84 protein-coding genes, 1 tRNA gene and 1 riboswitch (1 of these 86 only partly in view) are annotated in these 83,994 nt (G+C 62.8%); of the genes, 48 read left to right on the top strand and 37 right to left on the bottom strand.

Annotation, left to right across the window (positions count from 1 at the left end):
• Positions 1 to 19 precede the first annotated feature (19 nt).
• Positions 20 to 1,261 carry a competence protein CoiA family protein gene (locus FHR23_RS10995; RefSeq protein WP_184003837.1) on the bottom strand — a complete coding sequence of 414 codons (1,242 nt, stop codon included), beginning with the start codon at positions 1,259 to 1,261 and terminating at the stop codon, positions 20 to 22.
• Between the two features lie 44 nt (positions 1,262 to 1,305).
• Between FHR23_RS10995 and FHR23_RS10990 the strand changes: the two genes are divergently transcribed.
• From FHR23_RS10990 to FHR23_RS10935, 12 genes are all read left to right on the top strand, one after another.
• Positions 1,306 to 1,485, top strand: a complete 180-nt coding sequence (locus tag FHR23_RS10990; protein ID WP_246359834.1) for a transposase — start codon at positions 1,306 to 1,308, stop codon at positions 1,483 to 1,485.
• A gap of 244 nt (positions 1,486 to 1,729) precedes the next feature.
• On the top strand, positions 1,730 to 2,710 hold the full coding sequence (gene trbB / locus FHR23_RS10985) for a P-type conjugative transfer ATPase TrbB (protein ID WP_184003835.1): 981 nt from the start codon (positions 1,730 to 1,732) through the stop codon (positions 2,708 to 2,710).
• 8 nt (positions 2,711 to 2,718) lie between these two features.
• Complete coding sequence (locus FHR23_RS10980; protein WP_221227504.1) at positions 2,719 to 3,039, top strand: TrbC/VirB2 family type IV secretion system protein; 321 nt, start codon at positions 2,719 to 2,721, stop codon at positions 3,037 to 3,039.
• Positions 3,039 to 3,314 carry a VirB3 family type IV secretion system protein gene (locus FHR23_RS10975; RefSeq protein ID WP_184003915.1) on the top strand — a complete coding sequence of 92 codons (276 nt, stop codon included), beginning with the start codon at positions 3,039 to 3,041 and terminating at the stop codon, positions 3,312 to 3,314. The genes FHR23_RS10980 and FHR23_RS10975 overlap by 1 nt, the downstream gene beginning before the upstream one ends.
• Positions 3,315 to 3,317: 3 nt before the next feature.
• Positions 3,318 to 5,780: a conjugal transfer protein TrbE gene (gene trbE / locus FHR23_RS10970; protein WP_184003831.1), complete on the top strand. Its 2,463-nt coding sequence runs from the start codon at positions 3,318 to 3,320 to the stop codon at positions 5,778 to 5,780.
• Entirely contained in the window at positions 5,777 to 6,523 is a 747-nt protein-coding gene (gene trbJ, locus FHR23_RS10965) for a P-type conjugative transfer protein TrbJ (RefSeq protein ID WP_184003829.1), read from the top strand. The genes trbE and trbJ overlap by 4 nt, the downstream gene beginning before the upstream one ends.
• A 6-nt stretch (positions 6,524 to 6,529) precedes the next feature.
• Positions 6,530 to 6,877 carry a putative entry exclusion protein TrbK-alt gene (gene trbK-alt, locus FHR23_RS10960; RefSeq protein WP_184003827.1) on the top strand — a complete coding sequence of 116 codons (348 nt, stop codon included), beginning with the start codon at positions 6,530 to 6,532 and terminating at the stop codon, positions 6,875 to 6,877.
• Position 6,878: 1 nt separating this feature from the next.
• Positions 6,879 to 8,192: a P-type conjugative transfer protein TrbL gene (gene trbL / locus FHR23_RS10955; protein WP_184003825.1), complete on the top strand. Its 1,314-nt coding sequence runs from the start codon at positions 6,879 to 6,881 to the stop codon at positions 8,190 to 8,192.
• Positions 8,193 to 8,198: 6 nt separating this feature from the next.
• Positions 8,199 to 8,879, top strand: a complete 681-nt coding sequence (gene trbF / locus FHR23_RS10950) for a conjugal transfer protein TrbF (RefSeq protein WP_184003823.1) — start codon at positions 8,199 to 8,201, stop codon at positions 8,877 to 8,879.
• Positions 8,879 to 9,871 carry a P-type conjugative transfer protein TrbG gene (gene trbG, locus FHR23_RS10945; protein ID WP_221227484.1) on the top strand — a complete coding sequence of 331 codons (993 nt, stop codon included), beginning with the start codon at positions 8,879 to 8,881 and terminating at the stop codon, positions 9,869 to 9,871. The genes trbF and trbG overlap by 1 nt, the downstream gene beginning before the upstream one ends.
• A complete protein-coding gene (locus FHR23_RS10940; RefSeq protein ID WP_246359833.1) occupies positions 9,868 to 11,043 on the top strand; it encodes a TraB/TrbI/VirB10 family type IV secretion system protein in 1,176 nt (391 codons plus the stop codon). Before trbG ends, FHR23_RS10940 begins: the two co-directional genes overlap by 4 nt.
• Complete coding sequence (locus tag FHR23_RS10935; protein WP_184003821.1) at positions 11,040 to 11,279, top strand: DUF2274 domain-containing protein; 240 nt, start codon at positions 11,040 to 11,042, stop codon at positions 11,277 to 11,279. Before FHR23_RS10940 ends, FHR23_RS10935 begins: the two co-directional genes overlap by 4 nt.
• Here FHR23_RS10935 and FHR23_RS10930 read toward each other — a convergent pair.
• Both FHR23_RS10930 and FHR23_RS10925 read right to left on the bottom strand, forming a co-directional pair.
• The gene (locus FHR23_RS10930; RefSeq protein ID WP_184003819.1) at positions 11,255 to 12,163 is read right to left on the bottom strand and encodes a LysR family transcriptional regulator; all 909 of its coding nucleotides are present in this window, start codon (positions 12,161 to 12,163) and stop codon (positions 11,255 to 11,257) included. The genes FHR23_RS10935 and FHR23_RS10930 overlap by 25 nt on opposite strands.
• Positions 12,164 to 12,396: 233 nt before the next feature.
• Positions 12,397 to 12,471 (bottom strand) — tRNA-Gly (locus FHR23_RS10925).
• Positions 12,472 to 12,647: 176 nt separating this feature from the next.
• Here FHR23_RS10925 and FHR23_RS10920 point away from each other — a divergent pair.
• Together FHR23_RS10920 and FHR23_RS10915 are read left to right on the top strand one after the other, a co-directional pair.
• Positions 12,648 to 13,559: a tetratricopeptide repeat protein gene (locus FHR23_RS10920; protein ID WP_184003817.1), complete on the top strand. Its 912-nt coding sequence runs from the start codon at positions 12,648 to 12,650 to the stop codon at positions 13,557 to 13,559.
• Positions 13,556 to 14,170 carry an LON peptidase substrate-binding domain-containing protein gene (locus tag FHR23_RS10915; protein ID WP_184003815.1) on the top strand — a complete coding sequence of 205 codons (615 nt, stop codon included), beginning with the start codon at positions 13,556 to 13,558 and terminating at the stop codon, positions 14,168 to 14,170. Before FHR23_RS10920 ends, FHR23_RS10915 begins: the two co-directional genes overlap by 4 nt.
• A gap of 15 nt (positions 14,171 to 14,185) precedes the next feature.
• On the opposite strand, the gene FHR23_RS10910 is transcribed toward FHR23_RS10915, so the two are convergent.
• Complete coding sequence (locus tag FHR23_RS10910) at positions 14,186 to 15,403, bottom strand: UbiH/UbiF/VisC/COQ6 family ubiquinone biosynthesis hydroxylase (protein WP_184003813.1); 1,218 nt, start codon at positions 15,401 to 15,403, stop codon at positions 14,186 to 14,188.
• A gap of 137 nt (positions 15,404 to 15,540) precedes the next feature.
• Between FHR23_RS10910 and FHR23_RS10905 the strand changes: the two genes are divergently transcribed.
• The 5 genes from FHR23_RS10905 to FHR23_RS10885 all read left to right on the top strand — a co-directional run bounded on the left by FHR23_RS10905 (position 15,541) and on the right by FHR23_RS10885 (position 21,320).
• A complete protein-coding gene (locus FHR23_RS10905) occupies positions 15,541 to 17,862 on the top strand; it encodes a DNA translocase FtsK 4TM domain-containing protein (RefSeq protein ID WP_184003811.1) in 2,322 nt (773 codons plus the stop codon).
• An 88-nt stretch (positions 17,863 to 17,950) separates the two neighbouring features.
• Entirely contained in the window at positions 17,951 to 18,562 is a 612-nt protein-coding gene (locus FHR23_RS10900) for a LolA family protein (protein WP_184003908.1), read from the top strand.
• Positions 18,563 to 18,769: 207 nt separating this feature from the next.
• Entirely contained in the window at positions 18,770 to 19,567 is a 798-nt protein-coding gene (locus FHR23_RS10895) for an exodeoxyribonuclease III (protein WP_184003809.1), read from the top strand.
• On the top strand, positions 19,564 to 20,640 hold the full coding sequence (gene ribA, locus FHR23_RS10890; RefSeq protein WP_184003807.1) for a GTP cyclohydrolase II: 1,077 nt from the start codon (positions 19,564 to 19,566) through the stop codon (positions 20,638 to 20,640). Before FHR23_RS10895 ends, ribA begins: the two co-directional genes overlap by 4 nt.
• The gene (locus FHR23_RS10885; protein ID WP_184003805.1) at positions 20,637 to 21,320 is read left to right on the top strand and encodes a GNAT family N-acetyltransferase; all 684 of its coding nucleotides are present in this window, start codon (positions 20,637 to 20,639) and stop codon (positions 21,318 to 21,320) included. Before ribA ends, FHR23_RS10885 begins: the two co-directional genes overlap by 4 nt.
• A gap of 75 nt (positions 21,321 to 21,395) precedes the next feature.
• Here FHR23_RS10885 and FHR23_RS10880 read toward each other — a convergent pair whose 3' ends face one another.
• Positions 21,396 to 22,067 (bottom strand): HAD-IA family hydrolase, encoded by a 672-nt coding sequence (locus tag FHR23_RS10880; protein WP_184003803.1) that lies wholly within the window; start codon positions 22,065 to 22,067, stop codon positions 21,396 to 21,398.
• A complete protein-coding gene (locus FHR23_RS10875) occupies positions 22,064 to 22,747 on the bottom strand; it encodes a YggS family pyridoxal phosphate-dependent enzyme (RefSeq protein ID WP_184003801.1) in 684 nt (227 codons plus the stop codon). The genes FHR23_RS10880 and FHR23_RS10875 overlap by 4 nt, the downstream gene beginning before the upstream one ends.
• A 22-nt stretch (positions 22,748 to 22,769) precedes the next feature.
• Between FHR23_RS10875 and FHR23_RS10870 the strand changes: the two genes are divergently transcribed.
• Complete coding sequence (locus FHR23_RS10870; protein ID WP_184003799.1) at positions 22,770 to 23,321, top strand: thiamine phosphate synthase; 552 nt, start codon at positions 22,770 to 22,772, stop codon at positions 23,319 to 23,321.
• 19 nt (positions 23,322 to 23,340) lie between these two features.
• On the opposite strand, the gene FHR23_RS10865 is transcribed toward FHR23_RS10870, so the two are convergent.
• On the bottom strand, positions 23,341 to 24,045 hold the full coding sequence (locus tag FHR23_RS10865) for a porin (protein WP_184003797.1): 705 nt from the start codon (positions 24,043 to 24,045) through the stop codon (positions 23,341 to 23,343).
• A gap of 177 nt (positions 24,046 to 24,222) precedes the next feature.
• On the opposite strand from FHR23_RS10865, the gene FHR23_RS10860 reads away from it, so the two are divergent.
• The 6 genes from FHR23_RS10860 to FHR23_RS16605 all read left to right on the top strand — a co-directional run bounded on the left by FHR23_RS10860 (position 24,223) and on the right by FHR23_RS16605 (position 29,886).
• Positions 24,223 to 24,654, top strand: a complete 432-nt coding sequence (locus FHR23_RS10860) for a DUF3576 domain-containing protein (RefSeq protein ID WP_184003795.1) — start codon at positions 24,223 to 24,225, stop codon at positions 24,652 to 24,654.
• 18 nt (positions 24,655 to 24,672) lie between these two features.
• Entirely contained in the window at positions 24,673 to 27,216 is a 2,544-nt protein-coding gene (gene leuS / locus FHR23_RS10855; RefSeq protein WP_184003793.1) for a leucine--tRNA ligase, read from the top strand.
• Positions 27,213 to 27,707, top strand: a complete 495-nt coding sequence (lptE, locus tag FHR23_RS10850) for an LPS assembly lipoprotein LptE (protein WP_184003791.1) — start codon at positions 27,213 to 27,215, stop codon at positions 27,705 to 27,707. Before leuS ends, lptE begins: the two co-directional genes overlap by 4 nt.
• Complete coding sequence (gene holA, locus FHR23_RS10845; RefSeq protein ID WP_184003789.1) at positions 27,704 to 28,723, top strand: DNA polymerase III subunit delta; 1,020 nt, start codon at positions 27,704 to 27,706, stop codon at positions 28,721 to 28,723. The genes lptE and holA overlap by 4 nt, the downstream gene beginning before the upstream one ends.
• A 144-nt stretch (positions 28,724 to 28,867) precedes the next feature.
• Entirely contained in the window at positions 28,868 to 29,302 is a 435-nt protein-coding gene (locus FHR23_RS16695) for an alpha/beta hydrolase (RefSeq protein ID WP_281377221.1), read from the top strand.
• A gap of 29 nt (positions 29,303 to 29,331) precedes the next feature.
• On the top strand, positions 29,332 to 29,886 hold the full coding sequence (locus FHR23_RS16605; protein WP_281377220.1) for an alpha/beta hydrolase fold domain-containing protein: 555 nt from the start codon (positions 29,332 to 29,334) through the stop codon (positions 29,884 to 29,886).
• Between the two features lie 51 nt (positions 29,887 to 29,937).
• On the opposite strand, the gene FHR23_RS10835 is transcribed toward FHR23_RS16605, so the two are convergent.
• From FHR23_RS10835 to FHR23_RS10820, 4 genes are all read right to left on the bottom strand, one after another.
• Positions 29,938 to 30,222 carry a hypothetical protein gene (locus FHR23_RS10835; protein WP_184003787.1) on the bottom strand — a complete coding sequence of 95 codons (285 nt, stop codon included), beginning with the start codon at positions 30,220 to 30,222 and terminating at the stop codon, positions 29,938 to 29,940.
• 240 nt (positions 30,223 to 30,462) lie between these two features.
• Positions 30,463 to 32,112: a chaperonin GroEL gene (gene groL, locus FHR23_RS10830; protein ID WP_184003785.1), complete on the bottom strand. Its 1,650-nt coding sequence runs from the start codon at positions 32,110 to 32,112 to the stop codon at positions 30,463 to 30,465.
• A gap of 111 nt (positions 32,113 to 32,223) precedes the next feature.
• Positions 32,224 to 32,514 (bottom strand): co-chaperone GroES, encoded by a 291-nt coding sequence (gene groES / locus FHR23_RS10825; RefSeq protein ID WP_184003783.1) that lies wholly within the window; start codon positions 32,512 to 32,514, stop codon positions 32,224 to 32,226.
• Positions 32,515 to 32,654: 140 nt separating this feature from the next.
• Complete coding sequence (locus tag FHR23_RS10820; protein WP_184003781.1) at positions 32,655 to 34,070, bottom strand: MATE family efflux transporter; 1,416 nt, start codon at positions 34,068 to 34,070, stop codon at positions 32,655 to 32,657.
• Positions 34,071 to 34,207: 137 nt separating this feature from the next.
• On the opposite strand from FHR23_RS10820, the gene sppA reads away from it, so the two are divergent.
• From sppA to FHR23_RS10795, 5 genes are all read left to right on the top strand, one after another.
• The gene (sppA, locus tag FHR23_RS10815) at positions 34,208 to 36,097 is read left to right on the top strand and encodes a signal peptide peptidase SppA (protein WP_184003779.1); all 1,890 of its coding nucleotides are present in this window, start codon (positions 34,208 to 34,210) and stop codon (positions 36,095 to 36,097) included.
• An 84-nt stretch (positions 36,098 to 36,181) separates the two neighbouring features.
• Positions 36,182 to 37,033 (top strand): MipA/OmpV family protein, encoded by an 852-nt coding sequence (locus tag FHR23_RS10810; protein WP_184003777.1) that lies wholly within the window; start codon positions 36,182 to 36,184, stop codon positions 37,031 to 37,033.
• Positions 37,034 to 37,085: 52 nt separating this feature from the next.
• A riboswitch (TPP riboswitch) is annotated at positions 37,086 to 37,196 on the top strand.
• A 57-nt stretch (positions 37,197 to 37,253) separates the two neighbouring features.
• On the top strand, positions 37,254 to 37,658 hold the full coding sequence (locus FHR23_RS10805) for a DUF2065 domain-containing protein (protein WP_184003775.1): 405 nt from the start codon (positions 37,254 to 37,256) through the stop codon (positions 37,656 to 37,658).
• Between the two features lie 30 nt (positions 37,659 to 37,688).
• The gene (thiC, locus tag FHR23_RS10800; protein WP_184003774.1) at positions 37,689 to 39,581 is read left to right on the top strand and encodes a phosphomethylpyrimidine synthase ThiC; all 1,893 of its coding nucleotides are present in this window, start codon (positions 37,689 to 37,691) and stop codon (positions 39,579 to 39,581) included.
• Between the two features lie 281 nt (positions 39,582 to 39,862).
• Positions 39,863 to 41,158, top strand: a complete 1,296-nt coding sequence (locus FHR23_RS10795) for a hypothetical protein (RefSeq protein ID WP_184003772.1) — start codon at positions 39,863 to 39,865, stop codon at positions 41,156 to 41,158.
• Positions 41,159 to 41,361: 203 nt separating this feature from the next.
• Here the strand turns inward: FHR23_RS10795 and FHR23_RS10790 are convergent, their stop codons facing one another.
• From FHR23_RS10790 to FHR23_RS10780, 3 genes are all read right to left on the bottom strand, one after another.
• Positions 41,362 to 41,652 carry a type II toxin-antitoxin system RelE/ParE family toxin gene (locus FHR23_RS10790; protein WP_184003770.1) on the bottom strand — a complete coding sequence of 97 codons (291 nt, stop codon included), beginning with the start codon at positions 41,650 to 41,652 and terminating at the stop codon, positions 41,362 to 41,364.
• Positions 41,649 to 41,888 carry a type II toxin-antitoxin system ParD family antitoxin gene (locus tag FHR23_RS10785; RefSeq protein ID WP_184003768.1) on the bottom strand — a complete coding sequence of 80 codons (240 nt, stop codon included), beginning with the start codon at positions 41,886 to 41,888 and terminating at the stop codon, positions 41,649 to 41,651. Before FHR23_RS10785 ends, FHR23_RS10790 begins: the two co-directional genes overlap by 4 nt.
• A gap of 165 nt (positions 41,889 to 42,053) precedes the next feature.
• Positions 42,054 to 42,362, bottom strand: coding sequence for an alkylphosphonate utilization protein (locus tag FHR23_RS10780; protein WP_184003766.1), 309 nt, complete (start codon positions 42,360 to 42,362; stop codon positions 42,054 to 42,056).
• A 176-nt stretch (positions 42,363 to 42,538) separates the two neighbouring features.
• Here FHR23_RS10780 and FHR23_RS10775 point away from each other — a divergent pair, with 176 nt between their 5' ends.
• Entirely contained in the window at positions 42,539 to 43,258 is a 720-nt protein-coding gene (locus FHR23_RS10775) for a hypothetical protein (RefSeq protein WP_184003764.1), read from the top strand.
• Between the two features lie 109 nt (positions 43,259 to 43,367).
• Here the strand turns inward: FHR23_RS10775 and FHR23_RS10770 are convergent, their stop codons facing one another.
• The 3 genes from FHR23_RS10770 to FHR23_RS10760 form a co-directional block, all read right to left on the bottom strand.
• Positions 43,368 to 44,105, bottom strand: coding sequence for a SpoIIAA family protein (locus FHR23_RS10770; protein ID WP_184003762.1), 738 nt, complete (start codon positions 44,103 to 44,105; stop codon positions 43,368 to 43,370).
• 93 nt (positions 44,106 to 44,198) lie between these two features.
• Positions 44,199 to 45,788 (bottom strand): L-aspartate oxidase, encoded by a 1,590-nt coding sequence (gene nadB / locus FHR23_RS10765; protein WP_184003760.1) that lies wholly within the window; start codon positions 45,786 to 45,788, stop codon positions 44,199 to 44,201.
• A gap of 105 nt (positions 45,789 to 45,893) precedes the next feature.
• Positions 45,894 to 46,814: an ABC transporter ATP-binding protein gene (locus tag FHR23_RS10760; protein ID WP_184003758.1), complete on the bottom strand. Its 921-nt coding sequence runs from the start codon at positions 46,812 to 46,814 to the stop codon at positions 45,894 to 45,896.
• Between the two features lie 107 nt (positions 46,815 to 46,921).
• On the opposite strand from FHR23_RS10760, the gene FHR23_RS10755 reads away from it, so the two are divergent.
• On the top strand, positions 46,922 to 47,149 hold the full coding sequence (locus tag FHR23_RS10755; protein WP_184003756.1) for a zinc-finger domain-containing protein: 228 nt from the start codon (positions 46,922 to 46,924) through the stop codon (positions 47,147 to 47,149).
• Between the two features lie 19 nt (positions 47,150 to 47,168).
• Positions 47,169 to 48,596, top strand: coding sequence for a metalloprotease TldD (gene tldD / locus FHR23_RS10750; protein WP_184003754.1), 1,428 nt, complete (start codon positions 47,169 to 47,171; stop codon positions 48,594 to 48,596).
• A 30-nt stretch (positions 48,597 to 48,626) separates the two neighbouring features.
• Here the strand turns inward: tldD and FHR23_RS10745 are convergent, their stop codons facing one another.
• Positions 48,627 to 49,097, bottom strand: a complete 471-nt coding sequence (locus FHR23_RS10745; protein ID WP_184003752.1) for a MarR family winged helix-turn-helix transcriptional regulator — start codon at positions 49,095 to 49,097, stop codon at positions 48,627 to 48,629.
• 140 nt (positions 49,098 to 49,237) lie between these two features.
• Between FHR23_RS10745 and FHR23_RS10740 the strand changes: the two genes are divergently transcribed.
• From FHR23_RS10740 to FHR23_RS10725, 4 genes are all read left to right on the top strand, one after another.
• The gene (locus FHR23_RS10740) at positions 49,238 to 49,789 is read left to right on the top strand and encodes a pyridoxamine 5'-phosphate oxidase family protein (RefSeq protein WP_184003750.1); all 552 of its coding nucleotides are present in this window, start codon (positions 49,238 to 49,240) and stop codon (positions 49,787 to 49,789) included.
• The gene (locus FHR23_RS10735) at positions 49,789 to 49,992 is read left to right on the top strand and encodes a putative signal transducing protein (protein WP_184003748.1); all 204 of its coding nucleotides are present in this window, start codon (positions 49,789 to 49,791) and stop codon (positions 49,990 to 49,992) included. The genes FHR23_RS10740 and FHR23_RS10735 overlap by 1 nt, the downstream gene beginning before the upstream one ends.
• Before the next feature lie 145 nt (positions 49,993 to 50,137).
• Positions 50,138 to 50,476 carry a P-II family nitrogen regulator gene (locus tag FHR23_RS10730; RefSeq protein WP_184003746.1) on the top strand — a complete coding sequence of 113 codons (339 nt, stop codon included), beginning with the start codon at positions 50,138 to 50,140 and terminating at the stop codon, positions 50,474 to 50,476.
• Between the two features lie 14 nt (positions 50,477 to 50,490).
• Positions 50,491 to 51,840: an ammonium transporter gene (locus FHR23_RS10725; protein ID WP_184003745.1), complete on the top strand. Its 1,350-nt coding sequence runs from the start codon at positions 50,491 to 50,493 to the stop codon at positions 51,838 to 51,840.
• Positions 51,841 to 51,940: 100 nt separating this feature from the next.
• Here FHR23_RS10725 and FHR23_RS10720 read toward each other — a convergent pair whose 3' ends face one another.
• The 7 genes from FHR23_RS10720 to dcp form a co-directional block, all read right to left on the bottom strand.
• On the bottom strand, positions 51,941 to 53,530 hold the full coding sequence (locus FHR23_RS10720) for a GMC family oxidoreductase N-terminal domain-containing protein (RefSeq protein WP_184003743.1): 1,590 nt from the start codon (positions 53,528 to 53,530) through the stop codon (positions 51,941 to 51,943).
• Complete coding sequence (locus FHR23_RS10715) at positions 53,464 to 54,432, bottom strand: sterol desaturase family protein (RefSeq protein WP_184003741.1); 969 nt, start codon at positions 54,430 to 54,432, stop codon at positions 53,464 to 53,466. The genes FHR23_RS10720 and FHR23_RS10715 overlap by 67 nt, the downstream gene beginning before the upstream one ends.
• 56 nt (positions 54,433 to 54,488) lie before the next feature.
• Complete coding sequence (locus tag FHR23_RS10710) at positions 54,489 to 55,283, bottom strand: DUF72 domain-containing protein (protein WP_184003739.1); 795 nt, start codon at positions 55,281 to 55,283, stop codon at positions 54,489 to 54,491.
• 41 nt (positions 55,284 to 55,324) lie between these two features.
• Positions 55,325 to 55,594 (bottom strand): hypothetical protein, encoded by a 270-nt coding sequence (locus tag FHR23_RS10705; protein WP_184003737.1) that lies wholly within the window; start codon positions 55,592 to 55,594, stop codon positions 55,325 to 55,327.
• Positions 55,594 to 56,022, bottom strand: coding sequence for a protein tyrosine phosphatase family protein (locus FHR23_RS10700; protein WP_184003735.1), 429 nt, complete (start codon positions 56,020 to 56,022; stop codon positions 55,594 to 55,596). The genes FHR23_RS10705 and FHR23_RS10700 overlap by 1 nt, the downstream gene beginning before the upstream one ends.
• Positions 56,019 to 57,785 carry a DNA helicase RecQ gene (recQ, locus tag FHR23_RS10695; protein ID WP_184003733.1) on the bottom strand — a complete coding sequence of 589 codons (1,767 nt, stop codon included), beginning with the start codon at positions 57,783 to 57,785 and terminating at the stop codon, positions 56,019 to 56,021. Before recQ ends, FHR23_RS10700 begins: the two co-directional genes overlap by 4 nt.
• A gap of 119 nt (positions 57,786 to 57,904) precedes the next feature.
• Complete coding sequence (gene dcp / locus FHR23_RS10690) at positions 57,905 to 60,076, bottom strand: peptidyl-dipeptidase Dcp (protein WP_184003731.1); 2,172 nt, start codon at positions 60,074 to 60,076, stop codon at positions 57,905 to 57,907.
• Between the two features lie 157 nt (positions 60,077 to 60,233).
• Between dcp and FHR23_RS10685 the strand changes: the two genes are divergently transcribed.
• Positions 60,234 to 60,518 carry a GNAT family N-acetyltransferase gene (locus FHR23_RS10685; protein WP_184003729.1) on the top strand — a complete coding sequence of 95 codons (285 nt, stop codon included), beginning with the start codon at positions 60,234 to 60,236 and terminating at the stop codon, positions 60,516 to 60,518.
• A 15-nt stretch (positions 60,519 to 60,533) separates the two neighbouring features.
• Here the strand turns inward: FHR23_RS10685 and FHR23_RS10680 are convergent, their stop codons facing one another.
• Positions 60,534 to 62,351, bottom strand: a complete 1,818-nt coding sequence (locus FHR23_RS10680; protein WP_184003727.1) for an ABCB family ABC transporter ATP-binding protein/permease — start codon at positions 62,349 to 62,351, stop codon at positions 60,534 to 60,536.
• Between the two features lie 111 nt (positions 62,352 to 62,462).
• Here FHR23_RS10680 and FHR23_RS10675 point away from each other — a divergent pair, with 111 nt between their 5' ends.
• On the top strand, positions 62,463 to 62,696 hold the full coding sequence (locus FHR23_RS10675; protein ID WP_184003725.1) for a hypothetical protein: 234 nt from the start codon (positions 62,463 to 62,465) through the stop codon (positions 62,694 to 62,696).
• Between the two features lie 27 nt (positions 62,697 to 62,723).
• Here FHR23_RS10675 and FHR23_RS10670 read toward each other — a convergent pair whose 3' ends face one another.
• From FHR23_RS10670 to crtY, 4 genes are read right to left on the bottom strand one after another with little or no spacing between them, the layout of a single operon-like run.
• Positions 62,724 to 63,680: a squalene/phytoene synthase family protein gene (locus FHR23_RS10670; protein WP_184003723.1), complete on the bottom strand. Its 957-nt coding sequence runs from the start codon at positions 63,678 to 63,680 to the stop codon at positions 62,724 to 62,726.
• Positions 63,677 to 64,258: a TIGR00730 family Rossman fold protein gene (locus FHR23_RS10665; protein WP_184003721.1), complete on the bottom strand. Its 582-nt coding sequence runs from the start codon at positions 64,256 to 64,258 to the stop codon at positions 63,677 to 63,679. The genes FHR23_RS10670 and FHR23_RS10665 overlap by 4 nt, the downstream gene beginning before the upstream one ends.
• A complete protein-coding gene (locus FHR23_RS10660; RefSeq protein WP_184003719.1) occupies positions 64,255 to 65,733 on the bottom strand; it encodes a phytoene desaturase in 1,479 nt (492 codons plus the stop codon). Before FHR23_RS10660 ends, FHR23_RS10665 begins: the two co-directional genes overlap by 4 nt.
• Positions 65,730 to 66,893 carry a lycopene beta-cyclase CrtY gene (gene crtY, locus FHR23_RS10655; protein ID WP_184003717.1) on the bottom strand — a complete coding sequence of 388 codons (1,164 nt, stop codon included), beginning with the start codon at positions 66,891 to 66,893 and terminating at the stop codon, positions 65,730 to 65,732. The genes FHR23_RS10660 and crtY overlap by 4 nt, the downstream gene beginning before the upstream one ends.
• Positions 66,894 to 67,000: 107 nt before the next feature.
• Here crtY and FHR23_RS10650 point away from each other — a divergent pair, with 107 nt between their 5' ends.
• Positions 67,001 to 67,771: an SDR family oxidoreductase gene (locus tag FHR23_RS10650; RefSeq protein WP_184003715.1), complete on the top strand. Its 771-nt coding sequence runs from the start codon at positions 67,001 to 67,003 to the stop codon at positions 67,769 to 67,771.
• A gap of 7 nt (positions 67,772 to 67,778) precedes the next feature.
• On the opposite strand, the gene FHR23_RS10645 is transcribed toward FHR23_RS10650, so the two are convergent.
• Positions 67,779 to 68,693 (bottom strand): CE1 family esterase, encoded by a 915-nt coding sequence (locus FHR23_RS10645; protein ID WP_221227482.1) that lies wholly within the window; start codon positions 68,691 to 68,693, stop codon positions 67,779 to 67,781.
• A gap of 23 nt (positions 68,694 to 68,716) precedes the next feature.
• Positions 68,717 to 69,328: a flavin reductase family protein gene (locus FHR23_RS10640; RefSeq protein ID WP_184003714.1), complete on the bottom strand. Its 612-nt coding sequence runs from the start codon at positions 69,326 to 69,328 to the stop codon at positions 68,717 to 68,719.
• 91 nt (positions 69,329 to 69,419) lie between these two features.
• Between FHR23_RS10640 and FHR23_RS10635 the strand changes: the two genes are divergently transcribed.
• From FHR23_RS10635 to FHR23_RS10625, 3 genes are read left to right on the top strand one after another with little or no spacing between them, the layout of a single operon-like run.
• Positions 69,420 to 70,139, top strand: a complete 720-nt coding sequence (locus FHR23_RS10635) for a cytochrome b/b6 domain-containing protein (RefSeq protein WP_184003712.1) — start codon at positions 69,420 to 69,422, stop codon at positions 70,137 to 70,139.
• Positions 70,136 to 70,900, top strand: coding sequence for a molybdopterin-dependent oxidoreductase (locus tag FHR23_RS10630; protein ID WP_184003710.1), 765 nt, complete (start codon positions 70,136 to 70,138; stop codon positions 70,898 to 70,900). Before FHR23_RS10635 ends, FHR23_RS10630 begins: the two co-directional genes overlap by 4 nt.
• A gap of 48 nt (positions 70,901 to 70,948) precedes the next feature.
• The gene (locus FHR23_RS10625) at positions 70,949 to 72,217 is read left to right on the top strand and encodes an SAM-dependent methyltransferase (protein WP_184003708.1); all 1,269 of its coding nucleotides are present in this window, start codon (positions 70,949 to 70,951) and stop codon (positions 72,215 to 72,217) included.
• 47 nt (positions 72,218 to 72,264) lie between these two features.
• On the opposite strand, the gene FHR23_RS10620 is transcribed toward FHR23_RS10625, so the two are convergent.
• A complete protein-coding gene (locus FHR23_RS10620; RefSeq protein ID WP_246359832.1) occupies positions 72,265 to 74,334 on the bottom strand; it encodes a S46 family peptidase in 2,070 nt (689 codons plus the stop codon).
• Positions 74,335 to 74,441: 107 nt separating this feature from the next.
• On the opposite strand from FHR23_RS10620, the gene FHR23_RS10615 reads away from it, so the two are divergent.
• Positions 74,442 to 75,779, top strand: a complete 1,338-nt coding sequence (locus FHR23_RS10615) for an MATE family efflux transporter (RefSeq protein ID WP_246359831.1) — start codon at positions 74,442 to 74,444, stop codon at positions 75,777 to 75,779.
• A gap of 40 nt (positions 75,780 to 75,819) precedes the next feature.
• Positions 75,820 to 77,037 (top strand): argininosuccinate synthase, encoded by a 1,218-nt coding sequence (locus FHR23_RS10610; protein ID WP_184003706.1) that lies wholly within the window; start codon positions 75,820 to 75,822, stop codon positions 77,035 to 77,037.
• Between the two features lies 1 nt (position 77,038).
• Here the strand turns inward: FHR23_RS10610 and FHR23_RS10605 are convergent, their stop codons facing one another.
• Entirely contained in the window at positions 77,039 to 78,253 is a 1,215-nt protein-coding gene (locus FHR23_RS10605; protein ID WP_184003704.1) for a glycosyltransferase family 2 protein, read from the bottom strand.
• Positions 78,254 to 78,390: 137 nt separating this feature from the next.
• On the opposite strand from FHR23_RS10605, the gene FHR23_RS10600 reads away from it, so the two are divergent.
• Positions 78,391 to 80,208, top strand: coding sequence for a hypothetical protein (locus FHR23_RS10600; RefSeq protein ID WP_184003702.1), 1,818 nt, complete (start codon positions 78,391 to 78,393; stop codon positions 80,206 to 80,208).
• 10 nt (positions 80,209 to 80,218) lie between these two features.
• On the top strand, positions 80,219 to 81,982 hold the full coding sequence (locus FHR23_RS10595) for a hypothetical protein (protein ID WP_184003700.1): 1,764 nt from the start codon (positions 80,219 to 80,221) through the stop codon (positions 81,980 to 81,982).
• On the opposite strand, the gene FHR23_RS10590 is transcribed toward FHR23_RS10595, so the two are convergent.
• The 3 genes in view from FHR23_RS10590 to FHR23_RS10580 are tightly spaced (at most 60 nt apart) and all read right to left on the bottom strand, a layout consistent with a single transcriptional unit that may run on beyond the window.
• A complete protein-coding gene (locus FHR23_RS10590; protein WP_184003698.1) occupies positions 81,943 to 83,082 on the bottom strand; it encodes a GNAT family N-acetyltransferase in 1,140 nt (379 codons plus the stop codon). The two genes, FHR23_RS10595 and FHR23_RS10590, sit on opposite strands and share 40 nt — an antisense overlap.
• A gap of 60 nt (positions 83,083 to 83,142) precedes the next feature.
• On the bottom strand, positions 83,143 to 83,589 hold the full coding sequence (queF, locus tag FHR23_RS10585; protein ID WP_184003696.1) for a preQ(1) synthase: 447 nt from the start codon (positions 83,587 to 83,589) through the stop codon (positions 83,143 to 83,145).
• A 38-nt stretch (positions 83,590 to 83,627) separates the two neighbouring features.
• A protein-coding gene (locus tag FHR23_RS10580; RefSeq protein ID WP_184003694.1) for a hypothetical protein crosses the window boundary here: on the bottom strand, positions 83,628 to 83,994 show its 3' portion. Its footprint extends 116 nt past the window's final position; only the last 367 of its 483 coding nucleotides appear in the window; the start codon falls outside the window, past its right edge; it ends in the stop codon at positions 83,628 to 83,630.

Genomic DNA, 83,994 nt, shown 5'->3' with positions numbered 1-83,994 from the left:
CCGAAGCCGAAGAACAATATTATGCTGCCGCGGACAACATCGATATGGCAGCGTGACTCACATCCAACGGCCTCCGGCAAACCCGGCGCGGTTCACCCTCCCGCGTCGGCGTGAGGTAGCCTTCCGCAACGAGCCAATCGAAGAATGTTTCGATCGCTTCTTGGGGCACCTGCGCGCGCGGCCAGGTATCCCGGAGTCGTGCGCGAACTGGCGGCGGGATCGCTTGCCGGAATGCCGGAATGAGACAGTTGTCAATGGTCCTCAGCGCATCTCTGACGGTGATTTCATCGAAGCCGTGATACTCAAGTGCATTGGGATAGGTGAGATATTTCAGGACCAGCTCAGCCTGCCAAACCCGTTGGTCGACGCTGAAGCCAAGAGCCTGCGCATCAGACCACGCAATCCCGTCGAACTCATGCAGGATCCCTGCGACGAAGTCGGGCAGCTCTTGGTCAAATTCCCGCTGATTGCGAATGGCTTGTGTGAGCGTGCGCACTGATCGTTCCAGTTGCTCTTTTGCGCAGCGTTCTTTTTCTTGCTCGGCCAGTTTCAGCCGTTTGGCGCGCGCTTCAGCTTCCTTTGCCTTTCTGGCCTCGGCAGCCTCAATCCGCCTGCGCAGGCGCTCGTCAAAATTGGCCTGTTTGGCATTGCTCAGCCACTCCCTTGGCGCATCTGTCAGGAGTGCTTCTTCGACCGCTTGGCGGTCGGATGATGTTCGAAAGCGGCGAAGGTCGATCTCTATTGCAGACAGATTGTCCCTGCGGAGGGTTTCAAGTTTTGCTTCCTCGCTGGCATGTGTAACGCGCACCTCGACAATCAGTTGCGCTCCAGTGGCGGTCTCGAGGATCACGTCGGGCACGATTGTGCCAAGCCGCTTCTCGAGCCGAGCGTGTGCAAACTTATGGATTTTTGCAGGACTTACCTCGTGCGTATTCCCATTGTGTTCGGCAATGACCGCCGGAATTACCAATCGCTTTTCTCGCTCGAGCACGTCTTTGGCCCAAATATGCGCGTTGGTTTCAGCGACGTGCTTGCAGCTCACTCCTGAATTGTAATGCGCGAAATGATGCGCCTGTTTCTTGCCCTTCTTCGCAATCAGAACATGATCGCATGCAGGGCACTGGCATTTGCAGGCAAGGCCGCGCTCAACCCTGGAGATGTGTATCGTTTTGCCGCCTTCGCCGACACCGTAGATCAATTCGTCACTGAATCCCGAGAATGGGCTATGATCCTTAAATCCTAATGGGCTCGTCTTGGGCATAAAATTGAGCGGCCTCCATCAGCATAGTAACGCACTAAGAAGCTATGGTCGCCGACAAAGGCTACGACAGCAAAGCCTTGCGCTCATGGCTGATCGAACGCGGCAAAACCCCTATCATCTCGTCAAAGTCCAACCGCAAGGTTCAGATCGATCACGACCGGCAAGCCATCCGCCACGCCGACATTATCGCCCGCTTCGATGATCTCGATGACGGAAATGATTGAACGCTCGACTAGATGAAAGAGTGGCAATTCTTGGGTGGCAGAAGCTAAGTATCGAATGCCGAAGATGAGGGCGCAAACCGGACAATTCGAATCAGTCTGACAATTCGCGAGTCCGTCGTTCCTTTCTGCTTTTTCGCTATGATACGCTCATCACAAATCCTTATTGCCTGACGACAATCTGATGCCTTCTTAATCCGCCTCGCAAGCGCAGCCGATGGTCGGTTGCCGCAATCCGGGGCAGCCCATGAGTGTTATTCCGATCCGATCCGAAGCATCGTCGCGCGGCGCGCGCATGTTGCGCACGGCTTTGGGCGTAGAGATTGCTCGCTGGCTCGAAGAACCCGCAGTGATCGAAGTCATGCTCAATCCCGACGGTCGCCTGTGGGTCGACCGTCTGGGTGAAGGCCTTGCCGCAACCGACTGCCTTATGGGCGCCGCCGATGGCGAGCGCATCATTCGGCTGGTCGCGCACCATGTCGGTGCCGAGGTTCATGGCGGGGCGCCGCGCGTTTCGGCGGAGCTGCCCGAAGGCGGTGAACGTTTCGAAGGGCTGCTTCCGCCTGTGGTTGCCGCACCCAGCTTTGCCATTCGCAAGCCCGCCGTCGCGGTGTTCACGCTGGCTGACTATGTGGCGGCGGGCATCATGACCGACTGGCAGGCCAATCTGCTGGCCGATGCCGTCGTGTCGCGGAAGAACATTCTGGTCGCAGGCGGCACTTCGACCGGCAAGACAACGCTCACCAACGCATTGCTGGCAGAGGTCGCCTCCAGCTCTGACCGCGTCGTTCTGATTGAGGACACGCGCGAACTGCAATGCGCCGCGCCCAATCTGGTGTCGCTGCGGACCAAGGATGGCGTGGCCACCTTGTCCGATCTGGTCCGCTCAGCCTTGCGGCTGCGACCGGACCGCATCCCTATCGGCGAGGTGCGCGGCGCAGAAGCGCTCGATCTGCTCAAGGCCTGGGGCACCGGCCATCCGGGCGGGATCGGCACGATCCATGCCGGGACAGCGCTCGGCACGCTGCGGCGGCTCGAACAGCTGATCCAGGAAAGCGTAGTCACTGTGCCGCGCGCGCTGATCGCCGAGACCATCGACGTGATCGCCGTGCTCGTGCGCGACGGCACCGGACGGCGGCTGTCCGAACTGGCCGAGGTCCGCGGGCTCGATGCTTCCGGCGAATATGTCCTCGCGCCACTTTCCACCACTCAAGGAGATCCTTCGTGACCCAAATTCTGTCGCGGGCGCGTTCGCGCTTGTCAGCTCTCATTCTTGGCGGCTTTGTCGCACTGGTAGTTGCCACACCTGCCCATGCTGCTGGCTCATCCATGCCCTGGGAAGCACCGCTGCAGGCGATCCTTGAATCGATCCAGGGCCCAGTCGCCAAGATCGTCGCGGTGATCATCATCATCGCTACCGGGCTGGCGCTGGCTTTTGGGGACACATCGGGCGGGTTCCGGCGGCTGATCCAGATCGTCTTCGGACTGTCGATCGCATTTGCCGCGTCATCCTTTTTCCTCTCCTTCTTTTCCTTCGGCGGCGGGGCGCTGGTATGATGGAGAGTGGGGCATCCAGCCTGCCAAATGGTTTCGTGGTCCCAGTTCACCGCGCGCTGACCGAGCATATCTTGCTGGGCGGCGCACCGCGCGGGCTCGCCATCGCCAACGCGACGCTCGCGGGAGCCATCGGGCTTGGCTTGCAGCTCTGGATCGCCGGGCTCGTTTGCTTTGCGTTGGGCCACATGGTGGCGGTCTGGGCAGCGCGGCGCGATCCGCAATTCGTGGACGTGGCCCGGCGGCATCTGCGCTTTCCTGCCCATTGCGGGGTGTGAGGGATGCTCTCGCTTCGCGAATATCGAAACAAGGCCGACCGGCTAGCGGACTTTATTCCTTGGGCAGCGCTCGTTGCGCCCGGAGTGGTGCTCAACAAGGATGGCAGTTTCCAGCGCAGCGCGCGCTTTCGCGGGCCCGACCTCGACAGCGCAACGCCGTCCGAACTGATCGCCACTACCGCGCGGCTCAACAGCGCATTGCGGCGACTGGGGTCAGGCTGGGCGATCTTCGTCGAAGCGGTGCGCCGACCTGCGCTTGACTATCCGGTTTGTGACTTTCCCGATCCGGCATCGGCACTGGTCGAACGCGAACGCGCCGCACAGTTCGCCGATGAAGGCGCGCATTTCGAGAGCCGGTATTTTCTCACCTTCCTGTGGATGCCGCCCGCTGAGGACGCCGCGCGGGCCGAAAGCTGGCTTTATGAGGGCAAAGCCGAGAAAGGCGTCAATCCGCGAGAATTATGTGACGGCTTCGTCGACCGGACCGACCGGCTGCTGCGCCTGTTCGAAGGCTTCTTTCCGGCGGCCCAATGGCTCGATGACCGCGAAACGCTGACCTATCTCCACAGCTGCATTTCAACGCGGGCCCAATCCGTCCGCGTTCCTGAAACCCCGATGCATCTCGATGCGCTCCTTGCCGATGAACCGCTCACCGGAGGGCTTGAGCCGTGTCTTGGCACGGCGCATCTGCGCACGCTCAGCGTGATCGGCTTTCCAAGCGCGACCTTTCCCGGCCTGCTCGATGAATTGAACGCCCAAGGGTTCGCCTATCGCTGGTCGACCCGCGCAATCATGCTCGACAAAAGCGATGCGACAAGGCTGCTTTCCAAGATCCGCCGCCAATGGTTCGCCAAGCGCAAATCGGTCGCCGCGATCCTCAAGGAGGTGATGACCAACGAGGCTTCGGTGCTGGTCGACAGCGACGCGGCCAACAAGGCCGAGGACGCCGATATAGCCTTGCAGGAACTGGGCGCAGACCATGTCGGTCTGGCGCTGGTCACAGCCACCGTCACCGTCTGGGACGAGGATGCCGCGCTCGCTGCTGAAAAGCTGCGTCTGGTCGAGAAGGTCATTCAGGGCCGCGATTTCACCTGTGTGACCGAAGGCATGAACGCGATCGAGGCTTGGCTCGGATCGCTGCCGGGCCATGTCTATGCCAATGTCCGCCAGCCTCCCATCTCCACGCTGAACCTTGCCCACATGATGCCGCTCTCGGCGGTCTGGGCCGGGCCGGAGCGCAATGCGCATCTCGATGCGCCGCCGCTGTTCTATGCGAAGACCGAAGGCTCGACCCCGTTCCGCTTTTCGCTGCATGTCGGCGATGTCGGGCACAGTCTGGTGGTCGGCCCCACCGGGGCGGGCAAATCAGTGCTGCTCGCCATGATGGCAATGCAATTCCGCCGCTATGCTGGCTCGCAAATCTTCGCCTTCGATTTTGGCGGCTCGATCCGAGCGCCGGCGCTTGCCTGCGGCGGTGACTGGCAGGACTTGGGATCAAGCCTTTCAGACGACGGCGACGAGGCCGTGATGCTGCAACCGCTCGCGCGGATCGACGAACCGGCGCAGCGCAACTGGGCCTCCGAATGGCTGCAGGCGATCCTTGCTTGCGAAGGTGTAACCATCGATCCGGTTACCAAGGACCATCTCTGGTCGGCGCTGACCTCGCTATCGACCGCGCCAATTGCCGAACGCACGCTCACGGGCCTCGCCGTCCTGCTCCAATCGCAGGGCTTGAAGCAGGCGCTCGCGCCCTATTGCATCGGCGGCCCGTTCGGGCGCCTGCTCGATGCCGAAAGCGAGCGGCTTGGCGAAGCGAATTTTCAGGCATTCGAAACGGAAGGGCTGACCGGATCGGCAGCGGCCCCCGCAGTCCTCTCCTATCTCTTCCATCGCATCGAAGGGCGGCTTGACGGCTCGCCCACGATGATCATCATCGATGAAGGCTGGCTGGTGCTCGATAGCCCGGCCTTTGCCGCGCAATTGCGCGAATGGCTCAAGACCCTGCGCAAGAAGAACGCGAGCGTCGTGTTCGCCACGCAGAGCCTTGCCGATATCGAGACATCGGCGATTGCGCCCGCGATCATCGAAAGCTGCCCGACCCGTATCTTCCTGCCCAACGAGCGCGCGGTCGAACCGCAAATCCTCGCCATCTATCGCCGCTTTGGCCTCAATGATCGCCAGATCGAAATCCTCAGCCGGGCAACCCCCAAGCGCGATTATTACTGTCAGTCAGCGCGCGGCAACCGCCTGTTCGAATTGGGCCTGGGAGAGGTCGCGCTCGCCTTCACTGCCGCCTCTTCGAAGAGCGACCAGCTCGCCATAGCGCGGATCATCGAGAATTCTGGCCGCGCAGGTTTTGCCGCGGCCTGGCTCAGACATCGCGGCCTCGACTGGGCCGCCGACTTGCTCGGTGCCCCCGAACAAACCTCCCTTACCCCCAGCCCCCAACAAGGAGACCTCCCATGATCCCCCGTAAATACGTCCGCAGCCTTCTGTCCGGTGTCGCGCTTGCCTGTGCCGGAACCGGCGCTCTATTATCCGCGCCTGCCCACGCGCAGTTCGGCGGCATTGTTTATGATCCCACGAACTATGCCCAGAACGTGCTCACCGCTGCACGCACGCTCGAGCAGATCAACAATCAGATCCGCATGCTGCAAAACCAGGCCAACTCGCTCGTCAACGAGGCGCGCAATTTGCAGAGCTTGCCGCTGACCGTCCTGCAGCCCTTGCAGGACCAGATCCGGCAGACGCAGCAATTGCTGCAGCAAGCCCAGCGCATCGCCTATGATGTGCGTGCAATCGAAACCACCTTCGATGCGCAATACAAGAATATCCCGCTCAATGCCTCGCAGCAGGCGATGGTCAATAGCGCCGAGGCGCGCTGGCAGAACAGCGTCGCTGGTTTCGAGGATGCACTGAAGGTCCAGGCGGGCGCGGTCGCCAATATCGAAGGCTCGCGCACAGCAGTGAATGAGCTAATCAGCGCCAGCCAGTCGGCCAGCGGTGCCTTGCAGGCCGCACAGGCGGGCAACCAATTGCTGGCCGTGCAGGCAGGCCAACTCGCCGATCTCACTGCCACGCTCGCAGCGATGAGCCGGGCGCAGGCGCTTGATGCTGCCGAAAGCGCGGCGGCCAAAGCTCAGGCGCGCGAACAATTGCGGCGCTTCCTCGCCAATCGGCCGCGCTACCTGCCCAGCGGGCAAAAGTGATCCGCCATGGATAGCAAGCTCCTTGCGCGCGTCGGTGCCGCCGTCTTCGTCGGCCTCGCTGTCGCCATGACGCTCGTGCAGATGCGCGAGGAGCCTGCCACGCGTGCGGGCCCCGTGCCAATCGCATGGGTGCCCGACGGCGACCCACTGCCCTTACAGATCAAGGCCTGTGCCGAGATGGGCGAGTTGGCGCTGTCCTCGCCCGATTGCCGCGCGGCCTGGGCCGAAAAGCGCCGCCGCTTCCTGGGCGTGGATCATCCCGAGGCCTATTCCGGGCTCGCTGATCCTGCGCTTTCGGACGCGCCCGACCTTGTTGTGCCAACCCCGGTTGGCGAACAGCGAGGGGAGGACTGACATGGGCGGCACCGGCGTCGTCGATCGCTTCCTTGCGATCTTCTCCCAATATATCGACAGCGGCTTCGGCCTGCTCTCTGGCGAGGTCGCCTTCATCGCGACCACGCTGATCGTGATCGATGTGACGCTGGCTGCCCTGTTCTGGAGCTGGGGCGAGAATGACGACATCATCGCCCGGCTCGTCAAGAAGACGCTGTTTGTCGGCATCTTTGCCTATATCATCGGCAATTGGAGCGCGCTCGCCAATATCATCTTCAACAGCTTTGCCGGGCTGGGCCTGAAGGCCAGCGGTTCGGGGCTGGGTGCCGCCGACCTGCTGCAACCTGGCCGGGTTGCGCAGGTCGGGATCGATGCCGCCTGGCCGCTGATCGAATCCATCGCCGATCTGATGGGCTATGTCGGCTTCTTCGAGAATTTCCTGCAGATCATCATTCTGCTGCTCGCCTGGGCGGTGGTGATCATCGCCTTCTTCATCCTCTCGATCCAGCTCTTCGTGACGCTGATCGAGTTCAAGCTGACCACGCTGGCTGGCTTTGTGCTCATTCCCTTCGGCCTGTTCGGCAAGACCGCCTTCCTGGCTGAGCGCGTGCTCGGCAATGTTGTGTCTTCGGGCATCAAGGTGCTGGTGCTCGCGGTGATCATCGGCATCGGCTCGACGCTCTTTGCTGAATTCACCAGCGCGATCCCCGGCGAGCCGACCATCGAGGATGCGCTTGCCATCGTGCTTGCAAGCCTCACGCTTCTCGGTCTGGGCATTTTTGGCCCCGGCATCGCCAACGGCATTGTCGCTGGCGGACCGCAATTGGGCGCTGGCGCTGCAGCAGGCACGGCCCTGCTGGCGGGCGGTGCCGCCGTGGGCGGTATCGCCGGAGCCAAGCTGGCTGGCGGAGCGGTGGCGAGCGCCGCCTCGTCGGTCGCGCAAGGCACATCGCGCGCCGCGGGCGGAGCAACCATGGCCTACGCCACAGGCTCTGCCGGCAAGAGCGGCGGTGCAGCGGTTGCAGGCGGCATGGCCGGTGTCGGCCGCGCCGCAGGAGGTGCCGCCATGTCGCCGCTGCGCAAGGCAGCGGACAGCGCCAAAAGCAATTTCCGCGAAGGCGCGCGGGCGTCGGTCGGCAATATGGGCGGTCGTATCGTGCCTGCACCCGGCAGCACGCCGTCCGGTTCACAGCCCCAAAGCGGCCCGCCCGCCTGGGCCAAATCCATGAAGCAGCGCCAGAGCCTCGGCCACTCGGCCTCGCTCGCCGCGCACACGGTGCGCTCCGGTGACGGCCACGGCGCAGGCTCCTCGATCGACACCAAAGAGAAGGACTGACCTCTCATGCTCAAACGCCCCTCGATCCGATACGGCAAGACACCGCAACCCGAGACGCCCTATCAGCGCGCGGCACAGGTCTGGGACGAGCGCATTGGCTCGGCCCGCGTCCAGGCAAGGAGCTGGCGCTATGCCTTCTTCGGCGCGCTCGGCCTGTCGGCGGCGCTGACGGGCGGTCTCATCTGGCAGAATGCGCGCGGCACCATCGTCCCTTGGGTGGTTGAGGTCGACAAGCTTGGCGAAGCGCGCAGCGTCGCGCCTGCCAATGCCGAGTTCGCGCCGACAGATCCGCAGATCGCCTTCCACCTCGCCCGCTTCATCGAGAATGTCCGCGCCATTCCCGACGATGCCATCGTCGTGCGGGAAAACTGGCTGAGGGCCTATGACTTCGCGAGCGACAAGGGCGCGCTGGCGCTCAATGAATATGCGCGCGCCAATGATCCTTTTTCCGTGATTGGACGCGAGCAGGTGGCCGTCGATGTCACCAGCGTGATCCGGGCCTCGCCAAGGAGTTTCCGGGTCGCCTGGGTCGAGCGCCGCTACCGCGACGGGGCACTCGCTGAAACGAGCCGCTGGACCGCGATCCTCGGCATCACCGTGCAGCCGCCCAACAATCCCGATGCGCTCACCAAGAACCCGCTTGGCATCTTCATCACATCCATCAACTGGTCAAAGGAGCTCGGCTGATGTCCCGCTCTCATATTGTCTTCCGCAAAGTTTTCGTCAGCCTGCTTGCCGCGCCCTCGCTGGCGCTGGCCGTTCCGGCCTCGGCGACCCCGGCCCCTTCGGCTGTGGCCATGCAGTCAGCCTTGGCAGCGCTGATGAAAATGCGCCCGCTCACGGCGATCCAGACCTCCGATGATATCCACCTCCTTTCGCGGCAGGCCTCCCCCACTGCCGCGCGCCGCTCCCGCCCGCCTGACCCCGAGACGCAAGTGGGAGCGGCAAATGATGCTGCCCGTATCCGGCCCGAGGATGCAGGTTTCCAGAATGCGATCCAGCGCTATGCCTATAGCGAAGGCGCATTGTTTCAGATCTATGCCAAGCCAGGGCAAGTGACCGATATCGTGCTGCAGGAAGGCGAGAGGCTGGTGGGCCCGGGCCCGGTGGCTGCGGGCGATACGGTACGCTGGATGATCGGCGATACGCTCAGCGGCGCGGGCGCAACGCAGCGGGTGCATATCCTCGTCAAGCCGACCCGGCCTGACATTACCACCAATCTCGTCATCAACACCGACCGGCGCACCTATCACGTCGAACTGCGCGCCAACCCCCGCGTTTACATGGCCTCGGTCAGCTGGTCCTATCCCGAAGACGAGTTGATCGCATTGCGCCGGGCACAAGCCGAAGCCCTGCGCGCGGCGCCGATTGCGGACGGGTTCACGCTCGAAAACCTCAATTTTGATTACCGGATATCGGGCGACAAACCCGATTGGCGGCCGCTGCGCGTGTTCGATGATGGGCAGCGCACGCTCGTGGAATTTCCGCCCGATATTGCCCAAGGCGAAATGCCGCCCTTCTTTGTAATTGGTGAGGAGGGCGAGGCCGAACTGGTCAATTACCGGGTCGACGGGCGCTACCTGATCGTCGACCGGCTGTTCCAAAAGGCTGAGCTTCGTCTCGGCGCAGGGCGCAGGCAAGTGCGCGTGAAGATCACCAATCGGTCGCGGAGCGAATGATGGAAAGCGCTTCCGATCCCGAACGGCCCGTCGATGCCGAGTCCATCACCAGCCTGCGCGGCGACGCCCCGCGTGTGGTGCGCCTGTCGCGCAAGGCGATCGGCATCGCCAGCGCCGTCGGACTATCGCTGGTGGGCGGAGCTTTGCTCTATGCGCTGCAGCCTGCCTCGCAAGGGGGCGAAGAGGAGCTGTTCAACACCGATGGCGTTGCGGTGGCCGATGGTCTGACCTCGGCTCCCAGCGATTACTCGCAGGTGCCACAGCTCGGGCCGCCGCTGCCCGGCGATCTGGGCAAACCGATCCTCGATGCGCAGGAGCGCGGCGCAGTCGCGGAATTGCCGCCCATCGGTGCGCAACCTCCGCCGCCTCCGCCGCAAGGCATCAGCCCAGAGGAAGCGGCGCGTCAGCGGATCGAACAGGAACGCGAAGCGGCTAGCGGTAGCCGCCTGTTCTTTGGCGGCGGAACGCCCGCTCCCAGTCTGGCGCAGGCGCTCCCGCCCTCCGATCCATTGCCTGCATCAGCTCAGCCTTCGGTTTCTGCAGGACAGCCTGCTTTTCTTGATCGTCCCGCCGAGCGCCGCACCGTTTCATTGCAGCGGCTCGATGCCGCACCATCGGGGGCGCTGTTGCAGGCCGGTTCAGTCATTCCCGCTGCGCTCATCACCGGTGTCCGCTCCGACCAGCCCGGGCTTGTAACCGCGCAAGTGACTCAAAACGTCTATGACAGCCTGACCGGACGCCGCTTGCTGATCCCGCAAGGTGCACGGCTGATCGGCGAGTACGAATCGGATGTCGGCTTTGGCCAGCGGCGCGTGCTGCTGGCGTGGAACCGGCTTATCCTCCCCGATGGGCGTTCGATCGTACTGGAGCGCCAGCCCGCGGCCGATCCTTCCGGCTTTGCCGGTCTCGAAGACGGGGTCGATTACCATTGGGGCGGGGTGCTCAAAGCCGCGTTGGTCTCGACCTTACTCGGCGTCGGTAGCGAACTTGGTTCCGGCAGTGACAGTGATTTGGCGCGGGCGCTGCGGCGCGGCAGTCAGGACAGCGTCAACCGCGCAGGCGAACAGATCGTCTCGCGCGAGCTCAACATCCGCCCGACGCTGACCATTCGTCCGGGCTTTCCTGTGCGGGTGCTGGTCACCCGTGATATCGTGCTTGAGGGTGGATCGTGACGCGGCTCAAGCTTTCCGACATCACCGACGAGAAGCCCGTCAAGCTGACCATCGAGATCCCGGCGCGATTGCACTGCGATCTGGTTGCCTATGGCACCGTCCTGAATGGCGCAGAGGAAAACGGTGCACCAACACCCGAGCAGTTGGTCGCCCCGATGCTGGAGCGGTTTATGGCGACCGATCGCGAGTTCGCGAAAGCGCGGCGGAACATTCAGCCAGCCCCGGCTAGCGGATAGCGTTCATCGAGCAGCTTGAAGAAGCGGGCGAGTGCGGGATTGTCGTTATCCTCGCGCCACCAGGCAGCAAAGTCGAGATGTGCTGCACCGTTTGGGTCGGTAATCTCACGGAACACGACATCCGGCCGGGCAGCGCCGGTCGCGCTTTCGGGAACCACAGTGATGAACTTCCCGAACGGAACCATCGCGGCGATGGTTTCGGCACTCGTCTCCTGGGTGATGATATTGGCCTTGAAGCCATTGCCACCCAGTCGCTGGCGGATCACTTCGGCAATCCTTGGCCCGCTTCGTTCCCGCGGCATCACGAAGACCGACTTGCGCAAATCGGTCCAGAACAGGCTCTCACTCTTGGCCAGGCGATCTTCCTTGGGCAAGACGACCATCAGCCGTTCGGACCACAGCCAGCGCTTGGTAACTCCGGGTTCCTCGATCTGGCTGGCATGGATGGCGATGTCGACGATGCGGGTTTGCAGCCCTGATATCATGCGTTCGGGACTGGCTTCGAGCGCATCGAGTTGCACATCGGGAAAGCGTTCGAGCACATCGCCAAGCAAAAGGCGCAGATTGCCGGTGCTGAGCGAGCCGGAAAAGCCGACCATCAGGCGACCGACCTCCCCGTATCTCACGGCCTTCGCTGTCGTCAGCAGATTGTCGGCATCGGTGACGATCCGCCGCGCGACTTCCAGGAAGGCCTTGCCGGCATCTGTCGGGACAACGCCTCGAGTAGAGCGCTCAAACAGAGTGATCCCGAGGCGATGCTCCAGCGCCGATACCTTCTTGCTTAATGTGGATTGCTTCACATTGAGCTGCTTGGCCGCGCGCAGGAAGCTGGCCGTATCTGCTGCAGTAACAGCGAAGCGAAGCTGGCGAAGGTCGATCGTCAAAGACTTCGCTCCACCTTGCCCTTAGTCATTGTTGTGGCCCCATAATTTGAACGAATGCTCCGTTGCCGGTGCTGCACACGTCATGCCAATTACCGGGGCTGAGTCAATTCACCGCACACCCGGCACAAGCCGTCGCGCTTACATTTTGCTTACAACAACAAGCGCAATGAGCCGTGTAAGCGCCCTTCATTGGCGCCTACAGGCTATATACACTTGAATATATGAAGAAATAATGGAGCGGGCGAGGCGATTCGAACGCCCGACCCCAACCTTGGCAAGGTTGTGCTCTACCCCTGAGCTACGCCCGCTCTGGCGCTGGCCCGCAGCGTGTGCGGGCAGGTAAGGCGGCGGCGTCTAGCACCGGTTTCCGGGTTCGGCAAGCCCTGTTCGCACATTACCGAAAAGACTTTGACTTGCGCGGCTCAGTCCCCACATTGGACCGCAACCGAAACGCAAATCCGCAACCGATCAAGGAGTTCGACCTTTGGCAACGCTCGGCATGTCGCCCGCTGAAAAGGAAGCCGTGGAGGCATTTCGCCGCGACGTGGTCGAACCGTCGCGTACCAAACTCGTCATCCTCGATTTCTGGGCCGAATGGTGCGGGCCGTGCAAGCAGCTCAGCCCCGTGCTGGAAAAGGTCGCGGCCGACTATGCCGACAAGGGTGTGGTGCTGGCCAAGATCGATGTCGACAAGAATAATTTCATCGCTTCGCAATTTCAGGTGAAGTCGATTCCCACGGTCTATGCGATGTTTCAGGGGCAGCTTGTCGCCGATCTGGGGCAGGCGCGCACCGAATCGCAGCTCAAAAAGCTGCTCGACCAGATTCTCGGCCAGTTGCCGATCGACAGTGAGGCGAAGGACAAGGAAGCCGAAATCGCGCCGCTGATCGCGATGGGTGAAGAAGTGCTCGAATCGGGTGATGCCGAACGCGCGCTGTCGATCTTCGATCAGGTCGCGGCGATGGCGCCCGACGATGTGAGCGTACAGGCCGGGCGTATCCGCGCGCTGATCGCGCTCGACCGGCAGGACGAGGCGCAGGCGCTGCTCGATACGCTGGACGAGGAGCAGCGCAAGGCACCCGCGATCGAACAGGCCAGTTCTGCGCTGGCCTTGGCGCAGAACGGCATGCCGGTCGAGGATATGGGGCCGCTCGAATCGGCGGTGGCTGCCAATCCCGACGACCATCAGGCGCGGTTCGATCTCGCAGTGGCGCAGATGGGGGCGAAGCAGCGCGATGCCGCCGCCGACAATCTGTTGCACATCATTGCGGCCGACAAGGACTGGAATGACGGCGCCGCGCGGCAGCAATTGCTGACCATGTTCGAAGCGGTCGGTCTGGAAGACCCGTGGGTATCCGCGCAACGCCGCCGGCTGTCGCAGACGCTGTTCGGATGACGACCACGCGGCTTTCGGTCTTTCCGCTGGGGGGAGCATTGCTTTTCCCGCGCATGTACTTGCCGCTCCACATCTTTGAACCGCGCTATCGGGCGATGGTGTCGGACGCACTGGCGCGCGACCGGCGGATCGGCATGGTGCAGCCGCGCGAGGCAGACGGCGAAAATCCGGCGCTGTTCGCGATGGGCTGTGTCGGCCATATTGTTGAGGTCGAGGCGCATGATGACGGCCGCTACGACATCGTGCTCGAAGGAGTGTCGCGGTTCCGCATCCTGCGCGAACTCGACGTCCCGACCGCTTTTCGCCAGGTCGAGGCGGAACTGGTCCCGTCGCTTGAGGACGAAACGCTGGCGCTGGCCGCGCGCTCGGCACTTGAACTCGAATCGCGCCGCTTCGCCGATGCGCAGGGCTATGCCGTGGACTGGGAAGCGGTGTCGCGGCTCGACGATGAATCACTGGTCAACGGCATTGCGCAGATCGCGCCGTTCGATGTCGCGTCGAAACAGGCGCTGCTGGAGGTCGACGCACTCGACGAACGCGCCGAACTCATCATCCAGCTGATGCAGTTTTACGGCCGTTACGGCGATGACGAGATCGGCACGTTTCAATAACGCGTAGGCGCCGCGTCAGGCGGTCATGCCCTGTAACAGCTTCGGCACCGCGCCGCTTTCGCCGCGCGCTTCGGCCATGAACATGTCCTTCAGCGGCGGGATGCGATCGACCGCGTTCAGGCCGAACCGGCGCACCGCATGGGCGGTACGGCCCGGCATTCCGAACAGCCGCGTCAGTCCGTCGGTCGCCAGCGACACCATCATCGTGTCGAGGCTGCGCCAGCGTTCATAGCGTTTGAGCAGTTGCGCATCGCCCGGTTCCAGCCCCAGCCGCTTGCCGTCGACCAGCACCTCGACCAGCGCCGCCACATCGCGAAAGCCGACATTGACCCCCTGACCGGCAATCGGGTGGATGCCGTGCGCGGCGTCGCCCACCAGCGCCAGCCGGTCGGCGGTGATATGGGCGGCATGGTGAAAACCCAGCGGATAGGTCGAACGCGGCCCCAGCCGCGACAATTCGCCCAGAAAGCCGCCGGTTTTCTTCATCGCCTCGGCCAGTACCCCGCGTTCGGACAGTTTCAGCATCCCCGGCGCCTGATCGCGGCGCACCGTCCACACGACCGCTGAACGGTGCCCTTGCGCATCGTCGTTGAGCGGCAGCAGTGCGAACGGCCCTTCGGGATAGAAAATCTCGAACGCGGTGTTTTCGTGGGAATATTCGTGGTGAAAGGCGGTGACGATCGCCGCATGGTCGTATTGCCAGCGCGCCACGCGCAGCAGGGCGGCGTCGCGCGTCGGCGAATTGCGCCCTTCCGCTCCCACCAGCAAAGATGCGCGCACCGTCGATCCGTCGGACAGTTCGGCGGTCACGCCATGCGCGTCGCGCGTCACCGACAGCGCGCGCGTCTGCATCCGCAAATCGACGCGCGGGGCCGCCTTCGCCGATTCGTACAGCGCGCGGCGCAACACGCGGTTTTCGTACATGACGCCCAGCGCGTCCTCGTCCTCGCCGACGGTGAAATCCAGCTTGCCGGGTTTCAGGCCGTCGCTGACCCGGATGCTTTCGATGGGGCAGCCCTGTGTCCCCAGCCGCTCGCCGACGCCGATGGCGTGCAACATCCGATGCGGCGCGCTGGCGACCGCGGAGGCGCGGCCGTCATGCGCGGCGGCGAGGATGACCTCCGGGTCCGCCAGATCGACGATGATCGAGGAAATGCCATGCGCGTCGAGCGCGGTGCCGAGCGCGCTGCCGACCAGCCCGCCGCCGAGGATGAGGATATCCGCCTGTGCCATGGGCCTGCTTCTAAGCGCTGTTTGCGCCCTGCGCCAGCCCAACCGCGTCGGGATGCAATCCCCGCGCTTGACGGCGGACTCCGCAGGCGCGATGATTTACCATATTGCGATTTCGCGAAAATCCGGGGGTTTTGGACGTGGCGACAAAGGCGCAGCCCGCGCTGTGGCGCGATACGATGAAGGCAGGTGCATTGCGCAGCGGCGCGATGCTGGGCGCGCTGGTGCTGCTGGCGGCGACGATCCTGCTGGTGACGGCGCTGGCCAGCTATCATCCCAGCGACCCGTCGCTGAACACGGCCGCCGCCGGGCCTGCGCGCAACTGGCTGGGCACGCCCGGCGCCTATATCGCCGATCTGCTCTATATGATTGCCGGGTGGACGGTGTGGCTGCTCGTGCCGCTGGTGCTGCTCTGGGCGGTGCGGCTGTGGCGCGACAGTCCGGTCGGCCGGTGGAAGGCGATGCTGCGCAACGTGCTGATCGGGATGCTGCTGATCGGCATTGCGATCGAACTGATCTGGGACGGGTCGGTATCGACGCTGTCCGGCGGCTATGGCGGGATTATCGGCATGGGGATCGCCGCCGCATTGCGCTGGGCGACGCACTTTATCGGCAATGTGCAGGGAATCTGGTGGACTGAGCGCGGGCTGGCCGCTTCCTTTGCGCTGGTCGGCATCTTCCTGTGGGCGCGCGGCATGACCATCCGCCGGTTGCCGCTGGGCGCGGTGCGCCTTCCCGGCCTGCCGCGCATTGGCGGCCCGTCCGATCTGGAAGAGGAGGACGAGGACGATGTCTTCATCGCGCCCGAACCGCCGATGGCGGAAGTCCCGCCCGAACCGGCTCCGCGCAAGGTTGCGGTTCCCCAGAATCGCCCCGACCCGGTGATCGCGGATCGCACCGTCGCGCCTTCTGCGGCGAAGCAGAAAAAGACGCAGGGCTCGCTCGACCTGCGCGACAATTATTCCCTGCCGCCGCTCGACCTGCTCAAGCCTGCTCCCGCCGACAGCCGCAGTCCGGTCGACAAGGCGGCGTTGCAGCGTAATGCCCGGCTGCTCGAATCGGTGCTTGACGATTTCAAGGTGAAGGGCTCGATCGTCGAGGTTCGCCCCGGCCCCGTCGTCACCATGTACGAACTGGAACCCGAAAGCGGGGTAAAGGCCAGCCGCGTGGTCTCGCTCGCCGACGATATCGCGCGCAACATGTCGGCGATCTCCGCGCGTGTCGCCACCATTCCGGGGCGCAGCGTCATCGGTATCGAACTGCCCAATGCCCGGCGCGAAATGGTCAATCTGCACGAACTGATCGGATCGCAGACGTTCGAGGATCAGTCGGCGCAGCTGCCGCTGGTGCTCGGCAAGAATATCGCGGGCGATGCGGTGATTGCCGATCTGGCGCCGATGCCGCACCTGCTGGTCGCGGGTACCACCGGGTCGGGCAAGTCGGTCGGCCTCAACTGCATGATCCTGTCGCTGCTCTATCGGCTGACGCCCGATCAGTGCCGCCTGATCATGATTGATCCGAAGATGCTGGAACTCAGCATGTACAAGGATATTCCCCACCTGCTCGCCGATGTCGTCACCGATCCGCCGAAGGCGGTGCGCGCGCTCAAATGGGCGGTCGAGCAGATGGAGGAGCGTTATCGCATGATGGCCTCGCTCAACGTGCGCAGCCTCGGCAGCTTCAATGACAAGGTGCGTCAGGCCAAGGCCAAGGGGCAGAAGCTGGGCCGCAAGGTGCAGACCGGCTGGGAAGACGGCAAACCGATCTATGAGGAGGAGGAGCTCGACCTCATCCCGCTGCCGCAGATCGTCATCGTCGTCGACGAACTCGCCGACCTGATGATGACGGCGGGCAAGGAGGTGGAAATCCTCATCCAGCGGCTCGCGCAAAAGGCGCGTGCGGCGGGCATTCACCTGATCATGGCGACGCAGCGCCCCTCGGTCGACGTCATTACCGGCGTCATCAAGGCGAACCTGCCGACGCGGATCAGCTTCCACGTCACGTCCAAGATCGATTCGCGCACCATTTTGGGCGAACAGGGCGCCGAGCAGCTTCTGGGCAAGGGCGACATGCTCTACATGCCCGGCGGCAAGCAGCTTGCCCGCGTCCACGGCCCCTTCGTCACCGATGAAGAGGTGGAGGCGGTGGCCGATTTCTGGCGCGCGCAGGGACAGCCCGACTATATCTCCGCCGTTACGGAGGAGCCGGAGGAAGGGTCGTTCGCGCTCGACGGCGCATCGGCGGACGAAAGCCCCGAAGAACGCCAATATTCCCAGGCCCGCCAGCTCGTCGCGCAAAGCCAGAAGGCGTCGACCTCCTGGCTGCAACGCCAGATGCGCATCGGCTACAACTCCGCCGCGCGCCTGATCGAGCGGATGGAGGGTGAAGGGCTGGTGTCGAAACCCGATCATGTCGGGCGCCGCGAAGTGCTTATGGACGAAGAAGGCCGCCCGACAGGCTGAACGTCATGCAACCGGATAATTCAGCGCGCGTTCAATGCGCTTGCTGCATTTCCCAATCATGTTCTGGAGAGTTACTGCCTTGAAGCTCATGCCCCTTGCCGCACTTCCCGCGCTGCTGGCCGTGCCTGCAATCGCCGCGCCCGCACCTGCGCCGTCCGAAAGCCTTGCCGATGTTCAGCATCATCTGGCGGCGGTAAAGTCGATGACCGCCGATTTCAGCCAGACTGATCGCGACGGAAAGACGCTGACCGGCACGCTGACACTGGAAAAGCCCGGCAAGGTGCGCTTCCAGTATGAAAAGGGCGTGCCGCTGCTGATCGTCGGCGACGGCAAGGCGATCTATTTCATCGACTATTCGGTCGATCAGGTGTCGCGCTGGCCGATCGGCAATTCGCCGCTCGCCATCCTGCTCAACCCCGACAAGGACGCCTCGCGCTATGCGAAGGTGGTGCCGACCGCCGATCCGCGCGTCGTCAGTGTTGAGGCCTATGATCCGAAACATCCGGAATACGGTAGAATCACCCTGATCTTCACCAAGGATGCGTCGGCGCCCGGCGGCCTGATGCTGCAGGGCTGGGTGGCGCTCGATACCCAGAACAACCGCACCACCATCCGGCTGTCGAATCAGCGCTATAATGTGCACGTTTCCGACAGAATGTTCCGCTGGAACGACCCGCGGAAAAAAACTCGTCCCAACTGACAGGTTCATTCATCTTAGTGACAGCTTTGGAGGCGTAGTAGGGCTCCAGCGGAGATGGGGCGTCCAAGATTTTCCCCCTGTTGCTTGGCAAGTCCTCATCTCCTGCCTGCGTGACGAACGCCAGGTCGGCCCTCGTTCCAAGCCCCCGGAACGAGGGCCTAACCATATCTGGCGCAGACGGCTTCGGCCCGCTACATCGCCGGGCATATGACTCAGACGCTCAAAATCGTATCGTGGAACATCAATTCGGTGCGCTTTCGCATCGATATCGTCGAACGCTTCCTGCGGGAGGCCGCACCCGACATTCTGTGCCTGCAGGAAACCAAGGTGATTGACGGGGACTTTCCGCTCCAGCCGTTCCGTGACCTTGGATATGATCATATCGTCCTCAACGGTCAGCGGATGCATCACGGGGTCGCGATTCTCAGCCGCGTGCCGCTCGCTGAGGACAAGCGCCTCGACTGGCAGGCGAATGGCGAGGCGCGCCATGTCGGCGTGCGGCTGGAAAACGGGCTGCGGCTCGAAAATGTCTATGTGCCGGCGGGCGGCGATATTCCCGACCGCGATGAAAATCCCAAATTCGGGCAGAAGCTCGATTTTCTGGCGCGCATGACCGACTGGTCGGCGGGGCTGGGCGATACGCCGACGCTCCTGGTCGGCGATTTCAATATCGCGCCGCTGGAAAGCGATGTGTGGAGCCATAAACAGCTTCTGAAAGTCGTCAGCCATACGCCGATCGAGGTGGATACGCTGAACCGGCTTCAGGCCGCGCATGACTGGGTCGATCTCGGCCGCCATTTCGTTCCCGCGCCCGAACGGCTCTACACCTGGTGGAGCTATCGCGCGAAGGACTGGGCGGCATCGGATCGCGGACGCAGGCTCGACCATATGTGGGCCAGCGCTTCGGTCGCGCAAAAGGCGGTCGGGCATCGGGTATTTGAAGACTGCCGCAGCTGGCTCAAACCCTCCGACCATATCCCGATCATGACCGAGTTCGCCTTTTGAACGACCCGCGCCCTTCCGATCCGCGTGCGGCGGCGCGCGCCGTCGATGCACTGCACCGGGGCTGGCCGGTGACGCTGCACGACGATGGCGCGACGCTGACGCTGTTCGCGGTGGAGACGGGCGATGCGGCGGCACTGGCGACGCTCGACCCGGCGGGCACCGCGCCGCTGCTGATTTCGGCGGGGCGCGCGGCGACGCTGCGGCTCGCCAATCAGCGCGCGGCTGCGACTCCCGACGGTCCGGTGCTGATCGAGCGGACCGACTGGCTCGACTTTCCTGCGGCCACCGCGATTGCCGATCCGCAATTCGACCTGCGCACCCCGCTCAAGGGGCCGTTCCGTGCGGTTGAGGGGGCGCACCCGGCACTGATGGCGCAGGCGCTGCGGCTGGCGCGGATTGCGGGTGTGCTGCCCGCTTTCTTCCTGCTGCCCGCGCCGGCGGAGGACGGGGCCATCCTCACGCCCGCCGATATCGACGCGCATGAAGATGCTGACCGCCTGACCATTGCGGTGCGCGCGCGCCTGCCCGTGGACGGTGCGGAGGATGCCGAGATCGTCGCCTTTCGCAGCCCCGAAGCCAGCGAGCATGTCGCGCTGCTGATCGGGGAGCCGAACGGCAATCCGCCGCTGGTGCGTCTGCACAGCGAATGCCTGACCGGTGATGTGCTGGGCAGCCTGAAATGCGATTGCGGGCCGCAACTGCGTGCCGCCATCGCCGAAATCAAAAAAGCGGGCTGGGGCGTGCTGCTCTATCTGCGGCAGGAGGGGCGCGCGATCGGCCTGATCAACAAGCTGCGTGCCTATGCGTTGCAGGATCAGGGCTATGACACGGTCGATGCCAATACCCGGCTGGGCTTTGCGGTCGATGCGCGCGATTTCCGAATCGCCGCGCGGATGCTGACCCTGCTCGGCCAGAAGCGGATCCGCCTGCTGACCAACAACCCGGCCAAGGTTGCGGTGCTGCGCGACAACGGCATCGACGTGATCGAGCGCGTTGCGCACAAGCTACCGCCCAATCCGCATAACGAACGCTATCTGGCGACCAAGCGCGACCGCACCGGCCACCAGCTATGACCGCCCATCCGCTGGACCGTCCGGTCTGGAATGCCTTCACGACGCGCCAGAGCGCCTTTGCCGTCGGCGGGCCGCACGCGCTGCGCATCGACCCGGAAATGGGATTGTTCGCCGCAATGGCAGATACGAGCGAAGAGGGGCGGGCTGCGCTTGCCGCGCTGATGCCGGAAGAGGGCGTGCTGGGTCTGGTCGAACCGGCACCGCCGGTCCTGCCCGCCGGGGTTGCCATCGTGAAACAGGCGCGGTGCGTGCAGATGGTGGCCGAATGCCTGAATGTGCCCGTACCGGATATGGACTATCAGACGCTGGGCGATTCCGATACGGCGGAAATGCTGGCACTCGCCACCCGTACTGAGCCGGGGCCTTTTGCCATAAAGACCCACCGACTCGGCAATTTTATCGGTATCCGGCATGACGGTGCGCTGATCGCCATGGCGGGAGAGCGGATGCGGCCGCCCGGATTCACCGAAGTCAGCGGTGTGTGCACCCATCCAGATTTTCGCGGGCGCGGTTATGCAAAGGGTCTGATGGCGCTGGTCGCGCAGGGCATTCTCGATCGGGGCGAAGTGCCGTTCCTCCATGCCTATGCCGATCATGCCGCCACCATAGCGCTGTATGAACGGCTCGGCTTTCGGGTGCGGGCAACGCTGGTTTACACGCTGATCGCACGACAGGTTTAGGTCTGTTTGGAAATTCGCATTTCCATGTACGGCTCCGGCCCGCTCCCCCTCAGGGCGCGGGCTGGCACCGCTTTTTTAAACAGACCCTGAAATCAGCCGCGTCACCTCGTCGAAATCATGCGCGATCAGCCGCACGCCCAGCGCGCGCAGCCGGTCCGCATGATCGGGAGCGCAATGTGCGCCCGCACACAGCCCGATTACCGTCGCGCCGGAGGCAACCGCACCGGTCACGCCCACCGGCGAATCCTCAAGGATGATACAACGCTCAATCGGCACATGCAGCTTGTCGGCGGCATAGAGATAGAGGTCGGGGGCGGGTTTGCCGTGTTCGACATGCTCATGGCCGCTATAAATGTGATTGCCGAAGGCGTCGCTCAGTCCCAGATGGTCGAGATGCGTGCTGATCCAGTAGCTGCTGCTCGACGATACCACCGCGCGGGGCAGGGTGGCGGGAAGCGAGCGGACAAAGGCGGTGGCGCCGGTGACGGCGTCCAGCCCGGATTCGAGCACACGGCGATTCTCGGCGTCGCGTTCGACGTGAAAATCGTCGGGCAGCGGCTTGCCGGTCCATTCCTCGATGGCCGACAGAAATGCCTGACCGCTCAGCCCCATGAAGTTCGCCATCGAATCCTCGGGCGTGGTCGGGTTGCCGCGCGCGGTCAGATAGTCGGCGATATGGCGATTGCCTGCGGATTCGCTTTCCAGCAGCACGCCGTCGAAATCGAACAGGATCGCATCCGGTTTCACGTGCGTGGCCCGAACAATGCGGTGCCGACGCGGACATGGGTCGCACCGATGGTAATCGCCGTTGCGTAATCCGCCGACATGCCCATGCTTAGTTCCGACAGGCCGTGATCGCGCGCCAGCTTGCCCAGCAGCGCGAAATAGGGGGCGGGTTCGACCTCCAGCGGCGGCACGCACATCAGCCCGCCGACCGGCAGACCGGCAGTCCGCGCCTCGCTCAGCAGCGCGGGCAGGGCGGCAATCGTACAGCCGCCCTTTTGCGGCTCGTCGCCGATATTGACCTGGATGAAGCAGGCCGGTCGCCGGTCGTGCCTGTCCATCGCCTTTGCCAGCGCGCCGACCAGCGACGACCGGTCGAGCGAATGGATGGCATCGAACAATTGCACCGCATCATCGGCCTTGTTCGATTGCAACTGTCCGACCAGATGCAGCGCGATATCGGGCGTGCGTTCGCGCAGTACGGGCCATTTTCGCGCTGCTTCCTGCACGCGGTTTTCCCCGAACACGCGCTGACCCGCTTCGATCAGCGGCGCGATCGCGTCGGCATCGTGAAATTTCGACACGGCGATCAGGGTGATGTCGTCCACCTTGCGGTCGGCGGTGCGGGCGGCACGCGCCATATGCTCGCGAACGGCGTGCAGGCGATCAGAGGCGGTTTCGGCAGAGGCGGTTTCGGCTTCCATCGGCGTCGCTATACTGCCCCCGATGCAGCCCCGCCACCCCCGCACGCTTCCCCGCCACTGGCTGATGACCGACGAGCGCATGGGCGACCGGTTGTGGGATGCGCTCGATGCGCTCCCGCGCGGGGCGGGCGTCGTGTTTCGCCACTATTCCCTGCCTCTGGCAAAGCGGCGTGCGCTGTTTGCGCAGGTGGCAAAGCTGGCGCGGCGCAAACACCTGTTGTTGCTGCGCGCGGGCGCAGCGCCATTGGGGCGCGGCGAAGCGGGCACGCATAATGCGCGCTGCTCCTGCCGGGGCGGCGTCACCAGCCGGGCCGTGCACGATATGCGCGAACTGGCAGCGGCGAATCACGCGGGTGTCGACCTGATCTTTCTCTCCCCCGCCTTTTCCACCCGCTCGCACAAAGGCGCGGGGACGCTGGGCCCGCTTCGATTCGCGCAAATCGCGGCGCAAAGCCGTGCGCCGGTCATCGCCTTGGGCGGCATGACTCCGATGCGTGCCAGACGGCTGCGCGCAGCGAATCTTCATGGCTGGGCGGCGATCGACTGGTGGCTGGAAAAACCGGGGAGGTGCTGAAGCCTGCTCCGGCGCGCAATCAGAAGCGGAATGCGGTTCCGATATAAACAGCCTGACTGTCGCGACGATCATCGGCAAGCTGCGGCAGGCGGTCTTTTTCCGATTTGTAGCGGACACCCGCCGTCACATCGAGGTTATGCGTCAGCTTGTATGCCCCGCCGACATCGATCGAATAGTTCGATTCGTCCATGATCTGCGGCGCATCGCTGCGCAGCGGCTTCTGACTGGCGGCCGACACGCGTCCGGCGAATTTCTTGCCGGTATAGGTCACGCCGACTTCGGTCGATTCGTGGCTGCCCGGCTGGCCCGCCATGTCGAGCTTGGCGATATCGCCGGTCAGCGCGAATCGTTTCCAGCCGACCGAAACGCCCAGATTGTACGCAATCGGGGCCAGTGTCAGCGACGGAGAGGTCGCTGCGGCATGTTTGGTGTCCGGGGTTGCGCTGCGTTCCGTGCTCGCGCGTACCGCAACCGTTACCGAACGGCGGCCTTCCTGCTTCGATTCGGTGGGGGTGAAGCGGAACTCGCTCGGATCGATGCCGCTGCGCGCCAGCGTCGCGGCGAGCTTCGGATCGGCGGCCGCAGGGGTGAACGCACCCAGTCGCGGATCGTTGAAAGTCGATGGAACATCAGCACCTTGGGCGTGAAGCGCAGGCGACACGGCGATGCCGGCGGCGGTAATCGCCCCCAGTGCCAGTCCTGCTATCCACCGTGCCCGAGTCATGAAACCCCTTCCTGATGTGATTGCCCTACCATGATTCGCAGCGAAAGTTCCACTGCCCGGAATCGCTTTCCTGCCCAACTGTTGCCACATATCCACAATCGGGCAAATGCTTGCTCCATGCGCTGCAACCCCTATAGATGCGAAGCTTCGTGTTTCCAGTTTTTCAAGGATGCTTTCATGCGCCGCCTCTCTGCATCGATTCTCATCGCTTCGCTTGCCGTATCGCTTTCGGCATGCAGCCATGGGAACCGCCCCAAGACCGAACTCGCGGCGTCGAATGTCACGACGATCGGGGTCAACAGCTATCTCTGGCGTGCCTCGCTCGACACGCTCAGCTTCATGCCGCTGCTGCAGACCGATTCGAAGGGCGGGGTGATCGTCACCGACTGGTATGTCGATCCCAACAATGCTGGTCAGCGGATGAAGGTCACCGTCTCCATCCTCGATCAGGATCTGCGCGCCGATGCGCTGCGCGTCGTCGCGCTGCGGCAGGTGAACCAGAACGGCACCTGGGTCGATGCGCCGGTCAAGGCGGCAACCGTGCAGAAGCTGGAAGACATCATCCTCACCGATGCGCGCCGTCTGCGCCGCGCCGCGGTTTCGGGCTAAGGAAGAGGCGAACCTCCCATGGCGTCGCGCTTCAACGCATTGAAGGCGGACGCGGCCTGGCAGGCGCTCTGGGAAGAGCGCCGCACCTTTGCCGCGAACAACGACAGTCCGCGCCCCAAATCCTATGTGCTGGAGATGTTCCCCTATCCCTCGGGGCGCATCCATATGGGCCATGTCCGCAACTATACGATGGGCGACGTGCTTGCGCGTTTCCGCCGGATGCGCGGGTTTGAGGTGCTGCACCCGATGGGCTGGGACGCGTTCGGGATGCCGGCCGAAAATGCTGCGATGGAGAAAAAGGTCCATCCCGGCGCATGGACGTACCAGAATATCGCGGCGATGCGCGCGCAGTTGAAGCGGATCGGCTTCGGCCTCGACTGGACGCGCGAATTCGCCACCTGCGACCCCGAATATTACGGGCAGGAACAGGCGCTGTTCCTCGATCTCTACGCGGCTGGCCTCGTCTATCGCAAGGAATCGGCGGTCAACTGGGATCCGGTCGATATGACCGTGCTCGCCAATGAACAGGTGATCGACGGCAAGGGCTGGCGTTCGGGCGCCGAAGTCGAAAAGCGCAAGCTCAGCCAGTGGTTCCTGAAAATCACCGATTTCGCCGACGAGCTGCTCGACGGGCTGGGCGAACTGGAACACTGGCCCGATAAGGTGAAGCTGATGCAGGAAAACTGGATCGGCAAAAGCCAGGGACTGCAATTCGGATTCGCGCTGTCCGACGGCGGTACGGTGGAAGTCTTCACCACCCGTCCCGACACGATCTTCGGCGCGAGCTTCGTCGCGGTTGCCGCCGATCATCCGCTCGCGCTCAAACTGGCCGAAGACAATCCGGAAATCGCCGCTTTTGCTGAAAAGTGCCGCGCGGGCGGGACCAGCGCGGCCGAGATCGAGACGCAGGAAAAGCTCGGCTATGACACCGGGCTGACGGCGACCCACCCGTTCGATCCCGACTGGAAGCTGCCCGTCTATATCGCCAATTTCGTGCTGATGGATTACGGCGTCGGCGCGGTGTTCGGCGTTCCCGCGCATGACCAGCGCGACCTCGACTTCGCGCGCAAATACGGCTTGCCGGTGCGTCGCGTGGTCAGTGACGGCGACCAGACCGATCCCGAATTTGCCGGCGACGAAGCCTATACCGGTCCCGGCACGCTGGTGAATTCGCATTTCCTCGACGGCATGGATGTCGCCGACGCCAAGCGCGAAGTCATCGAGCGCGCAGAGGATGGCGGCTGGGGAACCGGCACCACCGTCTGGCGGCTGCGCGACTGGGGCGTGTCGCGCCAGCGCTACTGGGGCACACCGATCCCGATCATTCATTGCGAAACATGCGGCCCGGTGCCGGTGCCGCGCGATCAGCTTCCGGTGAAACTGCCGGAGGATGTGTCGTTCGACGTGCCCGGCAACCCGCTCGACCGCCATCCGACGTGGAAGCATGTCGATTGCCCCAAATGCGGCAAACCGGCGCGGCGCGAAACCGACACGCTCGACACCTTTGTTGATTCGTCCTGGTATTTCATCCGCTTCGCCAGCCAGCCCGATGACAAGCCGTTCGACAAGGCGGTGGCCGAACAATGGCTGCCCGTCGGCCAGTATATCGGCGGCGTCGAACATGCGATCCTGCACCTGCTCTATGCGCGCTTCTGGACGCGTGCGCTGCGCCATATGGGCAAGCTCGACATTGCCGAGCCGTTTGCGGGCCTGTTCACGCAAGGGATGGTCACGCACGAGACCTATTTCCGTGAGAATGCGGAAAAACGCAAAAGCTGGTTCGGTCCCGATGACATCACGCTGTCGGGCAAGACCGCGACATTAAAGGCGGACGGCCAGCCGGTGACGGTCGGCCGCGTCGAGAAGATGTCGAAGTCGAAGAAGAACACCGTCGATCCCGGCCCGATCGTCGATCAGTATGGCGCGGACGCGGTACGCTGGTTCATGCTCTCCGACTCGCCGCCCGAACGCGACCTCGAATGGTCCGAAAGCGGAATCGAGGGCGCGTGGCGCTTCGTGCAGCGGCTGTGGCGGCTGTTCGACGGCAATGCGCCCGCCGCAGGTGAGGATCTCTCGACTTCGCTCGAGACGGATAAGGCGCTGATGCGCAAACTGCACCAGACGATTGCCGGGGTTGCCGAGGATGTCGAGGCGCTGTCCTTCAACAAGGCGGTGGCGAAGCTTTACGAACTGGTCAACGCGATCGAAAAGGCGCAACCCTCCGCATCGCGCGCGCAGGCGATCGACACGCTGATGCGGATCGTCGCGCCGATGGCGCCGCACATTGCCGAGGAAGCATGGGCAGCGGCGGGCAAGCCGGGGCTGATCGCCGACGCCGACTGGCCGGAGGTCGATCCCGCGCTGCTGGTCGAGGATGAAGTCATCATCGCGATCCAGGTCAACGGCAAGCTGCGCGACAAGCTGACGCTGCCCAAGGGGATGGCGAAGGACGCGCTGGAGGCTGCCGCGCTCGATTCGCCGCGTATCGTCCAGACGCTCGACGGCAAACCGCCGCGCAAGGTCATCGTGGTGCCCGACCGGCTGGTGAATGTCGTCGCATGAAGCGCTGGCTCGCCCCGCTCGCCGCATTTGCGCTTGCCGGGTGCGGACTGCACCCGCTCTACGACAATGGTGGTTCGGGTACCGTCGGTTCGACCCTGTCGCATGTGCAGGTCGCGCCGATTGAGGGCCGCGACGGCTGGCTGATGGCCAATGCGCTGCGCGACCGGCTGATGCGCGACGGCGGCACCGCCCCGCAATATCAGTTGAAGGTGGTGCTCGATGATTCGATCACCGGGCTGGGCGTGCGGCGCGACGATGCGATCACCCGCGAACGCCGCAGCCTGCGCGCGCGCTATGAACTGGTCGATCTCGCCACCGGCAAGACGGTGTTCGAGGCGACGGCCGGATCGGATGCCGGGATCGACGTGGTGGGTTCCGAATATGCGACCATCGCGGCGGAACAGACGTCGCTCGAAAACCTGACCCATATCGTCGCCGACCAGATCGTCTCGCGGCTCGCGCTTTATGTGCGCGAAAACGCGAAAAAGTGAAGGTTTCGGCCAATAGCATCGCAGGTCATATCGACCGGCCTTCCCCCGATATCCGCGCCTGGCTGTTCCACGGCAGTGACGAAGCCGGGGCGGAGGCACTCGCCAAACGGCTGGAAAAGACGCTCGGCGCCGATGTCGAGCGGATCGACATCGACCCCGCAATGCTGCGCAGCCAGCCCGGCCTGTTGCAGGATGAAGCGGCCTCCATGTCGCTGTTCGGCACGCGTCGCTATGTCCGTGTCGCCGGGGCGGGGGAGGAGTCGCTGGCGGCGCTGCAGCAACTGATCGACGCGCCCCAATCGGGCGAGCCGGTGGTGCTGATCGCACCGGGGGTCAAAACCTCGGGCAAGCTGGTGAAGCTCGCCCTTGCTTCGCCCGCCGTCATCGCCTGCGCCTGTTATGTGCCGGAGGGGCGCAACGCCATCCAGCTCGCAATCTCCATGGCGCAGGAAGCGGGCGTACGTCTGACCGGCGAAACCGCGGCGCGGCTGTGGGATGCCGCAGGCGGCGACCGCGCCATCGTCGCCAGCGAGATTGAAAAGCTGGCGCTCTATCTCGACGCGACGCCGGACGCGCCGAAAGAGGCCGGCCTTGCCGCGCTGGAGGCGGTGGGCGCCGATCTGGAAAGCGACGGGCTGTTCGATGCGATTGCCGCAATCCTGGCGGGCGATGCGCCGAAAACCGCAAACGAACTGCATCTGATGGAGGACGGCAATCTTTCCATCCCCTTTCTGCGCCAGCTTGCCCGGCGGCTGACTGCGCTGGCCGCCTTGCGGGCCGAGGTCGATGCCGGAAACAGCATCGGCACCGTGATCGAGAAACACCGGGTTTTCTTCAAGGAGCGGGACGCGACGGCATCCGCTCTCCAGCGCTGGGATTCACGCCGCATCGCGCAGGCGATGGAGCGCGTGCGCGAGGTTGAGCGTCAGATCATGGCGCCCGCCACCCCCGGTCCGGTGCTTGCCGCGCAACTGGGCATCACCGCCGCGCGCGCAGCGGGACGTTCGCGCCGCTGATCGCGCCGTGGCGCTCAGTGCTCTGGCGCATTGCACCTTCGGGTGGATTTGCGGCAGGATCGCGCAAACGATCAGGGTAGAGGAGTGGAAATGGTGGACGTGACACGGCGGCAAATTACGTAGGGCGCCATGCTGGCAGGGTCGTTGACCGCACTGGCGGGCCCGATGCGGGCCTTTGCCGCTATGACGCCACAGACCGAATCCTATCCGGAACTCAGCTACGTCAATCCGGAACTGCGCGCGGCGGCGCTTCCCGCGATCAAATGGGCGCAATCTTCGCCACCCATGTCGGAAAATTATCTGGCGATCCGCAAACAGATCGACGCCAACCAGCCAAAGCTGTTGCCCGGTATTCCGGTGAAGGCACATCGTGTGCCGGTTGCCGAGGGAATTCCGGATGTTACCGTTTATGTTATCAATGCTGGTGCCGGGTCGCGTCCGGCCATCCTGCATATTCATGGAGGGGGAATGATCCTTGGCCGGGCCATTGACGATGTTCCGGCAAAACAGGCGCTCGCCAAGGCGCTCGATTGCGTCATTGTAACGGTCGATTATGCATTGTCGCCGGAAGTGACCTAAAGGTTTCGACTGAACAGAATTATGCAGCGTTGAAATGGCTTTATCATCGTGCGGGGGCGATGGGGGTCGACCGACAGCGCCTCGGCGTGATGGGGGAGAGTGCTGGCGGCGGGCTGGCGGCGATTCTGGCGATCATGGCCCGCGACCGGGGGCAGGTTCCGCTTTCTTTCCAGTGCCTTATTTATCCCATGCTTGATGACCGCACCGGCAGCCTGCGTCAACCGCCTCCGCATGTTGGCGTCTTCGCCTGGACCGTGCCGGACAATGTTTTCGGCTGGCGGTCTTTCCTGGGGCAGCAGCCGGGAACCGACAGTGTGCCGGTTGCTGCGGTTCCGGCGCGCACGCGCGATCTGAGCGGCCTGCCACCTGCCTTTATTGGTGTCGGCTCGATCGACCTGTTCGTCGATGAGGATGTGACCTATGCCAGGCGCCTGATCGACGCCGGCATCATGACCGAACTGCATGTTGTGCCGGGCGCCTTTCACGGCTTTGACGGGTCTGCCAGGGAGACCAGCGTCGCGCGCCACTTTACCCGTGCAAAGCGCAACGCCCTGCGCCGGGCCTTTGGCGAAGCGCCGACATAAAAAAGGGGACCGTCAGGCCCCCTTTCTCTATTCTGAAGCTGATTGCTATAATCAGCCCGGGCTGGACGCCCCGTTATTGTTGTCGGTTGCTGCAGCTGTGATCGGAATCGCGGCGATGCCCGCGGCAAGGAGGACGACCGGAATCATCGCACCGCTTGCCATGTTGGAAGTCTTTTTCAGCTTCTTGGATACCCGAACGCCCTGAGCGGTCGGCAGAGCCGTAACCGTCGGCATGGCATTCGCCGCACGAACGGGTGTAGCGTGGGTGGGTGCGGCCATTGCCGGCGCCGCGATCAGCGAACTGGCAGCGACAGCGGCGAGAAACTTGCCGGTCATAGAGTACTCCCTTTCAGGAAAAACAGCTTAAGCATAACAGATGAAAACCAAAAACCGAAGGCCTTCACACAAAATGGCTTGAAGCACAGAACAAAGCTGTCCTGCATTTGGTTCCGCGAAGGACACACACCGCGCAGGATTCCCGGTGGTACGGCCCGCCCGGCCGGAAACCAACGCACAAGAAAAGGGCCGGGGAATTGCTCCCCCGACCCCTTCCGATGCAATGGATAGCAGCGGGCTTTAGAAGCCCATGCCGCCGCCCATGCCACCCATGCCGCCCATATCGGGCATGGCCGGGGCCGACTTGTCTTCCGGCAGCTCGGCGACGGTGGCTTCCGTCGTGATCAGCAGACCGGCGACCGACGATGCGTTCTGCAGCGCGGTACGCACCACCTTGGTCGGGTCGATCACACCGGCCGACACCAGATTTTCATAGGTGTCGGTTGCGGCGTTGAAGCCGAACGAGGTGTCGTCCTGATCGAGCAGCTTGCCCGAAACGACTGCACCGTCATGACCGGCATTGCTGGCGATCTGGCGAACCAGCGCGGTCAGCGAACGCCGCACGATGTCGATGCCGCGGGTCTGGTCGTCATTTTCACCGGTCACGCCGTCGAGCGCCTTGGTGGCATAGAGCAGCGCGGTACCGCCGCCGGGCACGATGCCTTCTTCGACTGCTGCGCGGGTGGCGTGCAGCGCGTCGTCGACGCGATCCTTGCGCTCCTTCACCTCAACCTCGGTCGCACCGCCGACCTTGATGACGGCAACGCCGCCTGCCAGCTTCGCCAGACGCTCTTGCAGCTTCTCGCGGTCATAGTCGCTGGTGGTGGTTTCGATCTGCGAACGGATCTGCTCGGTGCGGGCCTTGATGGCTTCCGCATCGCCGGCACCGTCGACGATCGTGGTGTTGTCCTTGTCGATGGTGACGCGCTTGGCAGTGCCCAGCATGTTCAGCGTGACGTTTTCGAGCTTGATGCCCAGGTCTTCGCTGATCACTTCGCCCTTGGTCAGGACCGCGATGTCTTCCAGCATCGCCTTGCGACGATCGCCGAAGCCCGGTGCCTTGACCGCTGCAACCTTCAGGCCGCCGCGCAGCTTGTTGACGACCAGCGTGGCCAGTGCTTCGCCTTCGATATCCTCGGCGATGATCAGCAGCGGACGGCCCGACTGCACGACCGCTTCGAGGATCGGCAGCATCGCCTGCAGGTTCGACAGCTTCTTCTCGTGGATCAGGATGTACGGATCGTTGAGTTCCGTGTTCATCTTGTCCGGGTTGGTGATGAAGTACGGGCTCAGATAGCCGCGGTCGAACTGCATGCCTTCAACCACGTCGAGTTCGAATTCGAGACCCTTGGCCTCCTCGACGGTGATGACGCCTTCCTTGCCGACCTTGTCCATGGCCTCGGCGATCTTCTCGCCGACTTCCTTGTCTCCATTGGCCGAAATGGTGCCGACCTGCGCGACTTCGGACGAACCCGAAACCGGCTTGGAACGGCCCTTGATGTCCTCGACGACCTTGGCGGCGGCCAGATCGATGCCGCGCTTCAGGTCCATCGGGTTCATGCCGGCGGCAACCGACTTCATGCCTTCGCGCACGATCGCCTGGGCGAGTACGGTCGCGGTGGTGGTGCCGTCACCGGCAACGTCGTTGGTCTTCGAAGCGACTTCGCGGACCATCTGCGCGCCCATATTCTCGAACTTGTCCTTCAGTTCGATTTCCTTGGCGACGGTGACGCCGTCCTTGGTGATGCGCGGGGCGCCGAACGACTTGTCGATCACGACGTTGCGGCCCTTCGGCCCCAGCGTCACTTTGACGGCGTCGGCGAGGATGTCCACGCCCTTTACGATGCGCTCGCGTGCGTCACGCGAGAATTTTACGTCCTTGGCTGCCATGCTGCCTGTTTCCTTTTGTCTCTTGCGTCACCCCGGCGAAAGCCGGGGTCTTGCAGTTTCAGAGCGATGCCAGCTTGCGCCGGCATGACGACTAGGGCTGAAAGGAGGGCCTCAGCCCTCGACAACGCCCAGAATGTCGCTTTCCTTCATGATGAGCAGGTCTTCGCCATTGACCTTGACCTCGGTGCCCGACCATTTGCCGAACAGGATGCGGTCGCCGGCCTTGACGTCGAGCGGCGTGACCTTGCCGTCTTCGCTCTTCGCACCCGAACCGGCGGCGACGATTTCGCCTTCCTGCGGCTTTTCCTGGGCGGAGTCGGGGATGATGATGCCGCCGGCCGTCTTCTGTTCGGCTTCTACGCGGCGAACGAGCACGCGGTCGTGCAACGGACGAAAGTTCATGCGCGCTTTCCTTTCCTGCATTGAATAAGGTTTTAGCACTCACCCCATGCGAGTGCTAACGATCACGCATATGTATATCGTCCGGTGAGGCGTCAATGGGCGCATAGCCAAAATTTTTCGCTCTTTCACGGGCGACGGGATCAGGCGTTGGCGCCTTGCGGCAAAAGCCCGAGCCGCGTCCGCATTGCCCAGCGGGAACCCAGCAAAACCGCAACGACGGCAAGCCCCGTCGCCAGCCCGATCCAGATGCCGATGCCTTTCCATCCCAGCCCGAAACCGAACAGCACCGCCGCCCCGAAGCCTGCGACCCAATAGCCCAGCCCGGCCAGCACCATCGGCACGCGCGTATCCTGCAATCCGCGCAGTACGCCCGCCGCCACCGCCTGCGCGCCGTCGAACAACTGAAACGCGGCGGCGATGCTCAGATAGCGGACCGCCAGCGCGATCGTCTCGGCATTGGCATCGCCGGTGGTCAGATAGGCATGGATGAACAGCCGCGGCCATGCGAGCAGCGCCAGCGCCGCCAGTCCCATGAAACCGATGCCCAGCGCCAGTGCGGTGCGTCCGGCCAGCCCGATCCAGTCGGCGTCGCGCGCGCCATAGCCCATGCCCACCCGGATCGTCGCCGCCTGGGCAATGCCATAGGGTACCTGAAAGGTGATCGCCGCGATCTGCATCGCCACGGCATGTGCGGCCACCTCGGTCACGCCGATCAGCCCCATCAGGAAGGTCGCGGCGCTGAAAATCGCGCCTTCGAACGTCATGGTCACGGCAATCGGCACGCCGAGGCGCACCATTTCCGCCAGCCGCGACCATTCGGGCCGCCACCAGTTGCCGAACAACCGGTATCGCCGCAGCTTCCGGTCGCCATAGAGGATCAGCACATAGGCGATCAGCATCAGATACACGGTCGTCACGCTGGCAATCGCAGCCCCGGTCAGGCCCAGCCGGGGAAAGCCCATATTGCCGAATACCAGCAGCCAGTTGCCGACGATGTTGACCAGCAGGCCGAGCGCCGTCACCGCCATCGCCCAGTTGGGACGGCCCAGCGCCGACACCGTGATACGCAGGACATTGCCCGCCACCGCCGGAATCATCGAGATCAGCAGGATATCGAGATAGCGCCCCGCCTGTGCCGAGGCATGCGGGTCCTGCCCCATCCAGCCGAGCAGCGTCGCACCATGCGCCAGCAACAGCATCATCGGCAGCGATGCGATGACCGACAGCCACAATCCCATGCGCACCGATCGGCGCACCTCGCGCACCGCATGGCGGCGGCGGCCCAGTTCGGCGGCGATGATCGGGGCGGCGGCATTGACCAGCCCGATCAGCGCGAACAGCAATACCGCATAGAGATAGACGCCCAGCGTCGCGGCCGCGAGCGCATCGGTGCCCAGCCGCGCGACGAAGATCACGTCGCTCGAATAGACCGCCATCTGCAACAGGTTCGCGCCGACCAGCGGCAATGCGAGTTTCAGCAGCGCGCGCAGCTCTCCCCGCCAGCTTCTGGGCGGTGGCCCCGCCAATGGGGCAGAGGTCGTGGCGGCAGCGGTCATGGCAGCGCCGGGTAGCAGGATTCGGCGCTGCGGAAACGCTTTTTCGAACCCGGCGTATTGGGTACATAATACTGTGCATTTACCCCGCGCGATTGCTCGGCTAAGTCTTTGTTCTAGGTTATCTGGAGAATATGATCGTGCGACTGGTTCGTGGTGCCTGGAAGATCCTTGTCGGGATCAAGGATGCGCTGGTGCTTATCCTGCTGCTGCTGTTTTTCGCCGCGCTGTTTGCGGCGCTGTCGGCGCGGCCCAATCGTGCCGCGATCCATGATGGCGCGCTGGTGCTGCGGCTTGACGGCACGATTGTCGAACAGCCGGAGGAGGTCGATCCCTTTGCCGCACTCAGCGGGCGCAGCGTCGCGCATCAATACCGGCTGCGTGACGTGGTGCGCGCACTCGATGCGGCGCGCACCGACGATCATGTAAAGGCGGTGGTGCTTGATCTCGACCGCTTCATGGGCGCCTATCCCAGCACGCTGGTAGAGGTCGGCGATGCCATTCGCCGCGTGCGCGCATCGGGCAAGCCGGTGCTGGCCTATGCTACCGCCTATACCGATTCGGGCTATCTGCTCGCCGCCAATGCCAGCCAGATCTGGACCAATCCGATGGGCGGCGTGTTGCTGCGCGGTCCCGGCGGATCGCAGCTTTATTACAAGGGGCTGATCGACAAGCTGGGGATCAACGCGCACATTTATCGCGTCGGCCAGTATAAGTCGGCGGTCGAACCCTATATGCGCTCCGATCAGTCGCCTGCGGCCAAACAGGCCGCGACCGCGATGTACGACGGTATTTTCGACGAATGGAAACAGGTCGTGGCAAAGGCGCGGCCTCAGGCGAAGATTCAGCCCTTCCTGACCAACGCCGCGCAGGCGGTGGAGGCTGCGGGCGGCGACCTTGCCAGGGCCAATCTCGCCGCCGGAATGGTGGATAAACTCGGCGGGCGCGTTGCCTTTGGTCAGGCGGTCGCAAAGATTGTCGGGGCGGGCGACGACATGCCTGCGGGCAATTTCAACGCCATTGATTATTCGGACTTCGTGGCGGCGCATCCGATGTCGACCAAGGGGGCGGCGATCGGCGTCATCACCGTGGCGGGCGATATCGTCGACGGCAAGGCGAAGCCGGGTTCGGCGGGTGGCGACACCATCTCGAAGCTGATCCTCGACGGGCTGAAGGACGACAAGCTGAAGGCGCTGGTGGTGCGCGTCGCCTCTCCCGGCGGTTCGGCACTGGCGTCCGAACAGATCCGGCAGGCGATTTTGCAGGCCAAGGCGCAGGGGCTTCCCGTTGTCACCTCGATGGGGTCGCTGGCGGCCAGCGGCGGCTATTGGGTCTCCACGGCGGGCGACGTCATCTATGCCGAACCCAATACGATCACCGGCTCGATCGGTATTTTCGGGATCATTCCCACCTTTGAAAACACGCTGAAGAAGATCGGCGTCACCACCGACGGGGTAAAGACCACGCCGCTGTCGGGACAGCCCGATATTTACGGCGGCACCGACAAGGCGTTTGACGACCTGCTTCAGGCGCAGATTGAGGACGGCTACAGCAAGTTTGTCGGCGTGGTGTCGAAATCGCGCCATCTGACGCCCGAACGCGTCAACGAAATCGGGCAGGGCCGCGTCTGGCTGGGCGGGCCTGCGCATCAGATCGGGCTGGTCGACAAGTTCGGCGGGCTGCAGGATGCGATTGCTGAAGCCGCGCGTCGTGCGAAGCTGGACCCCAAGGACGTCCATGCCGTCTATCTGGAAAAGAAACCCAGCGATTTCGCCAAATTCGTGCAGGCTTTCACCAAAAAGGAAAATGGCGACGACGATGACGGCGATCATGTCAGCGCCGACCTGTTCGGGCATTTCGCGCTCGAACGGCGTGAAACCATGGCACGCGCACTGGGCGATGCCCGGCGGCTGGCGGAAGGCGGTTCGGTGCAGGCCCGCTGTCTGCAATGCACCGCGCTGGCACCGGCCAGTGCTTCGCCTTCGGATACGCGCTTGCTCGACCTGATCCTCAACCGGCTGACCCGATAATCGATTGACCGGCTTCGGCGCGGTACGGCGCAACAAATCGCCGTACCGCGCGTTCAGCAGACAGATAAAAGGGGTTCCTGCCGAATGAAGCTGTCTGTCTGCGCGGCTGCTGCCGCTGCGTTTCTGGTTTGCTCACCCGCTGCGTTTGCGCAGTCGGGGCAGTCCGCGAATGACATCGACACCAGCGGCGATCGAATAACCGTCGCGGCTGGCGTGGCGTCGGTGCCCGATTATGAAGGTGCCGACAGCAGCGAGGTCACCCCGGCCGCCGTCGTCATGGGCACGGTTTCCGGGCATGATTTCTGGACGCGCGGAACGCAGCTTTACGTCGATGCCATCCCCGATTCGGGCGGCGTCGGTACCCATTTCGAACTGGGCGGCATTGCGGGCGTGCGCCGCAATCGCGCGACGAAGGTCGATAACCTGCAGGTCCGCGCGCTGGGCGAGCTCGACACCGCCTATGAACTGGGCGGCTTTGTCGGCATTCAGCGCACCGGCGTCATCACCAGCGACTATGACTCGCTGTCCGCCCGCATCGCGATGGTCGGCGATGTGTCGGGCACCTATGGCAGCTATGTCATCACGCCGCAGCTTTCCTATTCCACCCCGCTGTCGCGTGCGACCTATGTCGGTCTCAACCTGTCCGCCGATTATGTCGGCAAGGGCTATGGCGAGACCTATTACAGCGTCACGCCCGCGCAATCGACCGCCAGCGGCCTGCGCCCCTACAGCATCGACAGCAGCGGCTTCAAAAGCATGAGCGTCGCCTTTTACGGCGTGCAAAGCCTGTCGGGCAATCTGCTGAAGGGCTTCGGCATCGGCGGCGGGATCGTCTATAGCCGCCTGCTCGGCAAATATGCCGACAGCCCGCTGGTCCATGACGTCGGCAGCGCCGACCAGTGGATCGTCGGCGGCGGCCTCACCTACACCTTCTGAGCGTCCTCGCCCGAAACCCCCTTTCATCGCGGGCGCATAGCGACTAGACTCCGGTCCATCCCCGGGGGACCGCGCGTACGCGGTTGAGAGGCGGCTGATACGGTCGCGACCCGCAGAACCTGATCCGGATGACACCGGCGTAGGGAGGGAAAGCCCGTTTGTTCCGAAACGCGCCGCCCTTCCTCCCGCCGGACCGGGAAGCGAAAGGACGACGGCGCTTTTGGACACGATCAGCGTCCTGACATTGCATCTGGCGCAGGCGCTCGGCCTCTACATGGTCGTCGCCGGCATCGGCGGGCTTGCGGCTCCCGAGCGCTGGCAGAAGATGATGGACGAACTCGTCGCCTCGCCCGCGCTGCAATTGCTGACGGGCGTGCTGGTGTTCGCGATCGGCGTGACGCTGGCCATCGTCCACACCCACTTCACCGATCCGCTCGCCACCGTCGTCACGCTGATCGGCTGGGTGGCGCTGGCGGAGGGCGCGCTGCTGATCGCGGTGCCGCGTCCGGTGCTGCGCATCGGCCTTGCCGCCATTCCCTATACGCGCGTCTGGGCGATCGTCTCGCTCATCCTCGGCATCCTGATCGGCCTGGCCGGGCTTACCGGCCGCGCCACCGTTATCTAACCCGTTCCCCTCGCAAAGAAGGCACTCCCCATGGCAGACATTCCCGCCCGTACCGAGATGAAAGTCACCACCGGCCCCATTCGCGGCTCGCGCAAGGTCCATGTCGGCCCGCTCAAGGTGGCGATGCGCGAAATCACGCTGGAGCCGAGCGCCAATGAAGAACCCCTGCGCGTCTACGACCCCAGTGGCCCCTATACCGATCCCGATGCGAAGATCGACATCATGGCGGGCCTGCCCGAACTGCGCAGCCCGTGGATTCGCGCACGCGGCGACGTGGAAGAAGTCGACCAGCGCGAGGTAAAGCCGGAGGATAACGGCCTGTCCGGCCCCGATCGTTCGGGCGGTGTCCAGCCCTTCCCCAATGTCCGTAAAAAGGTGCTGCGCGCCAAACCCGGCATGAATGTCAGCCAGATGCACTATGCCAAGCGCGGCATCATCACGCCCGAAATGGAATATGTCGCGCTCCGCGAAAATATGGGCCGCGATGCGATGCACGCCGCCGCCACCCGCGACGGCCAGAGCTGGGGCGCCGCCATCCCCGATCACGTCACGCCGGAATTCGTCCGCGAAGAGGTCGCGCGCGGCCGCGCGATCATCCCCAGCAACATCAACCATCCCGAAAGCGAGCCGATGGCAATCGGCCGCAACTTCCTGGTGAAGATCAACGCCAATATCGGCAACTCCGCCGTCGCGTCCGACGTCGCCGCCGAAGTCGACAAGATGGTCTGGGCCACCCGCTGGGGCGCCGACACCGTCATGGACCTGTCGACGGGCCGCAACATCCACGACACACGCGAATGGATCATCCGCAACAGCCCCGTCCCCATCGGCACCGTCCCCATCTATCAGGCGCTGGAAAAGGTCGGCGGCATTGCCGAGGATCTGACCTGGGAAATCTTCCGCGACACGCTGATCGAACAGGCGGAGCAGGGCGTCGATTATTTCACCATCCATGCGGGCGTCCGCCTGCCCTATGTCCCGATGACCGCAAAGCGCGTCACCGGCATCGTGTCGCGCGGCGGCTCGATCATGGCGAAATGGTGCCTCGCGCATCACAAGGAGAGCTTCCTCTATGAGAAGTTCGACGAGATTACCGAGATCATGAAGGCCTATGACGTCGCCTATTCGCTCGGCGATGGCCTGCGCCCCGGCTCCATCGCCGATGCCAATGACGAGGCGCAGTTCGCCGAACTCTACACGCTGGGCGAGCTGACGAAGCGCGCCTGGGATCAGGATGTTCAGGTGATGATCGAAGGCCCCGGCCATGTGCCGATGCACAAGATCAAGGAGAATATGGACAAGCAGCTCGAAAGCTGCGGTGAAGCTCCCTTCTACACGCTCGGCCCGCTAACCACCGACATCGCGCCGGGCTATGACCATATCACCAGCGGCATCGGCGCCGCGATGATCGGCTGGTACGGCACCGCGATGCTCTGCTACGTCACGCCCAAGGAGCATCTCGGCCTGCCCGACCGCGACGACGTGAAGGTCGGCGTAGTGACGTATAAGCTCGCCGCCCACGCCGCCGATCTGGCGAAGGGGCATCCGGCGGCCAAGCTGCGCGACGACGCACTCAGCCGCGCCCGCTTCGAATTCCGCTGGCGCGACCAGTTCAACCTGTCGCTCGATCCCGACACAGCGGAGCAATATCACGACCAGACCCTCCCGGCAGAAGGCGCCAAGACCGCGCATTTCTGCTCGATGTGCGGCCCGAAATTCTGCTCGATGAAGATCACGCAGGAAGTGCGCGACTTCGCCGCAAAGCAGAACAGCGACAGCTATCTGGCTTCTGCTCCCCTCCCGCCTGCGGGAGGGGCCGGGGGAGGGCAGTCTGCGACCCCCGAAAACGCTGAAGCAGGCATGGAACAGATGGCAGAGAAATACCGCCAGGGCGGCGACCTCTACATCCCCGCCGAGGACTGACCCCATGCCCGCCGCGGACGCGCCGTTCCTGCTCTCCGGAGCGGTCCGGCGGTCGCGGCGTGGTTCGACAGCACTGATCCGCTCCGCCGGATGCTGCGCCCGTGAGGGTCGGCCGGATGCGCGCATGTGGCGACGATGTCCGCGAAGTCATCCACGACCGCTGCCCCATCGCCTGTGTCGGCTAGGCGCCACAAGGCACGATCCAAACGTGCGACCCCTGGAACGCCTTGAGAAATGCTGCCTGAGATGCTCAACTTGAACCGTTACGAGGGAGCGATGGCATGAGCGACAGCAGTTCCGATTCAGAACTAATTGCAGAAGAGCTAATTGAGCTTGAGGAAGACACAGGGGGTGCTCAAGAATCCCTCGCGGAACTTAAAAAGCGATGTGAGGCCGCGAAGATCGAAATACGCACGCGGTCGTTTGAAGACGATGGGGTGACATACACCTCTGTCGGTTTGCCGTCAGGTCGAGCGAAACGATGGGTTGGAGCGACTGGCGATAGACTTGAGAGGTTGCTGCAAGTTCCTTTCGAGAAATTCGTGTTCCTCCAAGGTTTCGAAGCAATCTGTTCCTATGAGGATGGCTTTATTGAAGCCGGGGTCAGAGGTATCCCAGTGTCAACGATGGCTATCCTACGCCGAATGGCGAGGTTGACCGGAAAAGAAGCTGAAGATTATGAGTTTGTACTCGAACCGGGTGACGAAGCTCAAGGACGGCCCACATATCGAATTGGAAACTCTTCCGACGAGTTTGCTGCCCTCGTACAATTGCCGGGATCTTTTGGGCGGCCAACGCTACGCTTGGAGAATCTGAGCGTTTCTTGCCATGAACAAGCGCTCGACATATTAAACAAGTATGCAAATGGTCTTCTTTTTCAGATGGATTTGGCCTTTGATGCATCCTTCATGCTTGAGCGAGAAAGAGTTAGACGATTTCGTCCTATTAGCCGGAAGGTGCGGGCAATAGAATTACAATATCCTACCGCTGAATATGATGATGCCCCTCTTTCTTTGTACTGGTATGCTCGCTCAGCACGAAGTATGCCGCTCCTACAATTTTTAGCATTCTACCAGTGCATTGAATTCTTCTTTCCGACATTTTCCAAAGCTGAAGCGCGAAGGAAGATTGCACTTCTGCTTAAGGATCCCACGTTCCGCGCCGATAGAGATAGCGACGTCGCTCGCTTATTGTCGGCGATTTCGGTAAGTCGTTCTGGGGGTATCGGGGACGAGCGATCGCAACTGCGTGCCACCGTAAATGAGTGCTTGAATGCTGAAGAACTTCGAACTTTTTTTGATGAGGACGAAGACCGGTCCGCATTTTTTCGAGGAAAGCCAAAAAGCGGAATACATCGAATCCCTCTGTCAAATGAGGGGGCCGATCTTCGTAACGACGTGGCAGATCGAATTTACAATTTTAGATGCAGAATTGTACATACCAAGGATGGAGAAAATCAGTCGGGCGAAATGATATTGCCCTTCAGCGAAGAGGCGGGATTTCTTATATTCGATATTGAGCTTGCTCAGTTCGTCGCGCGAAAGGTTCTTATTGCGACGAGTTCTTTGTTAGCTTAGCTATTGTGCGCGATGGCGTAAAACAAGAATACAACGATATAAGAGGTGTTCCGGGGGCAGTATACTTAATTCAACAATGATGCCGGCACTGCGCCACACCGCCCGCCTGTGTGTCGCCTGTGCCGCTAACCCGGTTTGCACGCGATTGGTCCGGAACGACTGCCAGCCTGACAGAATGTCGCCCAGCGCCTCTGGCCTCCTCGCTACAGCCACCGCTCCACATCCATCGCCTTGTGCAGCACGCGGCGGACCACAATGCGGTCCGGCAACACATCATAATAGATGCGATGGCTGCCATGCGGCAGGCTGTGAATCGGGGGCCGCACCGTTTCATGCACCGCACCGATTGCCGGATGGTCTGATATCAGGTCAAAGCAATCGTCAAAACCGCGCACATAGGCTTCGGCCGTCTCCACACCGAAGCGCTCAATCCCGTAGAGCAGGATTTCCTCGATATCGGTGTCGGCGGCTTCGCTGAGTTCTACCGGCGTCATCCTGCGCGGCGCTGGCGCACATCCTCGATAATGTCTTCAATACTGCGCTCGCTCACGCCCGAGGCACGCCCCTCGTCGATCGCCGCCTGTAACCGCCGGCGCGCTTCCTCGCGCTCCTGATCGCGCCGCACCAGATCGCGGACATAGTCGCTGGTGCTGCTGTAGCGCCCCTCGGCGACGCGGGATTCGGCCCAGCCTTTAAGCTGATCGGGAAGCGAGACGTTCATCTGTGCCATGCGCGCAATATACAGATTTGCGCTAAGATTGTCATGCGCTCAATAATGATACCGACCCTGCGCCACTTCCAGCGCCTGTGCCGCCCCCTTGCCGATGCTCGCGATTGGTCCGCCGCGACCGCCAGCCCGGCATTTTCAGGCATCAGGGCTGAATGGCGATCCGCCCTACCGCTTCTTCACAAACTCCGCGCGCAGCACCAGCCCTTTGATGCCCTCAAACCTGCAATCGATTTCCTGCGCATCGCCCGTCAGCCGGATCGATTTGATCAGCGTGCCCCGCTTCAGTGTCTGGCCCGCGCCCTTGACCGTCAGATCCTTGATCAGCGTCACCTGATCGCCGTCGTTCAGCACATTGCCCACCGCGTCGCGTACCACAACGGCGTCTTCGTCCGCTTCCGCTGCTCTGGCCGCAACCTCGCTTGCGGGGAGCCATTCCCCGCTCACCTCGTCATAGACATAGCTGTCGTCGCTCATCTGATTTCCTCATGGCTTGGTTCGCCGCCTGCCTACGCGCCCGCCGATGCCATGGCCAGCGCGAAGGCCGCCGCAAATGCTGTTGGATGCCCATCCGCCACACCCAAAGCCAACATTGTCCAACACGCCCGCGACCGACCTGTCCTACACCGCCTAAATCTGCTCCATCATCTCGGATGACCCATGGCAGAACCCCCATCCCGCAAGAGGCGGAGGACGATGTTCCCGCCTTCGAAACCGATTTCGAACCCGTGCCGGTGCGTGCGCGCCATGACGGCTGGGCACCGGAAAAACAGGTCGCCTTTATCGAGGCGCTGGCCGAATGCGGCTGTGTCGATCATGCCTGCGGTCGTGTCGGCATGTCGGTGACGTCCGCCTATGCGCTGCGTCGCCGCATCGATGCGCAGTCGTTTCGCGTGGCATGGGATGCCGCGCTCGACTATGCCGTTCGCCGCCTGTCCGACGCTGCCTTTTCGCGCGCGATCAACGGTGTGGCGCGGCCCGTTTTCTATCAGGGCGAACAGATTGGCGAGCGCCGCTATTATGACGAGCGGCTGACCATGTTCATGCTGCGCTATCGCGACCCCGCGCGTTACGGCGCCTGGCTCGACCTGATGGAGGCGCGCCGCCGCCCCGACGGCGAAGCGATTGCCCTTACCCATGCGCTGGGCCGCGTCGCCGAAGATGCCTATGCCGAAGCGTTCGGCACACCCATGCCCTCGCGCGACCCGCTCGACCTTGAACCGCATTTCGTCACCGAACGCGAACAGCAACAGGCATGGATCGCCGAAAACGCCGCGCGCAAGGCGGATAATGCGCGCGCGTGCGACGACTGGCGCACCTATACCGATGCTGATGACGACGACGGCGATACCGATGCGGACGGCGGCGCATGACGTGCGGGGGAAGGGAGTGGGGACGTAGCCGCAACTTCCGCAACTTCCGCCGCGCGCGTCCCCTGCGTCACGTCACCGCCGCCGTTCCATCCCGGCAATCGCGCGGGGCTTACCGCACCACCCACGCCTTTGCCGCGTCCAGTTCCGCCACCGGGAACGTCTTCACCGCGCCCGGCATGATCGGCGCGAACAGCCGCACCGCCTTCACGATCCAGCCGATATCGCTGACCACCGCGATGCGCCGGAACGCGTTCCAGTGGCGGATGCCCAGCTTCATGTCCTCCCACGCCGCGTCGCCCGAATAGGCCGCATAGTCGCTGTCCAGCACGACCAGGCATTTGATCGTGTCATGCGTTTTCAGCTTCGCCTCGACCATCGGGATCAGCGTGTCGCGATAATCCTGCGCGGTAATCACCCCGACCGCGCGGATCGCGATCACGTCGGCGGGCAGGCCGTCGATTTCCTCGAACCGGCCGGGATCGTCGTCCGCCGCCAGCGCCCATGCTTTCGCCGCCTCGAACTTGTCCGCCGGGAAGCGCCGGATGGTCGCCTTGACGAAATGCCCCGCAATTTCGGGCGCCAGCGTCAACAACGGGGAATCGCCCACCACCGCGACCTTGGCGATGATGGCGCCATGTTCCCGGATAAGGTGCAGATGCTGCGACAGCGCGCCGATACTGTCCCAGTGCGGCAGCCTGTCGACCCGGATCACCAGATTGGGGATGGTGTCGGTTTCGTTGATATGCGTGTCGATCGCGCGGGCCAGCGCCTCGAAATCGCTTTTGGAAAGCGCGCCTTCGGGGCGCAAAATGGCAAGTCCGCGCGTGTGAAAGTCGATATCGATCATGGCCTCAATCCCTAACTGCGGAGTCGATGCAGCGGATGATACCTCATGCCTGTCGTCCCGGACCAGCACGAACCGCCGGCCCTTGTCGGGGTGTCAGGGCACCAGCACGGTATCGACCGCTTCGGGCAGCAGGTCGGGATAGTCGAGCGTATAATGCAGCCCCCGGCTTTCCTTGCGATGCAGCGCCGACCGCACGATCAGGTCCGCCGCCTGCAACAGGTTGCGCAGTTCGATCAGGTCGGGGGTGACGCGGAAATGCCCGTAATAATCCTCCACCTCGTCGGTCAGCATCTTGATGCGGTGGGCGGCGCGTTCCAGCCGCTTGGTCGAGCGCACGATGCCGACATAGTTCCACATGAAGCGGCGGATTTCGGTCCAGTTCTGCTTGATGACCACCTCTTCGTCGGAATCGGTGACGCGGCTTTCGTCCCAGGCTCGAATGGGGGGAGGGGGCGGCAGATCGTCCCAGCACTGGTCGATATGCTTTGCCGCCGCTTCGCCGAACACGAAACATTCGAGCAGCGAGTTGGAGGCCAGCCGGTTGGCGCCGTGCAGCCCCGATTGCGTGACCTCGCCCGCCGCATACAGGCCGGGCAGGTCGGTCCGCCCGTCGCGGTCCACCACCACGCCGCCACAGGTATAATGCTGCGCGGGCACCACCGGGATCGGCTGCTGCGTCATGTCGATGCCCAGCGTCAGCAGCTTGGCATGGATGGTCGGGAAATGCTCCTTCACGAACTCCGGCCCGCGATGGGCGATGTCGAGATGGACATAATCAAGGCCCAGCCGCTTGATCTCATGGTCGATCGCACGCGCCACCACGTCGCGCGGCGCCAGTTCGGCGCGCGCGTCGAAATCGGGCATGAAGCGATAGCCGTTGTCGGGCAGCAGCAGATGCCCGCCTTCGCCGCGCACCGCCTCGGTAATCAGGAAGTTCTTGACCTCCAGATTATAGAGGCAGGTGGGGTGAAACTGCATCATTTCCATGTTGGAGACGCGCGCGCCCGCCCGCCATGCCATCGCAATGCCGTCGCCGGTGGCGCCGCGCGGCGCGGTGGAAAACAGGTAGGTGCGTCCCGCCCCGCCGGTCGCCAGTACCGTGGCGCGCGCGGTGAACAGCTCCACCCGCCCGGTCTGGCGATTGGCGGCATAGACACCCCAGACATTGCCCGCGCCCGAATAGCGGGTTTCATGGCGGCTGGTGGCCAGATCGATCGCCACCCGGTCGGGCACCAGCCGGATATTGGGATGGGCGATCGCAGCATTCAGCAGCGCCTCCTGCACCGCCCAGCCGGTCGCATCGTTGACATGCACGATCCGACGATGGCTGTGGCCGCCTTCGCGCGTCAGGTGCAGTACGCCCGCTTCCTTGTTGAACGGCACGCCCAGTTCGATCAGGCGGGCAATCGCGGCGGGTGCGCCCTCGACCACCATTTCCACCACCGCGCGGTTATTCAGTCCCGCACCCGCGACCATCGTATCTTCGATATGGCTGTCGAACGTATCGCCGGGTTCGAGCACCGCTGCGATCCCGCCCTGCGCCCAGGCGGTGGAGCCTTCGTTCATCCGCCCCTTGGCCAGCACCGTCACCTGAAAGCGATCGGCCAGATTGAGCGCCGCCGTCAGCCCGGCCGCACCCGACCCGATGATAAGGATGTCGCTGGAATGCTGAATATCGGACACGATGTGCTCCGTCAGGGATGGGGAGGGCGGTGCCGCTTCTCCCGCAGGATCATTCAGTTAAGCCCAAAGTCCGGCGAGCGGCAAGAATGCTGCGCTGGCCGGGGGTCAGGCGGCGGCGCGCGTCAGGTTCAGGAACACATCCTCCAGATCCGCCTCGCGCGTGGAAACATCGACGATGCCATATCCTGCATCCTGCACGGCGGCGAGCACTTCGCCCGCATTCACCTGATCCTTGTGATAGGTGATGGCCAGTGTGCGCGGCGCGGTCAGTTCGATCTTCTGGAAACAGCGATTTTCCGGAGTCGAGGGGACATCGCGATCGACCGTCACTTCGACCAGCTTTTCCTTGGCCATGTTGACCAGCGTGCGGGTGGGTTCATTGGCGATCAGCTTGCCATGGTTGATGATCGCGATCCGGTCGCACAATTCTTCGGCTTCTTCGAGATAATGGGTGGTCAGCACCACCGTCACACCCTGATCGTTCAGGCTGCGGACATAGGCCCAGAGCTGCTGGCGCAATTCGATATCGACGCCCGCGGTCGGCTCGTCGAGCACCAGCACCGGCGGATTATGGACCATTGCCTTGGCCACCATCAGCCGTCGTTTCATGCCGCCCGACAGGGTGCGCGAATAGGCGTCGGCCTTGTCCTCCAGATGCATGGCGCGCAGCAGGTCCATCGTCCGGCGCTTCTTCCTGGGCACCCCCCACAGTCCGGCCTGAATCTCCAGCGTTTCGGCAGGCGTGAAAAACGGGTCGAAGGTAATCTCTTGATTGACGATGCCGATAGAGGCCTTCGCATTGCGCGGGTGCGCGTCGATGTCGAAGCCCCAGACCGAAGCGCGGCCGCCGGTTTTGTTGACCAGCCCGGCAAGGATGTTGATCAGCGTCGACTTGCCCGCGCCATTGGGGCCGAGCAGTCCGAAAATCTGTCCGCGCGGCACCTGAAACGTCACGCCGTCCAGCGCCTGTTTCCCGCCTGCATAGATTTTGGACAGGCCTTCGATATCGATTGCTGCTTCGCTCATGGTTGTTCAGATGCGGCTACCGGCGCGCCGACGCAAGCCTTTCGAGGGTGGAATTATTGCGACAAGGACGATTGCAGCACGCGAACACCATTGCTATCGGAATTTTTATGACCCCGCCGCCCGAAACGATCCGCACCGACAAGACCCGCATCGCCTGTGACGGCGCCGGAGAGATTGCGCCAGCGCTCGGCCATCCGCGCGTCTGGTTGCAGATCGACGAAACCGGCTATGTCGATTGCGGCTATTGCGACCGCCGCTACATTCTGATCGGCGGCCCGGCCGATGGTGCGGATCAGGCACAGCTTCCCGATCATGGGGATGGCGCGGGCCGTTGAGCCTCCTATATCGGCGGGTATGACCAATTCCCCCGATCCGCGCGCCTTTCTTTATCGCGATACGCTGGACCCCGATACCGCCCAACGCCTGACCGGCGAATTACTGGCGGGTGCCGAAGACGGCGAACTCTATCTGCAATATCGCAAGGCGGAGGCATTTCGTTTCGATGACGGGCGGTTGAAGGACGCGTCCTTCACCACCGATTCGGGTTTCGGCCTGCGCGCGGTGTCCGGTGAACAGACTGCCTTTGCCCATGCCAACGACATCAGTGCCGAGGCAATCCGGCGCGCAGGCGCGACCATGGCGCTGATCGACCCGGCCAAGGGGGCAAAGGCACCGCCGCCGCGCCACAATAACCGGCATCTCTATACCGATGCCGACCCGCTCGATCTCGTGCCCTTCGCGGACAAGGTCAATCTGTGCCAGACCATCGACGCTGCCGCGCGTGCCCGCGATCCGCGCATCTGTCAGGTCTCGGTCAGTCTGCTGGGAAGCTGGCAGGTGGTGGAGATCGTTCGCCCCGACGGCTTCATCGCCACCGATATCCGCCCGCTCACCCGGCTTAACGTCAACATTACCGTCGAAGCGAACGGCAGGCGCGAATCCGGCGGGTTCGGCACCGGTGGTCGTGCGGTTTATGGCCGGCTGCTCGAACCCGAAACCTGGAACCGGGCGATCGACAAGGCGCTGGAACAGGCGCTGGTCAATCTGGAGGCGGTGGATGCCCCTGCGGGTGTGATGCCGGTGCTGCTCGGTCCCGGCTGGTGCGGTGTGCTGCTCCACGAGGCGGTCGGGCACGGGCTGGAGGGCGATTTCAACCGCAAGGGCTCCAGCGTGTTTTCCGGGCGCATCGGGGAACGCGTTGCCGCACCGGGCGTCACCGTGGTCGATGACGGTTCGATCGCCGACCGGCGCGGTTCGCTGTCGATCGATGATGAGGGCACGCCGACGCGGGAGAATGTGCTGATCGAGGACGGTATCCTGAAGGGCTATATTCAGGATCGGCTCAATGCCCGGCTGATGGGGGCGGAACCGACCGGCAACGGGCGCCGTCAGGGGTTCGAACATGCGCCCATGCCGCGCATGACCAACACCTTCATGCGGGCCGGTAACGACGATCCGGACGAACTGATGACGCGGGTGAAGAACGGCATCTATGCCAAGAGCTTCGGCGGCGGGCAGGTCGATATCGTGTCGGGGAAGTTCGTCTTTTCCTGCACCGAAGCCTATAAGATCGAAAACGGCAAGCTGGGCGCACCGATCAAGGGCGCGACGCTGATCGGGGACGGTCCGACCGTACTGACCAGGGTAACGGGCATCGGCAACGACTTTGCGCTCGATGAGGGCGTCGGCATGTGCGGCAAGGGCGGGCAGACGGTGCCCGCGGGGGTCGGACAGCCGACCTTGCTGGTCGACGGCCTGACGGTCGGCGGTACCGCGATGTAGAAATGGGCGAGGCTTGTGGTGCCGGGCATCTTATTGCGGGTCGTTCTGCGCCTCCCGGCCGATGCCGATCAGTTGGGCGAGCGTGCGGCGCAGGACCGCGACATCATCGGCTCCGGCGCGGGCGATCAGCTCCGTATCGATGCGGTCACGCGCTTCACCCTGCACGGTGGCCGCCGCTTTGCCCCGTTCCGTCAGCGTCACCACCAGCCTGCGGCGGTCCTCAGGGTCGACCGCGCGTTCCAGATAACCGCGCATCACCAGCGTATCGACCAGCTGCCCTGCGGCCTGTTTGGACAGATGCAGGCTACGGATAATATCACCGAGCGGCACGTCCTCACCGCCCAGGGCCATCGCCCCCAGCACGTACAGGCCGTTTCTGGGAACATCGTCATAGCCTGCCTGCTCCAGCGCAAAGCGCATCGCAGAACCATAGGTGGTACGCGCATGACGTAACAATGCGGGAAGGACAATATCCTCATACCAGGCACGTTTTTCAGACATGGTGAAATCCGTATCGAATCAATATAGTCAATAATTCATACTAAAATTGGTAGAACGTCGCAACACTCGAGCATTTTGGGAGATTGACCACAGACCTGCTTCAGGACGATAGTGCAGTGTCCCGCCGGTCAGGAGCTCCAATGGCCACTTTTTTCGACTGCATCACCGATGAGCATCAGGCGTTCATTGCGAAACAGCCCGTCTTTTTCATTGCCACCGCTGCCGAAGGTGCACGGATCAATTGCAGCCCGAAGGGAATGGACTGTTTCCGCGTGCTCGATCAGCGAACGGCCGCCTATCTGGATGTCGGTGGATCTGGCAATGAAACCCATGCCCATCTTGCCGCGGATGGCCGGATTACGATCATGTTTTGCGCGTTTGAAAATCCCGCGCTGATCCTGCGGCTTTACGGACATGGCCGCGCTGTTCTGCCGCAGGATCCCGACTGGGCCGAAGTTGTGCAGTACTTCACCCTGCTTCCGGGTACGCGGCAGATCTTCGTGATTGACGTGCAGACCGTGCAGACAAGCTGCGGCTGGGGCGTACCGATGATGACACTGGATCGTGATCGCGAAACACTGTCCAAATATCATAAGGGTAGCAGCGATGCCGAACGGCTCACCAGATGGGCGGACCGGACGGAGAGTATCGATGGCCTGCCGGTGCGGGTTCCCAATCAGGTGCCTGCCTGATGGCATTGGTCGAACTGGGGCGGTTCAACCGCTTTGAAGCGCATATTCTGCAGGGGCGGCTGGAGTCGGAGGGCATTCCAGCCTTTTCTTTCGACGCCGAAACCAGCATCGCCGATGGCAGTTCGTTCCTGATCCCGGTGCGCGTCATGGTCGACGAGAGCGATCTGGAAGAAGCGTCGCGGATCAAGAACGGCGCTGCCTGATTTTTAGGCAGATATTAGCATCTGCACAAATTTTTACCCTTTGCTAATATTTTGTTTCGGTAAAGTGCCTGTAAACACAGTATTTCAATTTTGGCACGTGCTTTGCTGAATATCTCCTCGGGAACATCAGCCTAGAGGGGGCGACATGAAACTAGTCATCGCCATCATCAAGCCGTTCAAGCTTGATGACGTGCGTGAAGCGCTGACAGAGGTCGGCGTGGCAGGCATGACCGTGAGCGAGGTGAAAGGGTTCGGGCGGCAAAAGGGCCAGACCGAAATCTATCGCGGCGCGGAATACAGCACCAACATGGTGCCGAAAATCAAGATCGAGGTGGTGTGCGCGGCCGATATTGCGCCGCGCGTGGTGGAGGCCATTCAGGCTTCGGCCAACACCGGCGCGATCGGTGACGGCAAGATTTTTGTCCTCGACGTCGGTCAGGCGGTGCGCATCCGTACCGGCGAAACCGATCAGAGCGCGCTGTGAGCGAAGGGGGTAGCATGAAACGATTGACCAAGATCGCCGGCGCGCTGAGTGGCGCCGGCTTTGCGCTGCTCTCAGCGCTTCCGGCATGGGCGCAGGATACCGCGCTTCAGGCCCCGCCCGCAGCGGCGGCTGCCACGCCGACGGTGCATCCGGGCGACAATGCCTGGATGATGACCTCGACCCTGCTCGTCCTGATGATGATCGTACCCGGCCTTGCCTTGTTCTACGGCGGCCTGACACGGTCAAAGAATATGCTGTCGACGATGACCCAGATCGGTGCGGTCGCGTGCCTGACGATGGTTATCTGGGTGATGTACGGCTATGGCCTGGCATTCGGTCCGCACGGCAATGATTTCATCAGCTGGGGTAAGTTCTTCCTGTCGGGCGTTACGCCGTCCAGTCTCGCCGACACCTTCTCCGACGACAAGATTTCGGAATATGTGTTCATCTGTTTCCAGATGACCTTTGCCGCGATCACGGTCGCGCTGGTGCTGGGTGCGCTGGTTGAACGCATGAAATTCTCTGCCGTGATGGTGTTTGCCATCGTCTGGCTGACCATCGGCTATTTCCCGATCGCCCATATGGTATGGTCGAGTGACGGTATGCTGTTCAAGATGGGTGCGCTCGACTTTGCCGGCGGCACGGTGGTGCACATCAACGCCGGTGTTTCGGCGCTGGTCGCTTCCTTCTTCCTCGGCAAGCGCAAGGGCTATCCCAATGAGCCGATGCCGCCGCACTCGCTGACGCTGACCATGGTCGGCACCGGTCTGCTGTGGGTGGGCTGGTTCGGCTTCAATGCCGGATCGGAGCTTCAGGCCGACGGCACCGCCGGTCTGGCGATGATCAACACTTTCGTCGCCACGGCTTCGGCGGCCCTGTTCTGGATGATCGCGGAGCGGCTGGCCGGACATAAGGGTTCTGCGCTCGGCTGGTGTTCGGGTGTCGTCGCCGGTCTCGTCGCGGTGACGCCTGCGGCGGGCAACTCCGGACCGTTCGGCGCGATCATTCTTGGCGCCGTCGCCTCGTTCGTCTGCTTCTACTTCGTTTCCGTGGTGAAGCCGAAGCTGGGCTATGACGACTCGCTCGACGCGTTCGGCGTACACGGTATCGGCGGGATGATTGGCGCAATCGGCACCGGCATCGTCTATCAGCCGGTGTTCGGCGGTCCCGGTGACGGATCGGTAACGATGGGCCATCAGGTTTTCGTTCAGATCATTGCCGTGCTGGTCGCCATTGCCTGGGCGGCGATTGCCACGGTCATTGCGGTGCTGATTGCCAAGGCGGTCACCGGACTTCGCGTCAGCGAAGAGGTCGAACTGGAAGGCCTCGACCTCGGTGAACATGGCGAACGTGCCTATAACTGACCTACCTGCCGGGAGGCGGCGGTGTCGCCTCCCACCAACCAAGTTCCTCCTGCGGACGACCTGGGCCGGCATTGCGCCGGCCCTTTTTTATGGGTTGAGTTTAGCGGGCGAGATCAGCCTTGATGAATTCCGCCGCGCGGGCACCGATCATGATGCTGGGCGCATTGGTGTTGCCGCCGATAAGGCGCGGCATGACCGAAGCATCGGCGACATACAGTCCCTCGACGCCGCGCACCCGCAATTGCGGATCGCACACCGCCTCGGCATCCGACCCCATTCGTGCCGTACCCACCGGATGATAGATGGTGTCGGCGCGTGCGCGGATCAGCCGGTCCAGTGCCTCGTCGTCGTTCATATCGATCGGATTGCGATCGACCGGGCCATAGGCGGCGAGTGCGGGAGCCTCCAATATGCGGTACATCATCCGCACGCCGTCCAGCATCCGCTGCATGTCGCGCGGATCGGACAGATAGCCGGGGTCGATCAGCGGCGCAGTGCGCGCATTGCACGATGCCAGCCGTACCGTTCCCCGGCTTTCGGGCCGCAGCACGCAAGCATGGCAACTGAACCCCTGCGTCTTCACCGGCGCCCGGCCATGATCCTCGACAATGGCGATCAGGAAATGGAGCTGGATGTCGGGCGCGGGCAGATCGGGACGGGTGCGCAGAAACGCGCCCGCTTCGGCATAGGGGGTGGTCATCGCGCCTCTGCGATATCGCATCCAGCGCCACATCGCGCCCAGCGAGCGCAACTGCGCTTTCATGTGACGTCCCAGAAAATCGCCGCGTGCGCAGTCGAATGCCGCGACATAGTCGAGATGATCCTGTAAATTCGTGCCGACCGCCGGCCGGTCGACCATAGGACGAATGCCATGGTCGGCGAGATGCCGCGCAGGCCCGATCCCCGACAGCATCAGCAGTTGCGGTGTCTGAAACACACCGCCTGCCAGCACCACCGCGCGGCGCGCGCGGATGGTGTGGCGTTGCCTGCCGCGACGATAGCTGACGCCCCAGACCCGACCATCCTCAAATAGGATATGTTCGGTCAGGGCGCCGGTGACGATATTCAGGTTTGCAGGCGGCTTCCCGTCGCCAAGATAAGCGCGTGCCGCGGTCCAGCGTTCGCCGTTCTTCTGCGTCACCTGATACAGGCCCGCGCCTTCCTGATGCGCGCCGTTGAAATCCGGATTGTGCGGAACCTGCAGCTGCTGCGCGGAGGCGATAAAGGCATGCGAACCGGGATGGGCATCCTGCTGATCGCTGACCCAGAGCGGTCCGGCATCGCCATGAAACGCATCCGCCCCGCGCACATTGTGCTCGCACACCTTGAACCAGGGCAGAACATCCTTCCATGCCCAGCCGGGACAGCCCAGCGCCGCCCATTGATCATAATCCCAGGGATGGCCTCGTACATACAGCATCGCGTTAATCGCGCTGGACCCGCCAAGCCCCCTCCCGCGTGGCTGATAGCCGCGTCTGCCGTTCAGGCCCGGTTGCGGCACGGTTTCGAACGCCCAGTTGGTCGCGTCGCTTTGAAAGGGCATCATGCCCGGCATCCGGGTGCGCCAGCCGGTGTTGCGGCCACCGGCTTCCAGCACCGCCACGCTATACCGTCCTCCCTCGCTCAGGCGGCCTGCGGCGGCACTGCCCCCCGATCCGGCTCCGACGACGACGATGTCGGCTTCTTCCACCCTGATGCCTCTTTCCCTTGCTGTCGCGCCAGCCAGCGCGTCCGGATCGTATCAGACGTATCGCGACTGCCGTCGTGGCTCCAGCCCGGTTCGCGCCACATATATCCCAGCCTGGCACGCCAGTCGGGAGCATGCCACAGGTCGCGGGCAATCCCGACCCATTCATGGATCGCTGCCCACGCCACGTTGAAACTGCCAAGATTCTTGACGATGCCATAGCGTGGAGCTTCGTCCTCGCGCTCCGGTTCGAACGTGCCGAACAGTCTGTCCCAAACGATAAACACACCTGCATAGTTGCGATCGAGATAGCGTGGATTGGTGGCGTGATGGACGCGGTGATGCGACGGCGTATTCATCACCGCCTCGAACCAGCGGGGCATCCGTCCGATCGCTTCGGTGTGGATCCAGAACTGATAGACCAGATTGATGCCCGCCACGAAAAAGACCATTGCGGGCGGAAAGCCGATCAGGAACAGCGGTAGCCGGAACAGGAAAGTCAGCGAGAAGAAGCCCGTCCAGGTCTGTCTGAGCGCGGTCGACAGATTATAATGCTGGCTGGAGTGATGGACGACATGGCTTGCCCAGAACCAGCGGATGCGATGCGCCGAGCGGTGAAAGACATAATAGGCCAGATCGTCGAGAATGAAGGCAAGGGCGAACCAGTACCATTGCCAGCCGATGTCGAAGAGGCGGAACTGCCACACCCACAGCGCCATCGCAAAGACCAGCCCGCCCGACAAAACCCCTGCAATCGTACTGCCCAGCCCCAGCGTCATTGAGGTCAGCGTATCGCGCGGACAATAGCGCCGCCGGTCCTTTAGTCGCGCAACCAGCATTTCCGCGAAGATCAGCAGGACAAAGGCCGGAATGGCAAGCGTGACCGGATCGGGCAGGGTCGGCATCTGATCAGCTTACATCAATGTCAACAACTGCACCAGATGGCACATGGCCTGCTCCGCTACAGTCGTTGCAACAGCGCTTGTGCCGCGGCGGGGGCACGGATTTTTGCGCCGTTGATCATGAACACAAATGTATCGCGCGGTCGTTTATCGGCTGGTTCGGCGAAAGTCGGCAGACCGTCCGGCGTTTCCCCCGCCGTCCAGGCTTTTGCGATTTGCCCCCAGCGGTCGAGCGCGTCGGGCGAATAACCGGTAGCTTCTGTCTCTTGCGCATTTTCCAGCCGCGCATAGGTGAAGTCGCTGCTGACATCGGCAATCGCAGGATAGTCGGCGGAGTCGGCATAGACGATCGCCACACCCGCCTTGCGACAAAGCGCCACGAAATCGGCATGGTGGAAGCTGTCGTGCCGCACCTGTACGGCATGGCGCAGCGGCAATCCCTCCAATTTGGCGGGAAGCAGGTTCAGGAATGCGCCGAAATCTTCCGGGTCGAATTTCTTGGTCGCTATGAATTGCCAGAGGATCGGGCCGAGCTTCGGCCCCAGCTCGACGAGCCCCTGATCGAGGAACTTCTCGATCGATTCACCGGCTTCGGCCAGTATCCTGCGGTTGGTGACATAGCGCGATGCCTTCACCGCAAAGACAAAGTCGTCCGGGACGACTTGTGCCCAGTTGGCGAAACTCTCCGGTTTTTGCAGGCGGTGATAGGTGGCGTTGATCTCAATCGCCGTCACCGCACGCGAAGCATATTCCAGCTCGCGCTTCTGCACCAGCTTGTCGGGGTAAAACGTGCCGCGCCACGGCGGAAAGGTCCAGCCGCCGATCCCGACTCGGATGGAAGGAGCGTTATGCATGGTGTCAGGCTAACCTAAGGTCAGCCCCGCGCGAAGCCGCGTTATGTTCCTGCTTGGCCAAGTTCCCGTGCGACGGCATGGGCGCCGTGCCGATGTACCGATGCCGTGCGACCGTCTATGCTGCGCACGGTCGCGGATGCGCCGTCTTCGGCGATGACAACGCTAGATGGTTCAAAGTCGGGCAGGGTATCGGCCGCGACCTGTCTCGCCGTGCCTTCGTCGAGTGTCCATGCGCCCAGCCCAAGCAGCTTCGCGGTTCCGGCCAGTGCCAGGATCGCCACCACCGATCCGCACAGCACCAGCCAGTTCATTATTCCGCAGGCCGGAGCTGGTCGAGCAGAGGACGAATGCCCGAAAGATCATATCCGGCATCGGCGCCGCTGGCGATGATCGCCTCCGGCTCGCCGCCCGTTTTTGCTTCCGCCAGTGCCCAGAGATGCGCCGAACGTGTTCCCGACCGGCAATAGGCCAGTACCGGCCCTTCGGCGGCGGCGAGGGCGGCGCACATCGCCTCGACCTGCGGCATCGAAAAACCGGAATGGGTGACGGGGATCGCGGTGTAGGTCAGGCCCAGCGTCTCGGCGACGGTGCGAATCTCATCGCCCGCAGGTTGCGCAGGTTCTTCATCATCGGGTCGGTTGTTGATGATCGCGGTGAAACCGGCCTGCGCCAGTTCGGTCACCTGGGCAGGTGTGATTTGCGGCGAAACCGAAATCTGGTCGTTGAGTTTGCGCGTCATGCCGCCTCCCGGATCACATCGAGAAAGGCCGGACCATAGGCTTCCAGCTTCTTCGCGCCAATGCCCGAAATTTCGCCCATGGCCGACAGTGTTTCCGGGCGGGTCAGCGCCATGTCGCGCAGCACCGAATCGTGAAAGATGACATAGGGGGGCAGGCCGGTTTCCTGCGCGATTTCCCGGCGCCGGTTGCGCAGCGCCTCGAACAGCGGATTGCCGACCGGGTTGGACGCCTTGTTCGCACCACGTCCGCGGCGTTGGCGTTTGGGCGGCAGGACCAGTGCGACCTCCGCCTCTCCTTTCAGGATGGCCCGCGCGGCGGGACCGAATTCCAGCCCGCCATGCGGATTGGTCCGCAACGCATCCCGCAACAGCAACGCGCGTGACACGGGTTTGAGCAGCGCCTCCTCTTCGCCCTCGACAATGCCCCAGACCGAGAGATTTTCGTGTCCGTTGGTCAGGCTGCGCTCGCTCGATTTTCCGACCAACACGCTTTCGACATAGCCGGTGCCGAACATCTGGCCGGTACGGAACACCGCGGAGAGATATTTCTGCGCGGTCACGCTGGCATCGACCGCCTTGGGCGGGGTCAGGCAATTGTCGCAATTGCCGCAGCGTTCGGGCGGATGCTCACCGAAATGCCGCAGCAGGATCGCGCGTCTGCATCCTGCTGTTTCGACCAGCGCGCCGAGCGCCGTCAGCCGCGCCCGCTCACCCGACTGACGCGCTGGTTCAACCTCATGGATGCGCTGGCGGGCACGGGCGAAATCGTCGGCACCCCAGAACAGATGCGCGACCGCCGGATCTCCGTCGCGGCCCGCGCGCCCCGTTTCCTGATAATAGCCCTCGATCGACTTGGGGATGCCGGCATGGGCGACGAAGCGGACATCGGGCTTGTCGATACCCATGCCGAAGGCGACGGTGGCGACCATCACCATGTCTTCGGACGCGACGAAATCGGCCTGGTTCTGCGCGCGAACCTGGGGCGGCAACCCGGCATGATAGGCGCGTACCGGACGACCGCCATCGCCCAGTTTCTCCGCGAGACGCTCCACCGCATTGCGGGTGGGCGCATAGACGATGCCCGGTCCCGGCTGTTCGTCGAGCAGCGCCTGCAACTGGCGCGTGACGTTATCGCGCGGAGAGATGGCGTAGCGGATATTGGGCCGGTCGAAGCCTGCGACGATCAGCCCGTCGGGTGCGATGCCGAGCTGTTCGAGAATATCGGCGCGGGTATGTGCATCGGCGGTGGCGGTCAGCGCCAGACGGGGGACGTTCGGGAAGCTGTCGAGCAGGGGGCGGAGCAGCCGGTAATCGGGGCGAAAATCATGGCCCCATTCGGACACGCAATGCGCTTCGTCGATCGCAAACAGCGCCAGTCGTGCCTGTCCCAGCATATCGCGAAAATAGCCGCTCGATGCGCGTTCGGGCGCTACATAGAGCAGGTCGAGTTCGCCGTTGCGAAACCGCGCGATGGTTCCCGCGCGATTGTCGTCGACAGAGGTCAGCGTCGCGGCGCGGATGCCGACCGCCTCTGCCGCGCGCAACTGATCGTGCATCAGCGCGATCAGCGGCGAGATGACGATACACGTTCCCGGCATCGCGACGGCGGGCAATTGATAGGTCAGCGATTTTCCCGCCCCGGTGGGCATCACCGCCAGCGTATGCTGCCCGGCCAGCACCCGGTCCACCACCTGTTGCTGCACGCCGCGAAAGCCGGAAAATCCAAAGGTGGTGCGAAGAATGTCGATCGGATCGGCGGTCATGCCGCCTCCCCTAGCGCGCTGGGCGCGGCAAAGTCGAGGGGATGGCGGCCGGATATGAAAAGGGCGGGCCCGCCCCTCGGCACGCCCGCCCCATGTTGCCCGTTTACCGAGGAGGTGTTTTACTTACCTGCGGGCGGGCTGTCGGAGACGTCCTGCGGCGCAGGTTCCAGTCCGCGATCCTTCAGCATTGGCCCGATATCCGGGTCCTTGCCGTAGAAGGAACGGAACATCGGCGCATAATCTTCGGTATGGCCGCGCGACAGGATCAGGTCGCGGAAGCGCTGACCATTGGCGCGGGTCAGGCCGCCATGCTGCTGGAACCAGCTATAGGCGTCGTCGTCCAGCATCTCCGTCCACAGATAAGCATAATAGCCCGACGCATAGCCGTTCGCCCAGATATGCAGGAAATAGCTGGAGCGATAGCGCGGTGGCACGTCCTTGATATCGAGGCCCATTTCCGAAAGGGCTTTGGCTTCGAACTGGTCGACATTCTGCTTCGGTGCGCTGGCGGGCAGCGAATGCCATTTCATGTCGAGCTGTGCCGCGGCGAGCAATTCACCCAGCGCATAGCCTTGATTGAACTTCGCCGCCTTCTTGATCTTGTCGACCAGTGCCTGCGGCATCGGCTCACCCGTCTTGTAGTTCACCGCATAATGGGCGAGCACCTTCGGATTGAGTGCCCAGTGCTCGTTGAACTGCGACGGAAATTCCACGAAGTCCCGCGCGACATTGGTGCCCGACAGGGTAGGATATTCCTGATCCGCAAACAGGCCGTGCAGCGCATGGCCGAATTCATGGAACATCGTGGTCACATCGTCGAAGCTGATCAGCGCAGGCTGGCCCGGCGCCGGTTTGGTGAAATTGCCGACGTTATAGATGACCGGCTTCTTGTTCAGCAGGTGCGACTGCTCGACAAAGTTCGACATCCACGCGCCGCCCGATTTGTTGTCGCGTTTCCAATAGTCGAAATACATCAGGCCCAGTTCCGACCCGTCCTTGTCATAGACGGTATAGACCATGACATCGGGGTTCCAGGTCGGCAGGTCGGTGCGCTTCTTGAAGGTCAGGCCATACAGCTGATGTGCGGCATAGAAGACACCGTCTTCAAGCACCTTGTGGATTTCGAAATAGGGCTTCACCTGATTTTCATCGAGGTCGTACTTTGCCTTGCGCACCTGTTCGGCATATTTTTCCCAGTCCCAGGGCTTGAGCTGGAAATCCTTACCGTCTGCCTTGATCTGCTGCTGGATGACGGCGGCTTCACGGCGTTCCTCGGCCGCGGTGGCGGGTACCAGCTTGGCCATGAACTGCTCGACCGCCTGCGGCGTCTTGGCCATCTGGTCGTCAAGGACATAGGCCGAATAGTTGGGGAAGCCGAGCAGCGCCGCTTTTTCTGCGCGCAGCTTCGCGATCGTCGCGATCGTGTCGCGGGTATCATTGGCATCACCCTTTTCGGTGCGCGTCCAGCTTGCGTTGAACAGCGCTTCCCGCGTCGCCCGGTCGTTCAGCGACTGCAGGTCGGGCTGCTGCGTGGTGTTCTGCAGCGGCAGCACCCATTTGCCGGGCATGCCGCGATCCTTCGCGGCCTGTGCGGCAGCCGCGATCTGCGCATCGCTCAGCCCGTCGAGTTTCGCCTTGTCCGACACGACCAGTGCGCCGTCTTTGGTGCCCGCCAGCAACTTCTGCTGGAATGCGGTCTGCAGCGTCGATAATTCCTTGTTGATCGTGCGCATCTTTGCCTTGTCGGCATTCGAAAGCTGCGCACCGGCATGGATGAACTGCTGGTGATAGACCTTCAGCAGCATCGACTGTTCCTGATTCAGGCCCAGTGAGGCACGCTTGTTCCACAGCGTCTCGACGCGCTTGAACAGCTTCGGATTGAGATAGATGGCGTCCGAATGCGCGGCCAGTTCGGGCGCGACGGTCGACTGGACCTTCAGCAGCGCCGGGTCGCTGTTGGCGGACACGATGTTGAAGAAAATGTTGGTCGCGCGATTGAGCAACTGACCCGATTTTTCCATCGCGACCAGCGTATTGTCGAAGGTCGGCGCAGCAGGATTATTAGCGATCTTCTGAATTTCTGCGAGATGTTCGGCCATGCCCTTCTGAATGGCGGGCAGGTAATCGCTATCCTTGATCTTGTCGAACTGCGGCGCGTGGAACGGCAGCGGGCTTTGCGTCATCAGCGGATTGACATGTGCCTGCGTCTGGGCACTGGCTGCGGTCATCGGCGTCATAGCACTGGTGGTAAGCGCAAGTGCCGCGGTGGCGAACAACAATTTTGCAGGCATTCGGTATCCTTCTGAAATCTGTATAATCCTGTCCTAGGCAATCGGACGCCTCCGGTCGAGCCGTCTCCCCCTCGCGCAGGCAAGACATGATGCCCATATGGCATCTCGAAGCTGTCTGTTAGCTGAATCCCCGATGAACGATTTTTCAGGAGTCCGAATGGCTGCCCCCACCGTGTACGACAATCGCGCAGAGCAGGAGTTCGAACTGGAGGTTGGCGGCAAGCGTGCCATTGCCGCCTATCAGCGCGAAGGCGATACGATTGTTTTTACGCACACCCATGTCCCTGCGGCGCTGGAAGGACGCGGTGTCGGTACGAAGCTGATCCGCGCATCACTCGATCAGGTGCGCGATGAGGGACTGCGGGTGATCGCGCAATGTCCGTTCGTCGCCCGCTTCATCGACCGGCATCCCGAATATCAGGGAATGCTGAAACGCGGTTGAGAGCGAACGGAAGGCTTATTCGGCGGCTTCGGCCCGTTCGCGTTCCGCCTGTTGCCGCGCCCACATTTCGGCATAGAGGCCGCCCTTTGCCAGCAGCCCGGCATGGGTACCGCGTTCGGCGACGCGTCCGGCGTCCAGTACGACGATCTGATCGGCATGGACGATGGTCGACAGGCGATGGGCGATAACGATCGTCGTCCGACCGCGTTCGATCGCCTGCAACGTGGTTTGAATTTCCGCCTCGGTGCGACTGTCGAGTGCGCTGGTCGCTTCGTCGAGGATCAGGATCGGCGGGTCTTTCAACAGCGTGCGGGCAATCGCCACGCGCTGCTTTTCTCCACCCGACAGTTTCAGCCCGCGTTCGCCGACGCGGGTGGCATAGCCGTCGGGAAGCTGGTCGATAAACCCGGCGATCGCCGCTCCGCGCGCTGCCGCCTGCACCTCTGCGTCAGTCGCATCGGCGCGGCCGTACGCGATGTTATAGCCGATGGTGTCGTTGAACAGCACCGTATCCTGCGGCACGATGCCGATCCCCGCGCGCAGCGACTGTTGCGTGACCTGCGCGATACCCTGTCCGTCGATAGTGATTCGTCCGCCGGTGGGGTCGTAGAAGCGGAACAGCAGCCGTGCCAGCGTCGATTTGCCCGCGCCCGATGGTCCGACCACGGCCAGCGTCGATCCGGCAGGCACGTCAAGGTCGATACCCTTCAGGATCGCGCGGTCGGCATCATAGCCGAAGCGCACATTCTCAAACCGGACATGGCCGTCGCTTATATGCAGCGCGGATGCGTCGGGCATATCGACAATCTCAGCCGGTGTATCGATCAGGTCGAACATCGCGCCCATATCGATGACGCCCTGCCGGATGGTGCGATAGACCATGCCGAGCAGATCGAGCGGCCGGAACAATTGCGACAGCAGCGTCGATACCAGCACCACGTCACCGGGCGAAAAGCGACCGCCCGACCAGCCATATACGACGATCCCCATGCCGACGCCCATCATCCCGTTGGTGATCAGCGCCTGCGCAATATTGAGCCAGGCGAGGCTGTTCTCGCTCTTCACCGCAGCTTTGGCATAGGCATCGACCGCGCGGTCATAGCGTTCGGATTCACGCGCTTCTGCGTTGAAATATTTGACCGTTTCAAAGTTCAGCAGCGAATCGACGGCATGGGCGACAGCCCCGGTGTCGAGGTCGTTCATGCGGTTGCGCAGTGCTGTGCGCCAGTCGGTGATCCAGCGGGTGACGGCGACATAGGCGACGACCATCACCAGCGTCGCCGCGACCAGCCACAATCCGAAGCGCGTCCAGAAAATGCCGATCACCAGCACCAGTTCCAGGATCGTCGGGGCGATGTTGAACAGCAGGAAATAGAGCATCGTGTCGATACTCTTGGTGCCACGCTCGACCACTCGCGTTACCGCGCCGGTGCGTCTTTCGAGGTGAAAGCGCAGCGAAAGCTGGTGCAGATGGCGAAAGACATTCGCGGCCAGCCTGCGCGTTGATTCCTGTCCGACGCGTTCGAACACCACATTGCGCAGATTGTTGAACAGGATCGTGCCGAAGCGTGAAGCGGCATAGCCGATCACCAGCAGCAGGACGAGCGTGGTCGCGGCACGGTCGCCCGCAGCCATATGATCGACCGCGCCCTGCAAGGCGAAGGGCGCGCCATAGACCTGCACCAGTTTCGATAGCACCACCAGCACCATCGCACCGAGGATGCGCGCCTTCAGCCCGCCTTCTCCCTGTGGCCAGAGATAGGGAAGGAAGCGGCGCAGCGTTGCCCATAAAGGGCGCTCGACGGTTTCGGGGATGCTGGTTTCAGGGGGCATTGTACCGCCCCATCTGGCGTCTGACCCTCCCGGTTGCAATGCAGCCGGTCATCCGAGGTCGGAACCCATTGAGGTGGTTACGCTTTGTTAGCGGCAAAGGGAGACACGTTCATGGAACCGCTAACCTATATCATCGCCCTGATGGGGTGTACCGATGACGGGACGATGTGCCGTCAGGTGCGGATGGAACAGGCGCGCTATCCTACCGCTGCTGCGTGTCAGGCGGCGCTCGACAATGCGTTGTGGCGCAACAGCGACATCAACTATCCGATCATTCAGGCAAGTTGCCAGCGCAAATCGCCGGGCTGGGCCGGGCGTCAGGCGCACAAGAATCAGGAAGGCTGAGCAGAAGGTCCGGTTTTTTGTCGCGTATCAGGATCGCGGCCGTTGCCAAAGCGCGTCGGAGCGCTCCGGCAGGGCGGCAAATTTCTCTCGATGGCGCGCATTGGAGAATGCCCCTGCAATCGCACGCAATTTTTCAAGCGATGATGTCCTGACGCGGTGATCCCAGGCGTGATCGCCGGCCGCTGCGACCTTGCGTGCAATGCCCCCGTAAATGTCCGCCGCCGCCAGCACTGCCCAGGCCGATCGAAACGGAAGTTTCGCCACCCCGGCTTTCGCGCTGTCGGCATATTCCTGCGCCATCGCGGCCAGTCGTCGGGCAAGCACCGTCACCCGCGACCGGTGCCAGGGCTTCATATGCTGCCCCGGCGCAATATCCATTTCGACCAGCCATTCGACCGGCAGATAGCAACGCCCGGCGCGGTCATCCTCCTCGATATCGCGCGCGATATTGGCGAGTTGAAACGCCAGTCCCAGATCGCAGGCACGATCGAGCGTCTCTTCATCCGCCGGATCGACGCCCATCACCACCGCCATCATGCACCCGACCGCGCCCGCGACATGATAGCAATAGGTCAGCAAATCGTCCTCACTGCGCGGTCGCCAGTCGCGCGCGTCGAGCGCAAAGCCCTCGACCAGATCCCGGACAAAGCGATGTGGCAGGGCGGTTTCCGCCGCGACGATCCGCAGTGCATCGAAACTGGGATCGCCCACCACCTTTCCAGCCAGTGCCTGTTGGGTGGCGGTGCGGATGAGCTCCAGTCGCGCCGCGCCGTCTTCGACGCCGCGCATATCGTGCCCCAGCGTCTGCCCGTCCGCGATGTCATCGCATGCCCGGCACCAGGCATAGAGCAGCCAAGCCCGCTCACGCGTCGTGCGATCGAACAACCGGCTGGCGGCGGCAAAGCTTTTCGACCCCCGCGCGATGGTCCCCCCGGCGGTGGCGACGATGGCGGCGCGAGAGGGATACGCGCTCGATCCGCTCACAGATCGGCGCGGTCCATCTGCACGATCGACGGGGCAGGGACATGCGCGTCCATCTTTGCCAGCAACCCGTCAAGCGTATCGTCGACGATCAGCAGTCCCTGATGCTGTGGGCGCAAAAAGCCGACCTCTCCCATCTTCGCGGTGAAGGCGATCAGATGATCGTAATAGCCCGCGACGTTCAGCAGCCCGACCGGATCGGTGTGATAGCCAAGCTGGGCCCAGCTCATCGCTTCCCACAATTCATCCATTGTGCCGGTGCCGCCGGGCAGGGTCAGGAACCCGTCCGACAGATCGGTAAAACGCGCCTTGCGTTCATGCATCGTCTGGACGACATGCAGTTCGGTCAGCCCGCGATGCGCGACTTCCGCATGTACCAGCACTTCGGGAATGATGCCGATCACCTCGCCGCCCGCATCGAGCGCGGCGTCGGCGACCGCGCCCATCAGTCCCAGCCTGCCGCCACCATAGACGACGCCGATCCCGCGTTCGGCAAGCGTGCGGCCGACCATGCGCGCGCATTCGACATAGACAGGATCGGCCGGACTGGCCGAACCGCAATAGACGGCGATGCGTTTCACTCTTGCTCCTCAAGCATCAGGGTGGCGGTGGCTTTGGCGCTGCCTACCACGCCTGGAATACCGGCGCCGGGATGGGTGCCCGCACCGACGAAATAGAGATTGGGGATATGGTCGTCGCGATTATGGACGCGGAACCATGCGCTTTGCGTCAGGATCGGCTCCATCGAAAAGGCGCTGCCCTGATGCGCATTCAGGTCATGGGCGAAATCGCTGGGCGCATAGCTGAATTTGGTGACGATCCGCTCATGGATGTCGGGTATCAGGCGACCCCCCACCTCATCAAGAATGCGCTTTTCGAGGATTGGACCGACCGTGTCCCAGTCGGCGGGAAATTTGCCGAGGTGCGGGACCGGTGCCAGCGCGTAGAAGGTCGAGCACCCTTCCGGCGCCATGGACGGATCGGTGACGGTGGGGTGGTGAAGATAGAGCGAGAAATCCTCGCTCAGCACGCCATGCTCGTAAATGTCGGTCAGCAGCCCCTTATAGCGCGGCCCGAACAGGATCATGTGGTGCGGAATGCCGGGCCAGCTTCCCTTCACGCCGAAATGCACGACGAACAGCGACGGCGAATAGCGTTTGCGCAGCAGCTTTTTGGTTGTGCGCGCGGCGCTGCGGGAGTCCCGCAACAGGTCGCGATAGCTGTGAATGATATCGGCGTTGGAGGCGACCGCGTCGGCATCGACGTGAAAGCCCGACCGGGTGGTGACGCCTGTCACCCGGTCGCCCATCGTATCGATCGTCTCGACCGGATCGTTGAGGCGCAGCGTCCCGCCCAGCCGTTCGAACAACCGCACCATGCCCGCCACCAGCTTGTTGGTGCCGCCCATTGCGAACCACACGCCGCCGTCGCGTTCCAGCTTGTGGATCAGCGCATAGATGGCGCTGGTGGTCATCGGGTTGCCGCCGACCAGCAGGGTGTGAAAGCTCAGCGCCTGGCGCAGCTTTTCGTGTTTCACGAATTTCGACACCTTGGCATAGACCGATTTCCAGGCGTCGTTCTTGATCAGCGCAGGTGCCGCCTTGATCATTGAACGGAAATCGAGAAACGCGACATGCCCCAGCTTCTGATAGCCTTCGCGATAGACTGCGGCCGAATAATCGAGGAAATTGCGATACCCGGCGATGTCGGCCGGGTTCAGCTTGCCGATTTCGCGAAACAGCAGGTCATTGTCGTTGCCGTAATCGAAATTGGTCCCGTCGGGCCAGTTGAGGCGGTAAAAGGGATTGACCGGTGCCAGCGTCACGTCGCGCTTCATTTCGTCGCCGGACAGATCCCATAATTCCTCCAGCGCGTCGGGCGCGGTGATGACGGTGGGACCGGCGTCGAAGGTAAAGCCGTCGCGCTGCCAGACATAGGCGCGCCCGCCGGGTTTATCGCGCGCTTCGATGATGGTGGTGTCGACGCCCGCCGATTGCAGGCGGATGGCCAGCGCCAGTCCGCCGAAGCCCGCGCCGATGACGATGGCGCTCTTCATGATGCATTGCCCCGGATCGCGGCAACGGCGCGGCCCAATGGCACCGGCGGCTTGCCGATCAGGATGCGCGCCTTGTCGCGCAGCGGCAGATGACCGGCATAAAAGCGGCCGATCAGCCCCGTATCGAGGCGATAGAAGCGTTCGAGGATGCGATAACGCTCCTCCGGTTCGGCGGCTTTGAACAGCATCTTCGTCAGCATGCGGTAAAAGCCGCGCTCGCGCCAGCTTTTCCGTGCCAGCCCGTGCAGTGCGTCGTGCAACGCATGGCCCGACAGGTCGTTCTGGCGCAGCACCAGCATCGCGGTGCGTACCGCATCGGGGAGCGAATAGCCGGTCAGCGGGTGGAACAGCCCCGCTCGCATTCCCGCCTTGGCAACGCGATTACCGCCCGAACGCCAATATTCCTCGAAATCGCCGTCCATCACCACCGGCAGCGCGCCCGCCTCGCTGCGCCCGGTGCGCGCCACCTGCCAGCCTTTGGCAATGGCATAGGTTTCGATCCGCGCGTCGAGCGCCTTTATGTCTAGGTCGCGCCGGTCGCTGTAATAGGTGTCCTCGACGAACATCCGCGTCGCCGCCATCGGCAGGCAATAGACGAAGCGATAGCCGTCAATCTGTTCGACGGTCGCATCCATGATGACCGGATTGCGCAGCGTATGCGGCTCGTCGAGGATCAGTTCGTGCCCGACGAATTTCTGCCACCCGCATTCGAGCAGATCCAGTTCGCCCGCGCCGCGGCAATCGATCACGCCCTTCGCCTCGACCCGGTCGCCATTGGCCAGCATCACCGCGCGCGCGCTGGCGCCCAGCACCTTGCTGTTCAGCATCAGCGCGCGTTTGGGCAGTTCCTTACGCACCACTGCGTCCAGTCGCTCGCTCTCGATCGAATAATAGGCGGTATCCAGGGTGCGGGCATGGCCGGGAAAGCGGACCGAATGGCGTGTCCAGCCATGGCTGATCAATGGCGCCACCAGCCAGCGGTCTGCATCGCGCACATCGCCAGCGAAAAACGACCAGACATGGTTGCCGCCGACATGGCCGCCGCTTTCGATCAGCCGGACCTCACAATCCGGACGGCGTTTTTGCAGGGCGAGCGCGATCAGGGCGCCCGAAAGTCCGCCCCCGACTATCGCGATATCACAGGAAAAACTGGCCAGCATGTGACCTGCGCCTAGACCATCCCCGAACCGTGGGGAACCCCTGTCGGCAGCAGGCGAACCCATTTCGCGGCAGGGCGTTGAAGGGGCGATAACAAGGAGGAACGGGAATGCGGATTGCGATCGTTACCGGCGGGGCTCAGGGGATCGGGCGCGGCATTGTCACGCACCTGCTGGAAGAGGGCTGGCGGGTGATCGCGCTCGACAAGGATGCCGAGGCTGTCCAAGAGCTGGCCGCGATGCACGCCGACGCGCCGTTTCTGGCGCTCGAAACCGATGTCGGCGACGAATCTGCGGTAGCGGCAGCATTCAGGCGCATCGCCGGCTGGTGCGTGGAGGTGAACGAAACGCCAGGCATCGACCTGCTGGTCAGCAATGCCGGCATCGCCGATCCGGTCAGCGGGCCGGTTGAGCAACTGTCGCTGACCGACTGGCGGCGGTGGCAGGACAGTCACCTGACCGGCGGGTTCCTGATGACGCGCGCCGCCGTGCCGCTGCTGCGCATCCGCAAGGGAGCGATCGTGTTCGTCGCCTCGACCCGCGCCATACAGTCCGAACCCGATTGCGAGGCCTATGCCGCGGCCAAGGGTGGATTACTGGCGCTGACGCACGCGCTGGCGATCAGTCTCGGCCCCGATATTCGCGTCAACGCCGTGTGCCCCGGCTGGATCGAAACCGCGCCCTGGCAGAAACAGTCCGAACGCAGCCATCCCGGCCATCGCGCAGTCGACCGCGATCAGCATCCGGTGGGGCGGATCGGCACGCCGGAGGATATCGCGGCCACGGTTGCCTTCCTTGCCTCGCCCGGCGCAGGCTTCATCACCGGCCAGCATATCGCCGTTGATGGCGGGATGACGCGCAAGATGATCTATGCCGGTTAGGACACCCTTATGATGCGCGGCGATAGCGCGACAGGAACGCCCACATCGCGTCGTTGTCTGCGTCCCAGCCATGGCCCTTGCCGATCATGATCCGCCCGACCACATCAGAATCGTCTCGGCAGCCGGTATAGCGTTCTTCATAGGTGGTGGCCGATACCCAGCGCGTGGTCGGCGGATGGGTGCAGTGGTTTAGCTGTGCCCAGCGTTGCTCGGCAGCGTGCATTGAATAATGCCAATAGCCCGCGCCGCCGCCCGTGATCGGATTGACCGTATCCTTGTCCCCGGCAAAGGCGATGACGGGCATCGGTTTCGACGGGGTGCAGCTTGCCGGATCGGGGCGGGCAGGGTCTTTCTTCCACGGATTGCCCGCGCGCAGACCGACCACCGGCGCAATCGCCGCGATCCGGTCGGCCAATACACATCCCAGCCAGGACGTCATCCGCCCGCCGCCCGACATGCCGGTGACATAGACCCGCGTCGGATCGACACAGCCTTTTGCCACCAGATCGCTAATCACGTTGCGAAGATAGGCGACGTCATCGGCATCTTTGGGGCCGGGAACCTTGCCGGTAATGGTCGGGACGCCGGGGATATTCCAGACAAACCCCTTGCCCGCCGGAATGCCTGCATCGGGCGCGGCCACGATAAAGCCATGCGCGTCGGCGGTTCGGGCGAGGCCCGATTCGGCGAGCATCGCCTTACCCGTACTGCCGCTGCCGTGCAGCAGGACGACCAGCGGCAGCGGTGTCCGTGCCTCATCTGAAAGCGCCGGGCGATGCATCAGCATGGGGCGACCGGTATCGGCTATCGCCACTTCGACCGACTGGCCGGGCGTGCCAAGCCGGCAGCTCTGTGCCAGCGCAAAGGGAGCCGTCACACTTGTCAGAACCAGCGCGCACAGGGCGATCAGCAGTTTGTGCATCAACATCCTCTCGATCATTTTCGTCATTCTGGACGCGTCATATGGAATGCCGCGCCAGGTTCGAAATATTCCGACGGGCCGCCCGCACGCAGGATCGGTCGTGCTCGTGCGGTCTGATACACGCCGTCCTTCAGCATCGCCGGGTCGATATGCACGCCGACGACTTCGCCCAGCACCAGCCATGTATCGGTCTCCCCGCCATCGGCGGCGGTCAGGCGCAGCATCTGAGTCCTGTGGCATTCGAACTGCACCGGACTTGCCGCTACGCGTGGTGGTGCGACCAGTTTCGACGGCAGCGTCTCCAGCCCGGTTTCGGAAAATTCATCGACCTTGCGCATCGTCGAACTGGCGTTCATCGCTTCGGCCAGTGGGCGGGTGGCGAGGTTCCAGACGAACTCGCCCGTCGCTTCGATATTGGTGACACTGTCCTTCCACCCGACCGAGGCAAAACCGATGATCGGCGGTCGGTAATTGAACAGGTTGAAAAAGCTGTAGGGGGCAAGGTTGCGCGTGCCGTCCGCGGCAACCGTGCTGACCCAGCCGATCGGTCGCGGCGCGACAATGGCATTCAGCGGATCATGAGGCAGGCCGTGACCGGCATGCGGTTCGTAAAAGTGAAAATCGATCACAATCATCGTCTTTTTCAGATTCGCCGGAAAAAGCCAAGCGTGCTACCTGACCCGAACGGGACGGTTAACCGAAAACCTGCCGAAGAAAGGATGCCGGGTGGAAGAGAAGGGAGGGGCACCCCCAAAACTGTACCGTCACCGGCTTGCCACCCGTATCTGGCACTGGCTCAACGCGCTGGTGATTTTCATCATGCTCGGTTCCGGGCTGATGATACTCAACGCGCACCCGCATCTGTATTGGGGGCAATATGGTGCCAATTTCGACCATCCCTGGCTCAACCTCCCGCGCTGGCCCGGCTGGCTGACGATTCCGTCGACCTATAATCTGGCGCTGGCGCGGCGGTGGCACCTGACCTTCGCCCTGATCCTGGCCTTTGCGCTGCTGATTTTCATGATCGTCAGCCTGATTAACCGGCATTTTCAACGTGACCTGCGCATCCGGGCAAGGGAAGTCGCGCCCCGGCACCTCTGGGCCGATATCCGCGCGCACTTTGCCTTTCGTTTTCACGATCCCGACCGGCCCGGCGCATTCAATATCCTGCAAAAGATCAGCTATGCCGCGACGATTTTCGTGCTGCTGCCAGTCATTATCCTGACCGGGCTCACCATGTCGCCGGCGATGGACGCCGCCTGGCCCTGGCTGCTCGATATTTTCGGCGGGAGGCAGTCGGCGCGGTCGATCCATTTCATCTGTGCCGCTCTGATCGCGGCGTTCATCATCGTGCATTTGACGCTGGTACTGCTCGCCGGGCCGGTCAATGAAATCCGTTCGATGATTACCGGCTGGTGGCGCATGCCCGAAGGAGAAGGCGAATGACCCGGCTGATCACCCGGCGCGGCGCGGTGGCGGGCCTGACCATCGGCGCGGGCGGGCTGCTCTCCGGTTGCGATGCGATCGGCAACAACAAGCTGTTTCGGGAGGCGCTGATCTTTCGCGGTTCCGACTGGAACGAGACCTTGCAACGCGCTCTGATGAAGCGCGGGGCGCTGGCGCCCGAATATCGCCCGGACCAGCGTTCGCCGATATTCCGCACCAACGGTACGACCAATCCCGGCACCTCCGCCTATGCCGCCCATGTCGCCAATCATTTTGCTGACTGGAAGCTGACGGTGGACGGCATGGTCAAACATCCGCTCAGCCTGACCATGGCGCAGTTGCGGTCGATGCCGACGCGCACGCAGATCACCCGCCATGACTGTGTCGAGGGCTGGAGCGCGATAGGGCAGTGGACCGGCCCGCATCTGTCGATGCTGCTCGACCTTGCGGGGTTGCGCGATGGTGCGCGCTATATTGTGTTGCATTGTGCCGACCGACTTTATGGCCGCAACTATTATGAGTCGATCGACCTGCTTGCGGCCTATCACCCTCAGACGATCCTGGCCTGGCGAATGAACGGCGCGCCGTTGCAAATCGGTCATGGCGCGCCGGTTCGGCTGCGCGTCGAACGCCAGCTCGGCTATAAACAGGCCAAATATATCAATCATATAGAGGCGGTGTCGTCCCTCGCTTCGGTGGGGCAGGGCAAGGGCGGTTTATGGGAAGACGTTGCCAATTATGACTGGTATGCGGGAATTTGATCCGGTGGGGGCTGGCGAAAACAATTTATGGTCGTTAACGGATAGAAAATGGCGCTGATCGATCCTTTCCTCGAACGCGCGGTGAAGCGCGGTCAACTCACCCTCCAATATCCCAACGGGAAAAGTCGTACCTTCGGCAAACCCGATCCCGAGTTGAAGCCGGTAACGCTGCGGTTTCACGACAAGTCGGTGATGCGCCGCATTCTGACCGACCCCAGCCTGGGTGCGGCGGAAACGTTCATGGACGGCACGCTGACCATCGAACAGGGCGATGTCCGCGACATGCTGAGCCTGTTCATGGCGAACGACCGCTGGGAAAACGGCAAGAGCAAGCTGGACGCCAATCTGGCGCATCGCATCCTTAACAAGGTCAAACACCGGATCGACAGCCATAATGCCGCACGCACGGCGAAGAACAACGTCGCGCACCATTACGACCTGTCGGACCGGCTCTACGACCTGTTCCTCGATGTCGACCGGCAATATAGCTGTGCGTACTGGACCGACCCCGAAAACGAGACGCTGGAACAGGCGCAACTCGACAAAAAGGCGCATATCGTCGCCAAGCTGGCGATCGAACCGGGGATGCGGGTGCTCGACATTGGTTGCGGCTGGGGCGGCATGGCACTGTACATTCACCGCAAGACCGGTGCCGAGGTGCTGGGCGTCACGCTGAGCGAGGAACAGCTCAAGGTTGCGCGCCGTCGTGCAGAGGAAGCGGGCGTTGCCGACAAGGTGAAGTTCGAACTGATCGACTATCGTGCACTCGACGGGCAGTTCGACCGGATCGTTTCGGTCGGTATGTTCGAACATGTCGGCGTGCCGCAGTACAAGACCTTCTTCAAGAAGTGCCGCGACCTGATGCCGGCACATGGTGTGATGCTGGTTCATTCGATCGGCCGCGCGGCGGGGCCGGGAGTCACCGATAAGTTCACTGCGAAATATATCTTCCCCGGCGGTTATATCCCGGCATTGTCGGAAATGATTGCCGCCAACGAAGACAATCGGATGTTCGTGACCGATGTGGAGGTGTTGCGCAAGCATTACGCCTTTACGCTGCAACGCTGGTATGAGCGCACGGTGGCGGCGAAGGATGCCATCATCGGTCTCTACGACGAACGTTTCTTCCGCATGTGGACCTATTATCTTGCCGGGTCGGAAGTCAGCTTCCGCTATGGCGGCTTGGTCAATTATCAGGTGCAGTATGCGCGCTCACGCGACGCCCTGCCGCTGACCCGCGATTATATGCTGGAAGCGGAAGCGAAACTACGTGAACGCTATGTCGACCCGGCGCGACAGACCGAAGCTGCGGAATAAAAACCGGGCCGGGCGGCGTTGATTGGTGCCGCCCGGTCGGATTTTCCTTATTTCCCGTTGAGTTCTTTCAGCAGGCGCGGTGCCGGATAAATATGTTCCAGCGCCTCCTGTACGGCGGCGGTCGACACGACCACAGTGCGGTTGAGCACCGGATCATAGCCGAAATTACCGCCCAGCATGTGGATATTGCCGTCGAACGCGGCACCGATCACCGACCCGTCCTTGGCGATTACCGGCGATCCTGAATTGCCGCCGATAATGTCGTTGGTGGTGACGAAATCGAGTGGCGTCTTCATGTCGATATCCGCCTTGTGGGCGATGAACGCCTTGGGCAGGTTGAACGGCGGATTGCCCGTCGCGCGGTCGAACATGCCGCCATAATAGGTTTCGAACGGCACCGGCTTGCCCTTCTCATCCCAGCCTTTCACCGTGCCGTAGGACAGGCGCAGCGTGAACGTCGCGTCGGGATAGAGCGTGTCGCCATAGACGCCGAAGCGGGCATCGGCGAGCTTCGGTTCAGCGGCCGCGATCGGGCCGACGACTTTGGCGATATAGTCCTGACGGATGTCGCGCGCCGCCTGATCATGGGCAAGGACGTATCGGATCATCGGGTCGTCTGACGCCTTGACCGCTGCCAGACCGCCTTCGAAAAGCTTCTTGCGATAGGCAGGATCAGCCAGCTTCGTGCCGTTGACCAGTGCGTCGGCAATCTGTTCGGGCGATTGTTTGCCCAGCATCGCTTTCGTTACCGGCGAGTCCGCGGTCATATATTCGCGCACCTTGGTCAGCCAGAATTCGATGTCCATCTTTTCCAGCCAGGGATAGACCGGCTTGCTGTCCATCAGCCGCTTTTCCATCAGCGGTAGCGCGGCGTCGTTATAGCCGGGCAGGCGGTCGGCATCGGGCTTCTGGCGCTCCTCGGCGGCCCGCACGATGGTACGCGCATAGCCGTATAGCGTCGACTGGAATCCGGCGAGCGGTTCCAGCAGCATATATTGCTGATAGAGGTCGCGCGCCGAATTTTCGGCGTCCGCGATCTGGCTCCACGGATCGCCGACCTTCTTCGCCAGTGTCGGATCGGCGGCCACCTTAGCGCGTAGTTGTTCCTGCGCCTTGTTCAGTTTGGCGGCAAATTTGGGATCGCGCAGCGAGCCGACATAGCCCGACAGCGCCTTGAAACTGTTTTCGGTGCCGAACAGCGCGTCGGTGCCGGTCCGTTCGCGCTGCGGATCGTCCTCCATCTTGGAGATCAGTCGCCCGCGATATTCGCTGAGCAGCGTCAGGTAGAAGGGATAGAGGTCGTCGCGCGCGAATATGCGCTGCGCCTTGGTATAAAGCCGGTCGGTCGAGCCGGGATTGCCCGCGACCATGGTTATTTCACCGTCCTGCGGCCCGCGCGCATCCCATTTCAGATGCTGCGGCGTCACCGCCGGCTTGCCGTCGACATAGGCGCGCAGGAACGCGGCATCGAGGCCGTAGCGCGGATAGTTGAAATTGTCCGGATCGCCGCCGAACGCCGCAGCCTGCCCCGACGGTGCCCAGACCAGCCGGACATCCGAATATTTGTGATATTTGTAGAGCTTGTACTGTGCGCCACCGAACAGGGTTACGACCTGACACCGGGTGGTGACGGTGTCGGGGCAATTGTCCTTTTCGATTTTGGCGGTCGCGGCGTCGATCGCCTTGACCAGCGCGCTGCCCGACAGGCCCTTTTCGGCGGCCTGTACCACCGGCGTGACGTCGGTGATCGAGGTCACGACTTCCGCCTGCTGACCGGGACATTTGCGCTCCGCCGTCCGGTCGTCGGCGACAAATCCGTTGGCGATATAATCATGCGATGCGTCGGACAGATCCTGCGCACATTCGCGCACGCAATGATGGTTGGTAAGGATCAGGCCCTCGCCGGACACGAACGATGCCGAACATCCGCCGGTCAGTCGTACCGCGGAATTCTGAACATGTTTCAGCCACGCCGCGTCGGGCGCCCAGCCATATTTGGCTTGCATTTTCGCCGCCGGGAAGGCGTCAAACGTCCACATCCCTTCATCGGCGTGCGCGGGCACGGCCAGCATGGCCATGGCGGAGGCACCTGCCAATATTGTCCTGGTGTTCATCATCGATAGAATCCCGAATGCTTCTTGATGTAACACTGTTACAATCATTCACTTGAACGACGCAAGGTTGCGCTGGTGCGACACAGTGTTGCCCGATAGAGCAATGCGCCATGCCGTCATTGCCGCTCACCCGCCGGTCGATTTTTGCGCAGGCCTGGCCGATCATGCTGGGACAGGCGACAGTGCCGCTGGTCGGGCTGGTCGATACTATCGTCATCGGGCGTACCGGCAGTGCCGCGGCGCTGGCGGGCGTGGCGCTGGGCACGACGATCATCAACTTCACCTTCTGGACCTTCGGCTTCCTGCGCATGGGAATGACCGGCATGACCGCGCAGGCTGAGGGCGCCGGCGATACAGCGGAGGTGCGCGCGATGCTGGCGCGCGGTGTGATGATGGGCATCGTCATCGGTGCCATCCTGTTCGCGCTGCAAGTGGTCATCGTTCCGCTGGCCTTTGCGCTGTTCGCAGGTGGGGAAACGCTGGACGCGGCGGCGCGCGGCTATGTTGCCGCACGCTTTTTCGGCGCACCGGCTGGGCTTGCCGGGTTTGCGATCATCGGCTGGCTGCTGGGGCTGGGCCGGACGCGCGCGGCATTGCTGCTGCAGGTGGCGATGAACTGCATCAATATCGTGCTGGATATCCTTTTCGTGTGGCATTTCGGCATGGGCGCGCGCGGTGTCGGGCTGGGCACCGCAATTGCCGAATGGTCGGAACTGCTGATCGGGACGGTGATTGCGCTGAAGATCGCCGGGCCGGGCACGCTTGCCGCATTGCGAGCACAGGGCGCGGGGCTGTTCGACCGTGCCGCGCTCAAACGCCTGTTCGCGGTCAATGCCGACATCATGATCCGTACTATTGCGCTCCTTTTCCTGTTCGCATGGTTCGCCAATGCGGGCGCGCGGCTGGGTACGGTGCCGCTGGCCGCCAATCAGGTGCTGATGCAGTTCGTGTCGATTGCCGCCTTCGTGCTCGACGGCTTCGCCTTCACCGCCGAATCGCGCATCGGCATGGCGATCGGAGCCGGGTCGCGCGAGCGGTTTCGTCGTGCCATTCGGCTGACGGGCGAGTTTTCGCTGTCCGCCGGGCTGGTCTTTGCGCTGGTGACTCTGATTGGCGGCGGTTGGGGGATTGCTGCGATCACCGACAATGCGGCAGTACGCGATCATGCCGAAGCGCTGTTGTGGTTCACCGCACTGGTGCCGTTGATCGGTGCGCCTGCCTGGCTGCTAGACGGGATTTTCATCGGCGCGACACGGGGCACGGCATTGCGTAACGCGGCGCTGCTCGCCACCGCGCTCTATGTCGGCACCGACCTTTTGCTGCGCCCGTTCGGAGCGCCGGGCATGTGGGTTGCGTTGCTTGCCAGCTATGTCTTTCGCGCGCTGGCATTGGGAGGGTACCTGCCCGCGCTTACACGAAGCATTGCGCAAACGCCCGAGCGGTCCTAGACGCAGCCCCGTTTTTCCAAGCTTTCGGAGTCCTGCTGCCATGGCCGACAAGATCAACCGCGTGGTTCTCGCTTATTCGGGCGGTCTCGATACCAGCGTGATCCTGAAATGGCTGCAAAAGGAATATGATTGCGAGGTGGTGACCTTCACTGCCGATCTGGGGCAGGGCGAGGAACTGGAGCCGGCGCGCAAAAAGGCGGAAGCCGCAGGCGTAAAGCCCGAACATATCTATATCGACGACCTGCGCGAGGAATTCGTCCGCGATTTCGTCTTTCCGATGATGCGCGCCAATGCGCTGTATGAAGGGCTGTACCTGCTCGGCACCTCGATCTCCCGGCCGCTGATTTCCAAGCGCCTGATCGAGATTGCGAAGGAAGTGAACGCCGATGCCGTCGCCCATGGCGCGACCGGCAAGGGCAACGATCAGGTACGGTTCGAACTGTCGGCCTATGCGCTGAATCCCGATATCAAGGTCATCGCGCCCTGGCGCGAATGGGATCTGAACAGCCGCACCGCGCTCATCGACTTTGCCGAAAAGCACCAGATTTCGGTGCCGAAGGACAAGCGCGGCGAAAGCCCGTTTTCAACCGATGCGAACCTGCTGCACACCTCGTCCGAGGGCAAGGTGCTGGAAGATCCGTGGCAGGAAGTGCCCGACTATGTTTTCTCGCGCACCGTCAGTCCGGAAGACGCGCCCGACACGCCGGAAGTCATCACCATCGATTTCGAAAAGGGTGACGGTGTTGCCCTGAACGGTGAGGCGATGTCGCCTGCGACGCTCCTCGCCGCGCTAAACGAACTGGGGCGCAAGCACGGTATCGGCCGCCTCGATCTGGTCGAAAACCGCTTTGTCGGCATGAAATCGCGCGGCATGTACGAAACACCGGGCGGCACCATCTATCATGCCGCGCACCGCGCGATCGAGCAGATCACGCTCGACCGCGGTGCAGCGCATCTGAAGGATGAGCTGATGCCGCGCTATGCGGAACTGATCTATAACGGCTTCTGGTACAGCCCTGAGCGGGAGATGCTGCAGGCCGCGATCGATCTCAGCCAGCAAAAGGTGGCAGGCACGGTGCGCCTGAAACTCTACAAGGGCGGCATCCACATCATCGGCCGCAAATCGCCCAACACGCTCTATTCGGAAAAGGTCGTAACCTTTGAGGATGACGAGGGCGCGTATGACCAGCGCGATGCCGCGGGCTTCATCAAGCTGAACGCGCTGCGGCTTCGTCTGCTCGGTCGCCGGGACGTTTAGCTCAGCGCCGGCCGGGCTGGTCGAGCAGCCCGATGAAAAAGGCGGTCAGCACCATTTGAAGCCCGACGCATGACAGGAATACCGACGGGATCGTGACGCGCATCAGCGCGGTAGGCTGCATATTGCCGAAGCCGTGCGCGGCCCAGATCGAAGTTGCGAGGATCGCGCCGCCAATGCCCATTGCCAGCATCAGGCCGCCAAGTACGCAGGCGCGCTCGACCGAGAACCAGTTACGCACGCGGCGCATCAACCCGCTTTCGGGCCACATGCCCGCAATCGCGCCGTAACGGCGCGCCATCACCGCCAGCCCGATACATTGCGACCCCATGATTGCGGCCATCACGCCGAAAATCATGGTGTGAATGCCGAATTGCAGGCTACCGAGTTGCAGGTCGCCGGGTATCAGCGCCAGCATCGTCGCCAGCCCTGCGAACAACAGTGCCAGCCCCGGATAAAGAAACAGGAAGCGCGGCGCATAGATCAGCAGGAAGCGCAAATGCCGCCAGCCGTCGCGCCAGGTGCGCAGATGCGGCGCGCGCGACCGCCCGTCGGGTTTGAGCGTCGTCGGCACCTCACGAATGTCAAAGCCGTCGATGGCGGCACGCACCACCATCTCGCTGGCGAATTCCATACCGGGAGAGGTCAGCCCCAGTTCGGTGACGCGGTCGCGACGAAATGCACGCAGCCCGCAGTGAAAGTCGCGGATCGGGGTGGCAAAGAAGGTGCGCCCGATGAAGCTCAGCACCGGATTGCCCAGATAGCGGTGCAGTGGCGGCATCGCGCCCTTTTCGATTCCGCCGCGAAAGCGGTTGCCCATCACCAGATCGGCGCCGTCGCGCAGTTGCTCGACGAACGGCATCAGCCCTTCGAAGTCATAGCTGTCATCGGCGTCGCCCATCGCGACATAGCGCCCGTGCGCTTCGCGGATCCCGCCGATCAGTGCCGCGCCATAGCCTTTGGCTTCGACATGCACGATTCGCGCGCCCAGCGCGTTGGCGATCTGTTGCGACCCGTCGACCGAGCCGTTGTCGGCAATGATGATCTCACCGGCGACCCCGTGCCGGTCGAGAAAAGCCTTCGCCTTTTTGATGCATATCGCGATGGTTTCCGCCTCATTGAGGCAGGGCATGACGATCGACAGCTCAACAGGGGACGGGTTCGGCGGCGTGCTGCCGTCGTTTACGATGTCCTGCCGTAAAGCCTGTGCTGCCGTCATTGGCGATATACCCCCCGAATATCCAGTCCGGGCAAATGTGCATCGGGGAAGGCAAAATTTTGGTTAACGCGGAAACCGATTTTTAAGGATGTTTGTCCCAGTGGTGGGGGCAAGAACCATCATTCGCCGGGGCGGGCATGAACGCAGGCACTATTTGGCAACCGGCGCAGAGGCGTCTGCAGGTTTCGACGCCCCGGCTTTCGGGATCGGTCGTGCTGGCGGCGGCGCTGGCGATTTTCCTGACGACGATCTGGACGATGCGCGACTGGGCGGCGCTCAGCGTGCTGCACCTGCCCGGCAATGACGACATGATGCGGCTGGCGGAAATTCGCGACTGGCTGAACGGGCAGGGGTTCAACGACCTGATGCAGTATCGTCTCGGCCCGCCAGGGGGTGCGCCGATGCACTGGTCGCGCCTCGCCGATATGGGACCGGCGCTGCTGGTGACGCTGCTGACGCCGCTGCTGGGCAGGCACGGGGCGGAGGTGGCGATGAGCGTCTCCTATCCCGGTATCCTGTTCTTTTTCTATCTGCTGCTGATTGCGCGGCTGGGCGAACGGCTGGGCGGGAAACAGGCACGCACGCCTGCGTTGCTGCTCGGTGCGCTGGCCTATCCCACCATCGGCCTTTTCATTCCCGGCAGGCTCGATCATCACGATCTTCAGATCGTTCTGACGCTGGTGCTGGTCGATATGTTTGTCGGTCCGGCCAGTCTGAAATCCGGGATCATCGGCGGGATCGCGGCGGCGCTCAGTCTTGCCGTCGGACTGGAAGTGGCGCCGGAAGTTGTCGCCGTTCTGGTGGTGCTGGGCATTGCCTGGCTGTGGGGAAGCGCGGATCAGGATCGTCAGGCGGTCGGTTTCGGCGCGGCGCTGGGCGGGGTGACGCTGGTCCTGCTTGCCTTTATGCGCCCGCATGTCTGGCCCGAACAATGGTGCGACGGGTTCACGCCCTCTTCGACGCGCGCGACGCTGGCACTGGCTGCGGCGTGGCTGCTGCTCGGTTTCTCCGGCCGCTATGTCACCACCCTGCGCAGTCGTATCGTGGCGGCAGGCGCGATCGGTGCAGGCGCGGTCGTGGCGGCGGCGCTTCTGTCGCCGGTCTGTCTGGAGGGCCCCTATGGCTCGCTCAATCCGTTTCTGCAACGCGTATGGATGGCCAATGTCGGGGAAGCGCTGCCGCTGACCTCACCCAAGGAACCGTTCGGCTGGAAGATCGAATTTGGCGGTCTGTCGATTGCAGGGTTCGTCGCGGCGCTGCTCTTGTGGTGGCGCGGCGGCATGACCGACCTGCGCTGGAAACTCTTTACTGTGTTTCTCGGGCTCAGCGTCGTGGCGCTGCTGCTGCAGATGCGGGTCAGCTATATTCTCGGCGGGTTGAGCGTGCTGCCCTTTGCGGTCGCGCTGGGCCGCGACAGTGCAGGCAATCTCGGCAAGCGTCTGCTGCTATGGGCCGCCGGGGCGGGCATGGTTTATTACGCCCTGTCCGGCTTTGTGGATCGTGCGATGGCACCGAAAGTGGTTGCCGGACGCGCCGCCGAACAGGCCTGTACCGCGCCGGGGCCGTTCCAGAAGCTTGCACAGATGCCGAAGGGCACCGTCATGGCGCCGATCACGCTGGGCTCCTATCTGATCGGCGCAACGCAGATGCATGCGGTCGCGGCGGGGTATCACCGCAATAATATCGGCAATCTGGCGATGTATCAGTTCTTTCTCGCGCGCCCCGAACGTGCGCAGCAGCTCGCGCGGCGCTGGCATATCGATTATGTTGCGCTGTGTCCGGGCGACTTTACCGCGCCGGGACTGCAAGGCGACTATCGGGGCAGCCTTGCCGCCCGGCTGGAAGGTGAAGAGGCGCCGCCGGACTGGCTGATCCCTGTGGACACCGGCGGTTCGCTGCATTTCTATCGCATTCGGCACGATCAGCGCTTGTCGAAACTTGCTGCATCGCATTAAAAGCCCTGCGATGTCCGGGGTACCCCAAGAAAAGCTGCATTGGTGGCAGACGCGATGGTTTGTGCTGGCGATGGCGCTCATCGCCATGCTGCCGCTGCTCTGGCCGACCATCCCCCCGATGGTCGATCTGCTCGGCCATATGGGGCGCTATCGCGTGCAACAGGCATGGGACACCGCGCCCTGGCTGCACCACTGGTACAAATTCCAGTGGAGCCTGATCGGTAATCTGGGGGTCGACCTGATCGTTATCCCTCTGGAAGCGCTGATCGGGCTGGAGCCTGCGGTCAAGCTGATCGTAATCTGCATTCCGGTGCTGACCGCCATCGGCCTGTTGTGGGTCGCACGCGAAGTGCATGGAAAAATCCCGGCGACTGCGCTGTTTGCTCTGCCGCTGGTGTATAATTTCCCGCTCTATTTCGGCTTCGTCAATTTCTCGCTGTCGATGGCGTTCGCGCTCAACGCTTATGCCTTGTGGTTGCGCATGGCGCGGCAGAACCGGCTGGTCCTGCGCGGGATTGTGTTCGTACCGATCTCCTTCGCCATATGGGTGACGCATACCTATGGTTGGGGGTTGCTCGGCATCCTTGCCTTTTCGGGCGAGCTGGTGCGCCAGCGCGACCGGCTCGGCGGATCATGGCACAATTGGGCGCGGGCCTGGATTTATGCGGGGCTGCACTGTCTGGTGCTGACCGCGCCGATGATACCGATGGTGCTGTGGCGGTCGGGCCATGTGACGGGGGAGACCGGCGACTGGTTCCACTGGCAGGCGAAGATGTTGTGGGTGACGCAGGTCTTCCGCGACCGCTGGCAATTGTTCGACCTTGCCTGTCTGGGCGTCGTCTATCTGATCCTGTTCAAGGGCGTGCGCGACCGCAATATCGAGTATTCGCGCAACCTGACGCTGTCGGCGCTGCTGCTGCTGGCGGTGTTCGTGTTGCTGCCGCGTATCGTGTTCGGCTCCGCCTATGCCGATATGCGGCTGGTACCCTATATCCTGATGACCGCGCTGATCGCGCTGCGGCCCAAGCCCGGCCTGTCGATCCGCCGTGCCGGGCTGGTGGCGATGCTGGGCCTTGCCTTTTTCCTGGTGCGCATGGGCGGCACGGGCGCGAGCTTCTACCTCTATTCCAAGACCTATGACCGCGAAATGGCAGCGCTCAACCATGTACCCGTCGGTGCGCGTCTGCTCACGCTGGTTGGGGAAACCTGCCATAATGAGTGGAAGATGTCGCGCATGGAGCACATTGCGGGCATTGCGCTGGAACGCCGGCTGGCCTTTGCCAACGACCAGTGGTCGATGGCGGGCGGCCAGTTGCTGACCGTGCGCTTTCCCGAAGGTCTGGGGTTTCGCCACGACCCTTCTGAACTGATTACCAGCGTGCAATGCCCGCTGGAATATTGGCGACCGGTGGCGGTGGCGCTGTCGGTGTTTCCGCGCAAGGCATTCGATTATCTCTGGCTGGTGCAGCCGCCCAAATATGATCCGCGACTGACGCAGGGGCTGACCCCGGTCTGGCGCGACGGGACCAGCGTTTTGTTCCGGATCGACCACGATCAGAAGGCAGCAAAGCTGCGCGAAAGCGATTTCGGTCCCTATGGCAGGCTGATGGTCGCTCGCCTGCGCCGAAACCCGAAACTCGCTGCGCGCATATTGGAGGCGGATGCCCCAAAGGTCGAACCGCAGCCACTGACGCAAAGTGCGGAACTGACACCCGCCGCCACGCCGGAGGCAGCTCAGCCGGAACGTTTGAACGGCGCCAGCGCGCTCAAATAATCCTGTTCATTGGCGACTGCCTGCGCCTCGCGGTCGAGAAACTCCGCCACTGCCGTGCGAAATCCGGGATCGGGCAGGTAATGCGCGGAATAAGTGGTGGTGGGGACATAGCCGCGCGCCAGCTTGTGCTCGCCCTGCGCACCGGCCTCGACCCGTGCCAGCCCGCGTGCGATGGCGGCGTCGATCGCCTGATAATAGCATAGCTCGAAATGCAGGAAGGGCACGTCTTCGACACAGCCCCAATAGCGGCCATAGAGCGCATCGGCACCGATCAGGTTGAGCGCCCCCGCAATCGGCTCGCCATCCCGTTCGGCAAGGATCAGCAGGATCTGCTCCCCCATCGTCGCACCCATCAGGGAAAAGGCCGACCGCGTCAGATAGGGATGCCCCCATTTGCGCGCGCCGGTATCCTGATAGAAGGTCCAGAAGGCGTCCCAATGCGCCTCGGTGATCGCATCGCCGGTCAGATGGCAGATGGTCAGTCCGGCCTGTGCCGCAGCGCGTTCCTTGCGAATCGCCTTGCGCTTGCGGCTGGCAAGGCCGGCGAGGAAATCGTCGAAGCTTTCATAGCCGTCATTGTTCCAGTGAAACTGGTTGCCGCGCCGGATCAGCCACCCAGCGGCCTCGAACAACGGCACTTCTTCGGGCGCGATAAAGGTCGCGTGCGCCGAGGACAGGCGGTTGCGGTCGGTCACCGCCTCGATACTGGCGATCAGCGCGGGGGCAAGTGTGGGATCACGCAGCAACAGGCGCGGTCCCGGCACCGGCGTGAATGGCGCTGCGATCTGTAATTTCGGATAGTAATCGCCGCCCGCGCGCTCCCATGCATCGGCCCAGGCATGGTCGAACACATATTCGCCCTGGCTGTGCGCCTTGCCATAGGCGGGCGCGATTGCCGCAGGACGGCCATCGGCATCGTCGATGACAATCGGCAGCGGTTGCCAGCCGGTGCGCGTCGTTGCCGACCCGGATTGTTCCATCGCCGCCAGAAAGGCGTGGCTGACGAACGGGTTGCCGGTGCCCGCGCAGGCATCCCAGTCAGCGGCGGCAATAGCGGTGACGCCGTCGGCGATACGGGCGGTGATCGGCTGGGAAGTCACCAGCCGGATGTAGGGAAAAAGACCGGCAGCGCAATGGTGCCGGTAGCAACTTCCTTCTGCTCAGCCGCGCCCGCGATAACCGGGTACGCCCTGATCGGGCAGCCACAGGCCTGCGGGCGGCGTGCCCGACTGCCAGAATACATCGATGGGAATGCCGCCGCGCGGATACCAGTACCCGCCGATCCGCAGCCATTTCGGCTTCATCTCGTCGAACAGGCGCTGGCCGATGCCGACGGTGCAATCCTCGTGAAAGGCAGCATGGTTACGGAACGCGCCGAGGAAAAGCTTGAGCGATTTCGATTCGACGATGGTCTCGCCGGGCGCATAGTCGATGACGAGATGCGCGAAATCGGGCTGGCCGGTCACCGGACACAGCGAGGTGAATTCGGGTGCGGCGAACCGCACGAGATACAGCGTGCCGGGCCGCGGATTGGGCACGTAATCGAGTTCGGCTTCCCTCGGCGAAGCGGGAAGCGCGCTGCTCTGGCCAAGATGCTTGGGTGTCATGGGGGCTATGTAGGGAGCAGGGCACGGAGAATCCATCATCACAGGTGGGACCGGAGTTCTTGGCGCTGGGCCGGAGTGAGCATATCACTCACAGCCATCAGCAATTCCAACAAGCGCCGATCTTCGGTGGCATCGGCTTCCCGATATTCCGGTTTCAACAACATAATACGGATCGTTTTGCGCGGTGCGCGACCAAAGCCGGATAGCCAATCCGACAACTGATGGCGATAACGGCGAAAATCCGGCGAATCTGGACGAATTTCATCGAAATAATCCTTCAGCGCCCATTCGGTATTTCTGCCGTCCAACGCCTTGTATTTGCGGAGGTATTTTTCGGCCGTCAGTCCCTTATAGCCAATGAATTTTGAAAATCCGAAAAGAGGCAATTCCGGGTTCCCCGTGTCA

The organism is Stakelama sediminis (assembly GCF_014199335.1).
GTDB lineage: Bacteria > Pseudomonadota > Alphaproteobacteria > Sphingomonadales > Sphingomonadaceae > Sphingomonas > Sphingomonas sediminis.
Note: the sequence above shows the minus strand (reverse complement) of the source record. Positions and strands in the feature narration are given on the sequence as shown.

Bases quoted from the DNA above. Each gene is read 5' to 3' on its own strand.
- FHR23_RS10755 (WP_184003756.1), top strand. From the start codon at position 46,922: ATGACCCCGCCGCCCGAAACGATCCGCACCGACAAGACCCGCATCGCC.
- FHR23_RS10675 (WP_184003725.1), top strand. From the start codon at position 62,463: ATGGAACCGCTAACCTATATCATCGCCCTGATGGGGTGTACCGATGAC.
- FHR23_RS10725 (WP_184003745.1), top strand. From the start codon at position 50,491: ATGAAACGATTGACCAAGATCGCCGGCGCGCTGAGTGGCGCCGGCTTT.
- FHR23_RS10660 (WP_184003719.1), bottom strand. From the start codon at position 65,733: ATGAAGAGCGCCATCGTCATCGGCGCGGGCTTCGGCGGACTGGCGCTG.
- FHR23_RS10745 (WP_184003752.1), bottom strand. From the start codon at position 49,097: ATGTCTGAAAAACGTGCCTGGTATGAGGATATTGTCCTTCCCGCATTG.
- FHR23_RS10630 (WP_184003710.1), top strand. From the start codon at position 70,136: ATGACCCGGCTGATCACCCGGCGCGGCGCGGTGGCGGGCCTGACCATC.
- recQ (WP_184003733.1), bottom strand. From the start codon at position 57,785: ATGACCGCCGATCCGATCGACATTCTTCGCACCACCTTTGGATTTTCC.
- trbJ (WP_184003829.1), top strand. From the start codon at position 5,777: ATGATCCCCCGTAAATACGTCCGCAGCCTTCTGTCCGGTGTCGCGCTT.
- FHR23_RS10715 (WP_184003741.1), bottom strand. From the start codon at position 54,432: ATGCCGACCCTGCCCGATCCGGTCACGCTTGCCATTCCGGCCTTTGTC.
- FHR23_RS10875 (WP_184003801.1), bottom strand. From the start codon at position 22,747: ATGGAAGCCGAAACCGCCTCTGCCGAAACCGCCTCTGATCGCCTGCAC.
- FHR23_RS10615 (WP_246359831.1), top strand. From the start codon at position 74,442: ATGCCGTCATTGCCGCTCACCCGCCGGTCGATTTTTGCGCAGGCCTGG.
- FHR23_RS10645 (WP_221227482.1), bottom strand. From the start codon at position 68,693: ATGCACAAACTGCTGATCGCCCTGTGCGCGCTGGTTCTGACAAGTGTG.
- FHR23_RS10895 (WP_184003809.1), top strand. From the start codon at position 18,770: ATGACTCAGACGCTCAAAATCGTATCGTGGAACATCAATTCGGTGCGC.
- FHR23_RS10865 (WP_184003797.1), bottom strand. From the start codon at position 24,045: ATGACTCGGGCACGGTGGATAGCAGGACTGGCACTGGGGGCGATTACC.
- FHR23_RS10910 (WP_184003813.1), bottom strand. From the start codon at position 15,403: ATGGCACAGGCGGATATCCTCATCCTCGGCGGCGGGCTGGTCGGCAGC.
- FHR23_RS10700 (WP_184003735.1), bottom strand. From the start codon at position 56,022: ATGACGCGCAAACTCAACGACCAGATTTCGGTTTCGCCGCAAATCACA.
- FHR23_RS10990 (WP_246359834.1), top strand. From the start codon at position 1,306: ATGGTCGCCGACAAAGGCTACGACAGCAAAGCCTTGCGCTCATGGCTG.
- trbL (WP_184003825.1), top strand. From the start codon at position 6,879: ATGGGCGGCACCGGCGTCGTCGATCGCTTCCTTGCGATCTTCTCCCAA.
- FHR23_RS10790 (WP_184003770.1), bottom strand. From the start codon at position 41,652: ATGACGCCGGTAGAACTCAGCGAAGCCGCCGACACCGATATCGAGGAA.
- FHR23_RS10915 (WP_184003815.1), top strand. From the start codon at position 13,556: ATGACGACCACGCGGCTTTCGGTCTTTCCGCTGGGGGGAGCATTGCTT.
- trbE (WP_184003831.1), top strand. From the start codon at position 3,318: ATGCTCTCGCTTCGCGAATATCGAAACAAGGCCGACCGGCTAGCGGAC.
- trbK-alt (WP_184003827.1), top strand. From the start codon at position 6,530: ATGGATAGCAAGCTCCTTGCGCGCGTCGGTGCCGCCGTCTTCGTCGGC.
- thiC (WP_184003774.1), top strand. From the start codon at position 37,689: ATGGCAGACATTCCCGCCCGTACCGAGATGAAAGTCACCACCGGCCCC.
- trbB (WP_184003835.1), top strand. From the start codon at position 1,730: ATGAGTGTTATTCCGATCCGATCCGAAGCATCGTCGCGCGGCGCGCGC.
- FHR23_RS10680 (WP_184003727.1), bottom strand. From the start codon at position 62,351: ATGCCCCCTGAAACCAGCATCCCCGAAACCGTCGAGCGCCCTTTATGG.
- FHR23_RS10705 (WP_184003737.1), bottom strand. From the start codon at position 55,594: ATGAACTGGCTGGTGCTGTGCGGATCGGTGGTGGCGATCCTGGCACTG.
- FHR23_RS10610 (WP_184003706.1), top strand. From the start codon at position 75,820: ATGGCCGACAAGATCAACCGCGTGGTTCTCGCTTATTCGGGCGGTCTC.
- FHR23_RS10620 (WP_246359832.1), bottom strand. From the start codon at position 74,334: ATGATGAACACCAGGACAATATTGGCAGGTGCCTCCGCCATGGCCATG.
- leuS (WP_184003793.1), top strand. From the start codon at position 24,673: ATGGCGTCGCGCTTCAACGCATTGAAGGCGGACGCGGCCTGGCAGGCG.
- FHR23_RS10975 (WP_184003915.1), top strand. From the start codon at position 3,039: ATGGAGAGTGGGGCATCCAGCCTGCCAAATGGTTTCGTGGTCCCAGTT.
- FHR23_RS10605 (WP_184003704.1), bottom strand. From the start codon at position 78,253: ATGACGGCAGCACAGGCTTTACGGCAGGACATCGTAAACGACGGCAGC.
- FHR23_RS10810 (WP_184003777.1), top strand. From the start codon at position 36,182: ATGAAGCTGTCTGTCTGCGCGGCTGCTGCCGCTGCGTTTCTGGTTTGC.
- dcp (WP_184003731.1), bottom strand. From the start codon at position 60,076: ATGCCTGCAAAATTGTTGTTCGCCACCGCGGCACTTGCGCTTACCACC.
- groL (WP_184003785.1), bottom strand. From the start codon at position 32,112: ATGGCAGCCAAGGACGTAAAATTCTCGCGTGACGCACGCGAGCGCATC.
- FHR23_RS10775 (WP_184003764.1), top strand. From the start codon at position 42,539: ATGACCCATGGCAGAACCCCCATCCCGCAAGAGGCGGAGGACGATGTT.
- FHR23_RS10595 (WP_184003700.1), top strand. From the start codon at position 80,219: ATGTCCGGGGTACCCCAAGAAAAGCTGCATTGGTGGCAGACGCGATGG.
- lptE (WP_184003791.1), top strand. From the start codon at position 27,213: ATGAAGCGCTGGCTCGCCCCGCTCGCCGCATTTGCGCTTGCCGGGTGC.
- FHR23_RS10780 (WP_184003766.1), bottom strand. From the start codon at position 42,362: ATGAGCGACGACAGCTATGTCTATGACGAGGTGAGCGGGGAATGGCTC.
- FHR23_RS10760 (WP_184003758.1), bottom strand. From the start codon at position 46,814: ATGAGCGAAGCAGCAATCGATATCGAAGGCCTGTCCAAAATCTATGCA.
- FHR23_RS10820 (WP_184003781.1), bottom strand. From the start codon at position 34,070: ATGACCGCTGCCGCCACGACCTCTGCCCCATTGGCGGGGCCACCGCCC.
- FHR23_RS10730 (WP_184003746.1), top strand. From the start codon at position 50,138: ATGAAACTAGTCATCGCCATCATCAAGCCGTTCAAGCTTGATGACGTG.
- FHR23_RS10900 (WP_184003908.1), top strand. From the start codon at position 17,951: ATGCCCCTTGCCGCACTTCCCGCGCTGCTGGCCGTGCCTGCAATCGCC.
- FHR23_RS10600 (WP_184003702.1), top strand. From the start codon at position 78,391: ATGAACGCAGGCACTATTTGGCAACCGGCGCAGAGGCGTCTGCAGGTT.
- trbF (WP_184003823.1), top strand. From the start codon at position 8,199: ATGCTCAAACGCCCCTCGATCCGATACGGCAAGACACCGCAACCCGAG.
- FHR23_RS10885 (WP_184003805.1), top strand. From the start codon at position 20,637: ATGACCGCCCATCCGCTGGACCGTCCGGTCTGGAATGCCTTCACGACG.
- queF (WP_184003696.1), bottom strand. From the start codon at position 83,589: ATGACACCCAAGCATCTTGGCCAGAGCAGCGCGCTTCCCGCTTCGCCG.
- FHR23_RS10650 (WP_184003715.1), top strand. From the start codon at position 67,001: ATGCGGATTGCGATCGTTACCGGCGGGGCTCAGGGGATCGGGCGCGGC.
- FHR23_RS10625 (WP_184003708.1), top strand. From the start codon at position 70,949: ATGGCGCTGATCGATCCTTTCCTCGAACGCGCGGTGAAGCGCGGTCAA.
- FHR23_RS10770 (WP_184003762.1), bottom strand. From the start codon at position 44,105: ATGATCGATATCGACTTTCACACGCGCGGACTTGCCATTTTGCGCCCC.
- FHR23_RS10735 (WP_184003748.1), top strand. From the start codon at position 49,789: ATGGCATTGGTCGAACTGGGGCGGTTCAACCGCTTTGAAGCGCATATT.
- FHR23_RS10940 (WP_246359833.1), top strand. From the start codon at position 9,868: ATGATGGAAAGCGCTTCCGATCCCGAACGGCCCGTCGATGCCGAGTCC.
- FHR23_RS10785 (WP_184003768.1), bottom strand. From the start codon at position 41,888: ATGGCACAGATGAACGTCTCGCTTCCCGATCAGCTTAAAGGCTGGGCC.
- FHR23_RS10710 (WP_184003739.1), bottom strand. From the start codon at position 55,283: ATGCATAACGCTCCTTCCATCCGAGTCGGGATCGGCGGCTGGACCTTT.
- FHR23_RS10870 (WP_184003799.1), top strand. From the start codon at position 22,770: ATGCAGCCCCGCCACCCCCGCACGCTTCCCCGCCACTGGCTGATGACC.
- FHR23_RS10835 (WP_184003787.1), bottom strand. From the start codon at position 30,222: ATGACCGGCAAGTTTCTCGCCGCTGTCGCTGCCAGTTCGCTGATCGCG.
- FHR23_RS10795 (WP_184003772.1), top strand. From the start codon at position 39,863: ATGAGCGACAGCAGTTCCGATTCAGAACTAATTGCAGAAGAGCTAATT.
- groES (WP_184003783.1), bottom strand. From the start codon at position 32,514: ATGAACTTTCGTCCGTTGCACGACCGCGTGCTCGTTCGCCGCGTAGAA.
- trbG (WP_221227484.1), top strand. From the start codon at position 8,879: ATGTCCCGCTCTCATATTGTCTTCCGCAAAGTTTTCGTCAGCCTGCTT.
- FHR23_RS10740 (WP_184003750.1), top strand. From the start codon at position 49,238: ATGGCCACTTTTTTCGACTGCATCACCGATGAGCATCAGGCGTTCATT.
- FHR23_RS10685 (WP_184003729.1), top strand. From the start codon at position 60,234: ATGGCTGCCCCCACCGTGTACGACAATCGCGCAGAGCAGGAGTTCGAA.
- crtY (WP_184003717.1), bottom strand. From the start codon at position 66,893: ATGCTGGCCAGTTTTTCCTGTGATATCGCGATAGTCGGGGGCGGACTT.
- FHR23_RS10995 (WP_184003837.1), bottom strand. From the start codon at position 1,261: ATGCCCAAGACGAGCCCATTAGGATTTAAGGATCATAGCCCATTCTCG.
- tldD (WP_184003754.1), top strand. From the start codon at position 47,169: ATGACCAATTCCCCCGATCCGCGCGCCTTTCTTTATCGCGATACGCTG.
- FHR23_RS10640 (WP_184003714.1), bottom strand. From the start codon at position 69,328: ATGATTGTGATCGATTTTCACTTTTACGAACCGCATGCCGGTCACGGC.
- FHR23_RS10860 (WP_184003795.1), top strand. From the start codon at position 24,223: ATGCGCCGCCTCTCTGCATCGATTCTCATCGCTTCGCTTGCCGTATCG.